Genomic DNA, 115,343 nt, shown 5'->3' on the forward strand with positions numbered 1-115,343 from the left:
CTTCCGCGCTCAAGAACGGGAAGGCGGACGTCCGGCCGAATTCGAACAGGTCGGCGCGGAGCTGATCGGCGACGGATCAACAAGCGCGGACGCCGAGGTGATTGCACTCGCGGCCGGCGCGTTGAAAAACGCGGGATTGCACCAATTTAAAATCGCGATCGGCCATGCCGGACTCGCAGATGAGCTGTTTGTCGAGGTGCTGGGCAATGCCGAGCGGGCGGATGTTCTGCGGCGCTTTCTCTTTGAAAAGAATTATGTGGGGTACAGAGAACATGTCAAATCGCTTCCGCTCTCTTCAATAGACAAAAGCCGGCTGCTCGCACTTCTGGAATTGCGAGGCGGGAAAGAGATCTGCGCCAAGGCGGAGGAGATCATCGGCATCTCCGGACAAAGCTTGATTCAGGAGCTGGAAGACCTGTGGGACATTCTTGAGGATTACGGTTGTGCCGAGCATATTCGCCTTGATCTGAATATGGTCAGCCATATGAGTTATTACACGGGAATTTTATTCGAAGTGTATGCGGCCAATGTCGGTTTTGTCATCGGAAGCGGCGGACGCTATAACAATCTTCTCGGCCATTTCGGCAGTCCCGCTCCCGCCACGGGTTTCGGGCTCCGTATCGACAGGCTGATTGAAGCGCTCGGCATCCAGGAAGAAACTAGTGAAGCGGACGCTGTGATTTTCAGCAAGGAGCAGCGGGCGCAGGCCATTTTATTCGCGGAGAAAGAAAGGGCGAGAGGCAGAAAAGTCGTCCTGCAGGATCTGGCGGGCATTGAAAATATCGATCATATGACAAAATCATTCGCAAACGTCACATACTTTATCGGTGCCAGAAAGGAAGAGCAGAATGGGTAAGGTACTCACAATGGCAATGCCAAAAGGACGGATATTCGAAGAAGCGGCCGGGTTGCTGAGGCAGGCCGGATACAGGCTCCCCGAGGAGTTTGAAGAATCGAGAAAGCTGATCATTGACGTTCCTGAAGAAAATCTCCGCTTTATTCTGGCAAAGCCGATGGATGTGACGACTTATGTCGAGCATGGCGTCGCTGATGCCGGTATTGCCGGAAAGGATGTCATGCTTGAGGAAGAGCGTGACGTGTATGAGGTGCTCGATCTGAAAATCAGCAAATGCCATCTCGCCGTTGCGGGGCTTCCCGGAGCGGATTGGAACGGAGTCGCCCCGAGGATCGCGACGAAATATCCGAATGTTGCGTCAAGTTATTTCAGAGAGCAGGGCGAGCAGGTGGAAATCATTAAGCTGAACGGTTCGATTGAATTGGCGCCTTTAATCGGGCTTGCTGACAGAATCGTAGATATCGTATCAACCGGGCGGACATTAAAGGAAAACGGTCTCGTTGAATCAGAACATATTTGTGACATCACATCGCGTTTTATCGTCAATCCGGTCAGCTACCGCATGAAGGATGATGTAATCGACGAAATGGCGGCCAGGCTGGCCAAGGTTGTGGAAGGAGAAACGGCACAATGAAAATAACCGCAGTAAATAGAAGCGAGCGGTTCTCACTGAAGCGTTCCATCGACAGCGGAACCGAAGAGCAGCGGAAAATCGTCAGGGGGATTATTGAAGACGTCAGACAAAACGGTGACAAAGCCGTTTTGGCCTATACAAAAACATTTGACGGCATCAGCCTGAACCAAATGGCCGTGAGCGCAGAGGAAATCACCGAGGCATACCGTCTGCTTGATGATCAGCTGCTGGAAGTGATCAGACAGGCGATTGCCAATATTAAAGAATATCACGAACGCCAGCTGCAATCCTCGTGGTTTTACCATCGCAAAGACGGCTCGATGCTCGGGCAGAAAATAACGGCGCTCGATTCCGCGGGCGTATATGTGCCGGGCGGGACAGCCGCTTATCCGTCTTCCGTTTTAATGAATGTCATCCCCGCTCTCGCTGCGGGAGTGGAACGGATCGTTCTCATCAGTCCTCCGGGAAAAGACGGCCGCCTTTCACCGGGCGTTCTGGCGGCGGCATCTGAGCTCGGCATAAAGGAAATTTACAAAGCGGGAGGCGCGCAGGCGATTGCCGCGCTCGCTTACGGAACTGAAACGATACAGCCTGTTGATAAGATTACGGGCCCCGGCAATATATTTGTAGCACTCGCAAAGCGTGAAGTCTTCGGTGTTGTGGATATTGACATGATTGCCGGACCCAGTGAAATCGTGGTTCTGGCGGACGATACGGCGGTGCCCGACGAAGTCGCCGCTGACCTGCTTTCACAGGCCGAACACGATACGCTCAGCTCAAGCGTGCTTGTCACCGACTCACGGAAGCTTGCCGAAGCGGTATCAGATGAGGTGAATAAACAGCTTCAGACGCTGCCGCGCAAAGAAATCGCCGAAGCGTCGATCAAGGATCACGGCCGCATTTATATCGCGGAATCGATGGAAGATGCGGTGAACACGGTGAATGCGCTGGCGCCCGAGCATTTAGAAATCATGACGCATTCGCCGGAGGCTTTGCTTGGAAGCATCCGACACGCGGGGGCGATTTTCTTAGGACGATACAGCGCTGAACCGGTCGGCGATTATTTTGCCGGACCGAATCACGTTTTGCCGACAAACGGAACGGCGCGGTTTTCAAGCCCGTTGAATGTAACAGATTTTCAAAAGAAATCGAGCATCATCTCATACAGCCGGAAGGCTTTTGAAACACACGCGGACAGCATTTCCGCCTTCGCGAGACTGGAAGGGCTTGAAGCGCACGCAAGATCGATTGAAGCGAGAAACGGAGGAATGACCGATGAGAAAAGCGGAACGCGCCAGAACAACAAATGAGACGGATATTAAGCTGGCGTTCGAAATAGACGGAGAAGGAAAAGCCGACATCAGCACGGATGTGCCGTTTATGACTCACATGCTTGATTTGTTCACAAAGCACGGGCAATTCGATTTAACTGTTGACGCAAAAGGCGATACGGAGATAGATGATCACCATACGACTGAAGATATCGGCATCTGTTTAGGGCAGGCTTTTTTGGAGGCGCTCGGTGATAAAAAAGGGATCAAACGGTACGGATCAGCGCTTGTGCCGATGGACGAAGCGCTCGCCCAAGTCGCCGTAGATCTGAGCAACCGGCCGCACCTTGAGATGCGCGCTGCATTTCCGCAAGCGAAAGTCGGAACGTTTGATACAGAGCTGATACATGAATTCCTATGGAAACTGGCGCTGGAAGCGAGAATGAATCTGCACGTCATCGTTCATTACGGCACGAATACCCATCATATGATAGAAGCCGTGTTTAAGGCGCTTGGCAGAGCGCTTGATGAAGCGTCATCCATTGATCCGCGCGTCAAGGGTGTGCCGTCTACGAAAGGAATGCTGTAAATGATCGGTGTAATTGATTACGGTATGGGAAATTTATTCAGCGTATCGAAGGCGCTGGAACGCGTCGGCGTCCCGTATGTCGTATCAGACCGGCCGGAAGAGCTTGAAAAAGCGGATGCTTTTATTCTTCCCGGTGTCGGATCATTCAGTGACGCCATGGACAATTTACGCAGCACAAAGCTTGATCAATTCATACACCGTATGGTTGACGAGGGTAAGCTGCTCCTCGGCATCTGCCTCGGCATGCAGCTCATTTTCGAGGAAAGCACCGAAAACGGCTCTGCAAAAGGACTTGGTTTATTAGCCGGAAAAGCTGTGAGACTCAAAGACAGAGATGCCGAAGGAAACAAGCTGAAGGTGCCGCATATGGGCTGGAACCGGCTGACGTTTCACAAAACGTCTCCTTTGCTTTCGGAAGCGGAAGAAGGCTTCGTTTACTTTGTCCATTCCTATTATATAGACGGGATGGAAGACGGCGATCTTCTGGCAAGCGCTGAGTACGGCGTTCGTGTTCCGGCCGTCGTCGGGAAACGCAATGTCTTCGGTGCACAGTTTCACCCGGAAAAAAGCGGTACGGCCGGAATGGCGATCTTAAGGCAATTTACAAAAATGGCAGCGGAACAGAAGGTGAAGAAATGAACGCTTTTACATTATATCCGGCAATCGATATGAGAAACGGCAAATGCGTCCGCCTTATCCAAGGCGATTACGGCAAGGAAACGATATACGGTGACTCTCCTTTAGACATGGCGGCGCAATTTGCACAAGAAGGCGCCGAGTGGATTCATCTCGTGGATCTTGACGGCGCGAAAGCAGGCAGGAAAGTAAACGACAGGCATGTTCTTGACATTGCGCGGCAGCTTGATATCAAAGTCGAGATCGGCGGCGGGATCCGTTCTGAAGCGGATGTGTACGGTTATTTATCACAAGGTGTTGATCGTGTCATTCTCGGCAGCTCAGCCGTATCCGATCCGGCATTTGTGAAGAGCATGCTGAAACAATACGGCGGCAAAATCGCGATCGGCCTTGATGCAAGAAACGGATATGTCTCGACGGAAGGCTGGCTGGAAACATCCTCGGTAAGGGCGGCCGATCTGGGCCGTGAATTGGCGGCCGAAGGAGCGGAAACCTTCATTTTCACGGATATTGCAACTGACGGCATGCTGTCAGGACCGAACATCGAAAGCACCGTTCAGCTCGCAAAAGCAACGGGAAAAACCGTCATCGCTTCAGGCGGAGTCAGCTCAGTCGCCGATCTCAAAGCACTGGCCCGCTTCAAAGACGCCGGCGTATCGGGAGCGATTATCGGAAAAGCGCTGTATACAAAACAATTTTCATTGGCTGAAGCGCTCAGCGGGGTGAAGGACGCATGATCACGAAACGAATCATTCCGTGTCTCGATGTGAAAGAAGGACGCGTCGTCAAGGGCATTCAATTTCTCGGGCTGAAAGATGCGGGCGATCCTGTCGAGCTGGCCGAAGCCTACGACAGGGAGGGCGCTGACGAACTTGTTTTTCTCGACATTTCCGCCTCTCACGAAGGCCGCAAGACGATGACAGACGTCGTAGAACAGGTTGCGGCAAAACTGGCGATTCCGTTTACGGTCGGCGGCGGAATCAATCAATTAAGCGATATGAAACGAATGCTTCGCGCCGGCGCTGATAAAGTATCCGTTAATACAGCGGCCATTCTCCGCCCCGAGCTGATTACGGAAGGAGCGGATTTTTTCGGCTCACAATGCATCGTCGCGGCGATTGACGCAAAGTATGACGAAGATTCGGATTGCTATAAAGTGTACACACACGGCGGCAGACAGAAAACCGAGTGGGAAGTCACGGCCTGGGCAAAAGAAGCCGTCAGCCGGGGAGCGGGTGAAATCCTGCTGACAAGCATGGACGCAGACGGTGAGAAAACAGGCTTTAATCATACGCTTACACAGCTTGTCACACGTGCCGTCCCGGTGCCCGTCATTGCGTCAGGGGGAGCCGGCAGCGCGCGCCATATGCTTGAAGCCTTCACGATCGGTGAAGCGGACGCCGCGCTTGCAGCTTCCATTTTCCATTACAAAGAGACATCTATAAAAGAAGTGAAAGATTATATGAAGAAACACGGGGTGAATGTGAGATGAAACGGGCAGATGAACTGCGGTTTGACGAGGCCGGACTGATTCCCGCCATCGTACAGGATGCGGCAAGCAAAGAAGTGCTGACACTGGCTTATATGAATCGTGAATCCTACGAAAAAACGATAGAAACGAAAGAAACCTGGTTTTACAGCCGTTCACGCGGGGAGCTGTGGCATAAAGGAGCGACGTCGGGGAATACCCAAAAGGTGAAAGCCATCCGTTATGACTGCGATCAAGATGCCCTCATCGTGCTTGCGGAGCCCTCAGGACCCGCATGCCATAAGGGAAGTTACAGCTGCTTTTCTCCGGAAAAAGCGGACGCGCAGGATCGTTTCGGCATCTTAAACGAACTGGAAAGCGTAATCGCCAAACGGCAGGCGGAGATGCCTGACGGAGCCTACACAACGTATCTGTTTCGGGAAGGCGTCGATAAAATCCTCAAAAAAGTCGGCGAGGAAGCCGCAGAGGTTATTATCGCCGCGAAAAACCGCGACCATGAAGAATTAAAATGGGAAGCGGCGGATTTGCTGTATCATTTGCTCGTTCTTCTGCGTGAGCAGTCGCTTCCTTTGGACGACGTGCTTGACGTCCTTGCGAAACGCCATTCAGCATCTGAGTAAAACAAACCTCACGGAGAGATCCGTGAGGTTTTTAATCTGTCAAACTTAAACATTCAATTAAATATTTCTTATTTCCGCAACCGGAGGCAGATGAATTTGATAATATTGACTAATAGAGTTTATTTTGGTTTTTATCAAAAATATACGTTTTGTTCATATTCCGTTCATGCACATCCGTTATAGTATAAACAGTGATATAGGAGGAAAACATATGCCGAATAAACAACCAAAACCTAAAGGGAAATTCAGCTCATTCTTTTCATTAGTCAAAAAAACAAAACCATCATACGGTATGCTGGCCTTCGCGCTGTCTCTCAGTATTGTGACAACGCTCGTCAGCCTGCTGATTCCGCTGTTGACAAAGCAGCTCGTTGACGGCTTTTCCATGTCGTCGCTGTCAGGCATGCAAATCGGAATCATCGCAGCCGTGTTTATCGTACAGGCCGCATTAAGCGCCTACGCCACCTACGCCCTGAACTACAGCGGCCAGAAAATCATCTCGGGACTGCGTGATTTGTTGTGGCAGAAATTAATTAAACTGCCCGTCTCTTATTTTGACAAAAACGCCACAGGAGAAACGATCAGCCGTGTCACCAATGACACAATGGTGGTAAAAGAGCTGATCACAAACAATATCAGCGGATTTATTACCGGAATCATTTCCGTTATCGGGTCACTGACGATCTTATTTTTCATGAACTGGAAGCTCACATTGCTCGTGCTGATCGTCGTGCCGCTGGCTGCGGTGATTTTAGTGCCGATCGGCCGGAAAATGTTTAAAATTTCTCGGGAAACACAGGATGAAACGGCGAAATTCACCGGATTATTAAACCACATCCTCCCGGAAATCAGGCTTGTAAAAGCGTCAAACGCTGAAGAAGCGGAATACGGACGCGGAAAAGCAGGCATCATGGCGCTCTTTAAACTCGGGCTGCGTGAAGCGAAGGTGCAGTCGCTCGTAGGCCCGCTTATTACACTTGTATTAATGGCGGCGCTGGTCGCTGTCATCGGGTACGGCGGGATGCAGGTGTCATCCGGTGAATTGACAGCCGGCGCACTCGTTGCCTTTATCCTGTATTTGTTTCAGATCATTATGCCGATGGGCCAGATCACTTCATTTTTCACACAGCTTCAAAAATCCATCGGCGCAACGGAACGGATGATTCATATTCTTGCAGAAAAAGAAGAAGATATCCAAACCGGAAAAGCCATTGAAAACGCGGATCAGCCGATTAAGCTTGAACAAGTCTCATTCGGCTACAAAACAGATCAAACCATCTTAAAAGACATTACGGCAACGATTGAGGCCGGCAAAGTCACCGCGATTGTCGGACCGAGCGGCGGCGGGAAAACAACGTTATTTAAGCTGCTTGAACGATTCTACAATCCGACGGCCGGCAGCATCCTGCTCGGAAACGAACCGATTGATGCGTATTCCCTGGAGTCATGGAGGGAGCATATCGGCTACGTGTCGCAAGAAAGCCCGTTAATGTCAGGCACCATCCGCGACAATATCTGCTACGGATTAAAACGCGAAGTGACCGATGAGGAACTGAGGCAAGCGGCCGACATGGCCTACGCTCTGCAATTTATTGAAGACTTACCGAAGAAATTTGAAACCGAGGTCGGTGAGCGGGGAATTATGCTGTCAGGCGGACAGCGCCAGCGCATCGCCATTGCCAGAGCGCTCCTTCGCAACCCGAGCATTCTGATGCTTGATGAAGCGACATCAAGTCTGGACAGCCAATCTGAAAAATGGGTGCAGCAGGCGCTCGAAGTCTTAATGAAAGGGCGCACCACGATTGTGATTGCCCACCGTTTATCCACGGTTGTGGATGCAGATCAGCTTCTCTTTGTCGAACAGGGTGAAATCACCGGACGGGGCACACACCATGAATTAATGGCATCCCATTCGCTGTACCGCGATTTTGCGGAGCAGCAGCTGAAGCTGAATGCCGACTTAGAAAACAAAGCTGTGTAAAGCAAGACTTTATGAATAAAAAGCAGCTGAAAAAGCTGCTTTTTATTTTGCAGCCGGAATCCTGTTCATACGGGTGTACGGTCGGTAACGATGAAGAGCCAAGCCATAAGCGTGTATGCCGGTACAGGAGACAATGAAAAAATAAGACGGCTTATAAACATCATGTCGATTCATGAAAAGAAAAAATCAGAAGGAGGGATTTTCATGGCTGTCATATTGGTTGCGGATGATGACCGCCATATCCGTGAGCTTGTCCGCCTTATGATGGAGCAGAGCGGTTTTGACGTCGCAGAAGCGGGAGACGGGGAAGCGGCGGTGCGGCTGATCGAATCAGCACCTGTAGATCTCATCATACTGGATGTGATGATGCCGAAAATGGACGGGTTTGAAGTCAGTGAAGCCGTCCGCAGCTTTACGGACATTCCGATTTTGATGCTGACGGCAAAAGGCGAAACGCTGGACAAAGTGCAAGGTTTTACTTCCGGAGCGGATGATTATCTCGTTAAACCGTTTGAGCCGCTTGAGCTGGAAGCAAGGGTCAAAGCATTGCTGAAACGGTACCGGATCACCGCAGAAAAACTGCTGACCATCGGAAATGTCACATTAGATAAGCAATCCCGCACCGTAACGCGCGGCGGCGGAGCGGGATTGACACTGCCCCGGCGTGAATTTGAGCTTTTATTTAAGCTCGCCGGTTATCCGAATAAGACGTTTTCAAGAGAACAATTAATAGAAGATATTTGGGGCTTTGATTATGAAGGTGACGAGCGGACGGTTGATGTGCATATTAAAAGGCTGAGAGAACGGTTTCCGGAAAAAGACTATCCGTTTGCCATCTATACGGTGCGGGGGCTCGGGTATCGGTTTGTGGTGACAGAATGAAACGGATCTTCAGAACGGCTGGAAAAATCATCATCCTTCTCACCGTCACCGCATTCTTATGGCTGGCGGCTCACCTGATCGTTCAGGGATTCGGTCTCATATGGCCGATTTTACTTGTGCCGTACGCCGAGCAGATTCTGACGCTTTGGCTTGTTTTCGGCCTGCTGTTTGTAACGATGTTTATTTTTTCAAAGTCAGCACGTGAAAGACATCATGCGATCTGGGATTCGCTCACCGCCACGATCAAGCAAATGTCGAGCGGCAACTTCACAGCGGCCGCTTCCCGGAAAATGGAGAAGATTGAGCGGAACCACCCCGTGACGAAATTAGCTGATGAACTGTCGACACTCGCCGCGGAACTGAGTGAAATGGAAAAACTGAAACAAGAATTTATTTCGAACGTTTCCCATGAAATCCAAACCCCGCTCACTTCATTAAAGGGCTACGCGCATCTCCTGAAAAAACCGGATTTATCATATGAGGAGCGGGGGCGCTACTTACACATCATCGAGACAGAAACAGAACGATTATCAAAAATCAGTGAAAATCTGCTGAAGCTCACTGCGCTCGAACGCCAAACCGAACCCATACAAAAAAAACCGTTCCGCATTGACAAACAGCTGCGGCGCACCATATTGACCTGTGAGCCTGAGTGGTCCGCCAAACAGATTGAGTTTCTCATTGATTTACAGGAGTCGTATGTGTACGGAGATGAATCACTGCTCAGCCAAGTATGGATGAATCTGATTCACAATGCCGTAAAATTTACCGGTGAAGGCGGCCGCATTTCCGTTAAAATTGCAGATCTGCCGGGAGCGGCGGCTGTCGAAATCGCCGACGACGGAATCGGAATGGAGCCTGAACAGGCGGAGCGTGTATTTGAACGGTTTTATAAAGCGGATAAGGCGAGAAACGCAGGGGGAAGCGGGCTCGGCCTGTCCATCGCCCAAAAAATCGCAGAGCTGCACGGCGGTTCGATAGAGGTTGAGAGCAAGCGCGGCGAAGGAACCCTTTTCCGTGTCATTCTTCCAGCCGAGCCTCGTGAAAAAAACAGCTAAAATCTGGTCGAACCAGCCAGTAAAAAACGAAGCCGATCCTGTCTTTTGAACTATTGAGGTGAAACCGTTTTATGGTATACTACTGACGGTAATACGTATAAAACGGAGGATATTTGTGGGAAAACACACTTCTGAACAGAAAAAGCACGCGCAAATTGTCCAGCTGCTTCAGGATGGACAATATTTTTTTCATAAAGGCTTAAAAGCATATAAAGAGCGGAATTTAAAGCGGGCCAGCAAACTGATTCAGCGGGCTGTCCACCTCGAGCCGAATGATTCCGAAATGCTGTCCCGGCTGGCCGTCATTTATTCTGAAATGGGCCACTACCAGCAGTCAAATGAGCTGTTCGACTTTATTTTGGTGAACCTGAAAGAAGAAATGCCCGAGTGTCATTACTTTAAAGCGAATAATTTCGCGCATTTGGGACTCTTTCAGGAAGCATACAAAGAAGCGGCGGCTTATTCAGATGCCGATCCGGACGGGGAATTCAGCGAAGAGATTGAAAATCTGATGGAGCTTTTGGATTTCGGTGAAGCTGGTGAAGACGAGTCGCTCTATGACCAGGATGAGCTGCTGATCAGGCAGGACCGGGCAAAAACGCTTCTTGAGAGCGGCCAGCTTCATGAAGCGGTTGTCATGCTTGAAGAGATTACGGCCGATTACCCCGAGCTTTGGTCTGCATACAACAACCTGGCGCTCGCCTACTTTTACTCAGGCAATGTCACAAAAGCGAAACAGACGGTATTCGAAGTGCTTGAGAAAAATGAAGGCAATCTCCATGCCCTGTGCAACCTCCTTGTATTCTGCTATTACGAGAGAGAAGATGAAAAAGTCGGAGAATTGAGCGGAAAACTCGCCAATGTGTATCCGATTTTATTCGAACAGCGCTATAAGCTGGGAGCGACGCTAGCGCTTGTCGGCAGACATGATCTCGGTTATAAATGGCTCCGTTCTCTTTACAAAAGCGGGTTCGAAGGCGACGACACGTTTTATTACTGGCTTGCCGCCTCAGCCTACGGGACAGGCCGCACAGAATTTGCGGAAACCATTTGGAAAAAGGCCGAAGCCGAATTTCCCGAATCAGACCGGCCCGCGCCTTGGGCGGAGCGGCAGGAACCGCTGCCTGCTTCACTTGAACAGCGGCTTGCCGCCTATTATATCAGCAGCGCTGAAGGAGAGCGGGACCAGCTTGAAAAAGTTCTGACGGCAAAACGCGCCGTTTCACCGTTTGAACAAGATTTCGTCAGACTGCTGCTTTCCGGTGAAAAAGGCGCTTCTGGCGTCTCCGGTGATGCGGTGTTCACGTATCGGACGGTCAAGCTTCTGGAGAAAGCGGAAGCCGACAGTTTAAAAACTGACGTCATGAGCTGCTGGGTTTTTCACGTCATTCAGCACATCCGCGCCGCCGCTGCCGTACAGAATGAGCGGGCATGGGCAGCAGCCATCGCATATGTATGGAAAGAAGCAAACGGCGAAAAAACGACGAAAAAAGAAACGGCAGCCGTTTACGGTATAACGCCGGCAACCCTTTCGAAATACATCAGACAAATAGACGATATATTAGAATAAAACCGATTCTTTCTATATAAAGAGTCGGTTCTTTTTTTATCAGAAAGGGACAAAACAGAACTTTACCGCCGAAAAAAGAGGTATTCATACGTATTTTTTTGCTTTTTGAATCGAAATCGGGCTGTAATCACCGTTTATTTTGCAAAATATGAGATTTGCAATCACATTGAAATATAACTGTAATAAAAATTGTCGAAACATGATGGTATAATGAGTCTCGTACATAAGAGATTAGTTTATTTTACATGTGCTGTATAATCTATACCAATTTAAAAGATTTAAAGATTCATACATAAAAATCATCAGCCTCACGGGTATGTGAGGGAGCGTAACTTTGATGTTCATAATAGAATTCCAAATGAGAACAGGTTTAAAGTAAAAGGGAGGAAAGAAAAAGTGAAAAAGAGTTTATTAACACTTGGTTTGGCTTCCGTCATCGGGACAAGCAGTTTTTTGATCCCGTTTACAAAAACTGCATCGGCGGAAACATTAGACAGCAAAAAAGCGAAAATTGAAAGCAAGCAATCTGAGGTGGCTTCAAGCCTTGAAGCAAAAGAAAGAGAATTGTCTAAGCTTCAGGACAAGCAGGCTAAGATTGAAAAAGAACTGAAAGACATTAACGCTAAAGCGTTGGATACAAGCAATAAAATCGAAGATAAAAAAGCTGAAAACGAAAAAACGAAAAAGCAGATCGCTGATTTGAAAAAAGAAATCAAAGAAACAGAAGCGCGTATTGAAAAACGCAATGAAATCCTGAAAAAACGCGTTCGTTCTTTACAGGAAAACGGCGGTTCTCAAGGATACATAGATGTTCTTTTAGGGGCGACAAGCTTCGGAGACTTCATTTCCCGTGCGACTGCGGTATCTTCTATCGTTGATGCGGATAAAGAGCTGATCAAACAGCAGGAGCAGGATAAAGCGAAACTCGAAGACGCAGAAGCTGAACTTAACGTGAAGCTGAAAAAAGTTCAAGATGATCTTGCAAAACTCGAGTCTATGCAAAAAGACCTGAACAAACAGCTTGATCAGAAAGACAAGCTTTTCGACGAAGCGAAAAACGGACAGAAAAAAGCGGCTTCCGCTATCTCTGATCTGAAAAAAGAAGCATCAAAGCTTGCAAACGAAAAAGCTGACACTGAAAAAGAACAGAAGCGCATTAAAGCTGAGCAGGCTGCAGCGGCTGCCCTGATCAAAAAACAGGAAGAAGCGCAAAAAGCTTCTGAAGACCAAAACCAAAAAGATGACAGCCAGCCGGCACCGGCGGTTAAAACTGTGAAAAAAGCGGCTGTTTCAACATCATCTGATTCATCTGACAGCTCAAGCAAACCGAAGAGCACTTCAGGCGGATCATCTCATAACAGCGGCGGTTCAGATGATTCTGACGGCGGATCTGTTATTTCAAATTCAGGCGGTATTGAAGGCGCGATCAGCGTAGGTTCAAGCCTTGTGGGTCAATCCCCGTACAAATTCGGCGGCGGACGCACTCAATCTGATATTAACAACCGTATTTTTGACTGCTCTTCATTCGTACGCTGGGCTTATGCTAACGCAGGCGTTAACCTCGGACCTGCAAGCGGCACAAACACAGATACATTAATCGGAAGAGGTAAAGCAGTAAGCGCGTCTGACATGAAACGCGGAGACTTAGTATTCTTCAACACGTATAAAACAAACGGCCACGTCGGCATCTACCTAGGTAACGGAACGTTCCTGAACGATAATACATCACACGGTGTATCCATTGATTCTATGAGCAACCCTTACTGGAAGAAAGCATTCAACGGCAATGTAAGACGTGTCGTGCAATAATGAATAAGACAAGGGCCTTCTATCCCGGAAGGCTCTTTCTTTATTTGTATACCCGCTCAGGAGCCGCCTAATCATGGTTTCTCAGAAAAATGAGCAAAAAAATAGCGAATTGCCTTCAGATTTAATAGGATATGGGTAAGGAATACGATTGATGGGGATTCTTAGTCATATAGGGTGCGCCCCATTTCGAAAAGGAGTGAATCATGGTGTCAGAAGAAAAAATTTATGATGTGATCATTATCGGCGCGGGTCCGGCGGGGATGACCGCTGCTGTTTACACATCACGAGCGAACTTATCCACATTAATGATCGAAAGAGGAATTCCGGGCGGCCAGATGGCCAACACGGAGGATGTTGAAAACTATCCGGGTTTTGAAAGCATTCTCGGCCCTGAACTTTCTAATAAAATGTTTGAACATGCGAAAAAATTCGGTGCGGAATATGCGTACGGCGATATTAAAGAAATCGTTGACGGCAAAGAATATAAAACGGTCAAAGCCGGTTCAAAAGAATATAAAGCGCGCGCCATCGTCATTTCTGCCGGAGCGGAATACAAAAAGATCGGCGTTCCCGGCGAAAAAGAACTGGGCGGCCGCGGCGTATCGTACTGCGCGGTTTGTGACGGCGCGTTCTTTAAAAATAAAGAGCTTGTCGTTGTCGGCGGCGGAGACTCCGCCGTTGAAGAAGGCGTCTATCTGACACGCTTCGCTTCAAAAGTCACCATCGTTCACAGACGTGACAAATTGCGTGCGCAAAGCATTCTTCAGGCGCGTGCCTTTGACAATGAGAAAATTGACTTCAAATGGAACAAAACCGTAAAAGAAATCCATGAGGAAAACGGAAAAGTCGGCAGACTTACTCTTGTGGACACCGTGACGGGAGAAGAAGAAGAATTCAAAGCTGACGGCGTCTTTATTTATATCGGTATGCTTCCGCTTTCTAAACCGTTCGAGAACTTGGGCATCACAAATGAAGAAGGCTACATTGAAACAAACGCTCAAATGGAGACAAAAGTTCCAGGCATTTTCGCCGCGGGAGACATCCGTGAAAAAACGCTCCGCCAAATCGTAACGGCGACAGGCGACGGAAGTATTGCGGCTCAAAGCGTTCAGCATTATGTGGAAGAGCTTGAGGAAACGCTCAAAACCGTTAAATAATCACTGTAATGTTCAGTTTTTGAATCGTTACTGTGTTTTAATTACGCTGTAACACGGGTGAAATACTGATGTTTTAAGATGAATGTAGTAATTGACCCCCTTTTTAATGAATACACTTTGGCACGGATTCCAGTATCCGTGCCCTTTTTTTGCGATTTTCTGTTTTCTGTCAAATAAAAGAAAAGGATGTCGGTGTCTCTGCATTGTGAGAGACATGCCGAAACGGTATAATGAAGAGACGATGATTTGTTGAGAAGGTTAGGTGACGTACTTGTGCAAAGAGTGACAAATTGTGTGCTGCAGACAGATGATCAGGTTCTTCTTCTCCAAAAGCCGAGACGGGGCTGGTGGGTCGCGCCCGGCGGGAAGATGGAAAGCGGCGAGTCCGTCAGAGATTCCGTCATCAGAGAGTACAGAGAAGAGACGGGCATTTATATACTAAATCCGCAGTTAAAAGGCGTGTTTACCTTTATTATTAAGGAACAGGAACAAATCGTGTCAGAGTGGATGATGTTTACTTTCGTCGCCGATTCCTACACGGGGCGGAATGTCGCTGAATCAGAGGAAGGCGTTCTGAAGTGGCATGACGTAAAAGATATCCACAGCCTTCCGATGGCCCCCGGAGACGGGCATATCCTTGATTTTATGATCAAGGGCCAAGGGCTTTTGCACGGCACCTTTACGTATACGCCGGACTTCGAGCTGCTCAGCTATCGTTTAGATCCGCAGTTTATTAAATAAAAGAAAGACCGCAGGAGGGAGAAAGATGAGTATGAATGAAAACCATGATATTCAGCTCGTCATCATTACGGGAATGTCTGGAGCGGGGAAAACCGTCGCCATTCAAAGCTTTGAGGATCTCGGCTATTTTTGCGTCGACAATCTGCCGCCTTCCTTGCTGCCGAAATTTTTGGAGCTGATGAAAGAATCAAGTTCAAAAATGAGCAAGGTCGCGCTTGTCATGGATCTGCGGGGACGCGAATTTTTTGACAGGCTGATTGAGGCGCTGGATGAAATGGCGGAAAATCCGTGGATTACACCGCGCATTCTCTTTTTAGACGCTAAGGATTCCATCCTTGTGACGAGATACAAAGAAACGAGGCGTTCTCACCCGCTGGCCGCTACCGGGCTTCCTCTCGAAGGAATCGCGCTGGAACGCCAGCTGCTTGAAGAATTGAAAGGGCGCTCTCAGCTGATCTATGACACATCGGATATGAAACCGCGTGATCTGCGTGAAAAAATCGTGGCGCATTTCGCCACGAACCAAGGTGAAACATTTACAGTGAACGTAATGTCATTCGGGTTCAAATACGGGCTTCCGATAGATGCCGACCTCGTGTTTGATGTAAGGTTTCTGCCGAATCCGTTCTACATTGAGAGCATGAGGCCGCTTACGGGGAAGGATGAGGAAGTGTCATCCTATGTGATGAAGTGGAACGAAACACAAAAGTTTATTGAAAAGCTTGTTGATCTGCTCGGCTTTATGCTTCCGTCTTATAAGCGGGAAGGTAAAAGCCAGCTTGTCATCGCGATCGGCTGTACGGGCGGCCAGCACCGCTCCGTCACGCTCGCTGAGTATTTGGCTGACTATTTTAAAAAAGATTTCTATACTCATGTCACTCACCGGGACATTGAAAAGAGAAGCCGAAAATGAATAAGAAGCCGAAAATCGCAATCTTCGGCGGCGGAACGGGTCTGTCCGTGCTGCTTCGGGGGTTAAAGCATAAGCCCGTTGATATTACGGCGATTGTGACAGTTGCTGATGACGGCGGAAGTTCAGGCCGTCTGCGGGATGAACTTCAAATTCCGCCGCCGGGTGACATTCGTAACGTACTGGCCGCTTTGTCAGATGTTGAGCCTCTCGTTGAAAATCTGTTTCAGCACCGTTTCAACAAAGGAAGCGACTTAACCGGACATTCGCTCGGCAATTTGATTTTGGCAGCGATGACAAATATAACCGGTGATTTCTTTCACGCTGTCACCGAAATGAGCAAGGTGCTGAATGTCCGCGGCAGAGTGCTGCCGGCTGCCAACACCAGTGTCGTTCTTCACGCTGAAATGGAGGACGGGCAGGTCGTCTCCGGAGAATCGACAATCCCTTCTTACGGACAGCGGATTAAACGGGTGTTTCTTACGCCTGAAAAAATTGATCCGCTCCCGGAAACGATTGACGTCATCCGTCAGGCCGATTTAATCATTATCGGTCCGGGAAGCCTGTACACAAGCATTCTTCCGAATCTGCTCGTACCGAAAATCGGAGAGGAAGTCGTCAAGGCTGCGGCCAAAAAAGTATATATATGCAACGTTATGACACAGCCCGGAGAGACGCTGCAATACAGTGCGGCCGACCATGTCAAGGCGCTGAACGATCATATGGAGCAGCCGTTTATCGACACGATCTTAATCAACAATGAGGAGATCCCTGACGAAATCAAAAGCAAATATGCGAAAGAGCTGGCCCGGCCCGTCGACTTCAATGTTGAAAAGCTGAAATCCATGGGGCTTGAGGTCATCAGGGATCAGATTATCACGTATAAAAATGGCGTAATCCGTCACGATACACATAAAGTGGCTTCTCTTCTTGTCGACTTATTAAGGGACTAGAGGCCTTTTGAAATGAGGTGGCTAATATGTCATTTGCATCGGAAACAAAAAAAGAACTGACGAATCTGGAAGTGAAGGACTGCTGCGCCAAGGCGGAGCTGTCCGCGCTGATTCGGATGAACGGTTCCCTGTCATTTTCAAACCGCCATCTCGTGCTTGACGTTCAAACCGAAAATGCGGCGATTGCCCGCCGCATTTATACATTGCTGAAGAAACAATATGATGTATCGGTCGAACTGTTAGTCAGAAAAAAAATGCGGCTGAAAAAAAACAATGTTTATATTGTGCGCTTTTCTGAAAATGCAAAGCTGATTTTAGAGGAATTGAAAATCCTCGGAGAGAACTTTATATTTGAACGGAATATTTCTGAGGAACTGGTGGCGAAACGGTGCTGCAAACGTTCTTATATGAGAGGGGCGTTTTTGGCGGGGGGATCTGTGAATAATCCCGAAACATCGTCGTACCACTTGGAAATCTTCTCGCTTTATAAGGAACATAACGATTCATTATGCGCGCTGCTGAATGAATTTCATCTGAACAGCAAAACGCTTGAACGGAAAAAAGGCTATATTACGTATTTAAAAGAGGCGGAAAAAATCACTGAATTTCTGAATGTCATCGGCGCTCACAATTCACTGCTGCGTTTTGAAGATGTGCGGATTGTCAGAGATATGAGAAACTCAGTGAACCGCCTCGTCAATTGTGAAACAGCAAACTTAAACAAAACCATCGGGGCTTCGCTCAGACAGGTGGAAAATATTAAATACATTGATGAACGGATCGGTCTTGAAGCGCTGCCGGAAAAGCTTCGCGAAATTGCGCAGCTGCGGATTGATTATCAGGAGGTCACGCTGAAAGAACTGGGGGAAATGGTTGCAAGCGGGAAAATCAGCAAATCCGGCATCAATCACAGGCTGAGAAAGCTCGATGAAATCGCAGAACAGCTGCGTACAGGACAAAGCATCACTTTGAAATAACCGTACAGAAAAGGGGAGATCTTATGGTTCAGGGGAAAGTGGAAGTGCGTTTAAAGACGGGATTGCAGGCGCGCCCCGCTGCATTGTTTGTACAGGAGGCAAATCGTTTTGCATCAGATGTGTTTCTTGAGAAAAACGGCAAGAAAGTGAATGCCAAAAGCATTATGGGATTAATGAGCCTGGCGGTCAGCACGGGGACGGAAGTCACTCTGATCGCTGAAGGCGATGATGAAAAGGAAGCGCTGGAAAAGTTGTCCGCTTATGTGCAGGAAGAAGTGTAAACACTTTGTAAGGGGGACGGAACGATGAATGAGTTTCTGAAAGATTGTTATCAAACGATAGGCTGGGAAAAGGATTCCCTCGATTTCAGCAACCTGCCGGAGTTTTTAAAGGCGCTCGCGTATCGGTTTCCGTTTGAAAATCGCGCGGTTTTGTCCAAAAAAGAATATGACGTCACGAAAGAAGGACTGTGGCGGCACATGGTGAAGGAACCTCATGGCGGCCTTTGCTATGACTTGAACGGACTGCTTTATTTCATCCTGAAAGATGCCGGATTGGATGTCAAATTGATCCGCGGAACGGTCTGGAAAAACGGCTGGGCGCTGCCCGGCACACATGCGGCCGTACTTCTTTCCGCCGGGGAGAATGAGTACATCGCTGATGCAGGCTTCGGCCTCAATCTCGCCATGCAGCCTGTGCCGATGTCGGGAGACGAGACGGTATCAGCGGCCGGAGCGTTCCGCGTGAAGATAGAAGAGACGGAATTCGGAACATACCTGCTTGAAATGAACAAAGGGGACGGCTGGCAGACAGGTTACGCATTTTCGCTTGAAGAAATCGATGAAAAGGACCTCAAGTCTATGAAACAAACAATCTTTGAACATGAACGCTCTCCTTTCAACAAACGCCTGCTTGCTTCTAAGCGGACACCGGAAGGGCACATGGTTCTGTCTGAACGCAATATAACAATAAAAAAACACGATGGCACGGCGGAAAACAGCAGAATAGACCGGTCAGAGTTTGAAGAAAAATTTACTGCTCATTTTATATGAAGCTCGCAGGTTCTCTGCAAAAAAAAAACGGCCTCCGCAGGGAAGCCGTTTTTTGTATGTGTTTATCTCATTTTTGTAAAGGTTTGATAATGATCTGTCGTCTTATAAATCAGCCAGTCGCTTGAGTAAAGAATCCGGTCTGAATTTCTGAAGCCTGATGTATAGTTAATATCCGCTTCACGCCACGTCCGTCCGCTTTTGGCAGGGAGTTTGCCTTCCCTGTTTGAGAAGATGTCTCCGCCGATGCTTTTCCCCGGAGCGACGTCTGCAAGATTCCCCTTTGATGCAACCCAGCCGAGGGCCTGCGCTTCTGACTTTGTAATGTAATTATCAGGAAGCTTATGATAGGTCTGAAGATAATCCGCAACCCCGTCAAACGTGTTGATAACCTGTGCTTCAGTGTGCGCCTTGTGAGAAGATGTATCCGTCTTGGCAGCCGTGGAAAACAGCATCCCCGCCGCGGAGAACAGCACCAGCAAACAAACGGAAATCCACGATAATCGTTTTTTCAAAGCAATACCTCCCATTTTTATCATGTGAAGCTGATTCCTTTTCATTGTATCAGCATCGAGAGAAAGGAATAGAAAGAATTTAAAAATAGTACTTTTGATCTAGTGAAAAATAAACCCCGGCTGAACGGCCGGGATTTTTCATCTCATTGAAATTCCTTCGTGAGGTTTTTCGGCGTTTTTCCGTATACGGCGTCAATCATGTTTTGTGCGGCTTGCTTGAACATATTCAAGCGGATTTTTGCCGTTGCTGACCCGATATGCGGAAGCAATGTGACGTTTTCCAGCTGCAGGAGCGGATTGTCTTCGGCGATCGGCTCTTTTTCAAACACATCTAAACCGGCGCCTTTTATCCAGCCCTCCTGCAATGCGCGGATGAGCGCTTTCTCATCAACCGTCTTTCCCCGGGAAATATTGACGAAATATGCCGTATCTTTCATCAATTTAAATTCCCGCTCTCCCATCATATGATACGTTTCGTCAGTAAGCGGCGTAATTAAAAGCACAAAGTCTGATGTTTTCAGCAGTGTATCTAAGTCGGCATATGTAACCCCGAGTTCCCTCTCAGCATCCGGTTTTCTGCTGCGGTTATAATACAGCACGTCCATATCGAAGCCGAATTTTGCCCGTTTGGCAGCTTGTTCACCGATTCTGCCCATGCCGATAATTCCTAATGTCTGATGGTGGACATCCATACCGAAAAGAGATTCTTCCTCAACGGTTCCCCATTTGCCGGCGCGGACGAATCGATCCAATTCGGCAACCCGTCTGGCGGAAGACAGGATTAATGAAAAAGCCAGATCAGCGACAGTGTCATCTAAGGTGTACGGCGTATGCGTGCCGACAACCCCGCGTCTTTTCATTTCTTCAATATTAAAATTATCATAGCCGACTGAATTATTGCTGACGACTTTCAGCTTCGGCGCGTGATCCAGTAAATCACTGTCAACCGCCGTTCCGGATGTCAGCAGCCCTTCAGCATCTTTCATTTTTTCGTACAGTTCCTCTTTTGGAATGGTATCTTCTTTCCAGATGTCATATCGGCAATGCTCGCCTATCATTTGTTCGACTTCCGGCGGTATCGGTTTCGCGATGAATACATAGGGTTTCAACGGGCTTCTCCTCCTTTGTCTTTCTTCTCTATTTTATTATATAAGAGAAGCGGTAACGTGAGAAATATTCAAACGCATTACGATAAATTTCTGGTTCTTTTGAACTTAAAATGAAAGAAAAAGAAATGTACATGCTTGATTTCTCCAAACAATAACAGAATCCGCCTATATTTCTGAAGGCAAAATGAGCGGAACCGCTGTTTTCAAAAGCTTTATAGGTTGGTGTAAAGATAAATTTTATTATTTTTGAAAGATATAAATGAACATAATCTGAATTTACAGTCAAATTATCGTGTCTTTTTTTGAAAGCGCTTTTGAGGCCTTTTTCTGTGCTATAATTCCTTACTGTAAGCTGGGTAAGAAGGCTTGCAATACAATCGGATGGGAGATGAATAGAAAAATGGTTTCTTTATCAAGCATTTTGGAGCACAACCAGCAGTTTGTCCAAGAAAGGAAATATGAACCTTACCAAACGACAAAATTCCCGAAAAAAAAGCTTGTCATCGTATCCTGTATGGATACAAGGCTGACGGAGCTTCTGCCGCAGGCGATGGGACTCAGAAACGGCGATGCCAAAATCATAAAAAACGCGGGAGCCATTGTTTCTCACCCATTTGGAAGTGTCATGCGGAGCATTTTGGTTGCCGTTTATGAACTGCAGGCAGAGGAAGTCTGCATCATAGGTCACCGCGAGTGCGGAATGTCGGGATTGAATGCGGCTTCCATATTAAATAAAGCAAAAGAGCGCGGCGTGGAGGACAAATGTCTCAGCCTTCTGCAGCATGCGGGAGTCGATTTGGAAACATGGCTGACCGGTTTTCACAGCGTCGAAGAAAGCGTGGCCCACAGCGTGAATATGGTCAGGCATCATCCGCTCTTGCCTGAAGAGGTGCCGGTGCACGGGCTGGTGATCGATCCGGGGACGGGGACGCTGGATGTTGTCGTTGACGGTTATGAAACAGTCAAAGGAGGATGCAGCTGACGATGCAATTTACCGGCAGATATCAGGGATACAATTTGCAGAAATTTCAGAAAGACCTAATCGCGGGAATTGTGGTCGGAATTGTAGCGATTCCATTGGGAATGGCCTTTGCCATCGCCTCGGGGGTCGGTCCGGAATACGGGCTTTACACCGTTATTGTGGCCGGAATTCTGATTTCGCTGTTGGGCGGCTCTAAATATCAGATCGGCGGGCCTACGGGGGCATTTGTTCCCATTTTATTTGCCATTGTGATGCAGTATGGTTTTGAGAATTTACTTGTAGCCGGTTTTATGGCAGGCGTCATGCTCGTCCTGTTTGGCGTATTTAAGCTCGGAAAGATTATGAAATTCGTGCCGAAGCCGGTGATCGTCGGATTTACGGCCGGAATTGCGGTGCTGATTTTCTCGGAGCAGATTGCCCATTTTCTCGGTCTGCGCGATATCCAAAAGCATGAAAGCTTTATCCTCAACATTGCGGAAATCGGCAAGAAGCTCGGAACCTTTAATTTGTACAGCATCCTCATCGCGGGAATTGCTTTGGCCATTTTGCTGTTATCAGCCAGGCTGATGCCGAAGATTCCGGGCGCGCTTGTGGCGCTGCTTGTCTCTACAGCCGCGGCGGTCGTGTTTTTTCCTGACAAAATGGCGACAATCGGTTCTGCTTACGGGGAAATCCCGCGGCAGCTTCCGGCTTTCCAGCTTCCGGATTTCTCAATTGATAACATGATCATGATGTTTCCGTCGGCTCTGATCATTGCGCTTCTCGGCGGACTTGAGTCCATATTATCGGCGATGGTAGCGGACAATATGAAAGGATCACGGCATGACAGCAATAGGGAGCTTGTCGGGCAGGGCATCGCCAATATGGCAGCGCCGCTTTTCGGCGGCATACCGGCAACGGGAGCGATTGCGCGGACCGCCACAAATATTAAAAACGGCGCAGTTTCTCCGATTTCCGGTGTTGTCCACGGAGTCACCGTCCTCCTCGTACTGCTCGTCTTCGCCCCGCTTGCCGTTCATGTACCGCTTGCAAGCATGGCACCGGTATTGATGGTGGTGGCTTGGAACATGAGTGAGCGGAGGGAAGTCGCCAATATGATGCGGCTGAAAAACACTGATTCATTCGTACTGGCGGCAACCTTTTTACTGACGGTTCTGTTTGATTTAATCATCGGCGTTTCTGCCGGTCTCGTGCTCGCTTTTGTTTTCTTTATCAGAAAAATGAGCGAATCAACAAGCATCAAAACACCGCATGCCGCTGTCAAATCGGTTAAAAATGATTCATCCGTCAGCACATATTCCATTGAAGGGCCGCTGTTTTTCGGTTCAATTGATTCACTGGAATCATCGCTGCTGGAGAGGCTTCAGGAAAAGCCGAAGACGCTTATTCTGCTGATGAATAATGTACATTACATGGATACCTCCGCAGAAGCGGTGCTGGGGAACGTGATGAACCGGATCAAACGGCATAACGGGAGATTGATGATCGTCGGATTGCAATCACAGCCGAGAGAGCTGATCCGGAAGACGGGGCTGTTTCATAAAATCGGGAAACAGCATTTCTTTGAGCATCAGGACGAGATAACGGGATAAATTCAGATACGGCCTGTCCATGAAAAAGCGGACAGGCCGTGTTTTTATTCGGTTTCAAAGCGCTTGATCAGTTTTTCCTGATGGGCTTTCATCGCATCTTCTAACGTGATTCCGTACTTATCGGCAAGGATGGCCAGATTTCCGAGGACGTCACCCATTTCTTCAATCAGCTCTTGCCTGCGTTCAGCCTGGGTCGCGTCCTTTTCATCCGGCCGGTCTCTGCCGATTTCATATGCTCTTACCGCCCGGGCGAGCTCACCCGCCTCTTCCATTAAAAAGCCGATTCTGATAAATGGCCCGTACGCCGTCCATCCTCGTTTTTCATAAAAATCTTTCGTCCATCGTTCTGCTTCAGCCATCTGCATGTGAAACACTCCTTATGTCCTGTATGATTCTTATTGATATTATCATATAGAGATGGGACAATATATAGTGTATTTTGATTTATTGATGTACATATATAGATACGGAGATGAAAAAATGAAAACCATTTGTGTATTTGCGGGGTCAAACCCGGGGGTAAATGAAGAGTACAAACGCAAAGCGGCCGAACTGGGTGAATATATGGCAGAGCAGGGAATTGGCCTTGTTTACGGCGGTTCACGGGTCGGTCTGATGGGAACCGTCGCCGATGCGTTAATGGCAGGCGGCGGAAAAGCTGTCGGCGTCATGCCGAGCGGGCTGTTCAGCGGAGAGGTTGTTCATCAGAATCTGACGGAGCTGATTGAAGTCAGCGGCATGCATGAGCGGAAAGCGAAAATGAGTGAACTTGCCGACGGGTACATTGCCATGCCCGGCGGCTTCGGAACATATGAAGAGTTATTTGAAGTGCTGTGCTGGGCGCAAATCGGCATTCATCAAAAACCGATCGGACTGTACAATGTGAACGGGTATTTTGAGCCGATGATGAAGATGGTCAAGTACAGCATTCAGGAAGGATTTTCGAATGAGTCTCATTTGAAGCTGATACACAGCTCCTCCCGCCCGGATGAGCTGATTGAGCAGATGAACAATTACTCGTACCCGATCCTTCAGAAAAAATGGACGGAAATATAAAAAAGAGCCATCTGGCATGTGTGTGAGTGCCGGGCGGACTTCATTAAAATCGAGTGTATTTGACAATGTGAGATTTCCTTAGGGAAATCTTTTTTTTATGTCCAGATTACCATCGTAGTATAATTTAACTAATTCGGATTGGCTATCTAAAAGCGGAAGGAGACGGAAAATGGCGACGTTGTCAGATGTGGCTAAGAGAGCGAATGTTTCGAAAATGACGGTGTCACGTGTGATTAATCACCCTGATACGGTAACAGATGAACTGAAAAAGCTCGTTCATTCCGCAATGAAAGAGCTGAATTACATCCCTAATTATGCGGCAAGAGCGCTTGTGCAAAACAGAACACAGGTTGTCAAATTGCTGATTCTTGAGGAAATGGATACGACCGAACCCTATTACATGAACTTGCTGACCGGAATCAGCCGGGAGCTGGATCGCCATCATTATGCTTTGCAGCTTGTGACAAGAAATTCACTCAATATCGGGCAATGCGACGGCATTATTGCCACCGGCTTGAGAAAGGCCGATTTTGAATTTGTCATCAAAGCTTTTGAAAAGCCGTTAGTCGTATTTGGAGAAAATGAAATGGGCTATGATTTCGTCGATGTGAATAACGAAAAAGGGACTTTTATGGCAACCCGCCATGTCATGGGGCTGGGGGAGCGTGAGGTTGTCTTTTTCGGCATTGATTTGGATGAGCCATTCGAACGCTCAAGAGAACAGGGGTATATTCGGGCGATGAAAGAGAGCTGCAGAGAAACGAAGCTGTTTCGGATCGCTAACAGTTCAAAAAAAAGCGAAAGCCTGGCAAGAGAAGTTTTGAAAACGCTCGGCCGGCAAGCCGCGTTTGTCTGCGCCACCGACCGAATCGCGCTCGGGGTCATTCGTGCGGTGCAGTCACTCGGAAAACGAATTCCCGAAGATGTGGCCGTTACTGGAAATGACGGTGTTTTTCTTGACCGCATTTCCTCCCCGCGGCTGACTACGGTCAGACAGCCGGTTGTGGAAATGGGAGAGGCCTGTGCGAAAATGCTGCTGAAAAAAATGAATGAAGGCGGCGCAGCTCAAGGTCATTTGTTTTTTGAACCGGAGTTAATTGTGCGGGAATCAACTTTGTGAAAGCTTGATTCTGTTATCGGTAACAAGAGAAAAACGATTGCTTCTCCCGATTTCATCATGCTACCTTCAAAGCATAAGCCAGCCTATAAAAAAGGGGGAAACATGATGGAATATGCCGCAATACACCATCAGCCGTTCAGTGCTGATGCTTATTCTTATGACGGGCGAACGGTGCATATCAAAATCCGGACGAAAAAAGGTGATGCTGATCAGATTCGATTGGTTTGGGGCGATCCTTATGAATACAGCGGCGGCAGGTGGTCGGCAGCCGAGCAGCCAATGAGAAAAACAGCCGCAACCCAAAACCATGATTATTGGTTTGCTGAAGTGTCGCCGCCATTCAGGCGTTTGCAATATGCATTTATTGTCTCAGACCAGCATGAAAACATCTTTTTCGGAGCGTCAGGGGTCTGTCCTGTAAATAAAAAAACGCTGGAAACGATTCATTATTATTTTAAGCTTCCGTTTGTTCATGAGGCGGATACATTTCAAGCGCCTGAATGGGCGAAATCAACGGTTTGGTATCAAATTTTTCCGGAACGTTTTGCGAATGGAAGGGAAGACCTGTCACCGGAAGCTGCACTGCCTTGGGGGAGCAAGGACCCGGGCGTTAATGATTTTTTTGGCGGAGATTTGCAGGGGATTATTGACAAGCTAGACTATTTAGAAGAATTAGGGGTGAACGGAATTTATTTGACTCCGATCTTCTCCTCTCCATCCAACCATAAATATGACACGCTGGATTACTATTCCATCGATCCGCATTTTGGGGATCGGGAGCTTTTCCGGACATTGGTCAGCCGGCTTCATCAGCGGGGAATGAAAATTATGCTGGATGCTGTTTTTAATCATATAGGCAGCGCTTCTCCGCAGTGGCAGGATGTTGTAAAACACGGGGCCCGGTCCCGCTACAAAGACTGGTTCCATATTCACTCTTTTCCTGTGAAAGAAGACAATTATGACAGGTTTGCGTTTACGCCTGATATGCCGAAGCTGAATACGGCTAATCCGGAAGTACAAAGGTATTTGTTTGAGATTGCTTTGTACTGGATTCGTGAATTTGACATTGACGGATGGCGTTTAGATGTGGCAAATGAAGTGGATCACGCTTTTTGGAAGGCATTCAGGCAGGCTGTAACGGCCGAGAAGCCCGATCTTTATATTTTGGGAGAGATATGGCATTCATCGGAACCTTGGCTCAGAGGAGATGAGTTTCACGCCGTGATGAATTATCCTTTCACAGAGCCGATGATTGCTTATTTTGCTGACCGGGAGATTTCTGCTTCATCCATGGCCTATCGATTAAACGCGCACTTGATGAATGGGATGCGGCAGGCCAACGAGGTGATGTTTAATTTACTGGACAGCCATGATACAGAACGTCTTCTGACAAGGTGCGGAAATGATGAGAAAACAGCCCGCGCTCTGCTGGCCTTTATGTTTGCCCAGTCAGGGGCGCCCTGCATCTACTACGGAACGGAAATCGGTCTGGACGGCGGGAGAGATCCATTATGCCGGAAGTGTATGATTTGGGAAAAGGAAAAGCAAAACCGGGAAATGCTCAGCTTTATGAAACGCTTAATCACCTTACGAAAAAAAGAAAACGCTTTATTGACGTACGGAAGTCTTGAGTGGCATCTGCTTGATGATCAAAACGATTGTATCAGTTTTTCGAGGGTTTTCAATGGCAGGCAATTGATTTTCTATTTTAATCAGGGGAATCGGGCCGGGGAAATCCGTTTACAAGATTTTAATATGGAGAGAAGCAGAATAGTTTACGATGCGTGGACGGATCAGATCCTTCAACATGATGCCGCTATTGCTGTTCAGCCGGGAGAATTTTTGATTTTGAGTGCTGACGCCCCTGTCTGAATTCTGTTATCGGTAACAGACTGAAAGGCTTTGAAACCGCTTTCTCTAACGGAGTAGAATTGTAATAGATTCATAATAAAAGGGGGAAAAGATATGGCGGGGTTCGTCAAAAAGGGATTGGCTTTATTGACGGCATCAGTTTTGGCATTCTGTCTCGGCGCCTGTTCAAATTCAAAAGAATCGGCTGGCTCTGACGGCAAAAAGGTACTGACCGTGTCCGTTGAAGAAACCTATAAAAAATATATTGAAAGCATTAAAGGAGAGTTTGAAAAAGAGAATCACGTCACAATCAACATTGCAGAAAAGCAAATGTTCGATCAGCTGGAGGCGCTTCCTTTGGACGGCCCTGCCGGCAATGCGCCTGACGTTATGCTTGCCGCATATGACCGGATCGGCAGTTTGGCGCAGCAAGGTCATTTGCTTGATCTAAAACCTGCTGATACAAAAAGTTTTGGAGATAAAGAGATGCAGCAGGTAACGGTTAACGGAAAGGTGTATGGAATGCCGCTGGTGATTGAGACGCTTGTTCTGTATTACAACAAAGATCTTATAAAAAAAGCGCCGGCAACATTTAAAGACCTTGAAACATTAACAGAGGATCCCCGCTTTTCATTTGCTTCTGAAAAAGGAAAGTCAACGGGATTTTTAGCAAAGTGGACTGACTTTTATATGTCGTACGGTTTGCTGTCCGGTTACGGCGGATATGTATTCGGGAAAAACGGCACAGATCCCGGGGATATCGGCCTGAACAATAAAGGGGCTGCAGAAGCGGTGAAATATGCGGAGAAATGGTTTAAAACATATTGGCCAAAAGGCATGCAGGATAACTCAAGCGCAGACGATTTTATTCAGCAAATGTTTTTGGATAAGAAAGCGGCTGCAATCATCGGCGGGCCTTGGTCGGCTGCCAATTTTCAAGAGGCCGGCCTGAACTATGGCGCCGCTCCTATTCCGACATTGCCAAACGGAAAAGAATATGCTCCGTTTGCGGGCGGCAAAGGCTGGGTTGCTTCAAAATATACAAAGGAACCCGAGCTGGCTGAAAAATGGCTTGAGTATGCAACAAATGATGCCAATGCTTACGCCTTTTATGAGGATACAAATGAAGTTCCGGCCAACACAGCCGCAAGGAAGAAAGCGGGGGAGCAAAAAAATGAGCTGGCGTCAGCTGTTATTAAACAATATGAGTCAGCGGCACCTGCGCCGAATATTCCTGAAATGGCCGAGGTATGGACCGGCGCTGAAAGTTTAATGTTTGATGCGGCTTCGGGGAAAAAAACAGCAAAAAAATCGGCGGATGATGCGGTAAACGTCATAAAAGAAAACATCAAAGAAAAGTATGTGAAATAAAATCGGAGGGGAAGTGTCCGTAAGAATAGAGGGCGAAAAATGAATAAAGATGATACACTTTTACACCAAAAACGGAAGGCGTCATGGTTTTTATCGATCATTCCGGGAATTGGACAGATCGCGAATCAGCAGATATCAAAGGGGATCTTATTTCTGGTCATTACGAGTTTGTTTGCTGTTGAATTATGCGTTTTCGGTATTGAGGCGCTGACCGGATTGGTTACCTTGGGAAGTGTTCCCGGTGAAGATCACTCATTATTTATGCTGATTGAAGGCACGCTGCAATTGATCTTGACGTTGATTTTTCTCATGTTCTATATCTTTTCAGTTTATGATTTCCGTCATACCGCCGCTATGAAAGCGGCGGGTTTGAAGGTGAATACAGCGGCCAAGGATATCATCCGCCATGCGGGAGATAAAGGGTTTCCTTATTTATTTACACTGCCGGCATATCTCATGATGGTGTTTGTGATTATTTTTCCTGTTTTGGTGACTCTGTTTGTTGCCTTAACAAACTATGATTTTTATCATATACCGCCTAACAGTCTGATTGACTGGGTCGGCTTTAAAAATTTCTTGAATATCTTTTTTGTCGGTTCCTACCGGGAAACATTTGTGAATGTACTGGGCTGGACCATGATATGGACAATCTGTGCAACAACGCTGCAAATCATTTTGGGGATCGTAACGGCACTATTCGTGAATCAAGATTTTATTAAAGGCAGACGGATATTCCGAATGATTTTCTTATTTCCATGGGCTGTTCCGGCCTTTATCACAATTATGAGCTTTTCCAATATTTTTAATGACAGTATAGGGGCGATGAACACGCAGGTGATTCCATTAATTAACCACCTGCCGTTTGTGGAACTGCCGGCGATCGCGTGGAAGACTGATGCTTTCTGGACGAAGACCGCTCTGATTATGATTCAGACCTGGCTTGGCTTTCCTTATATTTATGTCATGGTAACGGGGGTCTTGCAGTCGATTCCGGGTGAATTGTATGAAGCCGCAAAGATTGACGGGGCTTCTTTTATGCAGCGTTTTCGCAATATTACATTACCGATGATTTTATTTGCGACGGCACCGGTGATGATTACACAGTACACATTTAACTTTAATAATTTTTCGATCATCTATTTGTTTAATGAAGGCGGTCCGGGAAGCGCGGGAGCCGGTGCCGGGTCGACCGATATTTTAATTTCCTGGATCTATAAACTGACAACCGGCACTTCTCCGCAATATGCTGTGGCAGCGGCCGTGACATTGTTAATTTCTTTCGTCGTCATTGGAATTTCCCTGATTGCTTTTAAAAAGTCAAATGCTTTCGGCAATGAGGAGGTGATGTAGATGGGTTCCAGAACGGCCGGAATGCTTACGAAAATCTGCACCTATTTATTTTTGCTGGTTTTAAGCATTGTCATTTTATATCCGCTGCTGATTACGGCCTCTTCCGCTTTCCGTGCGGGAAATGTGACGGCTTTTCAGCTCGATTTCTCAGGTTCCTGGACTTTTGATCATTTTAAGCGGCTGTTTGAAGAGACGCTCTATCTTCATTGGTACAGCAATACGCTGATTATCGCGCTGTCAGTCATGGTATTGCAGGTCACGATTGTAACGCTTGCCGGGTATACGTACAGCCGCTATCGGTTTGCGGGGCGAAAAAAGAGTCTTGTCTTCTTTTTAATCATTCAAATGGTGCCCACAATGGCAGCGCTGACTGCTTTTTATGTATTGGCCATGCTGATAGGCGCTCTTGATCAATACTGGTTTTTGACAGCGATCTATATCGGCGGCGGAATTCCGATGAACACGTGGCTGATGAAAGGTTATTTTGATACAGTTCCGAGAGAAATTGATGAGGCTGCGCGGATGGATGGAGCGGGGCACTTCAGGATATTTGCCTCCATTGTGCTGCCGCTTGTGAAGCCGATGCTTGCCGTTCAAGCGCTTTGGGCGTTTATGGCGCCGTTCGGGGACTATTTGCTGGCGAAGTTTTTGCTTCGCTCGCCGGAAAGGCTGACCATTGCAGTAGGATTGCAGTCGTTCATTTCAAATCCGCAGCAGCAAAAAGTCGCCCTGTTTGCGGCGGGGGCTATACTTGCCGCACTGCCGATATGCATCTTGTTCTTTTTTCTCCAAAAGAACTTTGTATCCGGGCTGGCGGCGGGCGGAACAAAGGGGTAGTTCAATGAAGAGTGTGCAAAATGAAAGCTTTATGATCCGCAGTCTTAAAGCGTCGGTGTCTCCTTCAGGTATTTGCCGTTACGGGAAAACATTCAGCTGGCTTCAGCTCTCCTTTCTCTTTATGTTTTTGACGTCCTGCCTTATGGCGCCGTTTACGATGTCGTTTTTGAAAATGGACCGCTTCAGCCTCAAATTGGTTATGCCTGCGGCGCTTTCTGCAGTGAATGATCGTTTTGCCGAACAATTAAACGGTATTCAAATCAGGAACGGAAAACTGACAGGCGGACAGCGTTTTGATCAAATCGAAGAGGGCAAACATCTGCTGGCAGTCGATATGGAGCATGAATGGAAACCAAACGGTGAAAATGGGCGTTTGCGTGTAAAAGGATATGACAACGCGGTCATATTCCAGCCTGACCGGCTGATTATGACCGACCAAAACGGAATGGGGTTTTCAGTTCGCTATGGGAAAGCGGACGCCAGGCTTACGGACCCGGGCGTATATGAGACGGAGGCTGTTATCGGTCAATTGTGGCTGGCACAGTATAAGCCGATGATCATGATGCTGGGGTGCGCGGTGATTTTTTTGATCCAGCTGTTTTTTACAGCTGTGCTTGCGGGAGGCATCTGGATGGCAAAATTATCAAAAATGATCGATATCGCGTCATGTAAGGAAGCAGCTTCTGCAGCGATTTGCGCATCGGCTCTGCCTGCATTCGCGGCAGCTGCTATCGGGCTGATCCGCTTTGATTTGATTACTGTATTAATGGTTCATACATGCGGCGTCACGTTGATGATTGCTTTTTTATTCAGATATATGGCTAAAACCCGCCGTCATAATGAAAATGTTCATTCGGGAGGAAGACATGATAAATCAGCGGTTGTTTGAGATTGATGAATGGAAAATCAAAACCAATACATTTCAAAAAGAGTATATACGGCTGCAGGAAAGCCTGACTTCTCTTGCCAACGGCTATATGGGCATCAGGGGGAATTTCGAAGAGGGCTATTCAGGCGGCAGCCATCAAGGCACATATATTGCGGGCGTGTGGTTCCCTGACAAAACGCGGGTAGGCTGGTGGAAAAACGGGTATCCGGACTATTTCGGAAAAGTGATCAATGCGATGAATTTTATTGGTATAGATGTGTATCTTGACGGTGAAAAAGTCGATCTCTATCAAAACCGACTCGAATCATTTGAGTTAGAGCTTCATATGAAAGAAGGAATTCTGAGGAGGAGCGCTGTTGTCCGTATTCAGGATAAAACCGTGCGAATCAAATCAGAACGATTTCTCAGCCTGGCCGTAAAAGAGCTATGTGCGATTCATTATGAAGCGGAGTGTCTGACAGGGGACGCCGTTATTACGCTTGTCCCTTATCTTGATGGCAATGTTGTAAACGAAGATTCAAACTATCAAGAGCGGTTTTGGCAGGAAAAAGAGACAGGAGCGGACTGCCGCCGCGGTCACATAACGGCAAAAACGCTCGACAATCCGTTCGGAACGCCGCGTTTCACCGTCTCCGCCTTAATGGAAAATTTGACAGAAGGATATGTCAGTCAAAGCTTTCAAACTTCCGGCATGTATGCTGAAAATCGCTTCAGCTACCAAAACAAAGCTTCATTGAAAAAGTTTATTGTTGTCACGACTTCACGCGATGTTCAAGAAGCAGAGCTTACTTCGAAAGGGGAGGAGCTTTTGGCGGCTATTCTTAAGCAAGGTTATGAAGAAGCGAGACAGCAGCATATTGCCAAGTGGAAGGAAAGATGGGCAAAAGCGGATATAGAGATAAAGGGAGATGAGGAACTTCAGCAAGGCATCCGCTACAATATCTTTCAGTTATTCTCGACATACTACGGGGCAGATGCCCGTTTGAACATCGGACCGAAAGGATTTACAGGCGAAAAATACGGCGGTGCCGCCTATTGGGATACCGAGGCGTATGCCATTCCGATGTATTTGGCGACAGCCGAGCCGGAAGTCACGAAAAACCTGCTTTTGTACCGCTATCATCATTTGGAGTCTGCCAAACGGAACGCCGCCAAGCTGGGGATGAAGGGGGCGCTTTATCCGATGGTGACGTTTACCGGAGATGAATGCCACAATGAGTGGGAAATTACGTTTGAAGAAATTCACCGCAACGGCGCGATTTGCTATGCGATCTGCAATTATGTCCAATATACAGGGGATCGCGCCTATATGGATGAATACGGTATAGATGTTCTTGTTGAGATCAGCAGGTTTTGGGCCGGCCGTGTTCACTTCTCGAAACGAAAAAATAAGTATATGATCCATGGCGTCACAGGGCCGAATGAATACGAAAACAACGTTAACAACAATTGGTATACGAATGTCATTGCGGCTTGGACGTTGGATTATACTCTGCAAAGTCTCGAAAGGATCTCAGCGGAGAAACGCCGCCTTCTGGATGTGCAGGAAGAAGAATTGAAAGTCTGGAGAGAAATCATCCGGCACATGTACTATCCGTATAGTGAAGAACTGCAAATTTTCGTTCAGCATGACACATTTTTGGACAAAGACCTGCAATCAGTTGACGAATTAGATCCAGCTGAACGGCCTCTTTATCAAAATTGGTCATGGGACAAAATCCTCCGCTCCAGCTTTATTAAACAAGCCGATGTGCTGCAAGGCATTTATTTATTTCCTGACCGTTTCTCTATAGACGAAAAACGCCGCAACTATGAATTTTATGAACCAATGACGGTTCATGAATCAAGCTTATCGCCCTCCATTCACGCGGTGCTCGCTGCCGAATTGAGGATGGAAAAGAAGGCGCTTGAATTATATAAGCGTACAGCAAGGCTTGATCTCGACAATTACAATCGTGATACGGAGGAAGGCCTTCACATTACCTCAATGACGGGAAGCTGGCTGGCGATCGTCCAAGGGTTTGCCGGCATGCGTACTTTAAAAGGAACGCTCTCATTCACCCCATTTTTGCCGAATGAATGGGACGGTTACTCGTTCCATATCAATTATCGAAACCGCTTGATCAAGGTGACGGTCGAAGAAAGGCGCGCCATCTTTGAGCTTGTCAAAGGGGAACTGGTGTCCATCACAGTTTATGGCGAGCCGATGATGCTGAATGAACGATGTGAAAGGAGAATGCCTGATGAGTGAGTGGTGGAAAGAAGCTGTCGTGTATCAAATTTACCCGCGCAGTTTTTATGATTCCAATGGAGATGGATTTGGGGATTTACAAGGCATTATCAAAAAGCTTGATTATATCAAAAGACTTGGCGCGGATGTGATCTGGCTGTCGCCCGTGTTTGATTCTCCGCAGGATGACAACGGCTATGACATCAGTGACTACAGAAACATGTACGAAAAATTCGGAACAAATGAAGATATGTTTCAGTTAATTGATGAAGTGCATCAGCGCGGAATGAAAATCATCATGGATCTGGTTGTGAACCACACGTCGGATGAACATGCCTGGTTTGCTGAAAGCCGCAAGTCGAAGGACAATCCTTACCGGGATTATTATTTTTGGAAAGACCCGAAATCGGACGGTTCTGAGCCGAATAATTGGGGATCGATTTTTTCAGGCTCGGCGTGGACGTTCGATGAAGGGACAGGACAGTATTATTTGCACTACTTTTCGAAAAAACAGCCTGATTTAAATTGGGAAAATGAAGCCGTTCGCCGGGAAGTGTATGATCTGATGAAGTTCTGGATGGATAAAGGCGTTGACGGCTGGCGGATGGATGTGATCGGTTCCATTTCCAAACATACCGATTTTCCGGACTATGAAACAGATAACAGCCGCTCCCATATTGTCGGCCGTTATCACTCTAACGGCCCCCGCCTGCATGAATTTATTCAAGAAATGAACAGGGAAGTGCTTTCTCATTACGACTGCATGACGGTCGGAGAGGCAAACGGTTCTGATATTGAAGAGGCGAAAAAATATACGGATGCAGGCAGGCAAGAGCTGAATATGATCTTTACATTTGAACATATGGATATCGATACAGAACAAAACTCGCCAAATGGGAAATGGCAGATCAAGCCGTTTGATGTAATTGCTTTAAAACAAACGATGACAAGGTGGCAGACCGGGTTGATGAATAGCGGCTGGAATACCTTGTATTTTGAGAACCACGATCAGCCGCGGGTGATTTCCCGCTGGGGCAATGACGGTGAGCTGCGAAAACAGTGTGCGAAAGCATTCGCAACGGTTCTCCACGGGATGAAAGGCACCCCGTTTATTTACCAGGGAGAAGAAATCGGCATGGTCAACAGTGATATGCCGCTGGAGATGTATGACGATCTCGAGATCAAAAATGCGTATCGTGAACTAGTCATCGAAAACAAGACGATGACGAAGGAAGACTTCCGGAAAGCCGCGGCGAAGAAAGGGCGGGATCACGCGAGGACGCCGATGCAATGGGATGCAGGAAAACATGCCGGATTCACAGCCGGAGACCCTTGGTTAGCGGTCAATTCCCGCTATCAAGAAATCAATGTGAAAGAATCCTTGGAAGATCAAGATTCAATTTTCTATTACTATCAGAAGCTCATTCAATTACGAAAGCAACATAAGATCATGATATACGGAGATTATCAGCTGCTGCTGGAAGATGATCCGCAAATCTATTGTTATATCCGTAAATATCAAGGGAAAAAGCTTCTCGTCGTTGTGAATTTGTCGGAAGACAAGGCCCGGTTCGAAGCGCCTCCGGAACTGATCCATGAGCGTTGGAAAATCCTGATTTCGAACTATCCGGAGGAGCCGGCTGACTTGAAGAGTATCAGCCTCAAACCTTATGAAGCTGTGAGGGGTATCAGCATATGAAAGCGGTTATTTTTGATTTAGACGGAGTGATAACAGATACTGCGGAATATCATTTTCTCGCTTGGAAATATACGGCGGAACAAATCGATATTCCCCTTGACAGAAGTGTGAATGAAAACCTGAAAGGAATCAGCCGGGAAGCGTCACTTGAAAGGATCCTTATTTTTGGCGGAGCGGAAAAAAGGTTTACACATGCGGAGAAACAAGAACTGCTGCATCAAAAAAACCAATATTATCAAACGTTGATCAGCAGATTGACGCAGGAAGATCTCTTGCCGGGAATCGGCAGGCTTCTTTGTGAATTAAAAAATGAAAATATAAAAATCGGGTTAGCATCTTCTAGCCGCAATGCCCGCGCGATCTTAAAACGTTTGGCGGTTATCGATGATTTTCAAGCCATTGTTGACCCGGCGGCTCTTGCGAAGGGGAAGCCTGATCCAGAAATCTTTTTAACAGCTGCAGCGCTGCTCGGTGTTTCCGCGGCTGAATGCGCGGCAATAGAAGATGCTGAAGCAGGAATCTCTGCAATCAAATCTGCCGGGATGTTCGCGGTCGGTGTCGGGTGTGAACAGTCGATGCTTGGTGCTGATCTGGTTGTGAGGCAAACCGGTGAATTGTCGTTTGAGCTGTTGAAGGAAGAATGGAAGCAGTATAGGGGAAAGGTTTTAAAAAGCATCAGAGAGTGAAAAAAACCTGCAAGAGACATCATCTCTTGCAGGTTTTTTGGGCATTACTTCTGGTCTTCTGTATTGCGTGTCAGCACTTTATCGATTAAGCCGTATTCTAAGGCTTCATCAGCTGATTTGAAGTTGTCGCGGTCTGTATCGCGCTCAATGACTTCAAGCGGCTGGCCGGTACGTTCAGCAAGCACTTTGTTTAATTTGTCGCGAAGCAAGAGAATGCGTTTTGCCGCGATTTCAATTTCTGTCGCCTGTCCTTGCGCTCCGCCAAGCGGCTGGTGAATCATAACTTCACTGTTAGGAAGCGCGTAACGTTTGCCTTTTTCTCCGGCTGCAAGTAAAAATGCTCCCATAGAAGCGGCCATACCGATGCAGATCGTGGATACTTTCGGTTTAATGAACTGCATTGTATCATAGATTGCCATGCCGGCAGTGATTGATCCGCCAGGGCTGTTAATGTAAATGGAAATATCTTTTTCAGGGTCTTCCGCTTCAAGGAATAAAAGCTGTGACACGATGGAGTTCGCAACGTTGTCATCAATCGCAGATCCAAGCATGATAATACGGTCCTTCAAAAGACGGGAGTAAATGTCATAAGCTCTTTCTCCGCGGTTCGTTTGTTCAATGACTGTAGGTATTAAATTCATAATGCTCCTCCTTCACCTTTTAGGTAAGTATGTATTTACATGATACATTTTTGGTCAATAAAGGTCAAACAAAACGCTGACCAAAATGCCAACCTTTTCTTCTAACACCATTTTTCCCATAAAACAAAAAGTTCAAACAGCAAAGTGGAAATGAGGATGATCAGCGCCGGCGCTTGAGAAAATGATATGGCGGGAGCGCTCAAAATAGACCGCAATCGCGTCGGTACGTACGGCTGAAGAGTCTGACTACGTTGTCCGCCCTTCCAAAAGCCGTACCGGCAAATACGTTTCCAGCGGCAAATCATCAAATTCGCCTTCAATTTCTTTTGCTAAAATCTCGATGGCTGTTTTGGAAATCAATTCAATCGGCTGCTGGATGGTTGCCAAATCCGGCAGAACCGATTGAACGGTTTCGGTGCCGTCATAACCGATCACTTTTAATTGATTCGGGATGTCTATTCCCCGTTTTTTGGCCTCGGTCATCACTGCAGCCGCCATGATATCATCGCTGGCAAAAATTCCGTCGGTGTCAGGCTGTTCATCGAATAATGTTGAAATAATGTCATGGTAATGCTGATAAAAGGGTACTTCATATGTAATAGGCCTCCGTCCGTGTTCATGCATGACGTCTTCGTATGCTTTTCTTCTGAGGTTTGCCGGTGTCTCGAGTTCAAGCGGGCCGTTGATATGGACGATGTGCCGGCACCCTTTTTCAATCAGCAGTTCTGCCGCCTTTTTTCCGCCGTCATAGTTGTCTGAGCCGACGACGGGAATCGTGTCCGATAAGTAATGGTCAATGGCGACAATCGGCAGATTTTGCTTGTGATAATTGAGAATTCCCCGGTTGTAAGTCACGGCGATCACGCCGTCCACTTGGTTTCTTATCAGCATCTCCAAATATTTTTCTTCCTTATCCTTTCGATGTAAACTGTTGCAAAGCAGCAGTTTGTAGCCCATGGACGTACAAATGCTTTCAATATGAAAGGCGAGTTCGCCGAAAAACGGATTGCTGGAGTTTGGGATGATAAGTCCTATTAAATTGGTTCGTTTTCGGAATAAAGAGCGGGCCAGATCGTTTGGAAAGTAATTGATTTCTTCCATCGCCTTGTACACTTTTTCTTTTGTTTTTTCGCTGATATAGCCGCGGTTATTTAATACCCGCGAAACGGTTGTAGATGAAACTCCCGCTATTTTCGCAACATCATGAATGTTAGGCTTCATTCCCGTGCCCTCCTGCTTACTGAAATGGCTTACAATTTCCGTCACGCACTTATTTTAGAGAATCAGGCTGACATGTGCAAGGACATTCCATGTTTCTGTTTTCATATAAAGAGGGTGCGTTTTTGTTTGATTGAAATAATCAGAAAATTGTATGTCAACCGATTGACATATGAAACCGGTTGACATACAATTCTTTTTGAAAGCGCTTTTATGTTTTTTGGCAAAAGGAGGGAAATGAACGAATATGAAAAGATGGATGTTAGGAAGTTTGTCACTGTTGCTCATGTTTGCAGTCTGGGGGTGCAACAAAAGCGAAAGTGCAAATAGCGGCGGAAAAAAAATCATTTCAATGTGGGTGCATGTATCTGATGATAATGAAGAAGGAAAGGTTTATAAAAAAAGGGTGGATGCTTTTAATAAAAAGTACGCTTCAGAAAATGTCGAGGCAAAAATTGAATTCATTCCCCGAAGCGGTAACGGCGGAGGTTATGAAGACAAAGTGAATGCGGCACTGACAACAAACACCCTGCCTGATGTTATCACTTTGGACGGACCAAATACTGCAGCTTATGCAAAATCTGGCGTTATTGCACCTTTGGATGAGTATATGAAAGACCAGGATGATTTATTGCCGAGCATTAAGCAGCAAGGCACCTACCAAGGTAAACTGTATGCAATTGGCGTCAGTGAATCGTCGGTCGGCATCTACTATAACAAAAAAATGCTTAAGGATGCCGGGGTTGATTTGAAAACGCTGCCAACAGTAAAAGATCCTTGGACATGGAATGAATTTCTTGAGCTTTGCAAAACGCTGAAAAATAAATTTGAAAAACCAGCCATCGACATGCAATTACAGTCAAAAGACGAAATATTGACTTATGCGCTCTTACCGTTTGTTTGGTCAGCTGGCGGGGATATTCTTTCAGAAAACGGGAAGAAAGCGGATGGCGTCTTTAACGAAAAACCAGCTGTTGAAGCGATGACGTTTATACAAACGATGCTTAAAGAGGGCTATACTACACGCACCCCTGTCAAACAAGCGTTTGAGACGGAGAAATACCCGATGAAGATGAGCGGCGTGTGGACAATAACCGATCTGAAAACGAACTTTTCCAACGTCGATTATGGAGTGATGCCATATCCTGTATCGCCAAAAACCAAAAAGCTTGTCTCTCCTTCAGGAAGCTGGCAGTTCGCAATGACACAAGCATCTGAAAATAAGGAATGGGCAGCAAAATTAGTAGATTGGATGACCAATAAGGATTCCAATATCGAATTAAGCCGATCGATCGCCGCCCTGCCTGTACGTTATTCATCAGAGAAAGTGCTGACAAAAGAATTTTCTGATGAAATGAATGTCTTTATGCAGCAGCTGAAAGAAACAGGGCATGCACGTCCGGTGACACCGGCATATCCGCAGGTAACCCGAGCATTTCAGCAAACAATCGATGACATTAGCTTTTATGATCAAAATCAGGATATTCAAAAAGTGCTGGATACACGTGTAAAAGAAATGCAATCCGCCATCGATAAGGCAAACTAGCAGGTGGGCGCCATGAATAAAACAATATTGAAAGAGACTAGACCGGCCTTTCCATTAGAAAGAAAGCCAGTGAAAAAAATACGCTGGCGGGAAAACGCAGTCGCATATATGTTCTTAGGGCCGGCATCGCTTATTTTATTAATGTTTCTTGTGATTCCTTCCATCATGGCTGTGTACTACGCATTTACAGATTACTATTTGCTGACGCCTGATTTGCGTAAGTTTATCGGCTTTGATAATTTCATCAAACTTTTTCAGGATCCAATATTCTTAAAAAGTTTGGGTAACACCATTACATTTGTCGTCTTTTTGATACCGTTACAGGTCGGGGCAGCACTCGGGCTTGCCCTCCTATTGAATAAAAAGCGCAAAGCGAACGCTTTTTTCAAAGTCGCATACTTTAGTCCCGTCGTCATGTCACTGGTTGTCATTTCCGTTTTGTGGCTGTATTTGCTGAATCCGAATGAAGGTATGATAAATAATATATTGGCGCACTTCGGTCTATCACCACAGCCTTTCTTAACGAGCCCTAAGCAAGCAATCTTTACGATCGTTGTCGTTTCCGCTTGGCAGGGAGCAGGTTTTCAGATGCTCATTTTTTTAGCGGGTCTGCAAAACATTCCCGAGGATGTCTACGAGGCGGCGCAATTAGATGGTATGAATAAATGGCAGCGTTTTATTTACATTACATTACCTTTGTTAAAACCGACATCTGTTTTTATCTTTATCACAACGCTGATCAGCGCGTTTAAACTCCTTGTTCAGCCCATGGTTATGACCCAGGGCGGACCAGTCAATTCAACGATGACCGTTGTCTATTATATTTATCAAACCGGATTTACCGATCGGATGGTCGGATATGCAAGCTCGATCGCGCTCTTGTTTGGAACGATTATTGGATTGGTGACACTCGCACAACGCAAGCTGGTTAAGGAGGATGAAGACCATTGAGACGTAAGGTCGGGCCTTTGACAATTCTGGAGTACACGTGCCTTGTTTTGCTGGCCGTTCTATTTATTTTTCCGCTCATTTGGATGATCGCATCCTCAATGAAACCGGAAGCGGAAATTTACAATAATATGAACAGTTTCAAAGCGTTTCTGCCCTCTCTTCATCTGGCAGAATGGTTTTCATCCTATAAGGAAGTGCTGACTCGGTTTGATTTGCTCATGTATATTGGTAACAGTCTTTTTTATGGCTTGTGCGTAGCAGCCGGATCTGTTGTGATTAACGGAATGGCAGGGTTTGCATTCGCCAAACTGCAATTTACAGGGAAAAAGATTCTCTTTGGCATTTTGTTGGCGCTTTTAATTGTGCCGTTTGAAACGATTTTAATCTCACAGTTTACAATTATTCATAAAATCGGTCTGGTCGATACACGCCTTGCCGTTATTTTGCCGGCATTAGCGGGGGCATTCAATATTTATTTGTTCCGAAACTTTTTCATGTCAATTCCGGAAGAAATGATTGAATCGGCCAAGCTTGACGGAGCAAATACATGGCAAATCTTCTGGAGGATTATGATACCGATGTCTAAACCGGCTGTAGCCACTGTCGGAACTTTAGCCTTTATCGGCAGCTGGAATGATTATATTTGGCCGCTGATGGTTTTGACGGATAAGTCGAAATTTCCGATTCAAGTTGCGATTACAGCAATCAATAGCACAGAGCCTGTCTACACAAATCAAGTTATGGCTGTATTGACGATTTCCACCATCCCTTTGATCTTGATTTATATTGTGGCTCAGCGCTACATTTTGGAAGGTCTTAGCGGTTCGGGAACAGGTATTAAATAGATATCAATGTTGGGTTAAAGGAGCTGTAGAAATGAAAGGCTCAAAAAGTCTGTATTGGAAACTGAGCGCTTATCTTTTCTTTTTCTTTTTCACATGGTCTTCCAGCTACTCTTTGTTTGCGATATGGTTGGGACAGGAAGTCAAATTGAATGGATCGGCGACTGGGATTATCTTTTCTGTAAACGCTATCTTTACTTTGTGTATGCAGCCTTTATACGGCTTTATCTCTGATAAACTTGGGCTGAAGAAAAACATATTATTTATGATTAGTGTACTTATCGTTTTTACCGGGCCGTTTTATATCTTTATCTACGGACCGCTTTTACAATATGATGTCTTCCTTGGCGCCATTGTCGGCGGTATTTATCTAGGAACTGCTTTTCTTGCTGGAGTTGGCGCTATTGAAACTTATATTGAAAAGGTCAGCCGAAAATACCAGTTCGAATACGGCAAGACAAGGATGTGGGGTTCACTCGGATGGGCAGCAGCAACTTTTTTTGCAGGACAGCTGTTCAATATCAATCCGAATATCAATTTCTGGATTGCGTCCCTTTCAGCAGTCATATTGGTGGTCATTATTATGTCCATAAAAATTGAAATGACGGATGATGATAAGGAAAGAGCGGATTCGATCCGGTTAAAAGACGTAGGAGGACTCTTTCTATTAAAAGACTTTTGGTTTTTAATGTTGTACGTAATCGGGGTGGCATGCGTGTACGGCGTCTATGATCAGCAATTCCCGATTTACTACGCTTCTTTATTTCCCTCTCCAGCTATGGGGAATCAAATATTCGGATATTTAAACTCATTTCAAGTATTTATTGAAGCGGGCATGTTGTTTTTGGCCCCATTTATTGTTAATAGACTCGGTCCTAAAAAAAGCTTGATACTCGCGGGACTTTTGATGTCATTCCGTATTATTGGGTCTGGAATTGTCATCGGACCGTTCGGAATTTCATCAATGAAACTTATTCATGCTTTAGAATTGCCAATCATGCTGATTGCGATTTTCAAGTATTTAGCCGCGAATTTTGATACACGTCTTTCATCAGTTCTTTACCTTGTCGGCTTTCAATTTGCATCTCAAGTAGGCACATCGATTTTCTCCCCGATTGCGGGTGGTTTATACGACAGTATAGGTTTCCGTCACACATATCTTTTCATGGGAACCCTGGCTCTATGTTTCACAATCATTTCAATTTTTACTTTGTTAGATTCAAAGAAAGGCGTTCTGTATACTCAACCTTTTCGAAAAAACAGATATAGAGAGGATGTCACAAATGGATAGAATCCAACAGGCAGAGGAAGCTTTGAAAAAAGCGGAGGAAAAGATGAACACTCGTTATCGATTAGGGTACCATATTATGCCCCGGGCGAATTGGATCAATGATCCGAACGGGCTTATTCAGTTTAAAGGAGAATACCACGTCTTTTTTCAGCATCATCCGTATGATGAGCATTGGGGACCGATGCATTGGGGACATGTAAAAAGTAAAGATCTCATTCATTGGGAGCACATGCCGGTTGCCTTAGCTCCGGGCGATGAATTCGACCAAAGCGGCTGTTTTTCGGGAAGCGCGGTCGATGATCATGGAAGATTAGCCCTCATCTATACGGGACATAATATAATTGATCAAGAGAAAGACCTATTCTATCAAACTCAAAATATCGCTGTCAGCCAAGATGGAACCGTGTTTGAAAAGCTTCAGGAAAACCCCGTTATTGCGGAACCGCCGGAAGACAGCGCCCGTCATTTCCGCGATCCGAAAGTATGGAAGCATCGCGATGTTTGGTATATGGTCATCGGCAACTCTTCAAAAGAAAACGTCGGACGGGTCGTTTTATACCGTTCACCTGATTTGCGTGATTGGGAATACGCGGGGGTTCTCGCCCAAAGTGACGGTCATCTCGGCTATATGTGGGAATGTCCTGATTTCTTTGAATTAGGCGGCAAGCATGTCCTGCTGATTTCGCCACAGGGGATCGAGGCGGACGGCGATTCCTATCAAAATTTACATCAAACCGGTTATTTAATCGGTGACTATCATGATGAAACAAACAAATTTACACACGGCGCTTTTAAAGAACTGGATCACGGCCATGACTTTTACGCCGTGCAAACATTATTAGATGATAAAGGACGCAGAATTGCTATCGGCTGGATGGATATGTGGGAATCTGAGATGCCGACAAAAGCGGACGGGTGGTGCGGTGCACTGACTTTGCCGCGAGAACTGACTTTGCGTGATGATCATAAACTTTTGATGAATCCCGTGAAAGAAACCAAGCAGCTGCGGAAAACGGAATATCGGGAATGTGCCGGACGATCGCTTTCAGGGAGTTACTTGGCAAAGACGTCGGAAGACCTGCTTGAAGTCCGAGTCGTGTTTGATGTAAACGATTCCGATGCCGAAACGGCAGGTTTTAAGATTCGCGGCCTTGACGAAGAAGAACTTGTGCTGACATACAATCTAACGGATAAAAAGCTGACACTTGATTGCACCAAGATGGGGAAAGCGAAAGACGGTGTGAGAAGGGTGCAGACGGATACAAACGGCAAGCTGGCGCTGCGTATCTTTATTGACAGATCCTCGATTGAAGTATTCGCAAATCATGGAGAAACAACGATGACAAGCCGTATCTATCCGAATGAAGGCAGATTGGGGATTGAGCTGTTTTCTGAGAAAGGCGCTGTGAGGGTTGAAGAATTCACCTATTGGACTCTAAAAGACATATGGAAGGAAAAGGAGTCACTTGAAAAAAATATTTTGCATCGGTGAAATACTGATTGATTTTATTCCATTCCAAAAAAAGGCTTTGCAAGATGTCACATCCTTTGAGCGCGATGCCGCCGGCGCGCGTGCCGTCATGCTGACGAAAATCGCCAATGATCATTTCGGGGATTACCGTTGGTGTCCTTGAGGAAAATGGCGCAGATGTTTCTTATTTCATTCGAAGCGATGAAGGCGAAACCGGATTGGCTTTTGTCTTCGTAGATAAGGCCGGGGGAAAGAAGCTTTCATTTTTATCGGAAGAATGCTGCTGATTTGCGCTTTCACCGGAAGAGGTAAAGCAGAAATGGTTTCATCAAGGAGATCTGTTCGAAAGACTTGGTTAAAAGTCCGATGAAGCAAGCGCATATCAAAGTGATCGAAGACTTTCAAAAAAATCGGCGGGATGATCAGTTTTGACCCTAATATCAGGCTCCCTTTACGGTCTGATGAATCAAGCTGCCCGAGAGACGCTTCTAACGTTTTTCCCCTTGCGGATATCATGAAAGCCTCTGATGAGGTGCGGCGGTTTATCACCAGTATCGATGACGAGCGAGAAGCAGTTGCTTCGCTTTTTACCGGCCGTATCAACGTCGTTGTACTGACAAAAGGAGGCGAAGGTGCGGCGGTTTATTTAAAAAATGGCGAGTCATATGAAGATAAAGGCTTGAAAGCCGCTGTTTCCGACACAGCCGGTGCGGGGGATGCCTTTGAATTGATGTCATATCAAAGGAGACGCTGTGCGAACAGATAAGTGAACATCACCGCCGCTTCTGTAAAAGGAGCGATTCACGCGGCACCCCTGCATAACTGCCTGTAATAACACATAAGAGGAGAAAATAGTAATGATAAAAGAAAAAGAGAAGATGTTAGCCGGGGAATTATATAACCCGTCTGACTCTGAATTAGCAAAAGACAGAGAAAACGCAAGACGGCTGGTTAGAATGTATAATCAGACTTTAGAAACTGAAGCCGATAAACGGACTAATTTATTGCGGGAGTTACTTGGTTCAACAGGAGAAAACGTATATATGGAACCAAATATCAGGTTTGATTATGGATATAACACTTTTGTAGGCGAAAACTTTTTCGCAAATTTTGATTGCACCATATTAGATATATGTGAAGTGCGGTTCGGAGATAATTGTATGCTTGGGCCCGGTGTCCAAATCTATACAGCTACACACCCGCTTCTTCCGACTGACCGCAATACGGGATTAGAATATGGAAAGCCTATTACTTTCGGGAATAATGTATGGGTTGGAGGAAGTTCAGTCATATATCCCGGAGTAACGATAGGTAATAATGCAGTTATCGCTGCAGGTGCTGTAGTTACTAAAAATGTACCAGATAATGTTGTAGTTGGGGGCAATCCAGCTAAATTGATTAAACAACTTGAAATATAAATCGTTTCATAGAGTGCCTCCTTGTGAAATCCATTAGCCGTTGAATCAACGTCTTTTTCTTAGTGATGCAGGATTATGCTGCATGAGGACGCTGCATAATCCTGTTGTGCATTATCAAAAAAGAGTTGCTTTCTGTGCGTTTCTTTATTATAATATAAAGGTATCTGATTGAAAAAACGTGCGCTCGTAGCTCAGTTGGATAGAGCGGTGGTTTCCGGTACCACGTCTGTCGGGGGTTCGAATCCCTCCGAGCGCGTCTCAGTTAAGACGATAGGAAAAACCTCGCAGATGATAAATCTGCGAGGTTTTTTTATTTTATCTTGTTTTGAAACTGTTAACGAATGTGTCTCTGTTATGTTCGGTTCCGGCAATCAGCCGCGCACTTTCACTGATCCGCTGTGCGAGAGCTTTTTGCGCCTTGCCTTCAAAGCTGTTCAAGAGTGCTGAATACACTTCATATAATTCATCTTTCAACGTATCCATTTCGAATGTCGGTTTCAGCGTTCGGCGGACTGTCTCCAGTTTTATCCCCGCTGCCTGTGTCATGACGGTTTTCAGCATCTGCCGCTGCAGCCTTTTCTTCATCGGGTCGTCCTTGTGTTCTAAAAGTTCGTCTAATGTCGGCATTATGTATCCACCTCTATCATCTTAACCAGTTTGCGAGCATCTGGTCTTTTTCCTGAAATTCATCCGCTATTTTATGTAAGAATCCGCCAATCTCTTCAAGGTCCGTAATCGCCGCCTGCAAGGAATCAATAAACGCCTGCTCAGCCTGAGTGTCATAAAAAATCGGGCCTTTATCGTAGGATTGCGCAATATCTTCAATGGTATTGGTCACGTCCTGTGCTTGAAGCTGATCAAACAAGCCGTGTCCGACTTGGCCGTAAAATTCTGTTTTCAGCTCGGCGATTTTTTCATCGTGCTCCTGATAGGCGTTTTGCGCTTCTTTTTTCATCGTTCGCAAATCTTCAGTCATAGCCTGCACCTTTTCAGCCAGCTTCTTTGCGTTTTTCGGCGTTACTTTTATTGTATCTGCGCTTCCGATCGCACCGGCCGGCAGAAGAGCGCCGAGGTTTTTATCGAAGACTAACTCATCTCCGTTCGGATTTGCGATAGTGCCGTTTCTGTCGAACACGAAATTTGCTTCGTTTAAGCCGTGTGTATCCGGATTTCTCAGAATGACGGTAGTGAAGAAATAAGCGAGATTCTTGCTGATCTGCTCGTTTAAGTTCCCATCAAGCCGCTGCTTTCGGCTGAACTGTGAGAGCGAGGGGTTTTTCGTATAAATCGTTGTCCCGTTGTGGCGGTCATATTCGTTCCAATAACCCGCCCCGACCATGTCGTCCGGATTGATAATTGACCGGATGTAAGGATCGTAAATGCCGCTGTTGATGTCTTTCTGTGTTTCCTCATCGTGCAGTTTCACGACGGAAGGACTGTTAAACGCGACGGCGTACACATCATTATTCACCGCGCTGTATTCGGCCTCAGCGCCGCCGAGTGAATGGCCGGTTGTTGAAATAATCGTTGACGTTCCGGCATACTTTTTCTTTACGCCGCGTACCAGCTGATCGGCTTGATCGATTTGCGATGTTTTCGTTATCAGCTTATACTTTCCGGTTGTGAGCATGGCGTCTTGAGAGGGCGTTCCGTGATAGGTTCCAAGTGTTTTCGACGTATCCTTTGCGTCTTTTTTTACAATATAATGTACTTCTGTTTTCGGATCATTTCCGAAAACAATATTGCCGCCGTCCGCTTTTACGCCGTCATTGATCGGGTCTTTTCCGATATCGGTTCCCGCAAAGGCGACGACCACGTTTTCGGGGTTTTTTGATTTTATCCATTTACCATCTTGTGTTTTTTCCCCTTGTGATAGTACAACCGCGTCTAATCCGGTATCTTCGTCCGTTTTTATTTTTTCAACGTACCAATAAGTTTTTTGGTCTGTTTGTATCGGTTTCCCCGTTTTCAATTTATCAGCTAATCTTTCGCGGTTGTAAGATTCCTGACTTAGCGTATAATAAGTTTTATCTGTTATTTTTGGAACTTTAATCTTGTAATTCATATACAACGCCTCCTTATTTTTGTAAAATGAGACAGGAAAGGGTTGATTTCCAAATGAAAAAGAAAAAGTACATAATTATCCTTATTTTAATAATTATAGCAGTTGGGGGACTTTTTATGAAGCATCAGTATGATCGAAAGGAAAAAGAGATTGCGTTATTCGAAGAAGCCCAGAATCATATGAAAAAGTTTTTAACAACGAACTATAAAAATGTGAAAGATATCCATTTTTCTGAGGATTACTATATTAACCCAATGGGCGGTATTAGTGTTAAGGGTTATACTAATGGAAAAAAAGAGTTTGAAGGTCTATATGACCCAGGCAATAAAGAAATATTGTCATATACGGTTGATGCCGAACCAAAAGAAGAATGTAAAGATAAGCTTTGTACAAGATAAATTAGCCCGCTCAATCGAGCTGGGCTAATTTTGTTGTATTGCTCTTCCTCTAATCTCCTGGACATAAAACAAATTTTTCATAGGTGCATTTTTTAATCCTGTTAATAATGAATAGTGTTGTGTTATCATATCTTGTATTTGTTTTAAATCTGCTTATCGTAACCTCAGTTGAACCAACTAAATCAGCCAATTCCTTCTAGCTTTGAATTCCCTTCTCCTTCATTAAATCTAGATCTGACTATAAACTTTTTTAGAAGTTCACACACCCTTTAGGCTAGTCTAACTAACGCTTATATAAAAGTAATCTCGATCACTGATATTTGATACATTGATGTTTTTTAGACATGTACAACACTCTGAGGTTAATGTAAATTTAATCTAAGAAAGGATGAGTCTGTGAAGAAATACATGATTGTCCTGATATTTGTAATAACTATAGCGTCAGGAAGTATCTACATGAAGTACCAACATGATAAAAAAGAAGCAGAACAAGAACTTTTTATCCAAGCGAAAGATAAAATGGAAAGCTATATAAAAGCTAATTACAAAAATATAAAGCAAATTACATACATTAACGATTATAAAATAAATCCTATGGGTGGTATTTCCGTGAAGGGGTACTTGAATGGTAATAAGGAAAAAGAATTTTTCGGACTTTATGACAAAACGAATGATGAAATAGGAGTTTCGTCAGTCGATGCGGAAGAAAAACCCGAATGTCAGGAAAAAGAATGTGAATACTAAAAAAGACGCTGGAATAAAGAAGTACTCTGGAATGCCGCTTATATGATCCTCTGTGGACACGGAAGAAAAATCTTAAGACGCCTAAATGCACCGGATGTCACCGACCATTTTTTCTAGTCCGCGAGCTTCATCATAACTCATGGAACGGATGATTCTGTGAAAAAATATATTATTATCTTCATTATCTTAATAGCAGCCGGAGGTTTTATAATGAAGAGTATGAATGATAAAAATGTTCAGGCTGAAGAGATAAAGATTGCTCAGGAACGAATGGAGAAATTTATCAAAGCGAATTATGAAGGCATACATAACGTTACATAGAAAGATAAATACGAGATAGATCCAATGGGCGGGATAGAGGTATTTGGCTATTACAACGATGATACATCGAATAAATTCGATGGTATTTATGATAAGGCCAATGACAAGATCATGGGGCACTCAATAGACGCTGTAAGTAAGAAAGAATGCAGAGATAAAGATTGTGATTACTAAGAAGACGCTCGTCTGGTATGAACATATAGTAAACGAAAAAGACAAGGGTTCGGCATTTGCCGCCCTTGTCTTTTTTCATTGAACATTGGAAAACATAATCAGAAACAGCTCATTATTTGACAGTCCATTTTAACAGCGTTACAATTAAACGTGTAAATAGTTACATGTTTAAATAAACATAATGTCTCGGGAGGTGATACGTCCTTGAATGAACCTTCTTTAAAAAAGTCATTTATGAGTCAGTGAACCGCATCATTGATCCCGAGCACGTGTATTTCCGCAATGTGCCTGTGTTTGAAACAAGCAGTGAGGCATATCAGCATCTGCAGGACCGGCTGTTTATCGGGGCTGCGGTCAGATTGCCGGATGACATTCGGTTAGATATTTATGAAGTTCAATAATAATATGGAGAGTGAGTCAACATGGAAAACTTTATCGGAAGCCATATGATTTACACGTATGAAAACGGCTGGGAGTATGAAATCTATATTAAAAATGATCATACGATCGACTATCGGATTCATAGCGGAATGGTAGGCGGCCGCTGGGTGCGCGACCAGGAAGTGAATATCGTCAAGCTGACAGAAGGCGTATACAAAGTGTCATGGACTGAACCGACAGGCACAGACGTTTCCTTAAACTTTATGCCGAATGAAAAACGGATGCACGGAATTATTTTCTTCCCGAAATGGGTGCATGAGCATCCGGAAATCACGGTGTGCTACCAAAATGATTACATTGACGTGATGAAAGAGTCACGTGAGAAATATGAAACATACCCGAAATATGTCGTTCCCGAGTTTGCGGATATTACGTATCTCAACAATGCGGGAATCAATAACGAAACACTGATTTCAGAAGCGCCGTACGAAGGAATGACCGATGATATCCGTGCGGGAAAATTAAAATAAGAGAAAAAACCCGGCAGCTTGGCCGGGTTTTTTTGTATTCTTTTACGACAGGGTTTTGGTCATGATAATGTCGACTTGTTTATCATCCCCCATATAAAAAGAGTGTTCTCCGGTTTGGACAAATCCCATTTTTTGATAAAAGGCGATTGCATTTTCGTTTTTTTCCCATACGCCCAGCCAGATGTTCCTTTTATTGTGTGCTGTTGCGATTTTCATCGCTTCATTCAGCAGATATTTGCCAAGTCCGTGTTTCTGATGGTTTTTTCTTATATAAATTCTCTCAATCTCAAGAGAATCTTCACCCATTTTTTCTGACTGTGCTTCGTTCATGTTGACTTTTACATACCCCGCAAGGTCATCATGATAATAAACAAAATAGAATTGAGAAGACAGATTGGATAATTCCTTTTTCAGCTGTTCAGAGCGGAATGCATTTTCCAAATAAGCTTTCATATTTTCTGGTGAATTTTGATCCTTAAATGTATCATTGAATGTTTCAATGCTTATCTCCCGGAGCTCTGTTATATCGTTAAGGCTGCACTTTTTTAATTGAATACTCATGGTCATACAGCTCCTTTCTTCATTTATCATATCAGCTGATTTTTTGTTGTGTTTGCAACGAAAATACCGTATAGTAAACATAACGTATTTTTGTTGTATTTGCAACATAAAATAAGAAAATGAGGACGATAAGGTGAAATATGTTTTTTATGTTTTAGGAATCATGATCTTGACCTTTGGTATTTCTGTCACGATTCAATCAGATCTTGGAACGTCGCCTTTTGATGCGCTTATTGTGGGATTGTCCGTCCATGCAGGGCTTACCGTGGGAAGCTGGGAAATCATCATCGCTTTCCTGTTCATTTGCTGTAATTCAATGTTAAAAAGGCAAAGGCCGGAATTTTCAGGGATGATTACGGCGTTTATAACGGGAATCGGGATTGATATGTGGCTTTTTTTTCTGCATCGAGTCATAACGCCTGAACTGTGGTACGGAAAAGCGGGCTGTTTTGCAATCGGTTTAGTTGTGATAGGGATAGGAACCGCAACCTATCTGCACACAAATTTCGCCCCGATCCCGGTTGATCGGTTAACGCTAATTGTCCGCGATTTAACCGGGAGAAGCATCTTTTTTTCAAGAACGGTCATTTACTTCATATTTTTCATACTGGCCGTGATGCTAAAAGGTCCGGTAGGCATCGGAACGTTATTAACCGTTTGTTTAGGAGGGATCATCCTTCATTTCTTTATGCCGATTACCGGAAGATGGATAGACGGCATATTAACAGCATCTCCAAAGCAGAGAGAAACGAAAACCCGGTAACGGAGGTTTTTACCCGATTCTATCATTTTTCATTTCATCAGCATGTTCAAGGTATAATAAAAAAGGGGAGGGATTTTTATGAGCGGTCAAAGAAAGCTCGTTTTTTACGGAGCTGTCAGCGCAGATGGCTATCTTGCGCGGGAAAATCATTCTTTAGATTGGTTAATCGGAACTGAAGGTGAAGACGGCACCGATTATGAAGCTTTCTATGAATCTGTCGATACGATCATCATGGGCAGAAAAACATACGAGGAAATATTGGTTTTATTGCCTGAGGAATTTCCGTACAAAGGTAAAGAATGCTATGTGTTTTCGCGGACATTGACCGGGTGTACTGAACATGTGCGGTTTATTCATGAAGAGCCTGCCGATTTTATAAAAGCATTGAAACGCCGAGAAGGCAAGCGGATTTGGATTGTCGGCGGGAGTGATCTGCTGCACCCGGTTTTGGAGGAAAAACTTGTCGATGAGTTTATCATTCAGATCGCCCCCGTTCTGCTCGGCCGCGGAATTTCTTTGTTCAAACCCGGAGACCGGGAGACAGGGCTGAAGCTGACTGATGTCAGGCGCTATAAGCAATTTGCGGAGTTGCATTATGAAGTGAGATGACATGAAGTGTATGAAAGAAACCCAGGAAAGGTTACCGGGTTTCTTTTTCATGTTTGTTTTTATGTTTTGAAATGGTGTGGGCCGGCCCGCATGAAAACCCTGCAACCATGATAACAACCCCTATCCACCTCACGGCATAGAAATCAGTGTCGCGCAGGAAGATAAATGAAATTAAGGTCATAAGCGCCCCGATTATAACGGCAGCTGTGCCGATAATACTTGATTTCTCCATATAAAAACTCCTTTATGAATGTTTGTTAACGTATTGGGTTAGAATATAACATATCAGGGTTAATGTGGAAATGGATATACTGCGAAACTGACTGATGTCTGAAGTGAGATGAAAACGAAACGCCAAGGGAGCCGGCTCCCTTGGCGTTTTTTATGCTTGAAACAGGATGCGGCGTTTTGCTGAATCGGGATCACTTTCGACAGCGGTATCCGTGTTGAAAAGCAAAGTTTCGCGTGAATCGGTTTCATATTCAGGCCAATTGAAGTGAGAGGTGTTCGGGTTTCCGGTTTTTGCAAAAGCGAGCCATGCGGATTGGATTTGTTTGGAAAGCTGTTCTGCGTCATCACCGAGCGGTTCTTGCAGCGTCTTTCTCAAAGAATCAAAGTTTCCGAACACAAACGGCAATTCCAGAGCGTGAACGGCTTTATGAAACGGCGGTGTTTCGCCATGCCAATCAAAGCGGTACATCCAGACCGGTGCGTGCTGCGACTGTCCTTGTGCGAAAGCGACAGCCGGCCGCCAGAAAATCAGATCCGTCATCATATCGATTTGTCCCTTTAATGAATGCGGATATAAATCTGCCGCTTGCTCGGTGCAGTTCTCTCCGAGGTGATAATGCAAATAATCTTGCTGTTTTTTCTCGGAATGAATGTCTGTATCAGGGGTGAAAAACAAATATGCTTCATCACGATTGGTTCCGATGATCATAGGTATGCCTTCTGCGGCCCCGTCTGCTATGGCTTTCACCGGTTCCGCAGGCAATGTGGCCGGATCGATGGCGGGCTGAAACAAAAGCTGAAAAATGTTTTGATCTAGTGAGCGCCGCACTTTATCCGCAGTCTTAAGCAGGTCATTAACGGAAAGCTCCTGCAATTGATCAGTGCCGGCTTCATGAATAAATGCCGTCGCGATGTCTTTTGCCATGTCCGCCGGGATCGTATGAGAGGCGCCGCTTTCTAAAATGGCTTTATGAAACAGGCCTTTTGCGTCAGGCATTGCCATAAGGGAGGCGATGCTCATGCCGCCTGCCGATTCACCAAATATCGTGACGTTATCCGGGTCTCCTCCAAATTCGGAGATATTGTCCCTCACCCAGCGCAGCGCGGCGATCTGATCGAGCAGCCCGATATTGGCGGAATACGCGTCATGAATAGAAGACAAATGTAAAAAGCCTAACGGTCCGAGCCTGTAATTGAGTGTCACTACAATGACATCTCCGTCAGCGGCAAGGGCAGATCCGTCGTAAAGCGGTTCGCTTCCGGCACCTAAATAAAATGCCCCGCCGTGTATCCATACCATGACAGGCTTTTTTTCGCCCTCTGAATCGGGGGCGAAAACATTGAGGTAAAGGCAATCTTCAGATTGAGCCGGTATATCTCCGGAAAACGATATAGACAGCATATCATCCGGCTGCGGACAAATCGGCCCGAACGAGTCGGCATGTTTTACGCCGTCCCAAGGTGCGGGCGGCTCCGGCGCTTTAAATCTGAGCTCTCCGACGGGCGGCTTCGCGTACGGTATTCCCTTCCATGTGCGGACGCCGCGGCCGGCAGTTCCTTTCAGTGCGCCGGAGCGGGTTTGAACGGTAAGTTTTGTCATCATTTCATCCCCTTTTTTCTTTTCATTATAAACAGAGATGAAGACATGAAGCGAATAAAAGCCTTTTCATCAGCATATCATCAGTAACGCTTCCGTTCTAAAAATGATCTGACTTCCTGAACGGACAAGCCGAGTTCTTTGGCTTCCTGCATCAGCGCTTTCCATTCCTCAATGTTGGATTCAGTCAGTTTTCTGTTGCGGTAGGGTGCGGGCTCCGAGCGTTTTTCAGTCAGTTTGTTCGTAAAGGTGAACAGTTCTTCTTTCGGCATGCCCGACTGCACGGCCTGCACAAGGTGGATGCGCCACTCATCTTCCGTGCCTCCCATGTGATGCAGCATCGTTTCGGCATCAAAAAGCTCCGTCAGATCGACCTGCAGGGTGGCGGATACTTTTTTCAGAAATTGGATGGACGGATTTGAGTGAACCCCCCGTTCTATCTTGCTTAAATAAGATTTAGAGACACCTGCTTCAACTGCTAGCTGATTAATAGAGTAGCCTTTTCTTCTGCGGTATAAACGAATTATTCTTCCAATCATTGTGCTGAATTCTCCCCTGTATACTGGCTTTTTTGTTCATTATAAGAAATCTTTCGTTCTTTATAAAATTTAAAATTATAAGGTAAGTGCAGTAAATAAGAGGAAAATCATGATAATGTTCTCTAAAAAGAACCAAATGGCTTAATTTGAAATTTTCAAATTTCGACCTTTTCTTTTATAATCCAATCATTAACAGAAGGGGGCGTTTAAGCCTGATGCAATAAGGATGAGGCTGTAATTACATGAATGAGAATATGAGTTTCAAAGAACTATTTGACATTATTAAACACAGATTTTTACTGATTTTTATCATGACAGCAGTTGTAACGCTGGTGACGGGATACATCCAATTCCGGGTGATTTCGCCCGTTTATCAGTCATCGACCCAAGTGCTCATTCATGAAACAAGCGGTGAAAAAAATTCGAATCTTAGCGACGTTCAGCTGAATCTTCATTACAACAATACGTTTCAAACGATAATGAAAAGCCCGGTTGTGCTTGAGAAAGTGAAGCAGACGCTGCATCTTTCTGAGACGGCATCCGCTTTAAAAGCAAAGATCACGACAAGCAGCGAAACCGATTCAGAGATCATTACCGTAGCGGTGCAGGACGAGAATCCGAAACAGGCCGCCGCTATAGCGAACACGCTGATGAAGACATTTAAAAAAGAAGTCCGTGACAGGATGAATATAAAAGGCGTCATTGTTTTGTCTGAGGCAAAAGCATCGGAAAGCCCGATGGTCAAGCCTTCGCGCATCCGAAATATCATGATGGCGTTCGGTGCGGCTCTCATGGCGGGTGTGACGCTTGCGTTTTTTCTCCACTTTCTTGATGAAACCGTTAAAAGCGAGCGGCAGCTCAGCGAAAAAACAGACTTGCCTGTTTTAGGGGTTGTGTATGACATCAAAAATCAGCAGACACGGTCTGATGAAAAATATTTCGGGGAGTGAGGCGTTTGGGATTCAGAAAAAAGAAATCAAGAAGGGGACTGGCTCAAATATCCGTTTTACATCACAAATCATTGGTGGCTGAACAATACCGCACCATTCGGACAAATATTGAGTTCTCCTCTGTTCAGACCCATTTGCGCTCTATTCTCGTCACTTCTTCCGTTCCGGGAGAAGGAAAATCATTCAGCGCCGCCAACCTTGCCGCGGTATTTGCGCAGCAGGAAAAAAAGGTGCTGCTCGTCGATGCGGATTTACGAAAACCGACGATACACGAGACCTATCAGCTTGAAAATGTACAAGGCCTTACGAATGTGTTAGTCGGAAACGCTTCCCTCGGCGAAACGGTGCAAAAAACGCTGATTGACAACCTCTATGTCTTAACGAGCGGGCCGACGCCGCCGAATCCGGCTGAGCTTTTATCTTCAAAGGCGATGGGAGAGCTGATTCAGGAGATGTACAGCCGGTACAGTCTGGTTATTTTCGATTCACCTCCGCTTTTGGCTGTGGCGGACGGACAGATTTTAGCGAATCAGACAGATGGAAGCGTTCTCGTCGTCTTGAGCGGAAAAACGAAAATGGATACCGTCCAAAAGGCGAGAGACGCGCTCCAGCAGTCAAAGGCAAAGCTTTTGGGGGCGCTGCTGAATAAAAAGAAAATCAAAAAAACGGAGCACTACTCGTATTGAGCGGTGCAGGTGATGTCTCCTTACCTTTATCAACGGAGGCACTCGGCTCTGCTGTGGGCGGCGTTTTTCGCTGCCTTAGATGCTGGTCGTCGGTGGCGGGGTGTGAGGACGGGTTAAATGCCCAATTTATCTTAAGATGATGCATTGTTATCGGCTTAGCTGTTATGTCTGTTTTTTAACGAAAACCGTATCAGCTAAACCGATAAATGAGGAGGGGAAAGATTGACTTACCGGAGAAGACTTTCAATGATATTTGCATTGGATACGTATCTCGTTTTACTTTCCGTTGTTATAGGATATCAATTTTTTGAGGATTCTTATCACTTTTATGACTCCGGAGCGTTGCTGCTGACTGCCGTGAGCATGCTGATCAGCCATCATGTATGCGCTTTTATGTTTCACCAGTATAAGCAGGTATGGACGTACACGGGAATAGGCGAGCTGCTTGCCTTGATGAAGGGGATCACGCTGTCAGCAGCCGTAACAGCGGCCGTCCAATACGGGGTGTTCCACACGATTTTGTTCCGGCTGTTGGCCGTCAGCTGGATGGTTCAGCTATTGTTCATCGGAGGAAGCCGGATGATTTCACGGGTGCTGAAAGAAACGATCGGCAGGAAGCAAAATGACTCTTCCAGGGCGCTGATCATCGGCGCAGGTTCGGGGGGGACGCTGCTCGTCCGTCAGCTTACCCAGAAAAACGATCTCGGAATCATGCCTGTGGCTTTTATTGATGATGATCAGACGAAGCATAAGCTCGAAATCATGGGCCTGCCCGTCATCGGCGGAAAAGAAAGCATTATGCCGGCGGTGCAGAGGCTGAGAATTCACCATATCATCATTGCCATTCCGTCTCTTTGCACCCATGAGCTTCAGACATTATACAAAGAATGTGTGCAGACGGGCGCCCATATTAAAATCATGCCGCAATTTGACGAGATCCTGCTCGGAACGCAGGCTGCCGGACACATCAGAGATGTAAAAGCCGAAGATCTGCTCGGCAGAAAGCCGGTCACCCTTGATACGAGCAAAATTTCTGACAGCATCAAGGGAAAAACGATTCTGGTCACGGGCGCCGGCGGCTCAATCGGTTCTGAGATCTGCCGCCAGATCAGCGCGTTTCTTCCGCGGGAAATCGTCCTTCTCGGCCACGGAGAAAACAGCATTCATTCTGTACATACCGAGCTGTCCGCACGCTTCGGCAAAGAGGTGCTCTTTCACGCGGAGATCGCCGATATTCAGGACAGAGATAAAATCTTTACCTTGATGAAAAAATACGAGCCGCACGTCGTCTATCATGCGGCTGCCCACAAACATGTGCCGTTAATGGAACATAATCCGGAAGAAGCCGTTAAAAACAACATTATCGGCACGAAAAATGTCGCCGAAGCCGCCGACATGTGCGGAACGGAAACATTCGTGCTGATTTCTTCTGACAAAGCGGTCAATCCGGCCAATGTCATGGGGGCGACGAAACGGTTTGCAGAAATGGTCATCATGAACCTCGGAAAGGTCAGCCGCACCAAATTCGCCGCCGTCCGTTTCGGAAATGTGCTCGGAAGCCGCGGCAGCGTCATTCCAATTTTCAAAAAGCAGATTGAAAAAGGCGGACCCGTCACCGTCACGCATCCGGCGATGACAAGATATTTTATGACGATCCCCGAAGCGTCAAGACTCGTCATTCAGGCGGGGGCGCTTGCAAAGGGGCGGCAGATTTTCGTTCTGGATATGGGAGAACCCGTCAAAATCGTCGACTTGGCAAAGAACCTGATTCATTTATCAGGCTATACGACAGAACAGATTCCCATCGAATTCTCCGGCATCCGTCCGGGAGAAAAGATGTATGAAGAATTGCTGAATCATAATGAAGTACATACGGAGCAGATTTTTCCGAAAATCCATATCGGGAAAGCGGTGGACGGGAATTGGGCCGTGCTCATCCGTTTTATGGAGGAATTCAGCCGTCTGCCTGAAGAAGAGCTGAGAAAAAGGCTGTTTGAGGCGATCGAATCAGTACATGAAGAAGCGGCCGCAGGCGTGTGATGGGAGGACAGAAAGATGACGAAAAAAGTATTATTCTGCGCCACAGTCGATTATCATTTTAAAGCCTTTCATCTTCCGTATTTTCAATGGTTTCAGGATATGGGCTGGGAGGTGCACGTCGCGGCAGGCGGCAATATGAATCTTCCGTTCGTTGATGAAAAGTTTTCCATTCCGATCCGGCGCTCGCCGTTTCATCCCGAAAATCTTTCTGTTTACAGGCGTCTGAAACGGCTCATTCAGGACAACGGCTACGACATGATTCACTGTCATACGCCGGTCGGCGGCGTGCTTGCACGCCTTGCGGCGAGACAAGCGCGCCAAAAAGGGACAAAGGTGCTGTACACCGCGCACGGCTTTCACTTCTGCGACGGAGCGCCTCTGAAAAACTGGCTTCTTTATTACCCGATCGAAAAATTTCTTTCTTCTTATACGGATTGTCTGATTACGATTAATGAAGAGGATTACGAACGGGCCAAGCAAATGAAAAAAACAGATTGCAGCGCGAAAAAAATACACGGCATCGGGGTGAATACAGACAGGTTTCGCCCTGTGAGCCGGGAAGAGAGTGAACGTCTGAGAGAAAAACACGGCTTCGGCGCCGGGGAATTTATTCTCGTATACCCCGCTGAATTAAACGGCAATAAAAACCAGGGACTTCTCATTGAAACTGCGGCACTGCTGAGGAACCGCATTCCGGAGCTGAAACTCGTATTTGCCGGAGAAGGCGCGATGGAAGAGCCGTACAGAAAAAAGGCTGAATCACTCGGTGTATCCGACATGGTGCGGTTTTACGGTTTTTGCCGCGATATTCATGAACTGATTCAGCTTGCTGATCTGTCTGTCGCCTCAAGCATCCGCGAAGGACTCGGCATGAATCTGCTTGAAGGAATGGCTGCCGAAAAGCCCGCCGTTGCCGCGGACAACAGGGGGCACCGCGAGATCATCGAAGACGGCGTGAACGGTTTTCTCGTGCCGGCGGGGGACAGCGCGGCGTTTGCCGATCGGATTGAAAAGCTGTACCGCTCCCCGGGGCTGCGAAAAGCAATGGGGCAAGAAGGGCGCAGGACGGCGGAATGTTTTTCAGAAACACGTACGGTAAAGGAAATGGCGCACATTTACGCCGGTTATATGGATAAAAAGGAGAAAAGCGTATGAATGCAGGAGCACAACCGAAAATTTCCGTCATCATGGGAATTTATAATTGCGAAGAGACTTTAGCGGAGAGTATTGAATCCATCCTGAGCCAATCGTATAAGAATTGGGAACTGATCATGTGTGATGACGCGTCAACTGACGGAACGTATCAGATTGCGCGCCGTTACGCGGATCATTACGGCGACCGGATTACGCTGATTCAAAATAAGACAAATCAACGGCTTGCCGCTTCGCTTAACCGCTGTCTGACATACGCAACGGGGGATTATATCGCCAGGCAGGACGGTGATGACATCTCCAACCCGAGGAGACTGGAAAAACAGGCCGCTTTCTTAAACAAGCACGCCCACTATCAAGTCGTAGGCACGGGCATGCTCGTATTTGACGAATTCGGTGTAAGGGGCGCCCGGCTTTTGCCGCCCGTGCCGAAACCGGGAATTATGGCGAAAGGCACACCATTCTGCCACGGCACCATTATGATGCGGGCTGAAGCGTACAAAGCGCTTGGCGGCTACCGGTCAGTCAGGCGGACGCGGCGGATGGAGGATATCGATTTGTGGCTGCGCTTTTTTGAAGCGGGTTTCCGAGGGTACAATCTCCAAGAAACGCTGTATAAAGTCAGAGAGGACAGTGATGCGTTTAAAAGGAGATCGTTTACGTATTCCATTGATAATGCGGTGCTCGTTTTTCAGGCATGCAGACGGCTGAAGCTGCCGCTTTCCCATTACGCGTATATCGCAAAACCGCTCATCCGCGCCATTACGCCGCCCGCGGTCATGAACCGTTATCATAAAAACAGGGACATCCGCCAAAAAGAAGGGCTTGCCGAACATGACTGACAAACCGATGCGGGTGCTGCACATCTTCAGCGGTATGAACAGGGGCGGCGCAGAAACGATGATGATGAATTTGTACCGGAAGATGGACAGAACGAAGGTGCAGTTTGATTTTTTAACCCATAGGAACGATCCGTGCGCTTATGATGAGGAAATTCTCGCTCTCGGCGGACGGCTTTTTTATGTGCCGAGCATCGGCAGCACAAACCCGATTACATTTGTGAAACAGGTCAAGCGGGTGATTAAGGAAAAAGGCCCGTTTGCCGCCGTGCACGCCCATACCGATTTTCAGTCTGGATTTATCGCATTGGCCGCTCGTTTAGCCGGCGTCCCGGTGCGGATCTGCCATTCGCACAGTACGTCGTGGCGGGGGCGGGCGTCGCGGCTTGCCGGGATGCAGCTGTTTGTTTTCAGACGGCTGATCACGGCAAACGCCACGGCACTGTGCGCCTGCGGAGAAGACGCGGGCCGTTTCTTATTCGGGAAAGAAAAAGACGTGCATCTTTTGCCGAACGGCATTGATCTCGACTTATTTGCCGGCGGGTGCGCGGACACAGAAGCTGAAAAAAGGAAGCGGGGCATTGCAGACGGCCGTTTGGTGATCGGCCATATCGGCCGCTTTACAGAAGAAAAAAACCATGAATTTCTGCTCCGGCTGGCCGCTGATATGAAAGAGCGGGGCATCGGTTTACAGCTGGTTCTCGCCGGGGACGGTCCGCTTCGCACCGACATGGAAAATTTGGCGGCGAAGCTGGGGCTTGATGATGATGTGCGTTTTATCGGCATAGAAGAACGCGTTCATGCCCTGCTGAAAACGCTGGATGTATTTGTCATGCCGTCTCTTTATGAAGGGCTGCCTGTCACGCTCGTTGAAGCGCAGGCCTCCGGGGTGCCGTGCGTGATATCAGACGGCATAACGGAAGAAGCCGATGCCGGGCTCGGGCTGGTCAAAAGGCTCAGCCTCAAAGAACCGCCCCGACAATGGGCAACAGCGGTTTTACGGGCAGCAGAGGCGGCAAAGCCTGACGGAGCGCGCATTAAAGAAACCCTCAGACGGCAGGGATATGACGCGGGAGAAAATGCGGGGGCTGTTATGAAGCTTTACAATATGAATTGGAAAAAGGAACAGTAACGAATGATTGTATACGTAGTCAATATGGGAATTGTGTATATTTGGTCATGGTTCGCGAAAATGTGCGGCGGGCGTGATCAATCGCTTTCGACCGGATACCGGCCGAATCAGCTCGTCATGATCGTTCCGCTGCTATCGCTCGTATTGGTCTCCGGTTTGCGCTACAGAGTCGGGACGGATTTTCAGACGTACGCGCTGATGTACAAGCTGGCGGGAAATTACGGCAGCATTTGGGAGATCTTCGGGTTCGGAGCGAAAAAAGCAGCCGTTGATCCTGGGTTTACGGCTCTCATCTGGCTCATGAATTTTATCACGAAAGATCCGCAAATCATGTATTTCACCGTGGCGGTCGTGACGTGCAGCTTTATTTTAAAGGGGCTCGTTGAGTTCGGCCGTCCGTTTGAGCTGAGTGTGTTTTTGTTTTTGGGCACGTATCACTATTATGCTTCCTTTAACGGGATCAGGCAGTATATGGTGGCGGCCGTTTTGTTTTGGGCTGTCCGCTACGTGATCAGCGGAAGCTGGAAGCGTTATATGTCAATCGTGCTGTTGTGTTCGCTTTTTCATTCCTCAGCGCTGATTATGATTCCGGTTTATTTTCTCGTCAGAAAAAGAGCCTGGTCGCCCGCGATTTTCGGACTGTCGGCATTGTTTCTTCTTATGACGTTTCTGTATCAGAAGTTCATTTCGCTGTTTGTCGTCGTGCTGGAAAACAGCTCGTACGGCCATTATGAGAAATGGCTGATGACCAATACGAACGGGATGAACGTCGTAAAAATCGCGGTGCTGCTTCTGCCGCTGTTTTTGGCTTTCTGCTATCGGGAGCGGCTGCGGAAGCTCTGGCCTGACATTGATGTCATCGTGAATTTCTGTCTGCTCGGCCTGCTCTTCGGTCTTTTGGCGACAAAGGATGTTATTTTTGCCCGGTTTAATATATATTTCGGCCTGTACCAAATGATCTTGATCCCTTATTTTGTGAGGATTTTTGATGAAAAATCAAATGCGCTGATTTATATCGCCATTATTGTCTGTTATTTTCTTTACAGTTACTTGCTTATGCCGGTCGATTCGTCTGTGCTTCCGTACAGAACGATTTTTTCCCGGTAATGGACACTGGAGGTTTATATGGAAACACCCGCGGTCAGTTTATTAATTGCTGTGTATAATACGGAAACTTATTTAGAAAGATGCTTAGATTCATTGCTCAATCAGTCGCTCGCCAATATCGAAATCGTGGCCGTTAATGACGGGTCAACGGATCAAAGCCCGGCGATTCTTGAAACCTATCAGAAGCGGGATGAGAGAATCAGGGTCCTTCATCAGCAAAACCGGGGGCTCGGCGCGGTCCGCAACAAGGGCATTGAGGCGGCGCGCGGCGAATTTATCGCTTTTATTGATGCGGACGACTGGGTTGAACCTGATTATTGCCTGCGCATGTATGAAAAAGCGAAGGCTGATCAGGCTGATCTCGTGATTTGCGAATATGCGGCCGAATTTGCGGATACGGGGAAAACCGCCGTTTCAACGATCGCTTCAGCGTACGCGGGCCGCCCGAAACAACGGTACCTGAAAGATTTATTTGAAGGAAGAGTCAGCGGTTTTTCATGGAACAAGCTGTACAAAAGAACCATGATCGAGCATCATCAGCTGCGCTTTCCGCTTCGGGATGAGCTTGAGCACGTGGAGGATCAGTACTTCAGCCTCCGGGCGCATGTTTTCGCAGGTGCGGTCTCGTACGTGGATCAGCCGCTCTACCATTATCGGATTCACTTGACTTCCATTGTGCAAAGCTATCAGAAAAAGCTGTTTGACTCAGGTCTCGTTCTCTATCGGCTGAACGAGACTTTTTTGCGTGAAAACGGCTGCTTACAGGAATACCGGCAGGAGCTGGATTTTTTTATCGTTCAGCACGGAACAGTCTGCCTGCTGAATGAATGGAAGCGGAATAACGGCGGCCGGTTTTCTGAGAAATGGAAGAATATCAGCCGGATATGCGCTGATCCCGTGTTTCGCCTGAGCCTTTCCAAAACCGGAACGGCGCCGTTTGACGCCAAACGTTCATGCCTTCTGCTTTTGGCGAAGCTGAAGCTGATTCCGTTCGTGTCGCTGGCATCAGCCGCATATCAGCGGGCAATCGAGTACAAAATGAAAATCAGAGGGTGAAGACATGTCGATACAATCTTTAAAAATCAATCTCGCGGAATGGCTGTTGCTTAAGGTCAAATACCCGTCCCAATTTCATTTCGGAACGGCAGCGGATGGGGCGGGGCTTACAGCGGCAAGAAAAAAGATCATTCTGACGCTGCTCCCGTCCCACGATAATCTCGGTGATCACGCCATCGCCTACGCAAGCAAAACGTTTCTTGAACGGGAGTATCCCGACTTTGACATCATTGAAGTGGATATGAAGGATATATACAGATCGGCAAAGGCGCTGATCAAAAAGCGCCACCCCGATGATATGGTATTCATCATCGGCGGCGGGAACATGGGGGATTTGTACCGGTATGAGGAATGGACGCGCCGCTTTATTATCAAAACATTCCGGGAATATCGGATCGTTCAGCTTCCGGCGACGGCTCACTTTTCTGAATCAAAAAAGGGACGGAAGGAGCTGAAGCGCGCCCGAAAAGTGTACAATGCGCATCCCGACCTTTTGTTAATGGCGAGAGATGAGACGACGTATCAATGGATGAAGCGTCATTTTCCCGGAAAAACAGTGCTCAAACAGCCTGACATGGTCTTATATTTGGATAAAAGCGAGCGGCACATCCCGCGGGAAGGGATCTACCTCTGTTTACGGGAGGATAAGGAGAGTGCGCTGACGGCTGAGGACAGAGCGATGGTAAAAGAAGCTTTGGCGGAAGAGTACGGCGAGCTGCACTCCTTTACCACGACGGTCGGCCGGAGGGTCAGCCGCCATACACGTGAAAAGGAGCTGGAGGCGCTTTGGAATACGCTGAAAGGCGCGGAAGCCGTCGTCACTGACAGGCTTCACGGGATGATTTTTTGTGCGCTGACGAAAACGCCTTGTGTCGTCATTCGTTCGTTTGATCATAAGGTGATGGAAGGCTATCAATGGCTGAAAAACATACCGAACATGACATTGCTTGAACGTCCAGACCCTGAAGCCGTAACGTCCGCCGTAAACCGGCTGCTCAGCGGCAAGCATGAGGAAGGCGGTTCATTGCGAAGTGTTTATTTTGCCAGGCTGCGCTCGAAAATCAGCGGTGATGCCCAATGACCGCGCCGCTTGTGAGCGTGATCGTGCCGATGTATAAGACAGAGCCTTTTATTAAAGAATGCGCGGTTTCTTTAACAAAACAGACGCTGAGAGACATCGAAATCATTTTCGTCAATGACGGTTCACCGGATCAGTCAGGCCGGATTGCCGAACAATTCGCCGCAGAAGATGCGAGAATCCGGGTGATTCATAAAGAAAACGGCGGCCTCAGCTCGGCCCGCAATGCCGGAATAAAAGCCGCCCGCGGCCGTTATATCGGTTTTGCGGACGGCGATGACTATGTGACGGAAACGATGTTCGAGCGGCTTTATGAAGAAGCAGAGAAGAACCGGCTGGATATCGCCGGATGCGGCTATTATAAGGAAACGCCGTCTAAGAAAAGAACATATATGCCGCCGTCCATTCCGCCGGGCCGCGTCTTCACAGCGGATGAAATGACTGCATTGCTGACACGTGCGCACGAACATCGGTTTATTTGGTATGTGTGGCGCTATATATACCGGCGAGAAGCATTGCAAGGACTGTTGTTCCATGAAGATATCCGGTTTGCCGAGGACTCTCCGTTTAACTTGGCAGCGTTCCGCCAAGCCGCGCGTGTCAAAGTGATAGACGAAGGGCTGTATATCTACCGGGAAAATCCGCAAAGTCTTACAGAAACACCGTTTAAGCCCCACTTAGATCAAGAACTGCAAAAGCAATATGCAGCGAAAATGGCTTTTTATGAGGAAAACGGGCTGACGGACGCCTGCCGGAGCGATATCGATACATATTTGTGCAAGCATCAGATTCCGATGCTGATCGCCAACGCATGCGCCGCCCCGCAGCTGTCACATCAGATTACGGCGCACATCGGCAGAATCTTAACGTATGACATGGTAAAAATGGCGGTGCGCAGGACGCCGTGCCGCCATAAACAGCTGCTGGCGGGGGAGCGCGTGGTGCTCGGCCTGTGCAAAATGCGCCTTCCTCTTCTTCTGCATGCGTTTTTCGAACGGAAATCGAAAGAGAAAGGCAGTGCGGAAGGAGCATGAAATTTGCCATTAATTTCGGCGCCAATGTGACGGCGTTTTTACTATCAGTGTTTTTATCAGTGTGGATGACGCCCTTTATTGTGAAAACATTAGGTGTGGAGGCTTTTGGGTTTGTCCATCTGACACAGAATATCATTAACTATTTCTCTATAATTACTGTTGCGCTGAGCTCTGTCGTTGTGAGGTTTTTCTCCGTCGCCGCCCATAGGGGGAACAAGGACGAGGCCAATGCGTATGTAAGCAATTATTTAGCCGCGTCTGTCGTGATATCTCTATTGCTCGCTGTGCCGCTCGCCGGGACGGCTTTTTTTATTGACAAGATTATGAATGTACCGGCCGGGCTCTTAACGGATGTGAGGCTCTCTATCGTGATCGGCAGCGTGCTGTTTATGCTGACGTTTTTTATGGCGGGGTTCGCGACGGGGCCGTTTTTCGCCAACAAGCTTTATATCACAAGCTCCATTCAGGCCGTGCAAATGCTGGTCAGGGTGCTGTGTGTGCTCGCTCTGTTTACGTGCCTGCCTCCGAAAATCTGGCAGATCCAGCTTTCGGCATTAGCGGGAGCTGTCTGTGCGGCCGTGCTGACTTTTTTCTTCTTTAAGAAATTGATTCCTTGGTTTTCTTTCAGCCGTAAAACCTTGTCATTACAGACGAGCAAAGTGCTGTTTTCGGCCGGTGCCTGGAGTTCTGTCAACCAGATCGGAGTGCTGCTGTTTCTGCAGATTGACCTCATGACGGCCAACCTCGTGCTGGGGCCGTCTGAAGCGGGTGTCTATGCGGCGATTATTCAATTCCCGCTCCTGCTCAGAAGTCTTGCCGGGACGCTTGCTTCACTGTTTGCGCCGGTTTTGACTTCCTACTATTCAAAAGGCGATATGGAAGGCCTCCTGTCTTACGCCAATAAGGCTGTGCGGATGAACGGGCTTCTCCTCGCGCTTCCCGCCGCATTATTAGGAGGGCTTGCCGAACCGTTTCTGGCGATTTGGCTGGGCCCGTCGTTTCTGCAGACGGCGCCGCTTTTATACATTCACGCCGCGTATTTGGCGGTCAGTCTCTCTGTCATGCCGCTTTTTTACGTATGGACGGCTTTTAATAAACAAAAAACGCCTGCTATCGTTACTTTATGTTTAGGCGGACTGAATGTCATATTGGCCGTGGTTCTCAGCGGACCGGCACATCTCGGGCTGTACGGCATCACCATCGCCGGTGCAGTCTCTCTCATTTTGAAAAATGCCGTCTTCACGCCGCTGTATGTTTCGCATATTACTGGTTTTCAGAAAACCGCGTTTTACAAAGGCATGTTCGGCCCGTTGGCGGCGGCCGTATTTGCCTGGGCTGTCTGCCGGGGTATCCGGCTGTTTTCACCGCTTGACAGCTGGGCCGGCCTGATCGCCGCGGGGCTTGCCGTATGCATAAGCTATGCCGCATTCGCTTTTTTCTTCATTTGTACGAAAGAAGAAAGGCGGCTTGCTTTACAGAAATGCCGAAAAGTGAAAGGAGCTGTTCAGATTTGAAGGCGAAACGTGTATTTGATATAGCGGCCGCGACGTTGTTATTGTGCGGCGCGAGCGTCATCCTTCTCTTCGCCATGGCCGCCGTCAGATGCGCCATCGGGTCTCCGGTATTGTTCAAACAGACGAGACCTGGGCATAACGGGCGTCCGTTTACGTTGTATAAACTCAGAACGATGACGGATGCGCGTGATGAAAACGGTGTGCTGCTTCCGGATCATCTCCGCCTGACCAAAACGGGAAGGCTGATCAGAAAACTGAGCATCGATGAGCTTCCCCAGCTTTTTAATGTGCTCAAAGGCGATATCAGTCTGGTCGGCCCCCGCCCTCTGCTGATGGATTATCTTCCGCTTTACACGGCGGAGCAGGCGCGGCGGCACGAGGTGAAGCCGGGGATTACGGGCTGGGCGCAGATTAACGGGAGAAACGCGATTTCATGGGAGGAGAAATTCAAGCTCGACGTGTGGTACGTCGACAACCGCACATTTCTTCTCGACTTAAAGATTCTGCTTTTAACAGTGAAAAAAGTTCTCGTGTCAGAAGGCATACACCAAGCCGGCCATGTGACGGCAAAGCGCTTCACAGGCAGCGGAGATATGTCATCGTGAAAAAGGTCGTACTGATCGGAAACGGCGGACACGGAAAAGTCGTGAAGGAAATCGTGCAGGCCCGTTCCGATATGGAGCTTGCGGGCATATTGGATGACGGATTCAGCGGTTTTGCCGTTCGGAACGGTTTATATACGGGCCGGACGAAAGACGTGCACATGCTTCGGAAACTCGTCCCCGAAGCCGTGTTCACGATATGCATCGGCCGCAACGGCGTCAGAAAGCAGTTCGCTGAAACGCTTGGGCTTGAAGATGACGATTATGCCGCACTCATTCACCCCGGGGCGATCGTCAGTGAAACGGCTTCCGTCGGACACGGAACGGTTGTGATGGCGGGCGCCGTCATTCAGGCGGGCGCTGACATCGGCGCCCATTGCATCATCAATACGGGGGCGGTTGCCGATCATGACAATGCAATCGGAGATTACGTCCATCTTTCACCGCGCGCGGCGCTTGCCGGCGGAGTGAAAGTCGGGGAAGGAACGCACATCGGAATCGGCGCGTCCGTCATACCGCAGATTGACATCGGCCCTTGGTCCGTTATCGGCGCGGGGGCTGCGGTCATCAGCCGAATTCCCGGCCATGTGACGGCGGTCGGCGTTCCGGCCCGCGTCATCTCCCCTATCCATAATGAAAAAGGATGATTTCATGCAAACAAACAAACGGATTTATTTGTCTCCGCCTCATATGAGCGGAAAAGAACAGGAATACATCGCAGAAGCCTTCCGATCCAATTGGATTGCCCCGCTCGGTCCGCTCGTCAATTCGTTTGAAGCGCGGCTCGCGGAATATGCGGGAGTGAAAAGCGCGGCGGCCGTAAGCTCGGGAACGGCCGCCATCCATCTTGCCCTGCGGCTTGCGGGTGTGAAAAAAGGAGACGCTGTATTTTGTCCTTCCTTTACGTTTGTCGCCACGGCGAATCCGATTGTGTATGAGCAGGCTGAGCCCGTTTTTATTGATTCGGAATGGGAGACGTGGAATATGTCGCCCGATGCGCTTGAGCGGGCGCTGCGGGATGCAAAGCGGCGCGGCAGACTCCCGAAAGCGGTGATCGTCGTCAATCTTTACGGCCAAAGCGCGAAAATGGATGAATTAACGAGCCTTTGTGACGCATACGGCGTCTGCCTGATTGAAGACGCTGCCGAGTCCTTAGGATCAACATATAAAGGCAGGCAGAGCGGCACGTTCGGCCGTTTCGGCATTTATTCCTTTAACGGCAACAAAATCATTACAACATCGGGAGGCGGCATGCTCGTGTCTGACGATGAAGCCGCGATTGAAAAGGCGAAGTTTCTTGCGTCACAGGCGAGAGATGCCGCCGTTCATTACCAGCACAGCGAGCTCGGGTATAACTACAGGCTCAGCAACATTCTCGCGGGCGTGGGTATATCGCAGCTGGAAGTGCTCGAAGATCGTGTCCGGGCGAGGAGAGAAATCTTTCACAGGTATCGGGAAGCGCTGGAAACATATCCGGGCATCCGCATGATGCCGGAGCTTGAAGGAACGGTGTCAAACCGCTGGCTGACGGCTCTGACGCTTGATAACGGCGTGACGCCGGAAGAAGCCGTCGCCTGTCTTGCGGAACAGAATATTGAGGCCCGGCCGCTGTGGAAACCGCTGCATACGCAGCCGCTTTTCTCATCTTCCGTCTTTTATCCTCACAGCGAACATGAGCGTGTCTCTGAGAACCTTTTCAGCCGGGGCATCTGTCTGCCGTCCGGGTCTGACCTGTCTTCTGAGGAGCAGCAGCGTGTCATTGACGCACTTGCGCAACTGTTTGAAACGAAAGGGGAGAAAACATGGACAGCCGCCATGTTATGAGCCGATTAAAAGAAACGCTGACGGGTCTGCTCAGCGTTATACCGCCGCAATCCGACATCATATATGCCGACTACCCCCTCTACGGAAATGTGGGGGATTTATTGATTATGAAAGGGACGGAGGCGTTTTTTAAAGCGCACGGCATCCGCGTGAAACAGCGCTGGAATCCCGACAATTTTCCATTCGGGCGCCGGGCGGACAAAAAGACAATCATCGTCTGTCAGGGTGGCGGAAATTTCGGGGATCTCTATCCGTACTATCAGACGTTCAGGGAAAAAATCGTCAAATCCTTTCCGGAAAACAGGATCGTCATCCTGCCGCAATCCATTTATTATCAGGATGAGACACGGCTGCAAAAGACAGCGGCGCTTTTTGCGGAGCACAAGGATCTTCATCTGTTTACGAGGGATCATGTGTCATACGAGACCGCGAAACACTTCTTTTCGGCGAATCATATCGGGCTTATGCCTGATATGGCCCATCAGCTGTATCCGATGGCGGCGTCAGCGGCTCCGTCACGCGGCAGGCTTCATTTTATCCGCACGGATGGGGAAATCAATCCGAAGCTGCAAACCAATTCTTCCGTTAAAAGCTGCGACTGGCAGGATGTGCTGTCAGCAAGCGACCGCAGGGGAATCGCTTTTTTCCAAACACTGAATGTTTTGAATAAAAAAGCGGGAAACCCGCTGCCGATTGCGCGGTTTTGGAAACGCTATACCGATTTCTTAACAAAGAAAGCGGTCCTGTTTTTCAGCAGATACGAATCGGTGGAAACGTCAAGGCTTCACGGCCACATTCTGTCCTCACTTCTCGGGAAACCGAATACCGTCATTGATAATTCATACGGGAAAAACGCCAACTATTATTACACCTGGATGCACGAAGCGCCGGATGTCCATCTGATCGGGGAAACCGCCGGCACGAAGGAAAACCTTCCGCTTTGAATGAGCGGAAGGTTTATTTTGTTTCACCGCGTTTTACTTTGTTGTACGCCTCATCCAAATGCTGAATTCTTTTGAGCACAACCGAGTTTTTCGTCAGCTGATCCTGAACAAGGGTTGAAACGACGGAACGGTAATAGCTGTTCATCGCATGAATTCGGTCTTCATTCGGATTCATTTCAATGTGCTGTGTAAAGTTTTCAATAAAATAAGGAACAGAAAAAAGTTCTGACATCTATAAAGCAACTCCTTTTAATAAGTATATATATACGGTATGAAACCAATCATGTACAATGAAAAAAGGGGAGTGAGCATGATGGATATCAAACTTCAGCAAACACAAATGTTAAAGCCTCAATTAACACAAGAGCTTAAACAGGCTATCACATTACTCGGATACAATTCCGCGGAACTGGCCGGATATATTGATGAGCTCTCACTGGAAAACCCTCTGATTGAACGAAAGGAAACAGACACGCCGCCACTATCTTACCATAAAACAAATAAAAACAGGATGAAAGAACGGGACGGAAGCCAGCAGATCAGACTTACCCGCAAAACGCTGCAGGATTCGCTCAAACAGCAAGCCTTAGACATGAAGCTGTCCGATGATGAAAAAAAAATTTTCAATTATCTGATACATTCATTGGATTCAAACGGATATTTAAAAGAGGACATACCAGCCGCCGCCGACCATGTATCCGCTTCACAAGAGGAGACGGAAGCGGTTCTTAAAAAGCTTCAATCCCTTGAGCCCGCGGGAATCGGCGCCCGGTCTTTGCAGGAATGCATCCTTCTTCAGCTCCGCCGTCTGCCCGAGCGGAACGAACAGGCGGAATGGATTGCCGAAGCCTATTTTGAGCTATTTGCAAGAAAGAACTGGAAAGCGCTTACACTAAAAACGGGCATTCCGCTTAAAGACATTCAGGACATCGCTGACATGATCAGCGCGCTTGATCCGAGGCCGGGGCTCCGTTATGCGCATGAGGAGCCGGGTTTTTACGTGGAACCGGATATTTTCATCACAGTGAAAAACGGCATCATTCAAGCGCGGCTCAACAGCCGTTCGTTTCCTGACATCCAGCTTCATACCCATTATCAGCCGCTCTTGTCAGCTGCCGGGTGCCGTGACACGAAAAATTATCTGTCGGCAAAATATCAGGAATGGCGCTGGCTGAACCGAGCTTTGTCGCAAAGAAAACAAACGATCACGAGAATTATCGGCGTCCTGACTGAACGGCAGGAATCCTTTTTTCTTACAGGAAAAAGCGGAATGCAGCCGCTGACCTTAAGAGAGGTGGCGGAAACGCTGGAGCTCCACGAATCAACGATCAGCCGGGCAATCAAAGGAAAGTACGTTCAGACGCCGTACGGACTGTATGAAATGAAAACATTTTTCTCGGCGAAAGCTGAATCGTCGGGGGACGGCGGCGCTTCCAATTATGCCGTGAAAGCGCATCTGGAGGCATTGGTCGGTAAAGAAGATAAAAAGAAACCTTTTTCAGACCAAAAGCTTGCCGATCTGCTGCATGAACAATATGACATCCGAATCTCAAGGCGCACCGTCGCCAAGTACCGTGACCAATTAAATATTCCGCCGTCATCGGCGAGAAAACGGTACAGCTGAAACCTCCCCGAGCCAAACCCCGGGGAGGTTCTCCGTGTTACGGGATCATCCATGAAAACAGATGATGCTGTAAAAATGTAATGAGACAGACGAGAAGAAGCAAAAACAGACTGTGCTTAATCGTAAAGCGGAAAAGGTCGGCTTCCTTGCCCGCCAGACCGACAGCGGCACAGGCAACCGCAATGGACTGCGGAGAAATCATTTTTCCGGTGACGCCGCCTGATGAATTGGCGGCGACGGAGAGAACCGGGTCCATTCCGACAGAGAGCGCCGTCACTTTTTGCAATCCGCCGAACAATAGGTTGGCCGACGTATCAGAGCCGGTAATAAATACGCCGAGCCAGCCGAGCACCGGCGAAAAAAAGGTAAACATCGCGCCCGTCATGGCAAGCGCAAGACCGAGAGTCGTGCTCATGCCGGAAGCATTCGTCACATAAGCAAAGCCGACAACAGAAACAATGGTCACGACCGGAAGGGTTAATTCTTTCACCGTTTCTATAAACGCTTCGCCCCAAGTCTTCCACGACATGCCGAGGGCGAACTTGGAGATGACGGCGGCAATCAGAATCGCCGTCCCCGCTGAACCGAAAAGCTCAAGTTTGTACACGGCTTCAATCGGCGTGCCGTCCGCCTGAAGAATCTGCTGATTTACAAATGGGACGGGAGGCGTGAAGGTCAATGCACGCCCGGCTGCATTCAGCCAGGAAAGCCACATTGACGTTCCTTCGTAATGACCGGTTAATGCAGCCTTCACGCCCGGAATCCCCCAGACGGATATCATGGCCGTCAGAAGAAGGAAAGGAGACCACGCTTTAAACACCGCGGCGCCCCCGTACTTGATCGGCGCCCGGTCAGCGGCCGCTGCTGATTCCCGTTCTGCCGCGAAACGAAAGGCCGTTTTCGGTTTCCAAAATTTCAAAAATACAGCGAGCGCGGCCATGGAAACAAGCGCCGACAGCACATCCGGCAGCTCAGGCCCTAAAAAATTCGAGCTTGCGTACTGCACGGCCGCAAAGGAGACGCCGGAAACAAGAATGGCCGGCCATATCTCAAAAGCCTTTTTAAACCCGCTCATCAAAATGATTAAGTAAAGCGGAATAAAGACGGATAAAAACGGAAGCTGCCGGCCGACCATTTGAGAAATTTCCATTGCCGGTATCCCGGTCGGACCTTCGACGGCGGTAATCGGAATGCCGATCGCGCCGAAGGCAACGGGCGCCGTATTGGCAATCAGGCAAATCCCCGCCGCATACAGCGGCTGAAAACCAAGTCCGACGAGCAAAGCGGCCGAGATCGCGACGGGAGCGCCGAAACCGGCGGCGCCTTCTAAAAACGCCCCGAATGAAAAGGCGATGAGCAGCGCCTGCAAACGCCGATCATCTGTAATTGACAGCACCGAACTCCGGATAATCTCAAACTGTCCCGTTTTCACGGTGATTTTATACAGAAAGACCGATGTGACGATAATCCAGCCGATCGGAAGCAGCCCGTACACCGCTCCCTGAGAAGCGGACATCACCGCTTTTTCCGCCGGCATGCCGTAAACAAATACAGCGATTAAAAGTGAAACGGCTAACGTTAAAAGCCCCGCGATGTACCCCTTCATCCGTTTCACCGCAAGCGCCCAAAAAAAGAAGATAATCGGCACGAGCGCGCAAGCTGCCGATAAAAGCAAATTTCCCCCTAAAGGAGCGTACCCCTGTGTCCATTGCATCCCTAAAAAACCCCTCCTTATGTCATGTAAGCGATTACTTTTTATGATAAGGTCATCTGATGACCGGGTTAATTAGCATTATATTTTGAAAGTTTTGAAAGTACAATACTTTTCTTGAACAAATTGTCTGAACCTGTCGGCAATACAAAAAAAGAAGTATAATAGACGATAAACATCAAGATTCACAAGTGACGGGGTGATCGCGTTGAAATATAAACAAATTAAAACGAAAAAAATCTACGAGGAAGTCGCTGACGCATTGCTGGAGAAGATAAAAGCGGGCGAGCTTAAGCCGGGTGAAAAGCTTGATTCCGTTCAGGCGCTTTCTGAGAGTTTTCAGGTCAGCCGCTCGGCGGTCAGAGAAGCGCTGTCGGCTTTGAAAGCGATGGGGCTCGTCGACATGAAGCAGGGAGAAGGCACATACATAAGAGAATTTGAGCCGGCTCATGTTTCCCAGCCGCTTTCTTCCGCCCTCTTGATGAAAAAAGAGGATGTCAAACAGCTGCTCGAAGTCAGAAAGCTGCTTGAACTCGGCGTCGCCGCCATGGCCGCTGAAAAACGCACCGAAGACGATTTACAAAAAATCCGCCAGGCTCTCATGGAGATGAAAGACATTGACGGAGACGAAGAATTGGGCGAAAAAGCGGATTTCTCCTTTCATATGGCGCTGGCGGAAGCATCACAAAACGGCCTGCTCAAGCATCTCATGAATCATGTCTCCGCGCTTCTTTTGGAAACGATGAGAGAAACGAGAAAAATTTGGCTGTTTTCTAAACGAACGAGCGTGCAGCGATTGTATGAAGAGCATGAACGCATTTACAGCGCCGTCGCCGCCGGAGACGCGGATGAAGCGGAAGCCGCGATGACCGCGCACCTGACGAATGTGGAAGAAGTGCTGGGGGCTTATTTTGAAGAAAATGTATAGAAGCTGACTTGTGAAAGGGGATAACATCACATGCAGGGCGAATCTTTTTTTTCTGACCATGTAAAGAAAGCTCTGACAAACGATCCTCCCGGGGAATGGATGCCGGCAGTTCCGAAAGCGTGCATCCCCCTGCATTCCGGCTATCCCGATCCCGCCCTCGTTCCTGATAAGGAGCTGAAAGAAGCCGCCGCCCGCCTTCTGGATGAGGAGCGCGATCTGCCGCTGCATTATATGGGAAGCCCGAGGACGGCCGTTTTAAAAAAGCAGATTCAAGAACGGTTAGCCATCCGCGGCATTCACTGTCGGGACGATGAGCTGCTCATGACTTCAGGCGCCTGTCAGGCGATAGATCTGGCAGCCCGGGTTTTCCTCGATGAACAAACCGCCGCTGCCGTTGAAGCTCCGGTCTATATGGAAGCGCTCGAGATTTTTAAAAATTACACACCGCATATCATGAGCATTCCGACAGATCAAGAGGGCCTGCAAACAGAAACATTAGCGTTCATGCTTGAGGAAAGAAAACGAAAAGGGCTTCTGATTCCCCGTCTTCTCTACACGATACCCGCTTTTCAGAATCCTGCGGGAACCGTAATGTCAGCGAAGCGGAGAACCCTCCTGCTTCAGCTTGCCGAAGCGTATGATTTTCTCATCTTGGAGGATGATGCATACGGCGAGCTCGGATTCACCGATATTCCGCCGCCCTTGAAAGCCATGGATCAAAACGGCCGGGTGCTGTACGCCGGTTCATTATCAAAAGTCATCGCCCCGGGTATGAGGATCGGCTGGATTGCAGGGGACGCCGCATTCATCACGGCATTGTCATGGTTAAAAAAAGACTTAGGCCACCCGTTTTCCCAAGCGGTGACCGCCGTCTATTTGGAACAAACGAATGTGGAAAAACGGCTCGCCGCTTTACGGGAAGCATATCGAAGCAAACGTGACGTTTTGCTCGCCGCATTAGCGCGATATCTTCCGGAATCCGCATCCTGGCACGTGCCTGTAGGCGGTTACTTTGTATGGGTGAAAGCGCCTGGGGCGGATACATCCGCACTGCTGGCGCAGGCTCTGTCTCACGGCGTTTCCTATGTCCCCGGAAAATATTTTTTTCTGCATCAGGAAGACGGTGCGGAATATCTTCGCCTGTCGTTCAGTTATGCCGGTAAAGCCGCGATAAAAGAGGGTGTGCAAAAACTGGGACGCCTGCTGGAAAACGGGGTGTAGAGCAGCATGAGGAGCTTTCGGGCTTCTCTTTTTTTGTCCCCTTCAGCACATCGGACGAAAGGATTTTTCAGAAAAACCTTCCAATCCATATTCAGAATAGTGTAGGATATTCATAGAGCTTTTCCTAAAAACAGGTCATCAGATGACCGGATCACATATTGAGGATGAAAGAGGGGTTCATCATGAAAGTCTCATTATTTGTCACGTGCCTTGTGGATATGTTCCAGACCAATGTCGGAAAGGCGACGGTTGAGGTGTTGGAACGGCTCGGGTGTGAGGTGGATTTTCCCGAGGGGCAGATTTGCTGCGGGCAGCCCGCATACAACAGCGGGTATGTGACGGATGCGAAAAAAGCGATGAAGCGGATGATTGCCGCGTTTGAAGAAGCGGAGTACGTCGTCAGTCCGTCAGGTTCCTGTACGACGATGTTCCGTGAATATCCGCATCTGTTTCAGGATGATCCGAAGTGGGCGGCAAAAGCGCAGCAGCTTGCGGACAAAACATATGAGTTAACAGATTTTATCGTCAACGTTCTCGGGGTGGAGGATGTCGGGGCGGTGCTGCAAAAAAAAGCGACAGTCCATACATCGTGCCACATGACGAGGCTGCTCGGCGTGTCGGAGGAGCCGATGAAGCTTTTGCGCCATGTCAAGGGGCTCGAGCTGACCGCGCTTCCCGGAAAGCACCAATGCTGCGGATTCGGAGGAACGTTTTCTGTGAAAATGGCGCAAATCTCTGAACAAATGGTGGATGAGAAGGTCGCCTGCGTGGAAGACACGGAGGCCGAGGTGCTCATCGGGGCGGATTGCGGATGTCTGATGAATATCGGAGGGCGTCTTGACCGTAAGGATAAAAACGTCAGAGTCATGCACATCGCCGAAGTGCTGAACAGCAGATAAGACGAGAAACAACAAGGGGGGAAAATCATGGCGATGAAAATCGGTACCGCCGCTTTTAAAGAGCGGGTATCAGAAGGAATAGATAATGAGTTTATGAGAGGAGCCGTCTCCGGAGCGCAGGAACGGCTCAGGACAAGAAGGCTTCAGGCGGCCGAAGAATTGGGAAACTGGGAGGATTGGCGTTCCCATGCGGAAGAAATCAGACAGCATGTGCTGGACAATCTTGATTTCTATTTGGAACAGCTCGCCGAAAACGTCGCCAACAGAGGCGGACACGTCTTTTTCGCCGAAACGGCGGAAGAAGCGTCCTCCTATATCCGCGATGTCATCCGGCAGAAAAACGCCAAAAAAATCGTAAAATCCAAATCCATGGTGACAGAAGAAATCAATATGAACGAAGTGCTTGAGGAAGAGGGCTGTGAAGTCACAGAAACGGATCTCGGCGAATACATTCTCCAGATTGACGACCACGATCCGCCGTCACATATCGTTGCTCCCGCTCTTCACAAAAACAAAGAGCAGATCCGTGACGTGTTTAAAGAGAGACTCGAATACAAACAGACGGAAAAACCGGAAGAGCTCGTCATGCACGCGCGCAGCGTTCTCCGGAAAAAATTTCTCGAAGCGGATGTCGGCATTACAGGCTGCAACTTTGCGATCGCGGATACCGGATCGGTCAGTCTCGTGACGAACGAAGGAAACGGCCGCCTTGTGTCCGCGCTGCCGAAGACGCAGATCACCGTGATGGGAATGGAGCGGATCGTTCCGTCATTTTCTGAGTTTGAAGTGCTTGTCAGCATGCTGACGAGAAGCGCGGTCGGCCAGCGGCTTACAAGTTACATTACGGCGCTGACGGGACCTCGTCAGCAAGGAGAAGCTGACGGGCCTGAGGAATTCCACCTTGTGGTTGTGGACAACGGGCGTTCCCGCATACTCGGCACGGAATTTCAATCGGTGCTGCAATGTATCCGCTGCGCCGCCTGCATCAACGTCTGTCCCGTGTACCGGCATGTCGGCGGACACTCGTACGGGTCCATCTATTCGGGTCCGATCGGCGCCGTCTTATCGCCTCTTCTGGGCGGATATGACGAATACAAGGAGCTCCCGTACGCATCTTCCTTATGCGCGGCCTGTACGGAAGCGTGTCCCGTTAAAATTCCGCTGCACGAGCTGCTGCTCAAGCATCGGCAGAACATCGTGGAAAAAGAGGGCAAAGCGCCGATCAGCGAAAAACTGGCGATGAAAGCCTTCGGGCTCGGCTCGTCATCCCCGTCCCTTTATAAAATGGGATCGAAATGGGCGCCTGCCGCCATGACGCCGTTTACGGAAGATGACAAAATATCAAAAGGGCCGGGGCCGTTAAAAGAATGGACGGCAATACGGGACTTCCCGGCGCCGCATAAATCGAGATTCAGAGATTGGTTTAAAGACCGGGAAAAACAAAAGGGGGAAGAATGATGATGAAAGGGACGGTTACACATCAGGAATCCTTTTTAAACCGGATCGCCGAAAGTCTGGGCAGAGAGCGCAGGAAATCAGGCGTGTCCCTGCCTGAATGGAAGTATCAGCCTCAATATCAAACGCATGCGGACTGTACGGAAGACGATCTTGTCACGATGCTGAAAGACCACTGCGTCAACATTCATACCGAACTGATCGAAACGGATGCAGCCGGGCTTTACGACGCTTTGCGCACGCAGGTGAACCGCTTTGAAGGAGGGCCTGTCATCATTCCGAAGGACAGCCGGTTTGAAACATACGGCTTGCAGACCCTTATGACAGAAGAGTGGCCCGATGAAGGGATTCCTGTTTGGGAATGGGACGCGGAACAAGGAGCGAAAAATATTGAAAAAGCGGAACAAGCGAATGTGGGCATCACATTCAGCGAGATCACGCTTGCGGAATCAGCCACCGTCGTTTTGTATGCGTCAGAGCATGCCGGCCGTTCTGTCAGCCTGCTTCCGACCACCTATATCGCAATCATCCCGAAATCTTCCATTGTGCCGAGAATGACACAGGCCAGCGATATACTGAAACAGCAGATCAGAGACGGCGTCACCGTTCCTTCCTGCATCAACTATATTACTGGACCGAGCAACTCGGCCGATATCGAAATGGATTTGGTTGTCGGCGTCCACGGACCCGTTAAAGCCGCTTATATCCTTGTGAATGACCGATAAAAAAACAAACCCCGGTTTTCTGATATGATCCCCTCATAGCAGACAGAAAAAAGAAAGCATACTGATCTGTCTGCAATGGGGGGGATTTTTTATGGGGAAAATACGTAAAACTTATGATATTCACTTTAAGAAAAAGTTGTTGATCTTCACCTAAATGATGGGATGGGTTATCAGACAATCGCCAGAGAAATGAACATTGAAGTAACAAGTGCTTCGTCCACGCTTCCTAATTTATCGACTGTTTTTTTACGTTTGTCCTCTGCATCTGCAAGTTCGTCTTTGAAGTCTTCTGTCGAGAACAAATCAAGCGGAAGAATATCATTGATATCAAGCAGGATACCTTTCATCGCTTTCTTCTGTTCATACATAATGGATTTTGACTTGGTGCAGGCGTTAGCCAGCTCGTGTTCGAAGGATTCTTCTATGTATGCGTCAGACAAGCTGGCGTCCTCTAAAGCGCCTGAAATGCTTGTTAAAAAAGCAATCCTTCATATCAATTAGATCAATCCAATTGTCAGCCACACCAGCGTGATCATGATAAAATGCTTTGATGTTGTCAGCGCCTTTTCCGGAAAGCTCACTGTCATCTAAGTCAGCTACGGCTTTGAAGGCTTTTTTAAGATTGACCATCAGGCTTCTTAATTCTTTGTATTCTTTTGCAGTTTATCTGCTTCTGAAAGCAGTGTTTTGGCTTCAAATACTTTCATATCCATATCCTTTCATATCCATATCCTTTCATTTAAATGGATCAACAAGATCTTACCATGGGGCAATGAAGAAACAGACGAAATGTGATACAAAAGTAAGAAATGATCAATTTGATCCGTGTTATTTTACCTTTTGCGATCTTTTGTTTTGAAACCGACGCCGATGTCTCAGCAATTTCACCTGATGTATGGCTTTTCTATGATTGTATTTATGAACGAAAAGAAAGTGCAATTAGACAGTTTTTTGACAGTGAAAATAAAGTCCGCTTATTTTTAAAGAGACATTTTTGAAAATTTAATAGAATTATCTGTTTTTTTGTTGATTTCATACTGGAAATAAGTTACACTTTTTATTGTTATACCTAAAATATGGAAAAAGAGGAGGTATTTGATGGGTAAGAAAGGCTTTTTTTCACTGTTAATGGCTTTCACACTTACATTAGTAACGATTTTCTCTTTTAATACTAGTGTTAAAGCTAATTCAAATGTTTTAGGGAAAGCAAAAACAAATTGTACGTCATGCCAATCAGGGGTTCCTGAGTCATCGGGACCATTAGAAGATCAACAAAAAGCAAAAGAAATTGTCTATGCCTCAAAGGAATTTAAACAAAACAAGTTGGTGAAAAAACCAAAAAACAGCTTCTTTGGACTTTCAAATGAACAAGATGAAGAGATTGTAAATGTAAAAGAAGGCATGGCTGTGGTAACAATTCCTGTTGATGATATGGAGTCTGGATTAACATCAGCACAATATTTTGTTGATCTGAAAACTGAACAAATATTCGATACTATTGAAACTTACATTACATTTGATGAATCAGAAAAACTTCTTAATTTACAAATAAAACAATCTGGTAAAGTTGTCGAAGATGTAAACTTAACAGAAGGCGGAAAAGTCAAACTGGATAATGGAACAGAAGTTTCTGCAGAAGATTACTTAAAGAATTCAAAAGACTCTGCGGAAGAAACAAAAGCATCAACTATGATGAGCTGCAGAGCGGCTGTATCTTGGTTATATGATATAGCAAATGGAGGCTCTTGTGCTCTTTCTTGCTTAAGAATTGCGGCCATCAACCTAGCAATCGGTATTGGTTGCGGAACAGTTTGTGTTATTATCAAGCACAACTCAAAAAGCAAAGCAATAAAATTAATTTGCGGATAATTAAGGAGAGGGGGGAAGAAATACCCCTCTTTTTTATCATTATAACGATGCATTGAAAATGATTAGGCGCATATTATAAGATTTAGGAAATATTGTTATAAGGTGGTTTTGAACAACTCATGAACAGTATTCAAAAAGAAACTGAAAAGAGCAATGCATCTAGGGACTGGTTGATTTATATCACAGTATCAGTAATCTTTTTAATAGCAGTATCGATATTTAGCTTTTTTGAGTCGGAAGTTGATTTTAACGTTATGGCTCTCCGATTATTTGATGCTTTGATCAGCTGTATCTTGGTTATAAACGGTCTTTATTTTATGCAGAAAAACAAAGGGATAGCGGTCGTTTCCTTCCTTTTAGGAATAATTAATCTAGGGATATTAGCTGTTCTTTTGTTTCGTTAAAGAAAGAAGAGCCCAGCTCATATTGATATGATCCCCTCATAGTAGACAGAAAAAAGAAAGCATACTGATCTGTCTGCAATGGAGGGGATTTTTTATGGGGAAACATGTAAAACTTATGATATTCACTTTAAGAAAAAAGTTGTTGATCTTCACCTAAATGATGGGATGAGTTATCAGACAATCGCCAGAGAAAGGAACATTGATAAAAACCTAGTAAGGAAATGGGTTAACTACTTTCAGACAGAGGGGATGAAAGGGTCAAAACAGCTGAAAGCAGTTCAAGAAGCAGTATGTAAATATATTCATTTTTACCAATCATCAACGATTCCAAAAGAAGTGAAACAACCTGAGCCCATATCAATACAGGACTCAGGCTGCTTCGTGTCTTTTTAACACTGTCTGCTTGACAGGGGTCACTTCATTCGGCCGGGGTTTGTTTTTATATAAACGCGTTAATGATCATGATAAAACAGATCGCACTGACAGAAATAATCGTTTCCATCGCCGTCCATGTCAGGAATGTTTCTTTTACTGTCATTCCGAAATACTCTTTAATGAGCCAGAAACCGGAGTCATTGACATGTGACAGAATCAAAGAGCCCGCTCCCGTTGCCAAAACGAGAAGCTCGCTGCTGACGCCCGGCATGACAGATGCAATCGGAGCAACAATGCCGGCCGCCGTCATCATGGCGACAGTCGCTGAACCTGTGGCGACACGGATGACCGCCGCGATCGTCCAGCTTAAAAGAACGGGAGAGAAGCTTGAGTGCTTCGCCATGTCAGCGATATACGTGCCGACGCCTGAATCAATCAGGACGTTGTTAAAAGCGCCGCCGGCTCCGATCACAAGCAGAATGGAAGCAATCGGTCCCAGACAGTCATTGCTGAATTTTAAAATGCTTTCTCTGTCAAAGCCCTGATAAAAACCAAGGCTGAAAAAGGAGTAAACCGTGGCGATCAAAAGCGCCGTGACAGGGTCGCCGATAAATTTAAAAGTTTCATAGAGCGTGCTTTTTTCCGGAAGCGCAATTTCGGCAAGCGTTGCCATAAGCATCAGGATCACCGGTACCAATATCGTAAACAATGTATTTGCGAATCCCGGAAGCTTGCGTTTTTCATTCCGTTCAATAAATTGTTTTTTCAACAGTTCGGGAACGGGTTTATGAATGCGCTTACCAATCCATTTTCCGTAAAGCGGCCCTGCGATGATGGCAGTCGGAATGCCGACGATTAAAGAAAACAAAATCGTTTTTCCGACATTGGCGTGATAAATGCCGACAGCCGCCATCGCCGCCGGGTGGGGCGGAACCAATCCGTGCACGACGGAAAGTCCCGCAAGGAGCGGAATCCCGATCGTCACTAATGAAACCCCGGTTTCAATTGCAATCGTAAACAAAAGCGGCACGAGCAGGACGAAGCCGACCTGGAAAAAGACCGGGATGCCGACGATAAAAGCGACGGCCATCATCGCCCAATGCACTTTCTTTTTGCCGAAGCGGCCGATCAGGGTGTGGGCGATCCGCTCCGCACCGCCTGATTCAGCCATCATTTTTCCGAGCATCGTACCGAGGGCCAGCACGATCGCAAGCAGCGACAGCGTATTGCCGAGCCCGGTTTTCATCGAAGCGATAATGTCCGGCAGATTCATGCCCGTTGCGAAACCGACAAGGATGGATGTAATCAGCAGACTGATAAACGGATTTAATTTAGCGACCGTAATCAATAAGAGTAAAACGATAATAGCGGCAATGACAATAAACAGTAACATGACCTTTTCACCCTTTCAAAGAAGAATTAACGGCTTTGTTTGAGCTGAAATTCACTGATGACGTCAAATTCATCTTTGAGCTTGTCATACAGCCGCTCGTATAAGTAAAACAGCTCAATATATGTTTCGCTGTTTTTGACGTTCGGTTCATGGCGGTGAGAAATTCTGATCCAGTCCTGAACATCCTCGATTCGTTCCATTTCGCCAAGGCTGTGCAAAGCGAGAACGGCCGCTCCGAGCGCCGAGGCTTCGTAACTTTCCGGAACGAGGACTTCCCGTCCCATCGTATCGGACAAAATCTGCCTCCAAAGCGGTGATCTCGCAAATCCTCCCGAAGCCCGCACGTCTTTTGCAGGGCCCGCCAAATCTCTCAGTGCGACACCGATTGAAAAGACGCTCATGATGACGCCTTCCAGCACCGCTCTGATAAAATGCTCCCGTTTATGGCGGAGGCTGATGCCGAAAAACGTTCCGCGGGCATTCGGATTCCAAAACGGCGCGCGCTCCCCTGATAAAAACGGCAGAAACAGCAATCCCTCAGAGCCTGCGGGCACTTTATCAGCGATATCAATCATTAAATCGTACGGATCAATGCCGAGCCGCTTCGCCGTTTCGACTTCCGGAGAAGCGAATTCGTCTCGAAGCCAGCGCAGCATAATGCCTCCGTTATTCGTCGGGCCTCCGATGACCCAATGCTTGTCAGTCAGCGCGTAACAGAATGTCCGCGCTTTTTCATCCGTAATCGGCGCATCCGTCACCGAACGCACAGCTCCGCTTGTTCCGATCGTAACGGCCACTTCTCCTTTGCCGATCGCGCCGACTCCAAGGTTGGCGAGCACGCCGTCATTTGCGCCGATAATAAACGGTGTATCCGCATGAATGCCCATCCGTGCAGCGATTTCCGGCGCAAGGCCGCGCAGCTGATGAGTGGTCGGCACGATGTCCGACAGCTGATCTTCCCGGATTCCGGCAATCCGGAGCGCTTCTTCATCCCAGGAAAGCGTATCTAAACGGAACAGCCCCGTTGCCGAAGCGATCGAATAATCGACGACATAAGTTCCGAAAAACTCGTGCAGAATATATTCTTTAATACTGATGAATTTGGCGGTTTTCGCGAATGTCTCCTTGTCCTGTTCTTTCATCCACACAATTTTGGAAAGCGGAGACATCGGGTGAATCGGCGTACCCGTTCTTTTATAAATATCAAAACCGTTCATCTCTTTTAAAATCCGTTTTGATTGCTCGGCGCTGCGGTTGTCCGCCCAAATGATGCTTTTGGTCAGCAGGCCGCCGTTTTGATCGACAGCTATCAATGAGTGCATGGCGGTGCTGATGCCGATTGCAAGCAGATTGTCAGGGCTCAGTCCGGCCTTTGTGACGGCGCCCCTGATGCTTCCGATAACCGCTTCCAAAATGTGCTCAGGATCCTGCTCGGCCCATGCCGGCTTTGGCTGTATTAAATCATAGTGAACCGAATGCTTGGCTAACACTTTGCCTCTTGGTCCGAACAGAACGGCTTTCGTACTGGTCGTGCCGATATCCAGACCGATAACAGCTTGGGTTTCCTTCATAATATATCCCGCCTAATCTGATTGAATAATAAGATAGATTGATAATGTATGCCCTTACAAAGTCAATTATAGGAATAATTTTTTTATAAATCAACGATGAAGAAGAAAAATTTTTTCATAAAATTGTCTCAATTCCCGCTGTATCGGCATTCTCTCTTTTGAAAAATAAATATTCAGAAAGCGATTACAAACGTTTGTGCGCGATCATTTTTCTGATTTGCTGCAAGTTGGCGAGCGTTTTCTCCTGCCGCAGCCGGGCCGTGGCGAAATACAGTGTATCAATGACCGACAGCTGGGCAAGCCTTGCGGACATTGCTTCCGTTCTGAAAGCCGTTTCCCTTGTTGACGTATACAGCACCACGTCGGAAATCTGGGTGAGCGGCGACTTTTGGTAGCTTGTAATGCCGATCGTGCCGGCGCCGAGCGATTTGGCCGTTTTCACCGCGTCGAGCACGTCCTTGTTGCTTCCCGAATGAGAAATGCCGATGACTGCGCTATCGGGACCGAGAAGACCCGCTGACATCGCCTGAAAGTGAGAATCCGTGTGCGCGATGCAATTTATACCCGTACGCATAAATTTATGATACGCGTCTGTGGCGATCAGCCCGGAACCGCCGTTTCCGTAAAATTCGATTCTGTCTGCGCGGTGGATCATTTCTACCGCTTTTTCAACGTCGGCCGGATCTAATAATTGAAAGGTATCGGTCAGCCCGGAAATGTTTGTGCGGAAAACTTTCTGGATGATGACTTCGATATCGTCGTCGGGGCTCATTTCTTCATGAATGTGCTGCACCGGCTCCTGAACGATCTCCTGAGCAAGCGCGATTTTTAAATCCTGATAGCCGGAAAAACCGAGCCGTTTGCACAGCCTGAAAATCGTCGCTTCAGAGCTTTTTGTTTTTTCCGCCAGCTGGATGATGGAAAGGTGAATCACGTCTTTCGGTTCCTTCACGATATGGTCTGCAATCGCTCTCAATTTTGGCGACAAACCTTTGCTGGCCGCCTGAATCTTCCCGATGCTGCTTGAATTCACAGGGGTCATGCTATAACCTCCCTACTCGAATGTAAACGCATACTTTTATGATAAAGCAAGTTCTGTCATAAGGGAATCAGGTTTTGCTTTCTTTACCGCAAATGAAAGAAAAGAGAAAAGTATATCGGGGACATCGCCTCAATGACACTTCATACATCCGGTTTTTACAAAAAGTGATCGTTCTCTGAAAAGTGCCGGTGCCCAAGTCGCCGGCCATAAGTCAAACTCATGATGGTAAGCTGTCCTGCTACAGTTCAGTTTCTAGTGAGTTGCCAGTGCTTGAAGTTCCAGATGAGTTTCTTCAAATTAGTGTTCCGCCATTAGCGGTCAGTTCTTTATTAACTGGATTGATCAAAAGAGAAGGATCGTTAAGCAGGAGAACACTTGAGAAGCACAGTCTAATCAGCTTCTGGAGAAAAACTTCAAATTAATATAATAATCTAATTGCTCTGAAACGCGTACCATACATTATACTTTCAATGATTTTTAAACTCTGAGGAGGAAATTCACATGAAAGTAATTGCAATTGACTTAGATGGCACGCTGTTATCAGAGAACTTAACTATCCAAGAACAAGATGTAAGAGCTTTAAAGCTTGGACAAAAACAAGGTCATCTTGTAACAATCGCTACAGGGAGAGCTTTATTTGATGCAAAACATATCATCAATAAATATGATTTGGATTTTCCGATTATTGCTTCAAACGGCGCTCAAATTGATGTGGGAAATCAGGTAATATTCGAACATTTTATGGATTCAGATGTAATCCAACCTATCATCACATGGTTAAATAAAGAGGAAATCTATTATCAGCTTTACTTATCTGACAAAATTGCCGTATCAAATCAAGGAATTCAGCAGCTTGAAAAAGAACTTTACAATACAGTAATGGAAGAACCTCATTTTAATCAAGAAGTATTTTGGAATTCTATTAAAGCTCAAATCCATCAATACGGGTTAGAGGAAATACCGGGTACAATTGACCCTATCGATTATCGGTATGTCATAAAATGTATGATCGTTTCGCCAAACCAAAGAAAATTAAAAAAAGCTAAAGAATATTTTGGACAACTGAAGGAGTGTGCCGTAACGAGTTCAGGAGCATTCAATCTTGAAATCACAAGTGCAGGAGTAGATAAAGGAGCGTCATTAAATAAACTTTGTGAACATTATGGAACGGATGCGCGGAATGCAATCGCAATAGGTGATAATCTAAATGATCTGCCTATGTTTCATGCAGCAGGAATAGGGATAGCCATGGGGAATGCAGATAAGAAGCTTATTCAATTGGCTGCTTTTAAAACGTTATCGAATGATGAGTGTGGTGTATCTTATGCTTTTGATCATTACATTCTGACGAAAGAAGAAGACCCTAAACCGCGGAGTATACAGCCATGAGCCATTTTGTGAAAAGATGTTTAATCTATATTGTCGGATTGTTTATTTTATCCGTAGGGGTTGTATGTATGATTAAATCTAATACCGGGATTGCCCCCTGGGATGCTCTAAACGTGGCTTTATCAGAACTCATTGGCCTTACAATCGGGTCATGGGTTTTCATTGTCGGAGGAATCCTTATCTTTATAAACAGCCTCATAAAAATGCGGTTTCCTAATCTAGCCGGTTTTATTCCGATTTTTATTATTGGAAGTTTTGTTGACCTTTTAAACTTAAAGGTTCTTTCGTTCTTAAAAACAGATGCTGTAATTCTTCAATGGAGTTTATTTTTGATAGGGTTGTGTATATTGGCTATGGGAATCGCTATTTATTTAAGAGCATCTTTTCCTTCGATACCGAATGATGAATTAATGTTGGCTATTACTGAACGTACAGGTTGGGGTATTAATATTACAAAGACGATAGGGGAAGCTTTAGCTTTTGTGCTTGCAATCATTCTTCAGGGGCCGATTGGGATAGGAACCATCATTGTGCTGCTATGTCTGGGGATATTAGTAGGTTTATTTGACAAACTATTATACAAGATGGGGAAGCCCCGTTCTATCTATAGTGTGGGACAGGAAGGCGCACATATTCATGCAGGCCATGATAAAACTATTAATTAAATGCTTTTTTTCCCCTTGTGTTATTCAGTGTGAAATCCTGATAACGCTGTCTAAGAAGGAGTAACAGTAATGACAAACATTACAGAGATAGCAAAGAAAGCGAACGTTTCTCGGACAACAGTTTCTAGAGTTCTCAATAATCATCCTTATGTAAAACCTGAGAAGCGGGACGCTGTGTTAAAAGCTATGAAGGAATTAAATTATGTACCAAATTTCAACGCGATTAACCTATCCAGGGGGAAGACAAATGTATTCGGAGTCATTGTTCCTAAAATCAACCATCCGTTTTTCAGTAAACTGATTGCCGGAATAGGCGAAGAGTGTAATAAACATAATTACAGTTTGCTTGTGCACCAATCAAATAACGATCCTGAACAAGAAATGGAGTTTTTTAACAGACTGAAATACAAACTTATTGACGGTCTTATTTTGGGATCCTGTGTAAGCCCCCCTCACGTACTCGACGAGATATCTGGGTTTGGCAATATTGTTTCCTGTGAAGCTTCTGCAAGCAAACAGGTTGCACATATATTTATTAATCATGAGTCAGGAATCAAAATGGCAATTGATCATCTGCGAAATCAAGGACATCAATCCATTGGTCTATGTATAGGAAATCCTAAGAGCGGTGTTGGCATAAGCAGAAAAAAATCATTTTTTCACTTTCAAAATGAATACGGATTGAAATGGAGTGATAATTGGTACTTTGAGGAACAGTACACTATTGAAAATGGTATAGAAATAGCAAAATTATTACTAAATAAGTCACCTCGTCCTGAGGCAATGGTTGTAGGAAGTGATTATGTTGCGGCAGGGATCATTTATGAAGCGAAAAGACAGGGAATACGAATACCTGAAGAACTGGCGATTATAGGATTTGATAATCAGCCGATATCTAAGGTAATAGAACTTTCAACGATACATCAACCGATTAAAGAGTTGGGACAAACAGCAGCAAATTTATTATATAACTTAATGAATAACAAAGATGTCCCCAATATAAATAAGTTGAACCTAAAACTTATTAAAAGAAAGTCAACTTAAAAAGACCACTTTATGGTGGTCTTTTTTGCTTAGCGCAGAATCAGTTCTGGGGCAGGCGCTTTGAAATGAGCTCTTTTTTTCGTTTCATCTATAAAACTGAAGGGCTTCATGGAAAGGTTTTCAAGTTCATTTAGGAAGTGACAAGCTTTTAATGGTACAAATGATGTCATATTCCATACAACTTTCTCATTAAAACCTATAGCACGAATATTATGCATAAGCCGATCAATTGTGTAAGACCCTGCTGCTACATACCCTTTTCCTTGATACCACAGATTATTCCCTTCAATTTTCTCCAGTGATTGGCCGCACATGGAATCTGTGTCAATGCGATCTGTCATTGCTATAATACCCTTAGAGCCAACAAGTTCTACAACCCGCCGTGCAACTTCTAAGTCTACATGTTCACTATCAAAATTCATACAAATGGTTAATAGACCTTCTTTCGCGGCTCTCATCAAAGTACCGGGAACTTCTCCGACAAGTGTGTTTATATTATCTATGTTCCATTTATCTAACCGAGCATCTTTTAACCCCTCTAATCTATGTACTCTTTCTTGGGGTGTTCTCCAGGTGTGTTTAAAATTGTTCGGCATATCATTAAACAAATGATCTGTTAAAACGGCATCTGATCCAGTGTAATTGCTGCGTTTTTGCGCTGTATCTATAACTTTCATTATAAGTTCAGAGGTTTCCTCCGGGTATGCTTTTTGGAAGTGACCCAGCGCCGGTTTTACTCCAGCCTCCACAAGTGTATCTACAATCCATTCTAAACTCGGATGTTCTTCGGTGATATATTTCTTTAGATAGGAGTTTTCAGTCATAGCATCTGGGGACAGTACAGTATAAATAAGACCGTATTCTCCGCAAGAAGCGATCTTTTCCCATTCTTCTTTTAAGGGTGCCCAATTCCCTTTTTCCGGTGTGCCTGCAAAGCTGGCCAATAATGGTCCTTCTAGTGAAATACCTAAAATATTACGGTAACGTCCCTTTCTCTTTTGTGTATGGAACTCTTTCATAAAGGCTGCAAATTGATCTAATTGATTATGAGGAAGAAAAATAGAGGGTACACAGAAAATCCCTTCTATTTCAGCTAGTGTATTGATCTTTTCAATATCTAATTGATCTAAATTGCTAAAATCATAGTGACCGATTCCATGACAATGAAATTCTACTGGAAGAGATGGAACTAAATAAGAACCTGATTTCTTAAAAATTCCTTCTCCTCCAATGTCGAAGTTCAGCCATTCGTTATTACTATAGGTTATATCAGCGATTTTCATTACTCCATTTGTTTCAAGGTAAGCTGGGCTGTTAAATGATGTGCTAGACTGCATAGGAAACTCCTCCTGGAAATGTTTATTTAGTATTCAGTGAAGACACATCATCATCTTAAAGTATGAAACCCGTACCATATCAACCCTTTATTATCATTTTTGTAAAAAATAGGTGTCTCATTCATCTTTCTACACCTGATTTTCTCGTTATTGTTATTTGTATCCTGAAAATCTCCTTTAAAAACTCAAAAACACTAGCTGTAACGCCACTAATGCTTCTATACAGTTTCGTGTTACGCCAACTAGTGTTCTCCACGAGTTTAATTTGTGGAATTGGTTTCATGTCAATAGCTTTAATAAATGGAATATGACTTCCGGGTATAGAACCTTGTGGAGTCATTGGAGTTGAACTATTAGAAATGAAATGTGTACAGTTACTAAGCTGGGATACCAGCATAAGAGTAAAACCTTTCATCTTTCTGCTAACTTTTTGCCGCGCAGTCCATATATCGTAGAAAACCTTTCGTCGGAATTTCTGTTTGAACAATATATATAAAGTGCTGATTACGCTATATTAGGGGCCGGCTCACCCCGCATATGAATATAAACATGTTCAGTCAAAATGTCTTATATAGGTGATAAGAAAACCAGCGGCAAAAATTAGTATTGACTTTGAAAATAGAAGACTGTATATTATGTTACTATATTCAGAAAATAAAAACTCAAGAGATTCATTTAACATAAAACACTGTGAACGGGAGCAGTAAAAGAATCCAGTCAGAAAAAGAGAGCCGCGGGTTGGTGCAACGCGGACTGATTGTTCTTTGAACTCGCCCGGAAGTGGCAGGGCGGAACGGAATTGTCGGAATATTCCCTATGTCCTAACGGCTGACCTTCGTTAAAAGGTTTTTAAGCTGGATTCCGGATATTCGGGATCAACAAGAGTGGTACCGCGGCTGCCTGAGGCACGCCGTCTCTTTTCCCAAAGAGGCGGCGTGCTTTTTTATGTGATGAACACTTTTTGCGAGAGGGCGTGTGATAGATGGAAAAGGACAAGCAAACGTTAAAACGGACGATGTCGTCCAGACACATTATGATGATGGCGCTTGGAGGCGCAATCGGGGCCGGGCTCTTTAAAGGCAGCAGCACGGCGATTGATGAAGCGGGGCCATCCGTGTTATTGGCCTACCTCCTCGGCGGAATCATTCTGCTGTTTATTATGCAGGGGCTGGCCGAAATGGCAGTCAGAAACAAACATGCAAGGACGTTCCGTGATTTGGTTCAGCAGTCTCTCGGGTCGTACGCTGCATACTTTTTAGACTGGATCTATTGGAAAATGTGGGTGCTCAATATTGCCGCGGAGGCGGTCGTAGCCGCCATTTTCATTCAATATTGGCTGCCGGAATGTCCGATATGGATATTGGCTTTGATCATTTCCATCGTGGTGACGGTCGTAAACATGCTTTCTGTGAAACTGTTTGCCGAGACGGAGTACTGGCTCGCGCTCATTAAAATTACAGTGATTGTCATCTTTATTTTATGCGGGATTCTGCTATTATTTTTTTCATTCGGCAATCACACGGCGCCGGGGCTGTCTCATTTAACGGATCACGGAGGGTTTTTCCCGCATGGAGCGGGGGGCGTCATTACGGCGATGCTCGTCGTGATCTACTCATACGGCGGAACGGAAATCATCGGCGTCACGCTGGCGGAGACAAAAAATCCCGAAAAGGTGATCCCGAAAGCTGTCAAAAGCACGTTAACGCGGATTGTCGCTTTTTACTTGCTGCCGTTTTTCATCATCGTCAGCCTGATTCCTTGGAATCAAGTCAACAGCGTTCCCGAAAGCCCGTTTGTCATAGTATTTAAGATGATCGGGATTCCGGGTGCCGACCATATTATGAATGCCGTCATTCTTCTTGCGATTATCTCGTCTATGAACTCGGGACTGTACGGATCATCCCGCGTCTTGTTTACGCAGGCTTCTGACGGCCGGGTGCCGAAAATCTTTTCAAAACTATCGAAGAAAAAGGTTCCCGTTTATGCGATTCTGACTTGTACGTCATTTTTATATGTAGGCGTTCTGATTTCATTATTCGCAGGAAGCCAGACGTTTAATTATTTGATGGGTTCCCTCGGCTATACCGTGCTGTTCATCTGGCTGATTATCGGATTCGCCCATTTGAAATCAAGAAAACATTCAACAGAACAGCCGGCTTATTACGTCAAATGGTTCCCGTACACGACATGGTTCGCGGTGCTTGCGCTTTTGGCCATCCTGGTCGGCGTGATTGCGACGACATCCATCGTCATCACATGCATCACCGCAGCCATCTATCTCCTCATTACGGCTGCGTATCTCGTGAAAGGGAGACGTCAATAAATAAAAAAACTCTTGCCCCGCGGCAAGAGTTTTTTTAATGAACGGCCTTTTTTTCTGCGGCCAGAGCAGGTGTTTTCAGTTTCTTCGGTGTTATATTCACAAAACAAATGCTTGTGACGATCAGAAGCAGTCCGGCTAAAAGGCTGACGGTCAGCGGCTCATGCAGAAATATCGAGCTGACGACAATGGATATGAGCGGGATCAGGAAGGTGTAAGAGGCAACCTTGCTTGCTTCCCCTGAACCGACAAGCGTAAAAAAGGCGAGCCAGCCGAGCGCGATGACAAATACCGAAATGAACAGAAGGCTGAGAATGAACGGAGCTTTCCATTGAATCGCTGAAAAGCTTTCTGAAAAATGGCCGGAGCTGACAAGCAGCACGCCGCCGATCAGAAGCTGAAGAGCGACCATCCAGATAGAGTCCGCGCGTCCGCCCGTTCTTTTCACATATACCGTGCCGAGCGCCCAGCTGACCGCGGAGCCTAAGGCCAAAAGAATGCCGGCGATGGAAATATGGCCACCGAAACCGGCTGCGCTGATGACGGCGACACCGGCAAAGCCCAGAATAAGACCGGCTATTTTCAAAGGATACATCGATTCCCCGAGCCACAGCCAAGAAAAAACGCCCATTAACACCGGCTGGAAAAACACGATGGCTGAAAATAAGCCGGCAGGCAGGTAATTCAAGCCGACCGTTTGCAGGCCGTAAAATAAAGTAATATTTAAAATGGCAGAAATAAGATAGATCGGCCACGTTTCTTTAAAACGCAGCTTTTTAAAACGGGGCAGCGCCACCATTAATAATAGAAGTCCGCCGATCAGCGTGCGGATTCCGGCAAACAGAAGAGGCGGCGAATAGGCGAGCGCGGCTTTTGTCAGCGGCCAGTTAATTCCCCATACCGTGACTAGAAACGCCAGCATAAGAGCCGTCTGTATTTTCGAAAGCTGTTTCACGTCGTTCACTCCTTGTAGAACAATTCCATCATATGATACGGTAATCAGTAAGATAAATAAAATGAATCTTTTTTATAAGGAGCATAAGTAAAACGTTATGACGATTACACAACTGCGGGTTTTTGTTCAAATCGCTGAAACGGGAAGCTTTACAAAAGCGGGGCAGGCGCTGAATATGACGCAGCCCGCTGTCAGCCATGCCATCTCTGCGCTTGAGTCAGAGCTCGGCATCAAGCTGATCGTCCGCGAGCGCCGCAACGGCGTAAGGCTCACGGACACGGGCGGAAAAATTCTCGTCCATATCAGAGAGGTGCTCAAAGGCATTGAAAAAGCCGAGCAGCTGGCGGCCGCGGAAAGAGGGCTTGAACAGGGAACGATACACATCGGCACATTTCCGGCCGCTTCCGCTTATTTCATTCCAAAGCTGATCAGTGTGTTTAAAAAACGGTATCCGAAGCTTGAGTTGGTGCTTCATGAAGGAACGGCGGACGAAGTAAAAGAATGGCTGCAATCCCGGATGATTGACGCGGGCATTCTGCTGTTCCCGACAGAGGATATGGATTACTTTCTGCTGAAAAAAGACAAAATGGCAGCGGTTATGCATAAAGATCATCCTCTCGCCGCACGCTCAACCGTAACGATAAAAGATCTGGACGGTGAACCGATGGTGGTTTGCGAAGGCGGTTACACGTCACCTTTTGCAGGCCTGTTTAAACAAGCCGGTGCCGAACTTTGCGCGGCCTTTACCGTGTTTAATGTCAGCACGTCCATCAATATGGTGCGGGAGGGGTTGGGCATGGCAATCTTATCCGATATGTCCATGGCCGGCAATCCCCTCCCGGAAGAAGTGGTGATTAAAGAGTTTGCGCCGGATGTATTCAGGGAGGTACAGCTGGCGGTTCCTTCCATGAAAGACGCATCACTTGCCGCCAAGCTTTTTATTGATGTCGCCGAGGAGCTGTTCATCCGTAAGAAAACCGCCGCTGACTGATTGTTCGAAGATCATCGAATCAAATTGTTTAACTCACGGGAAAAGCTGTGGTAAGGTGTGTGGTAGAGACCTTGTTTAAGATCTGCTTACACTAAACCATAAAGGAGAAAACGATGGCTGAACATACATTGAAAGATACTGCGTTTTCCGTATTGAATTTATCGCCGGTCGTACAGGGGGGAACGGTTGCTGAATCGTTCCGCAACAGCATGGATTTAGCGCGCCGCGCCGAGGAGTGGGGCTATAACCGCTATTGGCTTGCGGAGCATCATAATATAGAAGGAGTTGCCAGCTCGGCAACGGCGGTGCTGATCGGCCACATCGCCGGAGGCACGAAAAAAATCCGCGTCGGTTCTGGGGGTATTATGCTGCCGAATCATTCTTCACTTGTGATCGCGGAGCAGTTCGGAACCCTTGAAACGTTATATCCGGGGCGGATTGACCTGGGGCTCGGACGCGCGCCGGGAACCGACCAATTAACAGCGAGAGCTTTACGAAGAAACATAAACAGCGGGGAAGATTTTCCGGAGCAGCTTGAAGAATTGAGAAATTACTTCAAACCGTCAGGCAATGTGCGCAATCAAGTCCGCGCCATTCCGGGCGAAGGGCTGGACGTGCCGATCTGGCTTTTGGGCTCAAGCGGCTTCAGCGCGCGTCTTGCGGGTGAGCTCGGGCTTCCGTTCGCCTTTGCGGCTCACTTCTCACCGAAAAATACCGTGCCCGCTCTTGAACTGTACCGCAGCTCCTTCCGTTCGTCAGACGTACTGGATCAACCGTACGCGATGGTCGGCGTCACCGTCATTGCCGCCGATACGGATGAAAAGGCGGAGCATCTGGCAACATCGCATTATCAAAGATTTTTAGACCTCGTCCGCGGCACGCCGAACCAGCTGAAGCCTCCTGTTGAAGACATGGATCAAATCTGGTCGCCGTATGAAAAAGCGATGGTCAATGAACAGCTCAGTTCAACGATCGTCGGCGGACCGGAGCGTGTGAAGGAAAAGCTGGAAAGCTTTATCCGGACAACACAGGCGGATGAAATCATGGTGAATTCAGAAAGCTTTGAGCATGCCGACAGAATGAGATCATTTGAGATCATCGCCGAATTAAAAAACAGCTGAGCAAAAAAAGCAATGTGCCGCGCACATTGCTTTTTTTATTCGCCGATCCGCTTGACTGAATTCCGGATGACGAGTTCCGGTTCATACACGACGTCATCCTTCTTCGGCTTTTTATGTTCTAAGCAGTCGATGACGTATTTTGCCGCCGCTTTCCCCATAATGGATTTCGGATGCTTGATAGAGGTGAGCTTCACCTCGGAAATCTGGGCGAAATGTGAATCGTCATAGCCCATGACCGATATGTCATCAGGCACCTTTAACCCTAATTCCCTGAGAAGATTAATCGTCTTCAGCGCAATTTCGTCATTGTAGCAAAGAATGGCCGTCGGATATGACCCGCTGTTTTGCTCAAGGGTATGCTTAATTTTTTGGAGAAGCACGGTTTCTTTTTCCTCAGTCGTGTAAGTCACGATCATGTCCGGAGACGGGAAAATCCCGCGCTCCCGATGCGCCTGAAGATAGCCGTTCATCCGTTTGACGCCCTGCGTGTCATCCGCTTTAAAGATTCCCATAATGTGCGTGTGTCCGAGGGACATGACGTATTCGCAAGCCATCATGCCGCCTTTGACGTCATTGACGGAAAAGCTCGGTGCGGCCAGCTCCGCATAAGAGGCGTTAATCATGGCAAACGGAATGCCGTTTTTCTCCAGATTGAGATAGTAGCCGATGTTGGGCGTCTGCAGCGCGCTTTTTGTAGGCTCGACAATCAGCCCGTCTATATTTTTGGACAGCAGGTTTTCAAGGCCGCGCCGTTCACTTTCTGTATTGTTGTTGGTGCTCGTCAGCAGCATGGAATAGCCCTGTTCGCTTAAATAAGATTCAATTCCCCTGATGATGCTCGGAAAAATATAGTCTGATATGTACGTTGTAATGACGCCGATCGTTTTGTTTGAATGCATGGCTGATTTCGCCGTGCGTGAAGCGACAAAGGTGCCTCCGCCCTGAACGCTGTACAGCAGCCCTTGCGAGACCAAATCTCCGATCGCCTTTCTGATGGTATGGCGGCTGACGCCGAACTGCTGCATCAGCTCATTTTCCGTAGGCAGCTTTTCGTCCGGCTGTATTTTTCCTTGATTCAGCCATGAACAAATTTCTTCTTTTACTTGAGCATATTTCGGTAGCATATCAATTCCTCCAAAATGTATACGGACAAATTCCAGTATAACATAGTAAGCCCTTTCATCAAGCTGTAAAAATAATTGACAGATTATGAAAAACTGCTTATTCTTTATTTGTACGTACTAATTTTCCTTATTTTTAGATAAAATTCTTTATAAGTACGTACAAATGTGGCGATTCTGAAGAAAACAAAGCAACATCAAGCGCCGCACTCAGATTTGTAAGCGTTTTTATTCTATTATTCGCGGGAGGGTAAAATTCATGAAGAATCACCCGGCACCAATTGGCTCAAATGTACCTGTCACTCGGCAGCATTCCAAGTGGTTTGTCATTCTCATCTCATGCGCGGCCGGACTGGGAGGGCTTTTGTACGGTTATGACACGGCGGTGATTTCCGGCGCCATCGGTTTCCTGAAAGATTTGTACCGCTTAAGTCCTTTTATGGAAGGGCTCGTGATTTCAAGCATAATGATCGGCGGTGTTTTCGGCGTCGGGATTTCCGGATTTTTGAGCGACCGTTTCGGACGGAGAAAGATTTTGATGGCAGCGGCGCTGTTGTTTGCGGTGTCAGCGGTTGTCTCTGCGCTTTCGCAAAGTGTGTCTTCCTTAGTGATCGCCAGAGTCATCGGCGGTCTGGGAATCGGCATGGGCTCCTCGCTTTCTGTCACGTATATTACCGAAGCCGCTCCGCCGGCCATACGCGGCAGTCTGTCTTCACTGTATCAGCTGTTTACGATATTAGGGATCTCCGGCACTTATTTTATTAACCTCGCCGTTCAGCAGTCCGGCTCGTATGAATGGGGAGTGCACACCGGCTGGCGCTGGATGCTCGCTTACGGCATGATTCCGTCCGTCATCTTTTTTATCGTGCTGCTTATCGTGCCTGAAAGCCCGCGCTGGCTTGCGAAAGCGGGGCGCCGGAATGAAGCCCTCGCCGTGCTGACGCGCATTAACGGCGAGCAGACCGCGAAAGAAGAAATCAAACAAATCGAAACGTCTTTACAATTAGAAAAAATGGGGTCATTGTCTCAGCTGTTTAAACCGGGGCTGAGAAAAGCGCTTGTGATCGGGATTCTGCTGGCTTTATTCAATCAGGTCATCGGCATGAACGCAATTACGTATTACGGGCCGGAAATTTTCAAAATGATGGGCTTCGGACAGAATGCGGGGTTTATCACGACATGCATCGTCGGTGTCGTTGAAGTGATTTTCACCATTATCGCGGTTCTTTTAGTCGATAAGGTAGGCCGGAAAAAGCTGATGGGGGTCGGATCAGCCTTTATGGCGCTGTTCATGATCTTAATCGGGGCATCCTTTTATTTTCAGCTGGCGAGCGGTCCGGCTTTAGTCGTCATCATATTGGGATTCGTCGCCGCTTTCTGCGTATCAGTCGGGCCGATTACGTGGATCATGATTTCGGAAATCTTTCCGAACCACCTCCGCGCACGCGCCGCCGGTATTGCGACGATATTCTTATGGGGGGCCAACTGGGCGATCGGCCAGTTCGTGCCGATGATGATCAGCGGGTTGGGGCTCGCGTACACCTTCTGGATATTCGCCGTCATTAATATTCTCTGTTTCTTGTTTGTCGTGACGATCTGCCCTGAGACGAAAAATAAATCATTAGAAGAAATAGAAAAACTCTGGATAAAATGAAAGCGTTTTACGACAAAAGTCCGCTCCGGCGGGCTTTTGTCTGTCACCTTCATTCCGTTTCTGTATATAATGACTGTATCAAGGAGATACTGGGAAATCCTGCGAAGAATGTCGACGAATTGACCTTTAACAGTTGAATTAACAATGTCATCCTGTTAAAATAATTAAAGAAAGCAGACATAATTTTTTTTGGCTATGATGGGACGTTTTTTGTCATAGCGGGACATTTTCTGTCCAGTATGAATAGGAAGGAACGTTTGAGTCATGAACCAGTTAATACAAGCTCAAAAAAAATTATTGCCTGATCTTTTGCTTGTGATGCAGAAAAGATTTGAAATCTTGCAGTATATCAGGCTTACCGAACCGATCGGCCGCAGAAGTCTTGCAGCCAGTCTCGGATTGACCGAGCGCGTTCTCAGAAGCGAGGTTCAGTTTTTGAAAGAACAGAATCTCATCGATATTAAAACAAACGGCATGACAATGACGGAAGAGGGCTACTCACTGCTTTCGATTCTGGAAGATACGATGAAGGATGTTTTAGGATTGACGCTTTTGGAAAAGACATTAAAAGAGCGGCTTAATCTGAAAGACGCCATTATCGTTTCCGGAGACAGCGACCAATCTCCTTGGGTCAAAAAAGAATTAGGGAGAGCGGCCGTTGCATGTATGAAAAAGAGATTTTCAGGCAAAAATATCGTCGCTGTAACCGGCGGTACGACAATTGAAGCCGTCGCCGATATGATGACGCCGGATTCAAAAAACCGCGAGCTCCTGTTTGTGCCCGCAAGAGGCGGTTTAGGCGAAGATGTGAAAAACCAGGCGAACACCATATGCGCGCATATGGCGGAAAAGGCTTCAGGCACTTACCGGCTTTTGTTCGTTCCCGGGCAGCTGTCACAAGGCGCCTACTCATCTATTATTGAAGAGCCTTCCGTAAAAGAGGTGCTTCACACGATTAAATCAGCGAGTATGCTCGTTCACGGAATCGGCGAAGCTAGAACAATGGCGGAGCGAAGAAACACGCCTTTGGAAGATTTGAAGAAAATAGATGACAATCATGCGGTGACAGAGGCATTCGGCTACTACTTTAATGCGGACGGAGAAGTCGTTCACAAGGTGCATTCAGTCGGAATGCAGCTTGATGACCTCGATGCCATTCCCGACATTATCGCGGTAGCGGGCGGATCATCAAAAGCAGAAGCAATCGAAGCTTATTTTAAAAAGCAGCGAAACACGGTTCTCGTCACGGACGAAGGAGCCGCAAAGAAGTTATTAAGGGATAACAGTCCCTCAATATAAATATCTCTCACTTATTTAAAGGAGGAAATAATCATGGCAGTAAAAGTCGGTATTAACGGTTTTGGTCGTATTGGACGTAACGTATTCCGCGCAGCATTAAACAATCCTGAAGTTGAGGTAGTAGCGGTTAACGATTTAACAGACGCTAACATGCTTGCTCATCTTTTACAATATGATTCCGTACACGGAAAATTAGATGCAGAAGTTAAAGTTGACGGCAGCAACCTTGTTGTTAACGGCAAAACAATCGAAGTTTCTGCTGAGCGCGATCCTGCGAAACTCAGCTGGGGCAAACAAGGCGTTGAAATCGTAGTTGAATCTACTGGTTTCTTCACAAAACGCGCAGACGCTGCGAAACACTTAGAAGCAGGCGCGAAAAAAGTTATCATCTCTGCACCTGCTAACGAAGAAGATATCACAATCGTTATGGGTGTTAACGAAGACAAATACGATGCGGCTAACCACCATGTTATCTCTAACGCATCTTGCACAACAAACTGCCTTGCGCCGTTTGCAAAAGTACTTAACGACAAATTCGGCATCAAACGCGGTATGATGACAACTGTTCACTCTTACACAAACGATCAGCAAATTCTTGATCTTCCGCACAAAGACTACCGTCGTGCGCGTGCAGCAGCTGAAAACATCATTCCTACATCAACTGGTGCTGCTAAAGCAGTTTCCCTTGTTCTTCCTGAACTGAAAGGCAAACTGAACGGCGGAGCTATGCGTGTGCCGACTCCAAACGTTTCTCTTGTTGACCTAGTTGCTGAACTTAACAAAGACGTAACGGCTGAAGACGTAAACGCAGCTCTTAAAGAAGCGGCTGAAGGCGATCTTAAAGGAATTCTCGGCTACAGCGAAGAGCCATTAGTATCCGGAGATTACAACGGCAATGCTAACTCTTCTACAATCGATGCTCTTTCTACAATGGTTATGGAAGGCAGCATGGTAAAAGTAATCTCTTGGTACGATAACGAAAGCGGCTACTCTAACCGCGTTGTTGACCTTGCAGCTTACATCGCAAAACAAGGTCTTTAATTCATAGCTCCCGGAAAGGGCCGGACTTGGTTCTTTCGGACAGAAACGCTATAATGAAAGCGGACAAGGGAAGGGGACGGACTCCCTTTCCCTTTTTCCATGAGAACCGGCTTTCAGAAAGCGCCGGATTGCTGCAGAACGTCCGCGTTTTGAAGTTTCCGCGGCACTTTCGTTTTCTGAGCCGCCTGCCCTGGCTCAGAAGACGATCTGCCCCGTGCCCGGAAGCTGCAATCTGCCCCGCGGCGGAAGCATCATGAGGCGGTTTCACGTTTCACGTTTTTCGTGCTATGCAAACCATTTTGAAGGAGGATCTCCTAAGGCATGAATAAAAAAACAGTAAAAGACATCGACGTAAAAGGCAAAGTCGTATTCTGCCGCGTTGACTTTAACGTTCCAATGAAAGACGGGGAAGTAACAGACGATACTCGTATCCGAGCTGCGCTTCCAACAATCAAACACCTTGCAGACCAAGGCGCGAAAGTCCTTCTTGCGAGCCACTTAGGCCGCCCGAAAGGCGAAACGGTTGAGGAGCTTCGTTTAACTCCTGTCGCTGCACGCTTAGGCGAACTGCTCGGCAAAGAAGTGAAAAAAGCGGATGAAGCTTACGGCGATGCTGTAAAAGCACAAATTTCTGATATGAAGGACGGAGACGTTCTTGTATTGGAAAACGTACGTTTCTACCCTGGTGAAGAGAAAAACGATCCTGAGCTTGCTAAAGCATTTGCTGAGCTTGCGGATGTATATGTCAATGACGCATTCGGTGCTGCCCACCGTGCTCACGCATCTACAGCCGGAATTGCCGAGCATCTGCCGGCGGTTGCAGGATTCCTGATGGAAAAAGAGCTTGACGTTCTCGGCAAAGCCGTGACAAATCCTGAGCGCCCGTTTACGGCAATCATCGGCGGCGCGAAAGTAAAAGACAAAATCGGCGTAATCGAAAGTCTGCTTGATAAAGTGGACAACCTGATCATCGGCGGAGGTCTTGCTTACACATTCGTAAAAGCGCTTGGCTATGAAGTCGGTAAATCTTTGCTTGAAGAAGATAAAATCGAACTTGCAAAATCATTCATGGACCGCGCGAAAGAAAAAGGCGTTACATTCTATATGCCGGAAGACGTGCTCGTTGCTGATGATTTCTCTAACGATGCAAACGTTCAAATCGTGCCGATCTCTGAGATTCCAAGTGATTTAGAAGCGATCGACATCGGAACGAAAACCCGCGAAACGTATGCTGAAGTTATCAAAAACAGCAAACTTGTCGTATGGAACGGACCGATGGGCGTATTCGAAATCGACTTGTTCGCTCAAGGCACAAAAGCAGTGGCTGAAGCATTGGCAGAGGCAAACGATACATACTCTGTCATCGGCGGAGGAGACTCTGCGGCAGCCGTTGAAAAATTCGGCCTTGCTGACAAAATGAGCCATATCTCAACAGGCGGCGGCGCATCCCTTGAATTCATGGAAGGCAAAGAGCTTCCGGGTGTAGCTGCGCTGAACGATAAATAAAAACTGCTATAAGGAAGTGGAACAGATGAGAAAACCAATTATAGCCGGTAACTGGAAAATGAACAAAACACTCGGCGAAGCTGTCAGCTTCGTTGAAGAAGTGAAATCTTCCATTCCAGCAGCAGACAAAGCGGAAGCCGTTGTTTGCGCACCAGCTCTTTTCTTAGAAAAGCTGACTTCTGCTGTTAAAGGAACTGACCTGAAAGTCGGCGCCCAAAACATGCATTTTGAAGAAAACGGTGCGTTCACAGGTGAAATCAGCCCGGTCGCTCTGAAAGACCTTGGCGTGGATTACTGCGTCATCGGCCACTCTGAGCGCCGTGAAATGTTCGCTGAAACTGATGAAACAGTTAACAAAAAAGCGCATGCCGCTTTCAAACACGGCATTGTGCCGATCATTTGCGTAGGTGAAACGCTTGAAGAGCGCGAAGCCGGAAAAACAAATGATCTTGTTGCCGATCAAGTGAAAAAAGGTCTTGCGGGTCTTTCTGAAGAGCAAGTTGCCGCTTCCGTTATTGCGTACGAGCCAATCTGGGCAATCGGAACAGGCAAATCTTCTACAGCGAAAGATGCTAACGACGTCTGCGCACATATCCGTAAAGTCGTTGCTGAAAGCTTCAGCCAGGAAACTGCTGACAAGCTCCGCATTCAATACGGCGGCAGCGTAAAACCTGCAAATATTAAAGAATATATGGCAGAGTCCGATATTGACGGTGCTTTGGTCGGCGGCGCAAGCCTTGAACCGCAGTCATTCGTTCAATTATTGGAGGAAGGTCAATATGAGTAAAAAACCAGCTGCACTCATCATTCTTGATGGGTTCGGATTACGCAATGAAACAGTCGGAAACGCAGTCGCACAAGCGAAAAAACCGAATTTCGACCGTTATTGGAACCAATACCCTCATCAGACGCTGACGGCATCAGGCGAAGCAGTCGGACTGCCTGAAGGACAGATGGGGAACTCTGAAGTCGGTCATTTGAATATCGGCGCAGGACGTATTGTGTACCAAAGCTTAACACGCGTGAACGTTGCCATCCGCGAAGGCGAATTCGAACGCAATCAAACGTTCCTTGACGCCATCAAAAACGCGAAAGACAACGACAAAGCGCTGCACCTGTTCGGCCTTCTTTCTGACGGAGGCGTACACAGTCATATCAATCATTTATTCGCGCTGCTGAAGCTTGCGAAAAGTGAAGGACTGACGAAGGTGTATATTCACGGTTTCCTCGACGGCCGCGATGTAGGTCCGCAAACAGCGAAAACTTACATTCAGCAGCTGAATGAGCAGATCGAAGAAATCGGTGTCGGCGAAATCGCCAGCATTTCCGGACGCTACTACTCCATGGACCGCGACAAACGCTGGGACCGTGTGGAAAAAGCGTACCGCGCAATGGCTTACGGCGAAGGCCCGTCTTACCGCAGCGCGATGGATGTAGTCGACGATTCTTATGCGAACGGCATTCATGATGAATTCGTCATTCCGTCCGTCATCACAAAAGAAAACGGTGAACCCGTTGCGAAAATTCATGACGGCGATTCTGTGATTTTCTATAATTTCAGACCGGACCGCGCCATCCAGATTTCAAACACGTTTACCAACAAAGATTTCCGCGATTTCGACCGCGGTGAAAATCATCCGAAAAACCTGTATTTCGTCTGCCTGACTCACTTCAGTGAATCTGTTGACGGATATGTGGCTTTTAAACCGGTAAACCTTGACAATACGGTCGGTGAAGTATTAGCACAGCACGGGTTAAAACAGCTTCGCATTGCAGAAACTGAAAAGTATCCGCACGTTACGTTCTTTATGAGCGGCGGCCGCGAAGAAGAATTCCCGGGCGAAGAGCGCATCCTCATTAACTCGCCGAAGGTCGCGACATATGACCTGAAGCCTGAAATGAGCGCGTATGAAGTGAAGGATGCTCTTGTAAAAGAAATCGCGGCTGACAAGCACGACGCGATCATCCTGAACTTTGCAAACCCTGACATGGTCGGCCACTCCGGAATGGTCGAACCGACGATTAAAGCAATTGAAGCAGTGGACGAATGCTTAGGCGAAGTGGTTGACGCCATCATCGCTAAAGGCGGACATGCCATCATTACCGCTGATCACGGTAATGCAGACATTCTGATTACAGAAACAGGCGAACCGCACACTGCCCATACGACAAACCCAGTCCCTGTCATTGTGACGAAAGAAGGCGTGACGCTGCGCGAAGGCGGAATCCTAGGCGACCTCGCACCAACGTTATTAGACCTTCTCGGTGTTGAAAAACCGAAAGAAATGACCGGAACATCTTTAATTCAAAAATAAGCGTAAATCAAAAGGAGAGACAAACTCATGCCATACATTGTTGATGTTTATGCACGCGAAGTCCTTGACTCCCGCGGCAACCCAACAGTTGAAGTTGAAGTATATACAGAAACAGGAGCTTTCGGCCGCGCATTAGTGCCAAGCGGAGCTTCTACAGGTGAATACGAAGCGGTTGAGCTTCGTGACGGCGACAAAGACCGTTACCTTGGAAAAGGCGTGTTAACTGCTGTTAACAACGTAAACGAAATCATTTCTCCAGAGCTTCTCGGCTTTGACGTAACTGAACAAAACGCAATCGATCAGCTTTTAATCGAGCTTGACGGAACTGAAAACAAAGGCAAACTCGGTGCGAACGCAATCCTTGGCGTATCTATGGCTTGTGCGCGCGCAGCTGCTGATTTCTTACAGATTCCTCTTTACCAATACCTTGGAGGATTCAACTCAAAAACGCTTCCTGTACCGATGATGAACATCGTAAACGGCGGAGAGCATGCTGACAACAACGTAGACATTCAAGAATTCATGATTATGCCTGTAGGCGCGCCTAACTTCCGTGAAGCGCTTCGCATGGGCGCTCAAATCTTCCACAGCCTGAAATCAGTTCTTTCTGCTAAAGGAATGAACACAGCTGTAGGTGACGAAGGCGGATTCGCTCCGAACCTTGGTTCTAACGAAGAAGCGCTTCAAACAATCGTTGAAGCAATCGAAAAAGCCGGCTTCAAACCTGGCGAAGAAGTGAAGCTTGCTATGGATGCTGCATCTTCTGAGTTCTACAACAAAGAAGACGGCAAATACCATCTGTCTGGCGAAGGCGTTGTGAAAACATCTGCTGAAATGGTTGACTGGTACGAAGAAATGGTTTCTAAATACCCAATCATCTCTATCGAAGACGGACTTGACGAGAACGACTGGGAAGGCCACAAACTTCTTACAGAGCGTCTTGGCAAAAAAGTTCAGCTTGTCGGTGACGACCTTTTCGTTACAAACACGAAAAAGCTTGCTGAAGGTATCAAAAACGGCGTAGGCAACTCTATCCTGATCAAAGTAAACCAAATCGGTACATTGACTGAAACTTTCGATGCGATCGAAATGGCGAAACGCGCGGGCTACACTGCCGTTATCTCTCACCGTTCAGGTGAAACTGAAGACAGCACAATCGCTGACATCGCTGTGGCAACTAATGCAGGACAAATCAAAACAGGTGCTCCGTCCCGTACGGACCGTGTTGCGAAATACAACCAACTTCTTCGCATCGAAGATCAGTTGGCTGAAACTGCTCAATACCACGGTATCAACTCTTTCTATAACTTGAATAAGTAATGGAATGGACGCCGGGAGATATTCTCCCGGCGTTTTTTTATGCTTCCGGGTTTTTCCCTCCTTTTTCATCATCTTCATTTGGTCAATAATATTCATTTTTCCCCTTTTTAAAGGAATCAGTGTTCTTCAATCGAAAGGGAAGAGGTGTTAATAAGAGGAGGGATTATGATGAAATTTTCATTTATGTCAGCCGCGGTGGCAGCAAGCGTTATATGGGGCGCGTCTGCCGGGCCGCTGTCTGAAACCCATGGTTATTCAGCCGTGACCGCTCCGGTTTTTGATGCTGATGAGGCATTGGACACTATGCATGATCTGAGCGAAACCATCGGACCGCGGGAAACCGGAACTGCGAAAGAAAAGGAAGCGGCTGAATACATATCGAATCGTCTGCGGGCTCAGGGCGCCAGTGTCAAAGTACAGTCATTTCCGTTGAAAAAGTACTTTTCAGGTTCAGTCACAGCGGGAGATCATGAATTCCCGCTCCGCTCCGCTGATCAATCCGCTGTTGAAAAAGAGCTGAGAATTGAGGGAGGGATTTTTGACGGCGGCTGCGGATCACGCAATGACGTAACAGGAGCCAAAGGAAAGATTGCAGTGATACGCGAAGGAAAGATCCCCGTTTCTCAAAAGATCAAACATGCCGAACAAGCGGGAGCTAAAGCAGTCATTATTTATAATCAGACAACAAAACCGCTCGCCGTCCGTCCGCATACCGATAAAGGAATCACGATACCGGCGGCGGGTATGAAAAAAGAAGACGGTGAAGCATTGCTGCAGGAAAAGCAGGCAGTCATTCAATTTAAAAACTATAAAAACCGCACCTCACAAAATATTATAGGAACGCGCAAAGCGGCACAGGCCAACTCTTCTGATGCTGATATTATTTATGTCACAGCGCATTATGACAGCGTAAAAGGCGCGCCCGGAGCGGATGATAACGCCTCAGGCACATCTGCCGTTCTGGAAATCAGCAAGCAACTCAAACACATACCGCAAGACAAAGAGATCCGCTTTATTTTGTTCGGTGCAGAAGAATTATGGTCTGCGGGTTCATCTTATTACGTCAGTACACTCACGAACAATGAAAGAAAGCGCAGCCAGGCCAATTTTAATGCCGATATGATTGCGACTGACTGGGAAGAAGCGAGTCAAATGTGTGTCACGACTCCTGACGGCAGGGAAAACCCGAGCGTCCGGTACGCTGAAAAAGCCGCTGAAAAATCCCGGTTGGTCAAGCCAAATCTGATTCAGCTCGGTTACTCAGACCATGTCTCTTTTTATGAAGCGGGGATTCCGTCGGCTAACTGGATTTGGCTCAGCCCCGATACACAGGAGCCGGGGCCCTGGTATCATACTGAGAATGATAATATGAAACACATCAGCAAAGAACGATTAGAGAAAGCGGGAGCACTCGTTTCCGCGGCTGTAACTGAGGCAGTGAAAGAATAAAAAAACAGGCTTCGGCCTGTTTTTTTATATTATTTTCTGTATATTCTCTCAACTAAGGGAGATTTTCTCACTCGTTACCAGATATATACCATTTGACAGGATTTTATTTTACAAATAAAAGAAAAATAAATAGATAATACCTAATTTATAAAAGGATGTAAAACTCATTTATCAAATTTTAACTTTTGTTATAATTGCGATATCGATCGATATTTGTTTTAAATTGTAAAAAACAATACTCTTTTCTATCTATTAGGGGGCGAAAAATGAATACTGTCACAAAAGAAGCCAGCAACCTTGGTCAAAAACGGCTGTTACATCTAATTGAAACGAAGCAGGCGATAGTAGGCGTGTTAGGCATGGGATATGTGGGATTTCCTCTTGCGCTGGAATGTGTCGATAAAGGATACAATGTTATCGGATTCGACAAAAACAGTGAAAAGGTTTCCTTGTTAGCCGCCGGAAGCAGCCATATTCAAGATATAGAGGACGACAGACTGAACTCGGCTTTACAAACAAAACGCTTTCAAATCAGCGCCGACATGTCGCTCATCCAAAAGTGCGACATCATTGTGATATGTGTGCCGACACCCCTGAACAAAAAAGACAAGATCCCCGATTTAACCTACATCGACAGTGCAGTTGACAGCATGATCGCTTATGGAAGGCAGCATCAGCTTTTAATTTTAGAAAGCACCACCTATCCCGGAACAACGAAAAAAAAGATTGCCGACAGAATGGCATCAAGCCGCGGCATGAAAATAGGAACAGACTTTTTTACGGCTTATTCTCCGGAAAGAATCGATCCGGGCAACAGGCAATATGAAGTTTCAGATATTCCTAAAGTAGTCGGCGGAACCACACAGACTTGCACAGAACTTGCCTCAGCGTTTTACAGCACCATTGTTACAAGCATTCACCCGGTCACCTCACCCGAAGTAGCTGAAACAGCTAAACTCCTAGAGAATACTTATCGTTATGTCAATATAGCTCTTATCAATGAAATGGCGCTTAATTGCCGTGAACTTGATATTGATATATGGGAAGTCATCTGCGCGGCGGACACGAAGCCGTTCGGCTTTCAAAAATTCATCCCGGGCCCCGGAGTCGGAGGCCATTGTATCCCGATTGACCCTTTTTACTTCAAATGGATCGCGAATGAAAAAGGGCTGCAGACAAAATTAATTGACCTGGCGGACGAAATCAATTCCAATATGCCGATTTCTGTCTCTGACTATGCTTTGAAACTGTCGGGCAAAGACAAATGCAGCATCTTAATAATAGGGGCCGCTTATAAAAAAAATACAAATGACCCGCGTGAATCCTCAGTGTTTACGATAATGGAAGAATTGATGGACAAGGGATGCGCGATTGATTATCATGATCCGTTTATCAGCGAGATCCGCTTGAATGACGGAAGCCGCAAACAATCTGTCCCTTTCACAAAAGAACAAATCAATCAGTACGACGTCATCATCATTCATACAGATCACGATGTCATCGACTACAGTATTTTGAAGGATGCCTCACCGATTATCTTTGACACAAGAAATGTATGCAAGGAAAAATCAGCCGACAATTGCAGAGTTGTCACTTTATAGGAGGGAACGGTCATTAGTAATCGATTTATCTCTTTTCACAGACCTGATATGACAAACGAAGAAATCGCAAGCGTAACCGAAACGATTCAATCGGGCTGGATTTCGAAAGGCCCGAAGGTAATCGATTTTGAAAAAAAGCTGGGAGAATGTATAGGAGCCGAACACGTCATCAGCTGTAATTCAGGCACCGCTGCATTACATATGGCTTTATTGGCGCTCGGGGTGGGAGAAGGCGATGAAGTCATCGTGCCGAGCTTCACGTTCTGTTCCAGCGTCAATGTCATCCTGCACGCCGGAGCCGTTCCTGTGTTTGCGGATATATGCGAGAAAAGTCTATGTGCCGATCCTGAAGATGTCAGGAAGAAAATAACGCCGCGCACAAAAGCGGTAATTGCGGTTCATTTTGCCGGCTATCCGGCTGATCTGGAAAACTTGCAATCCATTTGTAAAGAAAACGGATTGTATCTGATTGAAGACGCCGCTCATGCGCTCGGTACAAAATATAACGGAAGCATGATCGGCACTCACGGCGATGCCGTGTGTTTCAGCTTTTATGCCACCAAAAATATTACAACGGGGGAAGGCGGAGCCCTCGTCATGAAAGACGAACAGGCCGCAGAAAGAGCGAGGCTGTACGGCTGGCACGGCATCACAAAAAATGCCTGGAACCGGTACGGTGAAAAAGGCAGCTGGAGATACGACGTTTTACTGCCGGGCTTTAAATATAATATGACGGATATTCAGGCCGCGCTCGGTCTGGTTCAATTGAAACGCGCAAACGAAATTCAAGAAAAACGGGAACAGATCGCTCAATTTTATGTACGTGAACTGTCAGGCCAATCTGACAAAGCGGCGCTTCCGCTTTCTGACATTCCAAGCGGCATAACGCACTCATGGCATTTATTTATTTTGCGGATTCGAGAAAACGGCGGTATGGACAGAGATCTGTTTATTGAGAAAATGAAAGAAAAACAAATCGGGCTGAGCGTGCACTTTATTCCCGTGCATTTGCATCCTTACTATAAAAAACATTTTCCTGCCGAGCTTCCGGTAACTGAACGTGTTTTCCGGGAGATCGTATCACTGCCTCTTTACAGCCAGTTATCAGATGAGGATTGCAGCTATATTGTCAAGTCTATAAAAGAAGTTTTGACTATCAGCCAGGAGGTTGGATCATGAAACATATTGCGATTATCGGAGGAGCCGGTTTTATCGGAAGCGAACTGGCGGCATTATTACAGGCTAAAGGTTATCACACCATCATTGCAGACCAAAAGGAGCCGGCTTTTGACACTGAATACCGCCAAACGGATATTCTTGACCGGACGTCCCTACGCGAATCACTGCGGGGAGCGGATGCGGTTGTCCATTTGGCGGCAATGGTCGGAGTGGACAGCTGCCGAAGCAATGAAGAAGACGTCATACGGGTCAATTTTGAAGGAACGAAAAACGTAACTGAGGTATGCGGTGAATTGGGAATCAGCACACTTCTTTTCTCATCGAGTTCAGAAGTGTTCGGAGATTCACCTGATTTTCCTTATACCGAGACAAGCAGAAAGCTTCCGAAATCGGCTTACGGAAAAGCCAAACTGCAATCAGAGGAATATTTGAGAGAACAGGCTTCCGACAAACTTCATATTCGGGTCGTCCGGTACTTTAATGTATACGGGCCGAAACAGCGCGAAGATTTTGTCATCAACAAGTTTTTCAGCCTGGCCGAGAATGGCTCTGAGCTGCCTCTTTACGGGGACGGCGGACAAATACGCTGCTTCAGCTACATCAGTGATATCGTCACCGGAACTTATCTCGCTCTCGTTCATGAAGGAGCCGTCTTTGAAGACTTCAATATCGGGAACGACCAGCCGATCACGATAAAAGAACTGGCTGAAAAAGTCAATGTGCTTTCAGGCAGAGAGAAGGATAACTATCTGTTTAAAAAGCTGGGCGAAGACGGCGTGAGGGGAAAAGACATCGAGATTTTTAAACGGGCGCCGTCAATCGAGAAGGCGAAACGTTTGCTCGGTTACGCTCCGAAAGTAAGTCTGAATGAAGGCCTGGAGATCATAAAAGATGAAAGACAAAAGCACAAACTTCCACTTTCCTAAAAACCCGGAAGTGGTCAAATATCCCGTTTATCCTGGACAGCTTTCCGTCAGGGGCCGTCTGCGCGCGGTGAAACACTTGCTTACTGCCGGACAAAGCGGACTGACTGAAAAACTGGAAAAACGTTACGGGAAAGGGATTGTGCTGACCTCCAGCGGCAGTGCGGCACTGGTGCTCGCATTAACTTATTCGGGAGCCGGGCCGGGGAAAGAAGTGATTTTCTCATCCTTCAGCTGCCCGAATGTCATTGATGCCGTGCTGCAATCCGGTGCGACGCCTGTGTTTGCGCAGCTGGATGAGCATCTATCCTTATCGTTTGAGGATGTCAAAAAAAAAGTGACAACGCAGACGTGTGCGGTTATCCTCACGCATGTATACGGCCGGAGAGAAAATACCGCTATCATTGACTGGGCGAAGGAAAACGGAATTGTTGTCATTGATGATGCCGCTCAAGCCATGTTTACAAAACAAGCGGATACATTTGCCGGCGGTTTGGGCGATTTCGGCATTTTAAGCTTCGGCCCCTCAAAGCCGCTTGCGAGTATCGGAGGCGGCGCGTTAATCGCGCCGAAAGAATGGCTTCGGCAAAAAGCAAATTTCCCGATGGAACAGCGCAGCCAAGTGGCAGCTGACTATCGAATTTATATCAGAAATCAAAGAATCCAGGCTGTAATGAAACGGAAACGGCATCATCCTATTTCATATATGTTTAGAAAAGCGGGCGCCATGCCTTCCATGAAAGCCACAAAGCTCGAAGCTCTGCCGGATAAACCGGCTGTTGTACCCGTGTTTCGCATGCATCCGGCAAGGGAAGCCATTATTGATGATCAGCTTTCACGTATGGATCAGCTTGTAACAGCTTCACTTCGAAATTTAGAGACGGCGGGAGAAATCTTTGCAAAGGCGGGAGAAACAAACGGCATAAGAATGATCCAGCCCCAAGAAGGAGAACATCTGAATTATTTAACGATTGTATTCCCCAGGGATGAAGAGCGGTACGGGTGTTCCGTTTATTTAGCTGAAAGAGGCATCCAAACATGCTGGAACTATCTTCCCCTCGGCCGTATTCCGATTTATGAAACATACGCGGGGGAAGGCGGGGAAGACCCGCTTTGGAAGAGAGTTCTTTCTCTGCCGTTTAAACCCCCTCTTCAAAAGGAGCAAGTCAAATATATAGCCGAATCCGTTTTATCATATTATGAGCAAAAGAATAAGACTGAATAGTGGTGATAACTATGCAAAAAACAGCAGTATACACGACCCGCCAGGCATGGGATCGGGCCGCTGACATGTATCAGGCGGGATTGTTTCAAAGCTATGATTGGGGAATCCTCATGGAAGAGCTTCCCGGCACGTCATTTCACCCTGTCAGACTGACAACGGACGGAGGACAAGTCATCTATCTTCCGCTTTTTGAACAGAAGGGCGTATTATCCGGCAATATGATCGGATACGGGGGCGTTATTTCAGATCGACCCATCTCATTTGAATGGCTTCAAAGTGAAATACAGACCATATTCGGCCGGAACATATCCCGGATGCTGCTGCCGTACGGTCAGACTTCTTTTACAGAAGAAATCGGGGAAGGGTGGACTGAAAAGGCAACACGGATCCTTACGCTTCCGGACACGTTTGACGAACTTTGGACAGGCATTTCCGGAAAAGCCCGGACGGCAGTCAGATACGCTGAAAAAGAGAATATTGTCACCCGGCTGATCGGGCGAAAAGAACTTGGCGCGTTTTATGACCTCTACAAAGAGCATACGTCGGCAATCGGCGCGGCTTATGTGCTGAGCCAAGGCTTTTTCCAAAAACTGCTTGACACGTTTGCGGACCGGATGTTTTGGATCGGAGCATATCAGGATGAGACGCTGATCAGCAGCAGTATTTTTCTCTATGACCGCTCTCATTTCTATTATTGGCAGAATATAAACAGCCTGGCGGGAAAAAAAGCGCAGGCCTCTTACTTATTGATGCGTGACGCCCTGCAATTCGCCATTCGCCGCAAGCTTCAATGGGCTGATTTTGGCTATTCACACAGTAAAGAAATCGCAAGACCGAAACGATATTGGGGAGCTGAAGAAAAACAATGCCGACTTTTTACGAAACCGGAATGAAAACAATAAGCGGCCATCAATCCAGTTATCTGCCGTGGTACGGTTTTTTTGAAAAAATGTATAAGTCGGATCTGTTTGCCATTCATGACACAGCTCAATTTGAGAAAAAAGGGTTTCTCAACCGCAACAGAATCAAAACGCCGCAGGGCCCCAGATGGCTGACGGTGCCTTTGCAGATGAAACAATATAAAGACATAGAGCTTCGGCATATGAAAATCGATCAGACACAGGATTGGCGGAAAAAACATTGGATGGCGATTAAAATGAACTATGCGAAAGCTCCCTATTTTGAGCGATACCAGCATTTTTTTCAAGATGTCTATCAGCGGGAGTGGGAATATCTCCATGATTTGAATATGCACATCATTGAATTTTTCCGAAAAGAGCTCCGAATTGAAACGCCGCTCTGTTATGTCTCTGAGCTTGAATGCCGGAAGGAGAAAAAAAGCGATTTTGTTTTAGCGCTTTGTCAGGAGCTGGGGGCGGACCGTTATTATTCAGGCAGTCAGGGTTCCGACTATTTAATAGAAAGCGATTTTGAAAGAAACGGAATTGTCATTGAGTATCAGCAGATCCGACATTTTGGCTATCCTCAATTATTCGGGGAGCATATCCCTCACCTCTCCATGCTTGATATGCTGATGAACTGCGGAGCGGATACAGCCGAAATGTTAGTCAAAGGAGGGCAATATGATGAAAGTAATGGTATTTGCAGCGCATCCCGACGATGAAATTATCGGCGTCGGCGGCACGCTCGCCAAACATGTCCGCCAAGGTGACAGCGTGTCGGCAGTCATTATGGCGGAAGGCAAGTCATCAAGAAAAACGGATTATGAGAAGCCTGAAGAGTCCGTTATGCAGCATTCTAATCAAGAAACGGAGCAGGCGCTCAGCACTTTGGGCATCCATGATTTTGTCAGGCTGAACCTTCCTGATAACAGAATGGATTCAATGGATTTGCTGGATGTCGTGAAGGAAGCGGAGAAACAAATCAATCGTTTTCAGCCGGACATTGTGTATACCCAGTACGGCGGTGACATTAATATTGACCACTCCGTCGTATTCAGAGCGGTCATGACGGCAACCCGTCCGCTTCCCGGTCATACGGTAAAACGGGTTTTTGCCTATGAAACATTGTCTTCGACGGAATGGAATTACTGTCAGAAGGATCAGTTTCATGCCAATTTCTTCGTTAATATTGAAGACGAGCTTGAAACGAAATTGAAATCGATGGCGTGTTACGGTTCCGAGCTCAGAGACTTCCCTCATCCCCGCTCTTTGCAGGCGATCGAACATAATGCCCGTGTGTGGGGAGCAAAATCGGGTTTTACCGCTGCGGAAGCGTTTATGCTTGTGAGAGGAACATGGTGACTGTCCTATGATTGCTCAAATTCCGTTTTTCGGACTTGATCCGAAGCAAATCGATGAGACATGGGTGGAAGCGGGATACGGTCTGGAAGCGAATATTTTTGACGGCCATTCCTTTGGGGAAGCGGATTATCTCAAAACATTCAATCAGACGCTGGAATATGCAAAACAGCTTGATCCTTCATTATTGACGCTGCATTTCCCGACAGATCATGCCGATTATGTGCATGAAGATCACATCAAAAAACAGCTTTATCACTTTGCGGAGCTCGCTGTGAAATACGGCGTCAAAGGCATAACCGTTCATGCGAATCAATTTATGACGGTTGAGGAATTTCAAGTCTATGACCTGGAAGGAAACCGTAAAAAAATCGTTGAGTTTTTCGCGGAGTTTGATGAGCGGCTGAAAGGGACGGACATTTGGATCGGTGTGGAAAACCTTCCGATCATCGGGAATCTGGGAGAGGATTTTGATCCGATTTTCATTTATCCTGAGGATTTTACAGAGCTGGTGCAGCTGGATCTGAAGCATGTCGGTATTACGTGGGATCTGTGCCATTGGGCGATTACCTATCAGACTCACTTGTCTTCCGCCCTTATGTTCAGAAATGATCAGCTGAAATATCCTGATTTCTTTCAGTTTCTTTCGATAAAAGAGAGCATTAAGCATTATCACTTCAGCTCTTTTCGCC

111 protein-coding genes, 1 tRNA gene, 2 pseudogenes and 1 other annotated feature (2 of these 115 only partly in view) are annotated in these 115,343 nt (G+C 46.8%); of the genes and pseudogenes, 94 read left to right on the forward strand and 20 right to left on the reverse strand.

The features are described from left to right. The 20 genes from OQ477_RS14190 to OQ477_RS14285 form a co-directional block, all read left to right on the forward strand. On the forward strand, positions 1-856 hold the 3' portion of the coding sequence (locus tag OQ477_RS14190) for an ATP phosphoribosyltransferase regulatory subunit (RefSeq protein WP_265972852.1). The gene continues 317 nt to the left of window position 1, outside the view; 856 of the gene's 1,173 nt are visible here — the last part of the coding sequence; its start codon lies beyond the left edge, outside the window; its stop codon occupies positions 854-856. Beyond that, entirely contained in the window at positions 849-1,490 is a 642-nt protein-coding gene (hisG, locus tag OQ477_RS14195; protein WP_029325809.1) for an ATP phosphoribosyltransferase, read from the forward strand. The genes OQ477_RS14190 and hisG overlap by 8 nt, the downstream gene beginning before the upstream one ends. Beyond that, positions 1,487-2,800, forward strand: a complete 1,314-nt coding sequence (hisD, locus tag OQ477_RS14200; RefSeq protein ID WP_265972854.1) for a histidinol dehydrogenase — start codon at positions 1,487-1,489, stop codon at positions 2,798-2,800. The genes hisG and hisD overlap by 4 nt, the downstream gene beginning before the upstream one ends. Next, on the forward strand, positions 2,766-3,350 hold the full coding sequence (hisB, locus tag OQ477_RS14205) for an imidazoleglycerol-phosphate dehydratase HisB (RefSeq protein ID WP_265972856.1): 585 nt from the start codon (positions 2,766-2,768) through the stop codon (positions 3,348-3,350). The genes hisD and hisB overlap by 35 nt, the downstream gene beginning before the upstream one ends. Next, entirely contained in the window at positions 3,351-3,989 is a 639-nt protein-coding gene (hisH, locus tag OQ477_RS14210) for an imidazole glycerol phosphate synthase subunit HisH (RefSeq protein ID WP_265972858.1), read from the forward strand. After that, positions 3,986-4,723 carry a 1-(5-phosphoribosyl)-5-[(5-phosphoribosylamino)methylideneamino]imidazole-4-carboxamide isomerase gene (gene hisA, locus OQ477_RS14215; protein ID WP_265972859.1) on the forward strand — a complete coding sequence of 246 codons (738 nt, stop codon included), beginning with the start codon at positions 3,986-3,988 and terminating at the stop codon, positions 4,721-4,723. The genes hisH and hisA overlap by 4 nt, the downstream gene beginning before the upstream one ends. Beyond that, positions 4,720-5,478 carry an imidazole glycerol phosphate synthase subunit HisF gene (gene hisF, locus OQ477_RS14220; RefSeq protein WP_265972860.1) on the forward strand — a complete coding sequence of 253 codons (759 nt, stop codon included), beginning with the start codon at positions 4,720-4,722 and terminating at the stop codon, positions 5,476-5,478. The genes hisA and hisF overlap by 4 nt, the downstream gene beginning before the upstream one ends. Further along, positions 5,475-6,095, forward strand: a complete 621-nt coding sequence (hisIE, locus tag OQ477_RS14225; RefSeq protein WP_032876234.1) for a bifunctional phosphoribosyl-AMP cyclohydrolase/phosphoribosyl-ATP diphosphatase HisIE — start codon at positions 5,475-5,477, stop codon at positions 6,093-6,095. Before hisF ends, hisIE begins: the two co-directional genes overlap by 4 nt. Positions 6,096-6,306: 211 nt before the next feature. Further along, positions 6,307-8,076 (forward strand): ABC transporter ATP-binding protein, encoded by a 1,770-nt coding sequence (locus OQ477_RS14230; RefSeq protein WP_265972861.1) that lies wholly within the window; start codon positions 6,307-6,309, stop codon positions 8,074-8,076. A gap of 204 nt (positions 8,077-8,280) precedes the next feature. After that, complete coding sequence (locus OQ477_RS14235) at positions 8,281-8,958, forward strand: response regulator transcription factor (protein ID WP_265972862.1); 678 nt, start codon at positions 8,281-8,283, stop codon at positions 8,956-8,958. Then, entirely contained in the window at positions 8,955-10,016 is a 1,062-nt protein-coding gene (locus OQ477_RS14240; protein WP_265972863.1) for a sensor histidine kinase, read from the forward strand. The genes OQ477_RS14235 and OQ477_RS14240 overlap by 4 nt, the downstream gene beginning before the upstream one ends. 115 nt (positions 10,017-10,131) lie before the next feature. Continuing rightward, positions 10,132-11,586 (forward strand): tetratricopeptide repeat protein, encoded by a 1,455-nt coding sequence (locus OQ477_RS14245; RefSeq protein ID WP_032876240.1) that lies wholly within the window; start codon positions 10,132-10,134, stop codon positions 11,584-11,586. A gap of 396 nt (positions 11,587-11,982) precedes the next feature. After that, positions 11,983-13,395: an NlpC/P60 family protein gene (locus OQ477_RS14250; RefSeq protein WP_007407424.1), complete on the forward strand. Its 1,413-nt coding sequence runs from the start codon at positions 11,983-11,985 to the stop codon at positions 13,393-13,395. 206 nt (positions 13,396-13,601) lie between these two features. Continuing rightward, positions 13,602-14,552 (forward strand): thioredoxin-disulfide reductase, encoded by a 951-nt coding sequence (trxB, locus tag OQ477_RS14255; RefSeq protein ID WP_007407423.1) that lies wholly within the window; start codon positions 13,602-13,604, stop codon positions 14,550-14,552. A gap of 273 nt (positions 14,553-14,825) precedes the next feature. Beyond that, entirely contained in the window at positions 14,826-15,293 is a 468-nt protein-coding gene (locus OQ477_RS14260; RefSeq protein ID WP_029325815.1) for an 8-oxo-dGTP diphosphatase, read from the forward strand. Between the two features lie 25 nt (positions 15,294-15,318). Further along, a complete protein-coding gene (gene rapZ / locus OQ477_RS14265) occupies positions 15,319-16,206 on the forward strand; it encodes an RNase adapter RapZ (protein WP_012118535.1) in 888 nt (295 codons plus the stop codon). Next, positions 16,203-17,156, forward strand: a complete 954-nt coding sequence (locus OQ477_RS14270; RefSeq protein WP_007407422.1) for a gluconeogenesis factor YvcK family protein — start codon at positions 16,203-16,205, stop codon at positions 17,154-17,156. The genes rapZ and OQ477_RS14270 overlap by 4 nt, the downstream gene beginning before the upstream one ends. Before the next feature lie 26 nt (positions 17,157-17,182). Then, a complete protein-coding gene (whiA, locus tag OQ477_RS14275) occupies positions 17,183-18,133 on the forward strand; it encodes a DNA-binding protein WhiA (protein WP_017418846.1) in 951 nt (316 codons plus the stop codon). A gap of 23 nt (positions 18,134-18,156) precedes the next feature. Then, positions 18,157-18,414, forward strand: coding sequence for an HPr family phosphocarrier protein (locus OQ477_RS14280; protein WP_003151495.1), 258 nt, complete (start codon positions 18,157-18,159; stop codon positions 18,412-18,414). Positions 18,415-18,438: 24 nt separating this feature from the next. Beyond that, entirely contained in the window at positions 18,439-19,185 is a 747-nt protein-coding gene (locus tag OQ477_RS14285) for an arylamine N-acetyltransferase family protein (protein WP_265972869.1), read from the forward strand. Between the two features lie 62 nt (positions 19,186-19,247). Here OQ477_RS14285 and OQ477_RS14290 read toward each other — a convergent pair whose 3' ends face one another. After that, on the reverse strand, positions 19,248-19,637 hold the full coding sequence (locus OQ477_RS14290; RefSeq protein ID WP_223151841.1) for a ribonuclease: 390 nt from the start codon (positions 19,635-19,637) through the stop codon (positions 19,248-19,250). 203 nt (positions 19,638-19,840) lie between these two features. After that, positions 19,841-20,806 (reverse strand): 2-hydroxyacid dehydrogenase, encoded by a 966-nt coding sequence (locus tag OQ477_RS14295; RefSeq protein WP_265972871.1) that lies wholly within the window; start codon positions 20,804-20,806, stop codon positions 19,841-19,843. Between the two features lie 400 nt (positions 20,807-21,206). On the opposite strand from OQ477_RS14295, the gene OQ477_RS14300 reads away from it, so the two are divergent. Together OQ477_RS14300 and OQ477_RS14305 are read left to right on the forward strand one after the other, a co-directional pair. Beyond that, positions 21,207-21,788: a beta-class carbonic anhydrase gene (locus tag OQ477_RS14300; RefSeq protein ID WP_003151503.1), complete on the forward strand. Its 582-nt coding sequence runs from the start codon at positions 21,207-21,209 to the stop codon at positions 21,786-21,788. 2 nt (positions 21,789-21,790) lie between these two features. After that, positions 21,791-23,380 carry a SulP family inorganic anion transporter gene (locus OQ477_RS14305; RefSeq protein WP_029325817.1) on the forward strand — a complete coding sequence of 530 codons (1,590 nt, stop codon included), beginning with the start codon at positions 21,791-21,793 and terminating at the stop codon, positions 23,378-23,380. A gap of 44 nt (positions 23,381-23,424) precedes the next feature. On the opposite strand, the gene OQ477_RS14310 is transcribed toward OQ477_RS14305, so the two are convergent. After that, positions 23,425-23,745, reverse strand: coding sequence for a MazG nucleotide pyrophosphohydrolase domain-containing protein (locus tag OQ477_RS14310; RefSeq protein WP_014418960.1), 321 nt, complete (start codon positions 23,743-23,745; stop codon positions 23,425-23,427). 115 nt (positions 23,746-23,860) lie between these two features. Here OQ477_RS14310 and OQ477_RS14315 point away from each other — a divergent pair, with 115 nt between their 5' ends. The 10 genes from OQ477_RS14315 to pgmB all read left to right on the forward strand — a co-directional run bounded on the left by OQ477_RS14315 (position 23,861) and on the right by pgmB (position 36,469). Beyond that, positions 23,861-24,436 carry a TIGR00730 family Rossman fold protein gene (locus OQ477_RS14315; RefSeq protein WP_014418959.1) on the forward strand — a complete coding sequence of 192 codons (576 nt, stop codon included), beginning with the start codon at positions 23,861-23,863 and terminating at the stop codon, positions 24,434-24,436. 169 nt (positions 24,437-24,605) lie between these two features. Beyond that, positions 24,606-25,556, forward strand: coding sequence for a LacI family DNA-binding transcriptional regulator (locus OQ477_RS14320; protein ID WP_014418958.1), 951 nt, complete (start codon positions 24,606-24,608; stop codon positions 25,554-25,556). 102 nt (positions 25,557-25,658) lie between these two features. Further along, on the forward strand, positions 25,659-27,428 hold the full coding sequence (locus tag OQ477_RS14325; protein ID WP_265972874.1) for a glycoside hydrolase family 13 protein: 1,770 nt from the start codon (positions 25,659-25,661) through the stop codon (positions 27,426-27,428). Between the two features lie 93 nt (positions 27,429-27,521). Next, positions 27,522-28,778 (forward strand): extracellular solute-binding protein, encoded by a 1,257-nt coding sequence (locus tag OQ477_RS14330; protein ID WP_060562516.1) that lies wholly within the window; start codon positions 27,522-27,524, stop codon positions 28,776-28,778. 39 nt (positions 28,779-28,817) lie between these two features. Next, on the forward strand, positions 28,818-30,128 hold the full coding sequence (locus tag OQ477_RS14335; RefSeq protein ID WP_022553841.1) for a carbohydrate ABC transporter permease: 1,311 nt from the start codon (positions 28,818-28,820) through the stop codon (positions 30,126-30,128). Continuing rightward, positions 30,129-30,965, forward strand: a complete 837-nt coding sequence (locus OQ477_RS14340) for a sugar ABC transporter permease (protein WP_014418954.1) — start codon at positions 30,129-30,131, stop codon at positions 30,963-30,965. Positions 30,966-30,969: 4 nt separating this feature from the next. After that, the gene (locus OQ477_RS14345; protein WP_265972878.1) at positions 30,970-31,854 is read left to right on the forward strand and encodes a DUF1189 family protein; all 885 of its coding nucleotides are present in this window, start codon (positions 30,970-30,972) and stop codon (positions 31,852-31,854) included. Then, positions 31,832-34,105, forward strand: coding sequence for a glycoside hydrolase family 65 protein (locus tag OQ477_RS14350; protein WP_265972880.1), 2,274 nt, complete (start codon positions 31,832-31,834; stop codon positions 34,103-34,105). The genes OQ477_RS14345 and OQ477_RS14350 overlap by 23 nt, the downstream gene beginning before the upstream one ends. Beyond that, the gene (locus OQ477_RS14355; RefSeq protein WP_265972882.1) at positions 34,098-35,783 is read left to right on the forward strand and encodes a glycoside hydrolase family 13 protein; all 1,686 of its coding nucleotides are present in this window, start codon (positions 34,098-34,100) and stop codon (positions 35,781-35,783) included. Before OQ477_RS14350 ends, OQ477_RS14355 begins: the two co-directional genes overlap by 8 nt. Beyond that, positions 35,780-36,469 (forward strand): beta-phosphoglucomutase, encoded by a 690-nt coding sequence (gene pgmB, locus OQ477_RS14360; protein WP_265972884.1) that lies wholly within the window; start codon positions 35,780-35,782, stop codon positions 36,467-36,469. Before OQ477_RS14355 ends, pgmB begins: the two co-directional genes overlap by 4 nt. Before the next feature lie 44 nt (positions 36,470-36,513). Here the strand turns inward: pgmB and clpP are convergent, their stop codons facing one another. Together clpP and OQ477_RS14370 are read right to left on the reverse strand one after the other, a co-directional pair. After that, positions 36,514-37,110, reverse strand: a complete 597-nt coding sequence (gene clpP / locus OQ477_RS14365; protein ID WP_003151513.1) for an ATP-dependent Clp endopeptidase proteolytic subunit ClpP — start codon at positions 37,108-37,110, stop codon at positions 36,514-36,516. 246 nt (positions 37,111-37,356) lie between these two features. Further along, positions 37,357-38,331 carry a LacI family DNA-binding transcriptional regulator gene (locus OQ477_RS14370; RefSeq protein ID WP_265972885.1) on the reverse strand — a complete coding sequence of 325 codons (975 nt, stop codon included), beginning with the start codon at positions 38,329-38,331 and terminating at the stop codon, positions 37,357-37,359. Between the two features lie 244 nt (positions 38,332-38,575). On the opposite strand from OQ477_RS14370, the gene OQ477_RS14375 reads away from it, so the two are divergent. From OQ477_RS14375 to OQ477_RS14415, 9 genes are all read left to right on the forward strand, one after another. Beyond that, the gene (locus OQ477_RS14375; protein ID WP_265972886.1) at positions 38,576-39,874 is read left to right on the forward strand and encodes an ABC transporter substrate-binding protein; all 1,299 of its coding nucleotides are present in this window, start codon (positions 38,576-38,578) and stop codon (positions 39,872-39,874) included. A gap of 12 nt (positions 39,875-39,886) precedes the next feature. Next, positions 39,887-40,825, forward strand: coding sequence for a carbohydrate ABC transporter permease (locus tag OQ477_RS14380; protein WP_416346532.1), 939 nt, complete (start codon positions 39,887-39,889; stop codon positions 40,823-40,825). Then, positions 40,822-41,670: a carbohydrate ABC transporter permease gene (locus OQ477_RS14385; protein WP_265972889.1), complete on the forward strand. Its 849-nt coding sequence runs from the start codon at positions 40,822-40,824 to the stop codon at positions 41,668-41,670. The genes OQ477_RS14380 and OQ477_RS14385 overlap by 4 nt, the downstream gene beginning before the upstream one ends. Before the next feature lie 31 nt (positions 41,671-41,701). Beyond that, complete coding sequence (locus OQ477_RS14390; RefSeq protein ID WP_265972891.1) at positions 41,702-42,958, forward strand: MFS transporter; 1,257 nt, start codon at positions 41,702-41,704, stop codon at positions 42,956-42,958. Then, positions 42,951-44,450 (forward strand): glycoside hydrolase family 32 protein, encoded by a 1,500-nt coding sequence (locus OQ477_RS14395; protein ID WP_265972893.1) that lies wholly within the window; start codon positions 42,951-42,953, stop codon positions 44,448-44,450. The genes OQ477_RS14390 and OQ477_RS14395 overlap by 8 nt, the downstream gene beginning before the upstream one ends. After that, positions 44,425-44,592, forward strand: coding sequence for a hypothetical protein (locus OQ477_RS14400; protein WP_265972895.1), 168 nt, complete (start codon positions 44,425-44,427; stop codon positions 44,590-44,592). Before OQ477_RS14395 ends, OQ477_RS14400 begins: the two co-directional genes overlap by 26 nt. Positions 44,593-44,847: 255 nt before the next feature. Beyond that, on the forward strand, positions 44,848-45,195 hold the full coding sequence (locus OQ477_RS14405) for a PfkB family carbohydrate kinase (protein WP_265972897.1): 348 nt from the start codon (positions 44,848-44,850) through the stop codon (positions 45,193-45,195). Positions 45,196-45,286: 91 nt separating this feature from the next. After that, positions 45,287-45,847, forward strand: a complete 561-nt coding sequence (locus tag OQ477_RS14410) for a sugar O-acetyltransferase (RefSeq protein WP_265972899.1) — start codon at positions 45,287-45,289, stop codon at positions 45,845-45,847. Positions 45,848-46,027: 180 nt separating this feature from the next. Further along, positions 46,028-46,103: transfer RNA gene (locus OQ477_RS14415), tRNA-Arg, on the forward strand. A 59-nt stretch (positions 46,104-46,162) separates the two neighbouring features. Here the strand turns inward: OQ477_RS14415 and OQ477_RS14420 are convergent. Together OQ477_RS14420 and OQ477_RS14425 are read right to left on the reverse strand one after the other, a co-directional pair. Then, positions 46,163-46,474, reverse strand: coding sequence for a hypothetical protein (locus tag OQ477_RS14420; RefSeq protein WP_265972900.1), 312 nt, complete (start codon positions 46,472-46,474; stop codon positions 46,163-46,165). A 16-nt stretch (positions 46,475-46,490) separates the two neighbouring features. After that, the gene (locus OQ477_RS14425) at positions 46,491-47,912 is read right to left on the reverse strand and encodes a lipase (protein ID WP_265972901.1); all 1,422 of its coding nucleotides are present in this window, start codon (positions 47,910-47,912) and stop codon (positions 46,491-46,493) included. Positions 47,913-47,965: 53 nt separating this feature from the next. Between OQ477_RS14425 and OQ477_RS14430 the strand changes: the two genes are divergently transcribed. The 5 genes and pseudogenes from OQ477_RS14430 (at position 47,966) to OQ477_RS14445 (ending at position 50,460) form a co-directional block, all read left to right on the forward strand. After that, complete coding sequence (locus tag OQ477_RS14430; protein WP_060674026.1) at positions 47,966-48,310, forward strand: DUF1433 domain-containing protein; 345 nt, start codon at positions 47,966-47,968, stop codon at positions 48,308-48,310. Between the two features lie 456 nt (positions 48,311-48,766). After that, positions 48,767-49,054: a DUF1433 domain-containing protein gene (locus tag OQ477_RS14435; RefSeq protein WP_265972903.1), complete on the forward strand. Its 288-nt coding sequence runs from the start codon at positions 48,767-48,769 to the stop codon at positions 49,052-49,054. Positions 49,055-49,264: 210 nt separating this feature from the next. Continuing rightward, positions 49,265-49,549: pseudogene (locus OQ477_RS20935) on the forward strand (DUF1433 domain-containing protein). 242 nt (positions 49,550-49,791) lie between these two features. Continuing rightward, entirely contained in the window at positions 49,792-49,950 is a 159-nt protein-coding gene (locus OQ477_RS14440; RefSeq protein ID WP_265972904.1) for a DUF3237 family protein, read from the forward strand. Positions 49,951-49,971: 21 nt separating this feature from the next. Further along, complete coding sequence (locus OQ477_RS14445; protein ID WP_014305882.1) at positions 49,972-50,460, forward strand: phenolic acid decarboxylase; 489 nt, start codon at positions 49,972-49,974, stop codon at positions 50,458-50,460. 42 nt (positions 50,461-50,502) lie between these two features. Here the strand turns inward: OQ477_RS14445 and OQ477_RS14450 are convergent, their stop codons facing one another. Then, on the reverse strand, positions 50,503-51,021 hold the full coding sequence (locus OQ477_RS14450) for a GNAT family N-acetyltransferase (protein ID WP_265972906.1): 519 nt from the start codon (positions 51,019-51,021) through the stop codon (positions 50,503-50,505). 133 nt (positions 51,022-51,154) lie between these two features. On the opposite strand from OQ477_RS14450, the gene OQ477_RS14455 reads away from it, so the two are divergent. Together OQ477_RS14455 and OQ477_RS14460 are read left to right on the forward strand one after the other, a co-directional pair. Continuing rightward, the gene (locus OQ477_RS14455) at positions 51,155-51,784 is read left to right on the forward strand and encodes a YczE/YyaS/YitT family protein (protein WP_265972908.1); all 630 of its coding nucleotides are present in this window, start codon (positions 51,155-51,157) and stop codon (positions 51,782-51,784) included. Positions 51,785-51,862: 78 nt separating this feature from the next. Further along, positions 51,863-52,393 carry a dihydrofolate reductase family protein gene (locus tag OQ477_RS14460; protein ID WP_044801876.1) on the forward strand — a complete coding sequence of 177 codons (531 nt, stop codon included), beginning with the start codon at positions 51,863-51,865 and terminating at the stop codon, positions 52,391-52,393. A 31-nt stretch (positions 52,394-52,424) separates the two neighbouring features. On the opposite strand, the gene OQ477_RS14465 is transcribed toward OQ477_RS14460, so the two are convergent. The 3 genes from OQ477_RS14465 to slrR all read right to left on the reverse strand — a co-directional run bounded on the left by OQ477_RS14465 (position 52,425) and on the right by slrR (position 54,760). Continuing rightward, a complete protein-coding gene (locus OQ477_RS14465) occupies positions 52,425-52,625 on the reverse strand; it encodes a hypothetical protein (protein ID WP_265972911.1) in 201 nt (66 codons plus the stop codon). 150 nt (positions 52,626-52,775) lie between these two features. Then, positions 52,776-54,224, reverse strand: coding sequence for a carboxylesterase/lipase family protein (locus tag OQ477_RS14470; protein ID WP_265972912.1), 1,449 nt, complete (start codon positions 54,222-54,224; stop codon positions 52,776-52,778). Positions 54,225-54,304: 80 nt separating this feature from the next. Continuing rightward, positions 54,305-54,760 carry an HTH-type transcriptional regulator SlrR gene (gene slrR / locus OQ477_RS14475; protein WP_025285321.1) on the reverse strand — a complete coding sequence of 152 codons (456 nt, stop codon included), beginning with the start codon at positions 54,758-54,760 and terminating at the stop codon, positions 54,305-54,307. 242 nt (positions 54,761-55,002) lie between these two features. On the opposite strand from slrR, the gene OQ477_RS14480 reads away from it, so the two are divergent. The 15 genes from OQ477_RS14480 (at position 55,003) to OQ477_RS14550 (ending at position 70,718) form a co-directional block, all read left to right on the forward strand. Beyond that, positions 55,003-55,710, forward strand: coding sequence for a YveK family protein (locus OQ477_RS14480; protein WP_021495234.1), 708 nt, complete (start codon positions 55,003-55,005; stop codon positions 55,708-55,710). A gap of 5 nt (positions 55,711-55,715) precedes the next feature. Continuing rightward, entirely contained in the window at positions 55,716-56,396 is a 681-nt protein-coding gene (locus OQ477_RS14485) for a CpsD/CapB family tyrosine-protein kinase (protein ID WP_007407393.1), read from the forward strand. A gap of 222 nt (positions 56,397-56,618) precedes the next feature. Further along, entirely contained in the window at positions 56,619-58,436 is a 1,818-nt protein-coding gene (locus OQ477_RS14490) for a polysaccharide biosynthesis protein (RefSeq protein ID WP_172645820.1), read from the forward strand. A 15-nt stretch (positions 58,437-58,451) separates the two neighbouring features. Next, positions 58,452-59,591, forward strand: a complete 1,140-nt coding sequence (locus OQ477_RS14495) for a glycosyltransferase family 4 protein (protein ID WP_095060497.1) — start codon at positions 58,452-58,454, stop codon at positions 59,589-59,591. After that, positions 59,588-60,430: a glycosyltransferase family 2 protein gene (locus OQ477_RS14500; RefSeq protein ID WP_012118512.1), complete on the forward strand. Its 843-nt coding sequence runs from the start codon at positions 59,588-59,590 to the stop codon at positions 60,428-60,430. The genes OQ477_RS14495 and OQ477_RS14500 overlap by 4 nt, the downstream gene beginning before the upstream one ends. Continuing rightward, positions 60,423-61,559, forward strand: a complete 1,137-nt coding sequence (locus tag OQ477_RS14505; protein ID WP_265972913.1) for a glycosyltransferase family 1 protein — start codon at positions 60,423-60,425, stop codon at positions 61,557-61,559. The genes OQ477_RS14500 and OQ477_RS14505 overlap by 8 nt, the downstream gene beginning before the upstream one ends. Before the next feature lie 3 nt (positions 61,560-61,562). Then, on the forward strand, positions 61,563-62,666 hold the full coding sequence (locus OQ477_RS14510) for an EpsG family protein (protein ID WP_007613926.1): 1,104 nt from the start codon (positions 61,563-61,565) through the stop codon (positions 62,664-62,666). 18 nt (positions 62,667-62,684) lie between these two features. Next, positions 62,685-63,722 (forward strand): glycosyltransferase family 2 protein, encoded by a 1,038-nt coding sequence (locus tag OQ477_RS14515; RefSeq protein ID WP_265972915.1) that lies wholly within the window; start codon positions 62,685-62,687, stop codon positions 63,720-63,722. A 4-nt stretch (positions 63,723-63,726) separates the two neighbouring features. Further along, positions 63,727-64,803, forward strand: coding sequence for a polysaccharide pyruvyl transferase family protein (locus tag OQ477_RS14520; RefSeq protein ID WP_265972917.1), 1,077 nt, complete (start codon positions 63,727-63,729; stop codon positions 64,801-64,803). Further along, a complete protein-coding gene (locus OQ477_RS14525; protein ID WP_265972919.1) occupies positions 64,800-65,834 on the forward strand; it encodes a glycosyltransferase in 1,035 nt (344 codons plus the stop codon). The genes OQ477_RS14520 and OQ477_RS14525 overlap by 4 nt, the downstream gene beginning before the upstream one ends. Continuing rightward, on the forward strand, positions 65,831-67,348 hold the full coding sequence (locus OQ477_RS14530; RefSeq protein WP_265972921.1) for an MATE family efflux transporter: 1,518 nt from the start codon (positions 65,831-65,833) through the stop codon (positions 67,346-67,348). The genes OQ477_RS14525 and OQ477_RS14530 overlap by 4 nt, the downstream gene beginning before the upstream one ends. Beyond that, on the forward strand, positions 67,345-67,953 hold the full coding sequence (locus tag OQ477_RS14535; RefSeq protein ID WP_032876336.1) for a sugar transferase: 609 nt from the start codon (positions 67,345-67,347) through the stop codon (positions 67,951-67,953). Before OQ477_RS14530 ends, OQ477_RS14535 begins: the two co-directional genes overlap by 4 nt. Further along, entirely contained in the window at positions 67,950-68,597 is a 648-nt protein-coding gene (locus OQ477_RS14540) for an acetyltransferase (protein ID WP_233662446.1), read from the forward strand. Before OQ477_RS14535 ends, OQ477_RS14540 begins: the two co-directional genes overlap by 4 nt. 4 nt (positions 68,598-68,601) lie before the next feature. Continuing rightward, a complete protein-coding gene (locus tag OQ477_RS14545) occupies positions 68,602-69,774 on the forward strand; it encodes an aminotransferase class I/II-fold pyridoxal phosphate-dependent enzyme (protein ID WP_265972923.1) in 1,173 nt (390 codons plus the stop codon). After that, complete coding sequence (locus OQ477_RS14550; RefSeq protein ID WP_265972924.1) at positions 69,753-70,718, forward strand: polysaccharide pyruvyl transferase family protein; 966 nt, start codon at positions 69,753-69,755, stop codon at positions 70,716-70,718. The genes OQ477_RS14545 and OQ477_RS14550 overlap by 22 nt, the downstream gene beginning before the upstream one ends. Before the next feature lie 13 nt (positions 70,719-70,731). Here the strand turns inward: OQ477_RS14550 and yvfG are convergent, their stop codons facing one another. Next, entirely contained in the window at positions 70,732-70,950 is a 219-nt protein-coding gene (yvfG, locus tag OQ477_RS14555) for a protein YvfG (RefSeq protein WP_003151570.1), read from the reverse strand. 81 nt (positions 70,951-71,031) lie between these two features. Here yvfG and rpoN point away from each other — a divergent pair, with 81 nt between their 5' ends. Next, positions 71,032-72,342, forward strand: a complete 1,311-nt coding sequence (gene rpoN / locus OQ477_RS14560; protein ID WP_265972925.1) for an RNA polymerase factor sigma-54 — start codon at positions 71,032-71,034, stop codon at positions 72,340-72,342. A 37-nt stretch (positions 72,343-72,379) separates the two neighbouring features. On the opposite strand, the gene lutP is transcribed toward rpoN, so the two are convergent. Next, entirely contained in the window at positions 72,380-74,056 is a 1,677-nt protein-coding gene (lutP, locus tag OQ477_RS14565; RefSeq protein ID WP_007613900.1) for an L-lactate permease LutP, read from the reverse strand. A 205-nt stretch (positions 74,057-74,261) separates the two neighbouring features. On the opposite strand from lutP, the gene OQ477_RS14570 reads away from it, so the two are divergent. From OQ477_RS14570 to OQ477_RS14590, 5 genes are all read left to right on the forward strand, one after another. Next, positions 74,262-74,981, forward strand: coding sequence for a FadR/GntR family transcriptional regulator (locus OQ477_RS14570; RefSeq protein ID WP_323054514.1), 720 nt, complete (start codon positions 74,262-74,264; stop codon positions 74,979-74,981). A 30-nt stretch (positions 74,982-75,011) separates the two neighbouring features. Then, on the forward strand, positions 75,012-76,202 hold the full coding sequence (locus OQ477_RS14575; protein WP_265972927.1) for a PLP-dependent aminotransferase family protein: 1,191 nt from the start codon (positions 75,012-75,014) through the stop codon (positions 76,200-76,202). Between the two features lie 182 nt (positions 76,203-76,384). Further along, positions 76,385-77,101 carry a (Fe-S)-binding protein gene (locus OQ477_RS14580; protein WP_014418920.1) on the forward strand — a complete coding sequence of 239 codons (717 nt, stop codon included), beginning with the start codon at positions 76,385-76,387 and terminating at the stop codon, positions 77,099-77,101. A 27-nt stretch (positions 77,102-77,128) separates the two neighbouring features. Next, entirely contained in the window at positions 77,129-78,559 is a 1,431-nt protein-coding gene (locus OQ477_RS14585; RefSeq protein WP_007407375.1) for a LutB/LldF family L-lactate oxidation iron-sulfur protein, read from the forward strand. After that, positions 78,559-79,281, forward strand: a complete 723-nt coding sequence (locus tag OQ477_RS14590; protein WP_025649302.1) for a LutC/YkgG family protein — start codon at positions 78,559-78,561, stop codon at positions 79,279-79,281. Before OQ477_RS14585 ends, OQ477_RS14590 begins: the two co-directional genes overlap by 1 nt. Positions 79,282-79,481: 200 nt before the next feature. Here OQ477_RS14590 and OQ477_RS14595 read toward each other — a convergent pair. Then, positions 79,482-79,988: pseudogene (locus tag OQ477_RS14595) on the reverse strand (T7SS effector LXG polymorphic toxin); the annotation flags it as partial. Positions 79,989-80,379: 391 nt separating this feature from the next. On the opposite strand from OQ477_RS14595, the gene OQ477_RS14600 reads away from it, so the two are divergent. The 3 genes from OQ477_RS14600 (at position 80,380) to OQ477_RS14610 (ending at position 81,947) form a co-directional block, all read left to right on the forward strand. Then, a complete protein-coding gene (locus OQ477_RS14600) occupies positions 80,380-81,150 on the forward strand; it encodes a putative immunity/bacteriocin fusion bifunctional protein (protein WP_265972932.1) in 771 nt (256 codons plus the stop codon). A 119-nt stretch (positions 81,151-81,269) separates the two neighbouring features. Next, positions 81,270-81,554 carry a hypothetical protein gene (locus OQ477_RS14605; protein WP_045208953.1) on the forward strand — a complete coding sequence of 95 codons (285 nt, stop codon included), beginning with the start codon at positions 81,270-81,272 and terminating at the stop codon, positions 81,552-81,554. A 78-nt stretch (positions 81,555-81,632) separates the two neighbouring features. Continuing rightward, positions 81,633-81,947: a transposase gene (locus OQ477_RS14610; protein WP_265972933.1), complete on the forward strand. Its 315-nt coding sequence runs from the start codon at positions 81,633-81,635 to the stop codon at positions 81,945-81,947. Between the two features lie 46 nt (positions 81,948-81,993). Here the strand turns inward: OQ477_RS14610 and OQ477_RS14615 are convergent, their stop codons facing one another. The 3 genes from OQ477_RS14615 to OQ477_RS14625 all read right to left on the reverse strand — a co-directional run bounded on the left by OQ477_RS14615 (position 81,994) and on the right by OQ477_RS14625 (position 85,935). Next, positions 81,994-83,322 carry a GntP family permease gene (locus tag OQ477_RS14615; protein ID WP_007407373.1) on the reverse strand — a complete coding sequence of 443 codons (1,329 nt, stop codon included), beginning with the start codon at positions 83,320-83,322 and terminating at the stop codon, positions 81,994-81,996. Positions 83,323-83,348: 26 nt separating this feature from the next. Continuing rightward, positions 83,349-84,893 (reverse strand): gluconokinase, encoded by a 1,545-nt coding sequence (gene gntK, locus OQ477_RS14620; RefSeq protein WP_007407372.1) that lies wholly within the window; start codon positions 84,891-84,893, stop codon positions 83,349-83,351. 184 nt (positions 84,894-85,077) lie between these two features. Further along, positions 85,078-85,935 (reverse strand): MurR/RpiR family transcriptional regulator, encoded by an 858-nt coding sequence (locus OQ477_RS14625; protein ID WP_130571454.1) that lies wholly within the window; start codon positions 85,933-85,935, stop codon positions 85,078-85,080. 501 nt (positions 85,936-86,436) lie between these two features. Between OQ477_RS14625 and OQ477_RS14630 the strand changes: the two genes are divergently transcribed. The 3 genes from OQ477_RS14630 (at position 86,437) to OQ477_RS14640 (ending at position 89,033) form a co-directional block, all read left to right on the forward strand. After that, on the forward strand, positions 86,437-87,324 hold the full coding sequence (locus OQ477_RS14630) for a Cof-type HAD-IIB family hydrolase (protein WP_012118493.1): 888 nt from the start codon (positions 86,437-86,439) through the stop codon (positions 87,322-87,324). Continuing rightward, positions 87,321-87,989, forward strand: coding sequence for a YczE/YyaS/YitT family protein (locus OQ477_RS14635; RefSeq protein ID WP_265972939.1), 669 nt, complete (start codon positions 87,321-87,323; stop codon positions 87,987-87,989). Before OQ477_RS14630 ends, OQ477_RS14635 begins: the two co-directional genes overlap by 4 nt. 69 nt (positions 87,990-88,058) lie before the next feature. Then, positions 88,059-89,033 carry a LacI family DNA-binding transcriptional regulator gene (locus tag OQ477_RS14640; RefSeq protein WP_265972941.1) on the forward strand — a complete coding sequence of 325 codons (975 nt, stop codon included), beginning with the start codon at positions 88,059-88,061 and terminating at the stop codon, positions 89,031-89,033. Between the two features lie 29 nt (positions 89,034-89,062). Here the strand turns inward: OQ477_RS14640 and OQ477_RS14645 are convergent, their stop codons facing one another. Next, positions 89,063-90,370, reverse strand: coding sequence for an N-acetylglucosamine-6-phosphate deacetylase (locus OQ477_RS14645; protein ID WP_038459911.1), 1,308 nt, complete (start codon positions 90,368-90,370; stop codon positions 89,063-89,065). Positions 90,371-91,051: 681 nt separating this feature from the next. Further along, positions 91,052-91,291 (forward strand) — a binding site (T-box leader). A gap of 61 nt (positions 91,292-91,352) precedes the next feature. Between OQ477_RS14645 and OQ477_RS14650 the strand changes: the two genes are divergently transcribed. Next, positions 91,353-92,693, forward strand: coding sequence for an amino acid permease (locus tag OQ477_RS14650; RefSeq protein WP_265972944.1), 1,341 nt, complete (start codon positions 91,353-91,355; stop codon positions 92,691-92,693). A gap of 34 nt (positions 92,694-92,727) precedes the next feature. Here the strand turns inward: OQ477_RS14650 and OQ477_RS14655 are convergent, their stop codons facing one another. Beyond that, complete coding sequence (locus tag OQ477_RS14655; protein ID WP_003151595.1) at positions 92,728-93,645, reverse strand: DMT family transporter; 918 nt, start codon at positions 93,643-93,645, stop codon at positions 92,728-92,730. A gap of 97 nt (positions 93,646-93,742) precedes the next feature. Here OQ477_RS14655 and OQ477_RS14660 point away from each other — a divergent pair, with 97 nt between their 5' ends. Beyond that, positions 93,743-94,636 (forward strand): LysR family transcriptional regulator, encoded by an 894-nt coding sequence (locus tag OQ477_RS14660; protein ID WP_265972947.1) that lies wholly within the window; start codon positions 93,743-93,745, stop codon positions 94,634-94,636. A gap of 113 nt (positions 94,637-94,749) precedes the next feature. Further along, the gene (locus OQ477_RS14665) at positions 94,750-95,757 is read left to right on the forward strand and encodes an LLM class flavin-dependent oxidoreductase (RefSeq protein WP_265972949.1); all 1,008 of its coding nucleotides are present in this window, start codon (positions 94,750-94,752) and stop codon (positions 95,755-95,757) included. 35 nt (positions 95,758-95,792) lie between these two features. Here the strand turns inward: OQ477_RS14665 and OQ477_RS14670 are convergent, their stop codons facing one another. Continuing rightward, the gene (locus tag OQ477_RS14670; protein ID WP_265972951.1) at positions 95,793-96,881 is read right to left on the reverse strand and encodes a GntR family transcriptional regulator; all 1,089 of its coding nucleotides are present in this window, start codon (positions 96,879-96,881) and stop codon (positions 95,793-95,795) included. Between the two features lie 256 nt (positions 96,882-97,137). Between OQ477_RS14670 and OQ477_RS14675 the strand changes: the two genes are divergently transcribed. From OQ477_RS14675 to OQ477_RS14750, 16 genes are all read left to right on the forward strand, one after another. Further along, positions 97,138-98,532 (forward strand): sugar porter family MFS transporter, encoded by a 1,395-nt coding sequence (locus OQ477_RS14675; RefSeq protein WP_003151605.1) that lies wholly within the window; start codon positions 97,138-97,140, stop codon positions 98,530-98,532. Positions 98,533-98,796: 264 nt separating this feature from the next. Further along, entirely contained in the window at positions 98,797-99,831 is a 1,035-nt protein-coding gene (gene cggR / locus OQ477_RS14680; protein ID WP_003151607.1) for a gapA transcriptional regulator CggR, read from the forward strand. 33 nt (positions 99,832-99,864) lie between these two features. Then, on the forward strand, positions 99,865-100,872 hold the full coding sequence (gene gap / locus OQ477_RS14685; RefSeq protein WP_003151611.1) for a type I glyceraldehyde-3-phosphate dehydrogenase: 1,008 nt from the start codon (positions 99,865-99,867) through the stop codon (positions 100,870-100,872). A 321-nt stretch (positions 100,873-101,193) separates the two neighbouring features. Then, positions 101,194-102,378 (forward strand): phosphoglycerate kinase, encoded by a 1,185-nt coding sequence (locus OQ477_RS14690; protein ID WP_025649298.1) that lies wholly within the window; start codon positions 101,194-101,196, stop codon positions 102,376-102,378. A 25-nt stretch (positions 102,379-102,403) separates the two neighbouring features. Next, positions 102,404-103,165: a triose-phosphate isomerase gene (tpiA, locus tag OQ477_RS14695; protein WP_003151618.1), complete on the forward strand. Its 762-nt coding sequence runs from the start codon at positions 102,404-102,406 to the stop codon at positions 103,163-103,165. Further along, on the forward strand, positions 103,158-104,693 hold the full coding sequence (gene gpmI / locus OQ477_RS14700) for a 2,3-bisphosphoglycerate-independent phosphoglycerate mutase (RefSeq protein WP_003151620.1): 1,536 nt from the start codon (positions 103,158-103,160) through the stop codon (positions 104,691-104,693). Before tpiA ends, gpmI begins: the two co-directional genes overlap by 8 nt. Before the next feature lie 27 nt (positions 104,694-104,720). Beyond that, positions 104,721-106,013, forward strand: coding sequence for a phosphopyruvate hydratase (gene eno / locus OQ477_RS14705; protein WP_007409956.1), 1,293 nt, complete (start codon positions 104,721-104,723; stop codon positions 106,011-106,013). Between the two features lie 168 nt (positions 106,014-106,181). Next, on the forward strand, positions 106,182-107,462 hold the full coding sequence (locus OQ477_RS14710) for a M20/M25/M40 family metallo-hydrolase (protein ID WP_265972953.1): 1,281 nt from the start codon (positions 106,182-106,184) through the stop codon (positions 107,460-107,462). Positions 107,463-107,728: 266 nt separating this feature from the next. After that, positions 107,729-109,063 carry a nucleotide sugar dehydrogenase gene (locus tag OQ477_RS14715; protein ID WP_007613872.1) on the forward strand — a complete coding sequence of 445 codons (1,335 nt, stop codon included), beginning with the start codon at positions 107,729-107,731 and terminating at the stop codon, positions 109,061-109,063. A gap of 48 nt (positions 109,064-109,111) precedes the next feature. Continuing rightward, positions 109,112-110,242 carry a DegT/DnrJ/EryC1/StrS family aminotransferase gene (locus OQ477_RS14720; protein ID WP_032876966.1) on the forward strand — a complete coding sequence of 377 codons (1,131 nt, stop codon included), beginning with the start codon at positions 109,112-109,114 and terminating at the stop codon, positions 110,240-110,242. Continuing rightward, a complete protein-coding gene (locus tag OQ477_RS14725; RefSeq protein WP_265972958.1) occupies positions 110,239-111,168 on the forward strand; it encodes an NAD-dependent epimerase/dehydratase family protein in 930 nt (309 codons plus the stop codon). The genes OQ477_RS14720 and OQ477_RS14725 overlap by 4 nt, the downstream gene beginning before the upstream one ends. Next, entirely contained in the window at positions 111,134-112,390 is a 1,257-nt protein-coding gene (locus tag OQ477_RS14730; RefSeq protein WP_265972960.1) for an aminotransferase class V-fold PLP-dependent enzyme, read from the forward strand. The genes OQ477_RS14725 and OQ477_RS14730 overlap by 35 nt, the downstream gene beginning before the upstream one ends. Positions 112,391-112,401: 11 nt before the next feature. Then, positions 112,402-113,283, forward strand: a complete 882-nt coding sequence (locus OQ477_RS14735) for a GNAT family N-acetyltransferase (RefSeq protein ID WP_265972962.1) — start codon at positions 112,402-112,404, stop codon at positions 113,281-113,283. Then, a complete protein-coding gene (locus tag OQ477_RS14740) occupies positions 113,256-114,014 on the forward strand; it encodes a WbqC family protein (protein ID WP_007409964.1) in 759 nt (252 codons plus the stop codon). The genes OQ477_RS14735 and OQ477_RS14740 overlap by 28 nt, the downstream gene beginning before the upstream one ends. Continuing rightward, positions 113,977-114,654, forward strand: coding sequence for a PIG-L deacetylase family protein (locus OQ477_RS14745; protein ID WP_265972964.1), 678 nt, complete (start codon positions 113,977-113,979; stop codon positions 114,652-114,654). Before OQ477_RS14740 ends, OQ477_RS14745 begins: the two co-directional genes overlap by 38 nt. Before the next feature lie 7 nt (positions 114,655-114,661). Next, positions 114,662-115,343, forward strand: the 5' portion of a protein-coding gene (locus OQ477_RS14750; protein WP_265972966.1) for a TIM barrel protein. Its footprint extends 239 nt past the window's final position; only the first 682 of its 921 coding nucleotides appear in the window; its start codon is at positions 114,662-114,664; its stop codon lies off the right edge, out of view.

It is taken from the genome of Bacillus sp. ChL18 (genome assembly GCF_026241425.1).
Taxonomy (GTDB): Bacteria; Bacillota; Bacilli; order Bacillales; family Bacillaceae; genus Bacillus; species Bacillus velezensis.

Excerpts from the sequence above, each read along its gene's own strand:
- hisG (WP_029325809.1), top strand. The coding sequence starts at position 849 with ATGGGTAAGGTACTCACAATGGCAATGCCAAAAGGACGGATATTCGAA.
- hisD (WP_265972854.1), top strand. The coding sequence starts at position 1,487 with ATGAAAATAACCGCAGTAAATAGAAGCGAGCGGTTCTCACTGAAGCGT.
- hisB (WP_265972856.1), top strand. The coding sequence starts at position 2,766 with ATGAGAAAAGCGGAACGCGCCAGAACAACAAATGAGACGGATATTAAG.
- hisH (WP_265972858.1), top strand. The coding sequence starts at position 3,351 with ATGATCGGTGTAATTGATTACGGTATGGGAAATTTATTCAGCGTATCG.
- hisA (WP_265972859.1), top strand. The coding sequence starts at position 3,986 with ATGAACGCTTTTACATTATATCCGGCAATCGATATGAGAAACGGCAAA.
- hisF (WP_265972860.1), top strand. The coding sequence starts at position 4,720 with ATGATCACGAAACGAATCATTCCGTGTCTCGATGTGAAAGAAGGACGC.
- hisIE (WP_032876234.1), top strand. The coding sequence starts at position 5,475 with ATGAAACGGGCAGATGAACTGCGGTTTGACGAGGCCGGACTGATTCCC.
- OQ477_RS14230 (WP_265972861.1), top strand. The coding sequence starts at position 6,307 with ATGCCGAATAAACAACCAAAACCTAAAGGGAAATTCAGCTCATTCTTT.
- OQ477_RS14235 (WP_265972862.1), top strand. The coding sequence starts at position 8,281 with ATGGCTGTCATATTGGTTGCGGATGATGACCGCCATATCCGTGAGCTT.
- OQ477_RS14240 (WP_265972863.1), top strand. The coding sequence starts at position 8,955 with ATGAAACGGATCTTCAGAACGGCTGGAAAAATCATCATCCTTCTCACC.
- rapZ (WP_012118535.1), top strand. The coding sequence starts at position 15,319 with ATGAGTATGAATGAAAACCATGATATTCAGCTCGTCATCATTACGGGA.
- OQ477_RS14270 (WP_007407422.1), top strand. The coding sequence starts at position 16,203 with ATGAATAAGAAGCCGAAAATCGCAATCTTCGGCGGCGGAACGGGTCTG.
- whiA (WP_017418846.1), top strand. The coding sequence starts at position 17,183 with ATGTCATTTGCATCGGAAACAAAAAAAGAACTGACGAATCTGGAAGTG.
- OQ477_RS14280 (WP_003151495.1), top strand. The coding sequence starts at position 18,157 with ATGGTTCAGGGGAAAGTGGAAGTGCGTTTAAAGACGGGATTGCAGGCG.
- OQ477_RS14285 (WP_265972869.1), top strand. The coding sequence starts at position 18,439 with ATGAATGAGTTTCTGAAAGATTGTTATCAAACGATAGGCTGGGAAAAG.
- OQ477_RS14290 (WP_223151841.1), bottom strand. The coding sequence starts at position 19,637 with ATGCTGTTTTCCACGGCTGCCAAGACGGATACATCTTCTCACAAGGCG.
- OQ477_RS14300 (WP_003151503.1), top strand. The coding sequence starts at position 21,207 with ATGGTTTCTTTATCAAGCATTTTGGAGCACAACCAGCAGTTTGTCCAA.
- OQ477_RS14305 (WP_029325817.1), top strand. The coding sequence starts at position 21,791 with ATGCAATTTACCGGCAGATATCAGGGATACAATTTGCAGAAATTTCAG.
- OQ477_RS14310 (WP_014418960.1), bottom strand. The coding sequence starts at position 23,745 with ATGCAGATGGCTGAAGCAGAACGATGGACGAAAGATTTTTATGAAAAA.
- OQ477_RS14315 (WP_014418959.1), top strand. The coding sequence starts at position 23,861 with ATGAAAACCATTTGTGTATTTGCGGGGTCAAACCCGGGGGTAAATGAA.
- OQ477_RS14320 (WP_014418958.1), top strand. The coding sequence starts at position 24,606 with ATGGCGACGTTGTCAGATGTGGCTAAGAGAGCGAATGTTTCGAAAATG.
- OQ477_RS14325 (WP_265972874.1), top strand. The coding sequence starts at position 25,659 with ATGATGGAATATGCCGCAATACACCATCAGCCGTTCAGTGCTGATGCT.
- OQ477_RS14330 (WP_060562516.1), top strand. The coding sequence starts at position 27,522 with ATGGCGGGGTTCGTCAAAAAGGGATTGGCTTTATTGACGGCATCAGTT.
- OQ477_RS14335 (WP_022553841.1), top strand. The coding sequence starts at position 28,818 with ATGAATAAAGATGATACACTTTTACACCAAAAACGGAAGGCGTCATGG.
- OQ477_RS14340 (WP_014418954.1), top strand. The coding sequence starts at position 30,129 with ATGGGTTCCAGAACGGCCGGAATGCTTACGAAAATCTGCACCTATTTA.
- OQ477_RS14345 (WP_265972878.1), top strand. The coding sequence starts at position 30,970 with ATGAAGAGTGTGCAAAATGAAAGCTTTATGATCCGCAGTCTTAAAGCG.
- OQ477_RS14350 (WP_265972880.1), top strand. The coding sequence starts at position 31,832 with ATGATAAATCAGCGGTTGTTTGAGATTGATGAATGGAAAATCAAAACC.
- OQ477_RS14355 (WP_265972882.1), top strand. The coding sequence starts at position 34,098 with ATGAGTGAGTGGTGGAAAGAAGCTGTCGTGTATCAAATTTACCCGCGC.
- pgmB (WP_265972884.1), top strand. The coding sequence starts at position 35,780 with ATGAAAGCGGTTATTTTTGATTTAGACGGAGTGATAACAGATACTGCG.
- clpP (WP_003151513.1), bottom strand. The coding sequence starts at position 37,110 with ATGAATTTAATACCTACAGTCATTGAACAAACGAACCGCGGAGAAAGA.
- OQ477_RS14370 (WP_265972885.1), bottom strand. The coding sequence starts at position 38,331 with ATGAAGCCTAACATTCATGATGTTGCGAAAATAGCGGGAGTTTCATCT.
- OQ477_RS14375 (WP_265972886.1), top strand. The coding sequence starts at position 38,576 with ATGAAAAGATGGATGTTAGGAAGTTTGTCACTGTTGCTCATGTTTGCA.
- OQ477_RS14380 (WP_416346532.1), top strand. The coding sequence starts at position 39,887 with ATGAATAAAACAATATTGAAAGAGACTAGACCGGCCTTTCCATTAGAA.
- OQ477_RS14390 (WP_265972891.1), top strand. The coding sequence starts at position 41,702 with ATGAAAGGCTCAAAAAGTCTGTATTGGAAACTGAGCGCTTATCTTTTC.
- OQ477_RS14395 (WP_265972893.1), top strand. The coding sequence starts at position 42,951 with ATGGATAGAATCCAACAGGCAGAGGAAGCTTTGAAAAAAGCGGAGGAA.
- OQ477_RS14405 (WP_265972897.1), top strand. The coding sequence starts at position 44,848 with ATGATCAGTTTTGACCCTAATATCAGGCTCCCTTTACGGTCTGATGAA.
- OQ477_RS14410 (WP_265972899.1), top strand. The coding sequence starts at position 45,287 with ATGATAAAAGAAAAAGAGAAGATGTTAGCCGGGGAATTATATAACCCG.
- OQ477_RS14420 (WP_265972900.1), bottom strand. The coding sequence starts at position 46,474 with ATGCCGACATTAGACGAACTTTTAGAACACAAGGACGACCCGATGAAG.
- OQ477_RS14425 (WP_265972901.1), bottom strand. The coding sequence starts at position 47,912 with ATGAATTACAAGATTAAAGTTCCAAAAATAACAGATAAAACTTATTAT.
- OQ477_RS14430 (WP_060674026.1), top strand. The coding sequence starts at position 47,966 with ATGAAAAAGAAAAAGTACATAATTATCCTTATTTTAATAATTATAGCA.
- OQ477_RS14435 (WP_265972903.1), top strand. The coding sequence starts at position 48,767 with ATGAAGTACCAACATGATAAAAAAGAAGCAGAACAAGAACTTTTTATC.
- OQ477_RS14445 (WP_014305882.1), top strand. The coding sequence starts at position 49,972 with ATGGAAAACTTTATCGGAAGCCATATGATTTACACGTATGAAAACGGC.
- OQ477_RS14450 (WP_265972906.1), bottom strand. The coding sequence starts at position 51,021 with ATGAGTATTCAATTAAAAAAGTGCAGCCTTAACGATATAACAGAGCTC.
- OQ477_RS14460 (WP_044801876.1), top strand. The coding sequence starts at position 51,863 with ATGAGCGGTCAAAGAAAGCTCGTTTTTTACGGAGCTGTCAGCGCAGAT.
- OQ477_RS14465 (WP_265972911.1), bottom strand. The coding sequence starts at position 52,625 with ATGGAGAAATCAAGTATTATCGGCACAGCTGCCGTTATAATCGGGGCG.
- OQ477_RS14470 (WP_265972912.1), bottom strand. The coding sequence starts at position 54,224 with ATGACAAAACTTACCGTTCAAACCCGCTCCGGCGCACTGAAAGGAACT.
- slrR (WP_025285321.1), bottom strand. The coding sequence starts at position 54,760 with ATGATTGGAAGAATAATTCGTTTATACCGCAGAAGAAAAGGCTACTCT.
- OQ477_RS14480 (WP_021495234.1), top strand. The coding sequence starts at position 55,003 with ATGAATGAGAATATGAGTTTCAAAGAACTATTTGACATTATTAAACAC.
- OQ477_RS14495 (WP_095060497.1), top strand. The coding sequence starts at position 58,452 with ATGACGAAAAAAGTATTATTCTGCGCCACAGTCGATTATCATTTTAAA.
- OQ477_RS14500 (WP_012118512.1), top strand. The coding sequence starts at position 59,588 with ATGAATGCAGGAGCACAACCGAAAATTTCCGTCATCATGGGAATTTAT.
- OQ477_RS14505 (WP_265972913.1), top strand. The coding sequence starts at position 60,423 with ATGACTGACAAACCGATGCGGGTGCTGCACATCTTCAGCGGTATGAAC.
- OQ477_RS14510 (WP_007613926.1), top strand. The coding sequence starts at position 61,563 with ATGATTGTATACGTAGTCAATATGGGAATTGTGTATATTTGGTCATGG.
- OQ477_RS14515 (WP_265972915.1), top strand. The coding sequence starts at position 62,685 with ATGGAAACACCCGCGGTCAGTTTATTAATTGCTGTGTATAATACGGAA.
- OQ477_RS14520 (WP_265972917.1), top strand. The coding sequence starts at position 63,727 with ATGTCGATACAATCTTTAAAAATCAATCTCGCGGAATGGCTGTTGCTT.
- OQ477_RS14525 (WP_265972919.1), top strand. The coding sequence starts at position 64,800 with ATGACCGCGCCGCTTGTGAGCGTGATCGTGCCGATGTATAAGACAGAG.
- OQ477_RS14530 (WP_265972921.1), top strand. The coding sequence starts at position 65,831 with ATGAAATTTGCCATTAATTTCGGCGCCAATGTGACGGCGTTTTTACTA.
- OQ477_RS14545 (WP_265972923.1), top strand. The coding sequence starts at position 68,602 with ATGCAAACAAACAAACGGATTTATTTGTCTCCGCCTCATATGAGCGGA.
- OQ477_RS14550 (WP_265972924.1), top strand. The coding sequence starts at position 69,753 with ATGGACAGCCGCCATGTTATGAGCCGATTAAAAGAAACGCTGACGGGT.
- yvfG (WP_003151570.1), bottom strand. The coding sequence starts at position 70,950 with ATGTCAGAACTTTTTTCTGTTCCTTATTTTATTGAAAACTTTACACAG.
- rpoN (WP_265972925.1), top strand. The coding sequence starts at position 71,032 with ATGGATATCAAACTTCAGCAAACACAAATGTTAAAGCCTCAATTAACA.
- lutP (WP_007613900.1), bottom strand. The coding sequence starts at position 74,056 with ATGCAATGGACACAGGGGTACGCTCCTTTAGGGGGAAATTTGCTTTTA.
- OQ477_RS14575 (WP_265972927.1), top strand. The coding sequence starts at position 75,012 with ATGCAGGGCGAATCTTTTTTTTCTGACCATGTAAAGAAAGCTCTGACA.
- OQ477_RS14580 (WP_014418920.1), top strand. The coding sequence starts at position 76,385 with ATGAAAGTCTCATTATTTGTCACGTGCCTTGTGGATATGTTCCAGACC.
- OQ477_RS14585 (WP_007407375.1), top strand. The coding sequence starts at position 77,129 with ATGGCGATGAAAATCGGTACCGCCGCTTTTAAAGAGCGGGTATCAGAA.
- OQ477_RS14590 (WP_025649302.1), top strand. The coding sequence starts at position 78,559 with ATGATGAAAGGGACGGTTACACATCAGGAATCCTTTTTAAACCGGATC.
- OQ477_RS14600 (WP_265972932.1), top strand. The coding sequence starts at position 80,380 with ATGGGTAAGAAAGGCTTTTTTTCACTGTTAATGGCTTTCACACTTACA.
- OQ477_RS14605 (WP_045208953.1), top strand. The coding sequence starts at position 81,270 with ATGAACAGTATTCAAAAAGAAACTGAAAAGAGCAATGCATCTAGGGAC.
- OQ477_RS14610 (WP_265972933.1), top strand. The coding sequence starts at position 81,633 with ATGGAGGGGATTTTTTATGGGGAAACATGTAAAACTTATGATATTCAC.
- OQ477_RS14615 (WP_007407373.1), bottom strand. The coding sequence starts at position 83,322 with ATGTTACTGTTTATTGTCATTGCCGCTATTATCGTTTTACTCTTATTG.
- gntK (WP_007407372.1), bottom strand. The coding sequence starts at position 84,893 with ATGAAGGAAACCCAAGCTGTTATCGGTCTGGATATCGGCACGACCAGT.
- OQ477_RS14625 (WP_130571454.1), bottom strand. The coding sequence starts at position 85,935 with ATGACCCCTGTGAATTCAAGCAGCATCGGGAAGATTCAGGCGGCCAGC.
- OQ477_RS14630 (WP_012118493.1), top strand. The coding sequence starts at position 86,437 with ATGAAAGTAATTGCAATTGACTTAGATGGCACGCTGTTATCAGAGAAC.
- OQ477_RS14635 (WP_265972939.1), top strand. The coding sequence starts at position 87,321 with ATGAGCCATTTTGTGAAAAGATGTTTAATCTATATTGTCGGATTGTTT.
- OQ477_RS14640 (WP_265972941.1), top strand. The coding sequence starts at position 88,059 with ATGACAAACATTACAGAGATAGCAAAGAAAGCGAACGTTTCTCGGACA.
- OQ477_RS14645 (WP_038459911.1), bottom strand. The coding sequence starts at position 90,370 with ATGCAGTCTAGCACATCATTTAACAGCCCAGCTTACCTTGAAACAAAT.
- OQ477_RS14650 (WP_265972944.1), top strand. The coding sequence starts at position 91,353 with ATGGAAAAGGACAAGCAAACGTTAAAACGGACGATGTCGTCCAGACAC.
- OQ477_RS14660 (WP_265972947.1), top strand. The coding sequence starts at position 93,743 with ATGACGATTACACAACTGCGGGTTTTTGTTCAAATCGCTGAAACGGGA.
- OQ477_RS14665 (WP_265972949.1), top strand. The coding sequence starts at position 94,750 with ATGGCTGAACATACATTGAAAGATACTGCGTTTTCCGTATTGAATTTA.
- OQ477_RS14670 (WP_265972951.1), bottom strand. The coding sequence starts at position 96,881 with ATGCTACCGAAATATGCTCAAGTAAAAGAAGAAATTTGTTCATGGCTG.
- OQ477_RS14675 (WP_003151605.1), top strand. The coding sequence starts at position 97,138 with ATGAAGAATCACCCGGCACCAATTGGCTCAAATGTACCTGTCACTCGG.
- cggR (WP_003151607.1), top strand. The coding sequence starts at position 98,797 with ATGAACCAGTTAATACAAGCTCAAAAAAAATTATTGCCTGATCTTTTG.
- gap (WP_003151611.1), top strand. The coding sequence starts at position 99,865 with ATGGCAGTAAAAGTCGGTATTAACGGTTTTGGTCGTATTGGACGTAAC.
- OQ477_RS14690 (WP_025649298.1), top strand. The coding sequence starts at position 101,194 with ATGAATAAAAAAACAGTAAAAGACATCGACGTAAAAGGCAAAGTCGTA.
- tpiA (WP_003151618.1), top strand. The coding sequence starts at position 102,404 with ATGAGAAAACCAATTATAGCCGGTAACTGGAAAATGAACAAAACACTC.
- gpmI (WP_003151620.1), top strand. The coding sequence starts at position 103,158 with ATGAGTAAAAAACCAGCTGCACTCATCATTCTTGATGGGTTCGGATTA.
- eno (WP_007409956.1), top strand. The coding sequence starts at position 104,721 with ATGCCATACATTGTTGATGTTTATGCACGCGAAGTCCTTGACTCCCGC.
- OQ477_RS14710 (WP_265972953.1), top strand. The coding sequence starts at position 106,182 with ATGAAATTTTCATTTATGTCAGCCGCGGTGGCAGCAAGCGTTATATGG.
- OQ477_RS14715 (WP_007613872.1), top strand. The coding sequence starts at position 107,729 with ATGAATACTGTCACAAAAGAAGCCAGCAACCTTGGTCAAAAACGGCTG.
- OQ477_RS14720 (WP_032876966.1), top strand. The coding sequence starts at position 109,112 with ATGACAAACGAAGAAATCGCAAGCGTAACCGAAACGATTCAATCGGGC.
- OQ477_RS14725 (WP_265972958.1), top strand. The coding sequence starts at position 110,239 with ATGAAACATATTGCGATTATCGGAGGAGCCGGTTTTATCGGAAGCGAA.
- OQ477_RS14730 (WP_265972960.1), top strand. The coding sequence starts at position 111,134 with ATGAAAGACAAAAGCACAAACTTCCACTTTCCTAAAAACCCGGAAGTG.
- OQ477_RS14735 (WP_265972962.1), top strand. The coding sequence starts at position 112,402 with ATGCAAAAAACAGCAGTATACACGACCCGCCAGGCATGGGATCGGGCC.
- OQ477_RS14740 (WP_007409964.1), top strand. The coding sequence starts at position 113,256 with ATGCCGACTTTTTACGAAACCGGAATGAAAACAATAAGCGGCCATCAA.
- OQ477_RS14745 (WP_265972964.1), top strand. The coding sequence starts at position 113,977 with ATGAAAGTAATGGTATTTGCAGCGCATCCCGACGATGAAATTATCGGC.